98 protein-coding genes, 5 tRNA genes and 2 pseudogenes (2 of these 105 cut by a window edge) are annotated in these 114,468 nt (G+C 62.4%); 46 read left to right on the forward strand and 59 right to left on the reverse strand.

Going from position 1 to position 114,468, the window contains the following annotated elements; all coding sequences use genetic code 11:
* From trhO to PH586_RS18305, 3 genes are all read right to left on the reverse strand, one after another.
* Positions 1-912, reverse strand: the 5' portion of a protein-coding gene (gene trhO / locus PH586_RS18295; RefSeq protein ID WP_271349203.1) for an oxygen-dependent tRNA uridine(34) hydroxylase TrhO. Its footprint begins 27 nt before the window's first position; the window shows 912 of its 939 coding nt (coding positions 1-912); it begins with the start codon at positions 910-912; the stop codon falls past the left edge of the window.
* Between the two features lie 147 nt (positions 913-1,059).
* Complete coding sequence (locus tag PH586_RS18300) at positions 1,060-1,368, reverse strand: BolA family protein (protein ID WP_271349205.1); 309 nt, start codon at positions 1,366-1,368, stop codon at positions 1,060-1,062.
* 13 nt (positions 1,369-1,381) lie between these two features.
* Positions 1,382-1,882: a DUF2059 domain-containing protein gene (locus tag PH586_RS18305; RefSeq protein ID WP_271349206.1), complete on the reverse strand. Its 501-nt coding sequence runs from the start codon at positions 1,880-1,882 to the stop codon at positions 1,382-1,384.
* Between the two features lie 248 nt (positions 1,883-2,130).
* Between PH586_RS18305 and PH586_RS18310 the strand changes: the two genes are divergently transcribed.
* The 3 genes from PH586_RS18310 (at position 2,131) to PH586_RS18320 (ending at position 5,250) form a co-directional block, all read left to right on the forward strand.
* Positions 2,131-3,141 (forward strand): DUF2804 domain-containing protein, encoded by a 1,011-nt coding sequence (locus PH586_RS18310; RefSeq protein WP_271349209.1) that lies wholly within the window; start codon positions 2,131-2,133, stop codon positions 3,139-3,141.
* Between the two features lie 101 nt (positions 3,142-3,242).
* Positions 3,243-4,637, forward strand: coding sequence for a class II fumarate hydratase (locus tag PH586_RS18315; protein ID WP_271349210.1), 1,395 nt, complete (start codon positions 3,243-3,245; stop codon positions 4,635-4,637).
* The gene (locus tag PH586_RS18320) at positions 4,630-5,250 is read left to right on the forward strand and encodes an NAD(P)H-dependent oxidoreductase (protein WP_271349211.1); all 621 of its coding nucleotides are present in this window, start codon (positions 4,630-4,632) and stop codon (positions 5,248-5,250) included. Before PH586_RS18315 ends, PH586_RS18320 begins: the two co-directional genes overlap by 8 nt.
* Positions 5,251-5,292: 42 nt before the next feature.
* Here the strand turns inward: PH586_RS18320 and PH586_RS18325 are convergent, their stop codons facing one another.
* The gene (locus PH586_RS18325; RefSeq protein ID WP_271349369.1) at positions 5,293-6,255 is read right to left on the reverse strand and encodes a DMT family transporter; all 963 of its coding nucleotides are present in this window, start codon (positions 6,253-6,255) and stop codon (positions 5,293-5,295) included.
* A 266-nt stretch (positions 6,256-6,521) separates the two neighbouring features.
* On the opposite strand from PH586_RS18325, the gene PH586_RS18330 reads away from it, so the two are divergent.
* The 4 genes from PH586_RS18330 (at position 6,522) to PH586_RS18345 (ending at position 9,445) form a co-directional block, all read left to right on the forward strand.
* Positions 6,522-6,731, forward strand: coding sequence for a DUF6316 family protein (locus PH586_RS18330; RefSeq protein WP_271349213.1), 210 nt, complete (start codon positions 6,522-6,524; stop codon positions 6,729-6,731).
* Positions 6,732-6,974: 243 nt separating this feature from the next.
* Complete coding sequence (locus PH586_RS18335; RefSeq protein ID WP_271349370.1) at positions 6,975-7,685, forward strand: 4'-phosphopantetheinyl transferase family protein; 711 nt, start codon at positions 6,975-6,977, stop codon at positions 7,683-7,685.
* 72 nt (positions 7,686-7,757) lie between these two features.
* Positions 7,758-9,047 (forward strand): M18 family aminopeptidase, encoded by a 1,290-nt coding sequence (locus PH586_RS18340; protein ID WP_271349215.1) that lies wholly within the window; start codon positions 7,758-7,760, stop codon positions 9,045-9,047.
* Positions 9,047-9,445: a GFA family protein gene (locus tag PH586_RS18345; RefSeq protein ID WP_271349217.1), complete on the forward strand. Its 399-nt coding sequence runs from the start codon at positions 9,047-9,049 to the stop codon at positions 9,443-9,445. The genes PH586_RS18340 and PH586_RS18345 overlap by 1 nt, the downstream gene beginning before the upstream one ends.
* 1 nt (position 9,446) lies before the next feature.
* On the opposite strand, the gene PH586_RS18350 is transcribed toward PH586_RS18345, so the two are convergent.
* Positions 9,447-10,163 (reverse strand): UTRA domain-containing protein, encoded by a 717-nt coding sequence (locus PH586_RS18350; RefSeq protein ID WP_271349219.1) that lies wholly within the window; start codon positions 10,161-10,163, stop codon positions 9,447-9,449.
* 325 nt (positions 10,164-10,488) lie between these two features.
* Between PH586_RS18350 and PH586_RS18355 the strand changes: the two genes are divergently transcribed.
* The 6 genes from PH586_RS18355 to PH586_RS18380 all read left to right on the forward strand — a co-directional run bounded on the left by PH586_RS18355 (position 10,489) and on the right by PH586_RS18380 (position 15,802).
* A complete protein-coding gene (locus tag PH586_RS18355) occupies positions 10,489-11,547 on the forward strand; it encodes an ABC transporter substrate-binding protein (RefSeq protein ID WP_271349220.1) in 1,059 nt (352 codons plus the stop codon).
* A gap of 114 nt (positions 11,548-11,661) precedes the next feature.
* Complete coding sequence (locus PH586_RS18360) at positions 11,662-12,468, forward strand: alkaline phosphatase family protein (RefSeq protein ID WP_271349221.1); 807 nt, start codon at positions 11,662-11,664, stop codon at positions 12,466-12,468.
* The gene (locus PH586_RS18365) at positions 12,465-13,379 is read left to right on the forward strand and encodes an ABC transporter permease (protein WP_271349222.1); all 915 of its coding nucleotides are present in this window, start codon (positions 12,465-12,467) and stop codon (positions 13,377-13,379) included. The genes PH586_RS18360 and PH586_RS18365 overlap by 4 nt, the downstream gene beginning before the upstream one ends.
* Complete coding sequence (locus tag PH586_RS18370) at positions 13,366-14,163, forward strand: ABC transporter permease (RefSeq protein ID WP_271349223.1); 798 nt, start codon at positions 13,366-13,368, stop codon at positions 14,161-14,163. Before PH586_RS18365 ends, PH586_RS18370 begins: the two co-directional genes overlap by 14 nt.
* On the forward strand, positions 14,160-15,149 hold the full coding sequence (locus PH586_RS18375; RefSeq protein ID WP_271349225.1) for an ABC transporter ATP-binding protein: 990 nt from the start codon (positions 14,160-14,162) through the stop codon (positions 15,147-15,149). Before PH586_RS18370 ends, PH586_RS18375 begins: the two co-directional genes overlap by 4 nt.
* Positions 15,149-15,802 (forward strand): HAD family hydrolase, encoded by a 654-nt coding sequence (locus tag PH586_RS18380; protein WP_271349227.1) that lies wholly within the window; start codon positions 15,149-15,151, stop codon positions 15,800-15,802. Before PH586_RS18375 ends, PH586_RS18380 begins: the two co-directional genes overlap by 1 nt.
* 126 nt (positions 15,803-15,928) lie before the next feature.
* Here PH586_RS18380 and PH586_RS18385 read toward each other — a convergent pair whose 3' ends face one another.
* The 14 genes from PH586_RS18385 to leuC all read right to left on the reverse strand — a co-directional run bounded on the left by PH586_RS18385 (position 15,929) and on the right by leuC (position 32,497).
* The gene (locus PH586_RS18385) at positions 15,929-17,140 is read right to left on the reverse strand and encodes an O-succinylhomoserine sulfhydrylase (protein ID WP_271349228.1); all 1,212 of its coding nucleotides are present in this window, start codon (positions 17,138-17,140) and stop codon (positions 15,929-15,931) included.
* Positions 17,141-17,227: 87 nt separating this feature from the next.
* Complete coding sequence (gene purF, locus PH586_RS18390) at positions 17,228-18,733, reverse strand: amidophosphoribosyltransferase (RefSeq protein ID WP_271349229.1); 1,506 nt, start codon at positions 18,731-18,733, stop codon at positions 17,228-17,230.
* Between the two features lie 46 nt (positions 18,734-18,779).
* Complete coding sequence (locus PH586_RS18395; protein ID WP_238042810.1) at positions 18,780-19,334, reverse strand: CvpA family protein; 555 nt, start codon at positions 19,332-19,334, stop codon at positions 18,780-18,782.
* 152 nt (positions 19,335-19,486) lie between these two features.
* On the reverse strand, positions 19,487-20,083 hold the full coding sequence (locus PH586_RS18400; protein WP_271349230.1) for an SPOR domain-containing protein: 597 nt from the start codon (positions 20,081-20,083) through the stop codon (positions 19,487-19,489).
* Entirely contained in the window at positions 20,067-21,374 is a 1,308-nt protein-coding gene (gene folC / locus PH586_RS18405) for a bifunctional tetrahydrofolate synthase/dihydrofolate synthase (RefSeq protein WP_271349231.1), read from the reverse strand. Before folC ends, PH586_RS18400 begins: the two co-directional genes overlap by 17 nt.
* The gene (accD, locus tag PH586_RS18410) at positions 21,371-22,261 is read right to left on the reverse strand and encodes an acetyl-CoA carboxylase, carboxyltransferase subunit beta (RefSeq protein ID WP_271349233.1); all 891 of its coding nucleotides are present in this window, start codon (positions 22,259-22,261) and stop codon (positions 21,371-21,373) included. The genes folC and accD overlap by 4 nt, the downstream gene beginning before the upstream one ends.
* Positions 22,262-22,482: 221 nt before the next feature.
* Complete coding sequence (locus PH586_RS18415) at positions 22,483-23,103, reverse strand: phosphoribosylanthranilate isomerase (protein WP_271349235.1); 621 nt, start codon at positions 23,101-23,103, stop codon at positions 22,483-22,485.
* 45 nt (positions 23,104-23,148) lie between these two features.
* Positions 23,149-24,015 carry a tRNA pseudouridine(38-40) synthase TruA gene (gene truA / locus PH586_RS18420; protein WP_271349237.1) on the reverse strand — a complete coding sequence of 289 codons (867 nt, stop codon included), beginning with the start codon at positions 24,013-24,015 and terminating at the stop codon, positions 23,149-23,151.
* A 3-nt stretch (positions 24,016-24,018) separates the two neighbouring features.
* Entirely contained in the window at positions 24,019-26,817 is a 2,799-nt protein-coding gene (locus PH586_RS18425) for a FimV/HubP family polar landmark protein (protein ID WP_271349239.1), read from the reverse strand.
* 155 nt (positions 26,818-26,972) lie between these two features.
* Positions 26,973-27,983: an aspartate-semialdehyde dehydrogenase gene (locus PH586_RS18430; RefSeq protein WP_271349241.1), complete on the reverse strand. Its 1,011-nt coding sequence runs from the start codon at positions 27,981-27,983 to the stop codon at positions 26,973-26,975.
* Positions 27,984-28,145: 162 nt separating this feature from the next.
* The gene (gene asd / locus PH586_RS18435; RefSeq protein ID WP_271349243.1) at positions 28,146-29,258 is read right to left on the reverse strand and encodes an aspartate-semialdehyde dehydrogenase; all 1,113 of its coding nucleotides are present in this window, start codon (positions 29,256-29,258) and stop codon (positions 28,146-28,148) included.
* Between the two features lie 55 nt (positions 29,259-29,313).
* Positions 29,314-30,396, reverse strand: coding sequence for a 3-isopropylmalate dehydrogenase (gene leuB, locus PH586_RS18440; protein WP_271349245.1), 1,083 nt, complete (start codon positions 30,394-30,396; stop codon positions 29,314-29,316).
* 14 nt (positions 30,397-30,410) lie between these two features.
* Positions 30,411-31,058, reverse strand: coding sequence for a 3-isopropylmalate dehydratase small subunit (gene leuD / locus PH586_RS18445; RefSeq protein WP_271349247.1), 648 nt, complete (start codon positions 31,056-31,058; stop codon positions 30,411-30,413).
* 11 nt (positions 31,059-31,069) lie between these two features.
* Positions 31,070-32,497: a 3-isopropylmalate dehydratase large subunit gene (leuC, locus tag PH586_RS18450; protein ID WP_271349249.1), complete on the reverse strand. Its 1,428-nt coding sequence runs from the start codon at positions 32,495-32,497 to the stop codon at positions 31,070-31,072.
* 212 nt (positions 32,498-32,709) lie between these two features.
* Between leuC and PH586_RS18455 the strand changes: the two genes are divergently transcribed.
* The 3 genes and pseudogenes from PH586_RS18455 to PH586_RS18465 all read left to right on the forward strand — a co-directional run bounded on the left by PH586_RS18455 (position 32,710) and on the right by PH586_RS18465 (position 38,203).
* The gene (locus PH586_RS18455; RefSeq protein ID WP_271349251.1) at positions 32,710-33,615 is read left to right on the forward strand and encodes a LysR family transcriptional regulator; all 906 of its coding nucleotides are present in this window, start codon (positions 32,710-32,712) and stop codon (positions 33,613-33,615) included.
* Between the two features lie 94 nt (positions 33,616-33,709).
* Positions 33,710-37,387, forward strand: a complete 3,678-nt coding sequence (locus tag PH586_RS18460; RefSeq protein ID WP_271349253.1) for a PAS domain S-box protein — start codon at positions 33,710-33,712, stop codon at positions 37,385-37,387.
* Positions 37,388-37,455: 68 nt separating this feature from the next.
* A pseudogene (locus PH586_RS18465) lies at positions 37,456-38,203 on the forward strand (SDR family oxidoreductase).
* A gap of 61 nt (positions 38,204-38,264) precedes the next feature.
* Here the strand turns inward: PH586_RS18465 and PH586_RS18470 are convergent.
* Positions 38,265-39,248, reverse strand: a complete 984-nt coding sequence (locus tag PH586_RS18470) for a tRNA dihydrouridine synthase (RefSeq protein WP_271349255.1) — start codon at positions 39,246-39,248, stop codon at positions 38,265-38,267.
* A 150-nt stretch (positions 39,249-39,398) separates the two neighbouring features.
* On the opposite strand from PH586_RS18470, the gene PH586_RS18475 reads away from it, so the two are divergent.
* Complete coding sequence (locus tag PH586_RS18475) at positions 39,399-39,788, forward strand: hypothetical protein (RefSeq protein ID WP_271349257.1); 390 nt, start codon at positions 39,399-39,401, stop codon at positions 39,786-39,788.
* A gap of 9 nt (positions 39,789-39,797) precedes the next feature.
* On the opposite strand, the gene PH586_RS18480 is transcribed toward PH586_RS18475, so the two are convergent.
* A complete protein-coding gene (locus PH586_RS18480; protein ID WP_271349258.1) occupies positions 39,798-40,247 on the reverse strand; it encodes an acyl-CoA thioesterase in 450 nt (149 codons plus the stop codon).
* 350 nt (positions 40,248-40,597) lie between these two features.
* Between PH586_RS18480 and PH586_RS18485 the strand changes: the two genes are divergently transcribed.
* On the forward strand, positions 40,598-42,457 hold the full coding sequence (locus PH586_RS18485) for a sensor domain-containing diguanylate cyclase (protein ID WP_271349260.1): 1,860 nt from the start codon (positions 40,598-40,600) through the stop codon (positions 42,455-42,457).
* Here PH586_RS18485 and PH586_RS18490 read toward each other — a convergent pair.
* The 8 genes from PH586_RS18490 to PH586_RS18525 all read right to left on the reverse strand — a co-directional run bounded on the left by PH586_RS18490 (position 42,427) and on the right by PH586_RS18525 (position 47,038).
* Positions 42,427-43,266, reverse strand: coding sequence for an alpha/beta fold hydrolase (locus PH586_RS18490; RefSeq protein ID WP_271349262.1), 840 nt, complete (start codon positions 43,264-43,266; stop codon positions 42,427-42,429). The genes PH586_RS18485 and PH586_RS18490 overlap by 31 nt on opposite strands.
* A gap of 11 nt (positions 43,267-43,277) precedes the next feature.
* A complete protein-coding gene (locus PH586_RS18495; protein WP_271349264.1) occupies positions 43,278-43,817 on the reverse strand; it encodes a TetR/AcrR family transcriptional regulator in 540 nt (179 codons plus the stop codon).
* 171 nt (positions 43,818-43,988) lie between these two features.
* Positions 43,989-44,064, reverse strand: a tRNA-Glu gene (locus PH586_RS18500).
* Between the two features lie 50 nt (positions 44,065-44,114).
* Positions 44,115-44,190, reverse strand: a tRNA-Ala gene (locus PH586_RS18505).
* A gap of 50 nt (positions 44,191-44,240) precedes the next feature.
* A tRNA-Glu gene (locus tag PH586_RS18510) sits at positions 44,241-44,316 on the reverse strand.
* 65 nt (positions 44,317-44,381) lie between these two features.
* Positions 44,382-44,457: transfer RNA gene (locus PH586_RS18515), tRNA-Ala, on the reverse strand.
* A 146-nt stretch (positions 44,458-44,603) separates the two neighbouring features.
* Positions 44,604-46,085, reverse strand: coding sequence for a glutamate--tRNA ligase (gltX, locus tag PH586_RS18520; RefSeq protein ID WP_271349266.1), 1,482 nt, complete (start codon positions 46,083-46,085; stop codon positions 44,604-44,606).
* A 32-nt stretch (positions 46,086-46,117) separates the two neighbouring features.
* On the reverse strand, positions 46,118-47,038 hold the full coding sequence (locus tag PH586_RS18525; RefSeq protein WP_271349268.1) for a LysR family transcriptional regulator: 921 nt from the start codon (positions 47,036-47,038) through the stop codon (positions 46,118-46,120).
* 106 nt (positions 47,039-47,144) lie between these two features.
* Here PH586_RS18525 and PH586_RS18530 point away from each other — a divergent pair, with 106 nt between their 5' ends.
* Together PH586_RS18530 and PH586_RS18535 are read left to right on the forward strand one after the other, a co-directional pair.
* Entirely contained in the window at positions 47,145-48,194 is a 1,050-nt protein-coding gene (locus PH586_RS18530; RefSeq protein WP_271349269.1) for an HlyD family secretion protein, read from the forward strand.
* Between the two features lie 49 nt (positions 48,195-48,243).
* Positions 48,244-49,734, forward strand: a complete 1,491-nt coding sequence (locus tag PH586_RS18535) for an MDR family MFS transporter (RefSeq protein ID WP_271349371.1) — start codon at positions 48,244-48,246, stop codon at positions 49,732-49,734.
* A 10-nt stretch (positions 49,735-49,744) separates the two neighbouring features.
* Here the strand turns inward: PH586_RS18535 and PH586_RS18540 are convergent, their stop codons facing one another.
* The 5 genes from PH586_RS18540 to PH586_RS18560 all read right to left on the reverse strand — a co-directional run bounded on the left by PH586_RS18540 (position 49,745) and on the right by PH586_RS18560 (position 54,419).
* Positions 49,745-51,622 carry an MFS transporter gene (locus tag PH586_RS18540; protein ID WP_271349271.1) on the reverse strand — a complete coding sequence of 626 codons (1,878 nt, stop codon included), beginning with the start codon at positions 51,620-51,622 and terminating at the stop codon, positions 49,745-49,747.
* Between the two features lie 144 nt (positions 51,623-51,766).
* Entirely contained in the window at positions 51,767-52,096 is a 330-nt protein-coding gene (locus PH586_RS18545; RefSeq protein ID WP_271349273.1) for an AzlD domain-containing protein, read from the reverse strand.
* Entirely contained in the window at positions 52,096-52,812 is a 717-nt protein-coding gene (locus tag PH586_RS18550; RefSeq protein ID WP_271349275.1) for an AzlC family ABC transporter permease, read from the reverse strand. Before PH586_RS18550 ends, PH586_RS18545 begins: the two co-directional genes overlap by 1 nt.
* A 203-nt stretch (positions 52,813-53,015) precedes the next feature.
* On the reverse strand, positions 53,016-53,846 hold the full coding sequence (locus PH586_RS18555) for an AraC family transcriptional regulator (protein ID WP_271349276.1): 831 nt from the start codon (positions 53,844-53,846) through the stop codon (positions 53,016-53,018).
* Positions 53,847-53,849: 3 nt separating this feature from the next.
* Positions 53,850-54,419, reverse strand: a complete 570-nt coding sequence (locus PH586_RS18560) for a GNAT family N-acetyltransferase (RefSeq protein WP_271349277.1) — start codon at positions 54,417-54,419, stop codon at positions 53,850-53,852.
* Between the two features lie 248 nt (positions 54,420-54,667).
* On the opposite strand from PH586_RS18560, the gene PH586_RS18565 reads away from it, so the two are divergent.
* Positions 54,668-58,144 (forward strand): hybrid sensor histidine kinase/response regulator, encoded by a 3,477-nt coding sequence (locus PH586_RS18565; RefSeq protein ID WP_271349278.1) that lies wholly within the window; start codon positions 54,668-54,670, stop codon positions 58,142-58,144.
* A 343-nt stretch (positions 58,145-58,487) separates the two neighbouring features.
* Positions 58,488-59,744 carry an MgtC/SapB family protein gene (locus PH586_RS18570; RefSeq protein WP_271349280.1) on the forward strand — a complete coding sequence of 419 codons (1,257 nt, stop codon included), beginning with the start codon at positions 58,488-58,490 and terminating at the stop codon, positions 59,742-59,744.
* Between the two features lie 175 nt (positions 59,745-59,919).
* On the opposite strand, the gene rmuC is transcribed toward PH586_RS18570, so the two are convergent.
* Together rmuC and PH586_RS18580 are read right to left on the reverse strand one after the other, a co-directional pair.
* Positions 59,920-61,407 (reverse strand): DNA recombination protein RmuC, encoded by a 1,488-nt coding sequence (gene rmuC / locus PH586_RS18575; protein WP_271349282.1) that lies wholly within the window; start codon positions 61,405-61,407, stop codon positions 59,920-59,922.
* Positions 61,408-61,476: 69 nt separating this feature from the next.
* On the reverse strand, positions 61,477-61,884 hold the full coding sequence (locus PH586_RS18580) for a tetratricopeptide repeat protein (RefSeq protein WP_271349284.1): 408 nt from the start codon (positions 61,882-61,884) through the stop codon (positions 61,477-61,479).
* Between the two features lie 783 nt (positions 61,885-62,667).
* Here PH586_RS18580 and PH586_RS18585 point away from each other — a divergent pair.
* Genes PH586_RS18585 through PH586_RS18595 form a run of 3 tightly spaced genes read left to right on the forward strand, consistent with a single transcriptional unit; the run spans position 62,668 to position 65,846 of the window.
* Positions 62,668-65,283 carry a YdbH domain-containing protein gene (locus tag PH586_RS18585; protein ID WP_271349285.1) on the forward strand — a complete coding sequence of 872 codons (2,616 nt, stop codon included), beginning with the start codon at positions 62,668-62,670 and terminating at the stop codon, positions 65,281-65,283.
* Positions 65,284-65,298: 15 nt separating this feature from the next.
* A complete protein-coding gene (locus PH586_RS18590) occupies positions 65,299-65,490 on the forward strand; it encodes a YnbE family lipoprotein (RefSeq protein WP_271349286.1) in 192 nt (63 codons plus the stop codon).
* Positions 65,491-65,501: 11 nt separating this feature from the next.
* Entirely contained in the window at positions 65,502-65,846 is a 345-nt protein-coding gene (locus PH586_RS18595; RefSeq protein WP_271349287.1) for a YdbL family protein, read from the forward strand.
* 842 nt (positions 65,847-66,688) lie between these two features.
* On the opposite strand, the gene PH586_RS18600 is transcribed toward PH586_RS18595, so the two are convergent.
* From PH586_RS18600 to dapA, 5 genes are all read right to left on the reverse strand, one after another.
* Entirely contained in the window at positions 66,689-67,552 is an 864-nt protein-coding gene (locus PH586_RS18600; RefSeq protein ID WP_271349288.1) for a fumarylacetoacetate hydrolase family protein, read from the reverse strand.
* Between the two features lie 320 nt (positions 67,553-67,872).
* Positions 67,873-67,962: transfer RNA gene (locus tag PH586_RS18605), tRNA-Ser, on the reverse strand.
* A gap of 336 nt (positions 67,963-68,298) precedes the next feature.
* Positions 68,299-69,168 carry a phosphoribosylaminoimidazolesuccinocarboxamide synthase gene (locus PH586_RS18610; protein ID WP_271349289.1) on the reverse strand — a complete coding sequence of 290 codons (870 nt, stop codon included), beginning with the start codon at positions 69,166-69,168 and terminating at the stop codon, positions 68,299-68,301.
* Between the two features lie 86 nt (positions 69,169-69,254).
* A complete protein-coding gene (gene bamC, locus PH586_RS18615) occupies positions 69,255-70,373 on the reverse strand; it encodes an outer membrane protein assembly factor BamC (protein WP_271349290.1) in 1,119 nt (372 codons plus the stop codon).
* A 17-nt stretch (positions 70,374-70,390) separates the two neighbouring features.
* The gene (dapA, locus tag PH586_RS18620) at positions 70,391-71,269 is read right to left on the reverse strand and encodes a 4-hydroxy-tetrahydrodipicolinate synthase (RefSeq protein WP_271349291.1); all 879 of its coding nucleotides are present in this window, start codon (positions 71,267-71,269) and stop codon (positions 70,391-70,393) included.
* Between the two features lie 227 nt (positions 71,270-71,496).
* On the opposite strand from dapA, the gene PH586_RS18625 reads away from it, so the two are divergent.
* Together PH586_RS18625 and PH586_RS18630 are read left to right on the forward strand one after the other, a co-directional pair.
* Positions 71,497-72,054, forward strand: a complete 558-nt coding sequence (locus PH586_RS18625; protein WP_271349292.1) for a glycine cleavage system protein R — start codon at positions 71,497-71,499, stop codon at positions 72,052-72,054.
* 10 nt (positions 72,055-72,064) lie between these two features.
* A complete protein-coding gene (locus tag PH586_RS18630) occupies positions 72,065-72,538 on the forward strand; it encodes a peroxiredoxin (protein ID WP_271349293.1) in 474 nt (157 codons plus the stop codon).
* 95 nt (positions 72,539-72,633) lie between these two features.
* Here PH586_RS18630 and PH586_RS18635 read toward each other — a convergent pair whose 3' ends face one another.
* Together PH586_RS18635 and PH586_RS18640 are read right to left on the reverse strand one after the other, a co-directional pair.
* On the reverse strand, positions 72,634-73,701 hold the full coding sequence (locus tag PH586_RS18635) for an AI-2E family transporter (RefSeq protein WP_271349294.1): 1,068 nt from the start codon (positions 73,699-73,701) through the stop codon (positions 72,634-72,636).
* A 40-nt stretch (positions 73,702-73,741) separates the two neighbouring features.
* Positions 73,742-73,993 (reverse strand): sulfurtransferase TusA family protein, encoded by a 252-nt coding sequence (locus PH586_RS18640; protein WP_271349295.1) that lies wholly within the window; start codon positions 73,991-73,993, stop codon positions 73,742-73,744.
* Between the two features lie 106 nt (positions 73,994-74,099).
* Here PH586_RS18640 and PH586_RS18645 point away from each other — a divergent pair, with 106 nt between their 5' ends.
* Positions 74,100-75,533, forward strand: a complete 1,434-nt coding sequence (locus PH586_RS18645; RefSeq protein ID WP_271349296.1) for a M48 family metalloprotease — start codon at positions 74,100-74,102, stop codon at positions 75,531-75,533.
* Positions 75,534-75,662: 129 nt separating this feature from the next.
* Here PH586_RS18645 and ltaE read toward each other — a convergent pair whose 3' ends face one another.
* From ltaE to PH586_RS18700, 11 genes and pseudogenes are all read right to left on the reverse strand, one after another.
* The gene (ltaE, locus tag PH586_RS18650; protein WP_271349297.1) at positions 75,663-76,667 is read right to left on the reverse strand and encodes a low-specificity L-threonine aldolase; all 1,005 of its coding nucleotides are present in this window, start codon (positions 76,665-76,667) and stop codon (positions 75,663-75,665) included.
* Positions 76,668-76,904: 237 nt separating this feature from the next.
* Positions 76,905-77,921: a succinylglutamate desuccinylase gene (gene astE, locus PH586_RS18655; RefSeq protein WP_271349298.1), complete on the reverse strand. Its 1,017-nt coding sequence runs from the start codon at positions 77,919-77,921 to the stop codon at positions 76,905-76,907.
* A gap of 10 nt (positions 77,922-77,931) precedes the next feature.
* Positions 77,932-78,222, reverse strand: a complete 291-nt coding sequence (locus tag PH586_RS18660; RefSeq protein ID WP_271349299.1) for a topoisomerase II — start codon at positions 78,220-78,222, stop codon at positions 77,932-77,934.
* 80 nt (positions 78,223-78,302) lie between these two features.
* Positions 78,303-79,649 carry an N-succinylarginine dihydrolase gene (astB, locus tag PH586_RS18665; RefSeq protein ID WP_271349300.1) on the reverse strand — a complete coding sequence of 449 codons (1,347 nt, stop codon included), beginning with the start codon at positions 79,647-79,649 and terminating at the stop codon, positions 78,303-78,305.
* The gene (astD, locus tag PH586_RS18670) at positions 79,649-81,112 is read right to left on the reverse strand and encodes a succinylglutamate-semialdehyde dehydrogenase (protein ID WP_271349301.1); all 1,464 of its coding nucleotides are present in this window, start codon (positions 81,110-81,112) and stop codon (positions 79,649-79,651) included. Before astD ends, astB begins: the two co-directional genes overlap by 1 nt.
* Before the next feature lie 97 nt (positions 81,113-81,209).
* Entirely contained in the window at positions 81,210-82,226 is a 1,017-nt protein-coding gene (gene astA / locus PH586_RS18675) for an arginine N-succinyltransferase (protein WP_271349302.1), read from the reverse strand.
* Positions 82,227-82,237: 11 nt separating this feature from the next.
* Entirely contained in the window at positions 82,238-83,254 is a 1,017-nt protein-coding gene (aruF, locus tag PH586_RS18680; RefSeq protein ID WP_271349303.1) for an arginine/ornithine succinyltransferase subunit alpha, read from the reverse strand.
* Positions 83,255-83,435: 181 nt separating this feature from the next.
* A complete protein-coding gene (locus PH586_RS18685) occupies positions 83,436-84,656 on the reverse strand; it encodes an aspartate aminotransferase family protein (RefSeq protein ID WP_271349304.1) in 1,221 nt (406 codons plus the stop codon).
* A 447-nt stretch (positions 84,657-85,103) separates the two neighbouring features.
* Entirely contained in the window at positions 85,104-86,306 is a 1,203-nt protein-coding gene (locus tag PH586_RS18690; protein ID WP_271349305.1) for a patatin-like phospholipase family protein, read from the reverse strand.
* A 65-nt stretch (positions 86,307-86,371) separates the two neighbouring features.
* Positions 86,372-87,301, reverse strand: coding sequence for a lipid A biosynthesis lauroyl acyltransferase (locus PH586_RS18695; RefSeq protein WP_271349306.1), 930 nt, complete (start codon positions 87,299-87,301; stop codon positions 86,372-86,374).
* 446 nt (positions 87,302-87,747) lie between these two features.
* A pseudogene (locus PH586_RS18700) lies at positions 87,748-87,885 on the reverse strand (LpxL/LpxP family acyltransferase); the annotation flags it as partial.
* 128 nt (positions 87,886-88,013) lie between these two features.
* Between PH586_RS18700 and minC the strand changes: the two are divergent.
* The 7 genes from minC (at position 88,014) to PH586_RS18735 (ending at position 92,426) form a co-directional block, all read left to right on the forward strand.
* Positions 88,014-88,754, forward strand: coding sequence for a septum site-determining protein MinC (minC, locus tag PH586_RS18705; RefSeq protein WP_271349307.1), 741 nt, complete (start codon positions 88,014-88,016; stop codon positions 88,752-88,754).
* Positions 88,755-88,854: 100 nt separating this feature from the next.
* Positions 88,855-89,667, forward strand: coding sequence for a septum site-determining protein MinD (minD, locus tag PH586_RS18710; protein WP_238042868.1), 813 nt, complete (start codon positions 88,855-88,857; stop codon positions 89,665-89,667).
* Complete coding sequence (gene minE, locus PH586_RS18715; RefSeq protein WP_271349308.1) at positions 89,667-89,921, forward strand: cell division topological specificity factor MinE; 255 nt, start codon at positions 89,667-89,669, stop codon at positions 89,919-89,921. The genes minD and minE overlap by 1 nt, the downstream gene beginning before the upstream one ends.
* Positions 89,922-90,018: 97 nt before the next feature.
* Positions 90,019-90,654 carry an RluA family pseudouridine synthase gene (locus tag PH586_RS18720; RefSeq protein WP_271349309.1) on the forward strand — a complete coding sequence of 212 codons (636 nt, stop codon included), beginning with the start codon at positions 90,019-90,021 and terminating at the stop codon, positions 90,652-90,654.
* Positions 90,655-90,968: 314 nt separating this feature from the next.
* Positions 90,969-91,421 (forward strand): Hsp20/alpha crystallin family protein, encoded by a 453-nt coding sequence (locus tag PH586_RS18725; RefSeq protein WP_271349310.1) that lies wholly within the window; start codon positions 90,969-90,971, stop codon positions 91,419-91,421.
* A gap of 50 nt (positions 91,422-91,471) precedes the next feature.
* Positions 91,472-91,858: an Hsp20/alpha crystallin family protein gene (locus PH586_RS18730; protein ID WP_271349311.1), complete on the forward strand. Its 387-nt coding sequence runs from the start codon at positions 91,472-91,474 to the stop codon at positions 91,856-91,858.
* 61 nt (positions 91,859-91,919) lie between these two features.
* Positions 91,920-92,426, forward strand: coding sequence for an Hsp20/alpha crystallin family protein (locus tag PH586_RS18735; RefSeq protein ID WP_271349312.1), 507 nt, complete (start codon positions 91,920-91,922; stop codon positions 92,424-92,426).
* A 64-nt stretch (positions 92,427-92,490) separates the two neighbouring features.
* On the opposite strand, the gene PH586_RS18740 is transcribed toward PH586_RS18735, so the two are convergent.
* Complete coding sequence (locus PH586_RS18740; protein ID WP_271349313.1) at positions 92,491-94,095, reverse strand: ATP-binding protein; 1,605 nt, start codon at positions 94,093-94,095, stop codon at positions 92,491-92,493.
* A gap of 381 nt (positions 94,096-94,476) precedes the next feature.
* Positions 94,477-95,208, reverse strand: a complete 732-nt coding sequence (locus tag PH586_RS18745) for a response regulator (protein WP_271349314.1) — start codon at positions 95,206-95,208, stop codon at positions 94,477-94,479.
* 919 nt (positions 95,209-96,127) lie between these two features.
* Here PH586_RS18745 and PH586_RS18750 point away from each other — a divergent pair.
* The 7 genes from PH586_RS18750 to PH586_RS18780 all read left to right on the forward strand — a co-directional run bounded on the left by PH586_RS18750 (position 96,128) and on the right by PH586_RS18780 (position 107,713).
* Positions 96,128-99,031 carry a ribonucleoside-diphosphate reductase subunit alpha gene (locus PH586_RS18750; protein ID WP_271349315.1) on the forward strand — a complete coding sequence of 968 codons (2,904 nt, stop codon included), beginning with the start codon at positions 96,128-96,130 and terminating at the stop codon, positions 99,029-99,031.
* 362 nt (positions 99,032-99,393) lie between these two features.
* Entirely contained in the window at positions 99,394-100,644 is a 1,251-nt protein-coding gene (locus tag PH586_RS18755; RefSeq protein WP_238042877.1) for a ribonucleotide-diphosphate reductase subunit beta, read from the forward strand.
* Positions 100,645-100,762: 118 nt separating this feature from the next.
* Entirely contained in the window at positions 100,763-101,248 is a 486-nt protein-coding gene (locus tag PH586_RS18760) for a hypothetical protein (RefSeq protein ID WP_271349316.1), read from the forward strand.
* A complete protein-coding gene (locus PH586_RS18765) occupies positions 101,238-101,957 on the forward strand; it encodes a hypothetical protein (protein ID WP_271349317.1) in 720 nt (239 codons plus the stop codon). The genes PH586_RS18760 and PH586_RS18765 overlap by 11 nt, the downstream gene beginning before the upstream one ends.
* A 710-nt stretch (positions 101,958-102,667) precedes the next feature.
* Positions 102,668-104,638 carry a reverse transcriptase domain-containing protein gene (locus PH586_RS18770; RefSeq protein WP_271349318.1) on the forward strand — a complete coding sequence of 657 codons (1,971 nt, stop codon included), beginning with the start codon at positions 102,668-102,670 and terminating at the stop codon, positions 104,636-104,638.
* Complete coding sequence (locus PH586_RS18775; protein ID WP_271349319.1) at positions 104,635-105,567, forward strand: carbon-nitrogen hydrolase family protein; 933 nt, start codon at positions 104,635-104,637, stop codon at positions 105,565-105,567. Before PH586_RS18770 ends, PH586_RS18775 begins: the two co-directional genes overlap by 4 nt.
* A 1,093-nt stretch (positions 105,568-106,660) precedes the next feature.
* Positions 106,661-107,713 (forward strand): hypothetical protein, encoded by a 1,053-nt coding sequence (locus PH586_RS18780; RefSeq protein WP_271349320.1) that lies wholly within the window; start codon positions 106,661-106,663, stop codon positions 107,711-107,713.
* A 259-nt stretch (positions 107,714-107,972) separates the two neighbouring features.
* On the opposite strand, the gene PH586_RS18785 is transcribed toward PH586_RS18780, so the two are convergent.
* On the reverse strand, positions 107,973-108,632 hold the full coding sequence (locus tag PH586_RS18785; RefSeq protein ID WP_271349321.1) for a dioxygenase family protein: 660 nt from the start codon (positions 108,630-108,632) through the stop codon (positions 107,973-107,975).
* 500 nt (positions 108,633-109,132) lie between these two features.
* Here PH586_RS18785 and phaR point away from each other — a divergent pair, with 500 nt between their 5' ends.
* On the forward strand, positions 109,133-109,657 hold the full coding sequence (gene phaR, locus PH586_RS18790; RefSeq protein ID WP_271349322.1) for a polyhydroxyalkanoate synthesis repressor PhaR: 525 nt from the start codon (positions 109,133-109,135) through the stop codon (positions 109,655-109,657).
* Positions 109,658-109,742: 85 nt separating this feature from the next.
* On the opposite strand, the gene phaP is transcribed toward phaR, so the two are convergent.
* Positions 109,743-110,309: a TIGR01841 family phasin gene (phaP, locus tag PH586_RS18795; protein ID WP_271349323.1), complete on the reverse strand. Its 567-nt coding sequence runs from the start codon at positions 110,307-110,309 to the stop codon at positions 109,743-109,745.
* Entirely contained in the window at positions 110,275-110,640 is a 366-nt protein-coding gene (locus PH586_RS18800) for a hypothetical protein (RefSeq protein ID WP_271349324.1), read from the reverse strand. Before PH586_RS18800 ends, phaP begins: the two co-directional genes overlap by 35 nt.
* Positions 110,641-110,779: 139 nt before the next feature.
* Here PH586_RS18800 and phbB point away from each other — a divergent pair, with 139 nt between their 5' ends.
* The 3 genes from phbB to phaC all read left to right on the forward strand — a co-directional run.
* Positions 110,780-111,523, forward strand: coding sequence for an acetoacetyl-CoA reductase (gene phbB / locus PH586_RS18805; RefSeq protein WP_271349325.1), 744 nt, complete (start codon positions 110,780-110,782; stop codon positions 111,521-111,523).
* A 76-nt stretch (positions 111,524-111,599) separates the two neighbouring features.
* Entirely contained in the window at positions 111,600-112,781 is a 1,182-nt protein-coding gene (locus tag PH586_RS18810; RefSeq protein ID WP_271349326.1) for an acetyl-CoA C-acetyltransferase, read from the forward strand.
* 99 nt (positions 112,782-112,880) lie between these two features.
* Positions 112,881-114,468: the 5' portion of a class I poly(R)-hydroxyalkanoic acid synthase gene (gene phaC / locus PH586_RS18815; RefSeq protein ID WP_271349327.1), read on the forward strand. It continues 119 nt past the right edge of the window; only the first 1,588 of its 1,707 coding nucleotides appear in the window; the start codon lies at positions 112,881-112,883; the stop codon falls past the right edge of the window.

The following is a 114,468-nucleotide window of genomic DNA, read 5'->3' on the forward strand; positions in this document are numbered from 1 at the left end:
GTACCCCAGAGGATGGGGCTGGTTACGCGCCTTGGCCAGTTCGATCTGCTTTTGTCGCTCACGGGCACCGGCGCGGGTCTTCTCGGGCAGCGAATCCCAGCAATGCGGACAGCTGACCCCCGCGGTGTAGTACTCGGACTGGCGCTCTTGCACGGAAATCGGCGTGCGGCAGGCATGGCACTGGTCATACTCGCCCTCGCTCAGGTCATGACGAACGGTGACCCGATTGTCGAAGACGAAGCAGTCACCGCGCCACTTGGTCTGCTCCTGGGGCACCTGCTCCAGGTACTTGAGGATCCCGCCCTTGAGATGGAACACCTCGGCAAAGCCGGCACCGAGCATATAACTGGACGCTTTCTCGCAGCGAATGCCGCCGGTGCAGAACATCGCCACTTTCTTGTGCTTGGCCGGATCGAAGTGCGCCTTGATGTAGTCGGGAAACTCGCGAAACGACTTGGTTTGGGGGTCGACCGCCCCCTCGAAGGTGCCGATCGCCACTTCATAGTCGTTGCGCGTGTCGATCAGCAGCACTTCGGGATCGCTGATCAGCGCGTTCCAGTCGTGGGCCTCGACATAGGTGCCGACCTGCTGGTTGGGGTCGACGCCGGGTACACCCAGGGTGACGATCTCCTTCTTCAGCTTGACCTTGGTGCGGTAGAACGGCTGTTCGTCGCAGTACGACTCCTTATGGTCGACATCCGCCAGGCGCGGGTCCAGAGCAAACCAGGCGAGCAGGCCATCGATACCGGCACGCGAGGCGGAGACGGTGCCATTGATGCCTTCTTCGGCGAGCAGCAAGGTGCCCTTGACGCCGTTGGCCAGCATGCTGGCCAGGAGGGGCTCACGCAACGCCTGGTAATCCGGCAGGGAGACGAACTTGTACAGCGCGGCCACGACTATCTTGTCACTCATCGAACTTCTTCCTTCAGTAGTCGCCCACGTAAAGGGCGGACTGGGTCTACAAACGAACACGCCGGCGTTAGCCGGCGCGCTGCCTAGTTTACTTTTCCTGGCGCTTGCCGTGTAGGGGCGGATTGACTCAGCGATGAGCAACCAGCGCTACTGGCTATCGTGCTTGCTGCCACCTTTGCAGGTCGGCGAATCCGGGGCGGCGCCTTGTTGCGCCCACTCCTCGGGGGTATAGGTATGCAACGCCAGGGCATGCACCTGGCTCATCAGCTCGCCCAGGCTGGCGTAAACTTTCTGGTGGCGTTTCACCGCATTCAAGCCGGCAAATGCGGGGCTGACGATCACGGCCTTGTAATGGGTTTCCAGCCCTCGGCTGTGCATGTGGCTTTCGTCCAGCAGCTCGAGGTGCTGGGGGTCAAGTGCAGCCAAGGCAGCCTGCAGCTGAGCTAGTTTCGACATATTCAAACTCCATTCACGGCTTTTTCGGCTCCAGCTCGGCGGACATTTCCGCCAGCAGTTTATTCACTTTCGGTACCGCGACTTGCAGTTTACCCTGGGTCAGTTGCGCCGCTTGTGCGGTCAGCATCGGCATTTTCTGCAAGACCTTCTGGCCCACTGGCGACTGGTAGAAGCTAATCAAGTCCTGCAGCTCCTGCTCGTTGAAATTGCTGGTGTAGAGCTTGACCATCTCCGGCTTGAGCTGGTCCCAGCTAACCGCCTGATCCAGCTCGACATTGGCCTTGGCCTGGTAGGATTCCAGCAGAGCCTGCTTGCCCTTGCCCGCGCCGCTTTCGGCAAACCGCTGGGCGAACATCTGCTGTACCTGGGCATAGACCGGAACGGCCAACTTGTCAGCGCGCGCCAATTGCAGGAAGCGCTCGGCCTCCGCGGCATGACTGCTGGCATCGGCAAACACCTGGGCGCTGGCGCAGGTCAACACGGCGACGGCACAGAGGGCAGATAAACGCGACATTGTATGCTCCGGATTTGATGGGTCGAGTCATCTATGACCCAAGACCGGCCATTTTGTGCCCAAGCCCGCCCGCCACTCAAGCCTGCCCGCCTCTTATCTGTCGCCTACTGGCCGACAGATCAAACTGCCAGCACTTGCCCAACCCAGCGGGTGCGGGCAAGCTCGACTTATCTCAGTAAGCCTCTACGCTCTTCGATGACGGCAATCTCACTGCGTCACCTGTAACAGCACACACATGGACGTGCATGATGAATAGCTTCGCCCACCCCCACGCCACTACCGCGCTAGCGCTGTGCGATTCCCGAGGCCGACTCAATCCACAGGCCATCGGCTGGTCTCCCCGCCCCCAGGTTGACTGCGCACTGCCCGGACACCTGGGCCGCCGCAAGCGCTGGAACCACTGGTGTATCACCACACCGTACTGGATGCTCTCGCTGACTCAGGCTGACCTCGACTACATCGGCTACGGCGCTGCCTATTTTCTCGACCTTAACAGCGGCCAGGCGGTCGCGCATAGCCAACTACGCGTGCTTGCACGAGATTGCGGGCTGCCGGATCAGCCTGAGCAAAGCCATGAATTCTGCCACCCGCGCCTGCAACTGCGCGTCATCGAACAACCGGGGCGCCTGCGCCTGACCGTCGCGGCGCCCGACATCGGCGGGCAACCGCTGCAGGTTGACCTGGATATCCAGCGCCCTGCCCACCTCGACTCGGTCAACCTGATCGCCCCGCTCGGCCACCGGCACTTTCATGCCACCTGCCGACAAATGGGCCTGCCTGCCAGCGGCAGCGTGCAGCTCGGCAACCGCCACTACAGCTGCGTAGCCGGACAAAGTTTTGCCGCCATGGACTTTGGCCGCGGCGTCTGGCCATGGCGCAGCCATTGGACGCGCGCTGCCTTTGCCGCGCCGGGCGGCATTGCCGGCAATTTCGGCGCGGGCTGGACCGATCACAGCGGACTATCGGAAAACGCCTTGTGGTTTGGTGGCGAACTGCTGCACCTGGATACGCCGGTACTGATCGAGCAACAAAATCAGGCACCCATGGCCTCCTGGCGCCTGAACAGCCTCGACGAGCGGGTCGAGCTGACCTTCACTCCACAGCAGCTGCATCAAGCCTACCCGCGCTTCGGCCCCTGCTACGCCGACACCCGGCAGTGGTTTGGCCACTTTGACGGCATACTGCGTGGCCCCAACGGTATATGCGTACCGGTGGACAGGGCGCTGGGCTGGCTGGGCGCGACCCATGCGCGCTGGTAAAGCTGGAGTGATCAGCGCATACGCCAGCCCGACAGTCCGTTAGGGAACCTGTTAGCGGTTGCAACGGCCTAAACTTGCTGAATCGCCTTCCGGAGAGTTCCATGAACCGCACCGAAACCGACAGCCTCGGCCCCATCGAAGTGCCTGAAGCAGCCTACTGGGGTGCGCAGACCCAGCGCTCTCTGATCAATTTCGCCATCGGCGATCAACGCATGCCGCTGGCCGTGCTGCATGCCCTGGCCTTGATCAAAAAAGCCGCGGCACGGGTCAATGACCGCATCGGCGACCTGCCGCCGGACATCGCCCGGCTGATCGAACAAGCCGCCGACGAGGTGATCGCCGGACAGCATGATGAGCAATTCCCGCTGGTGGTCTGGCAAACCGGTAGCGGCACCCAGAGCAACATGAACGTCAACGAGGTGATCGCCGGCCGCGCCAACGAACTGGCCGGTGGTACGCGCGGCGGCAAGAGTCCGGTGCACCCCAACGATCACGTCAACCGCGCACAGAGCTCCAACGACTGCTTCCCCACGGCCATGCACATCGCCGCGGCCGGCGCCGTGCTGCATGACTTGCTGCCGGCCCTGGCCGAACTGTCCGCTGGGCTGGCCGAGCAATCCGCCCGCCACAGCCAACTGGTGAAGACCGGACGCACCCACCTGATGGATGCCACGCCGATCACCTTCGGCCAGGAGCTGTCGGCCTTCGTCGCCCAGCTCGACTATGCCGAGCGGGCGATCCGGGCAACCTTGCCAGCCGTTTGCGAACTGGCTCAAGGCGGTACCGCCGTCGGCACCGGGCTCAACTCGCCCTTGGGCTTTGCCGACGCCATTGCCGCCGAACTCGCTGCCTTGAGCGGCTTGCCACTGGTCAGCGCGCCCAACAAGTTCGCCGCCCTGGCCGGTCACGAACCCCTGACCAGTCTTTCCGGCGCGCTGAAAACCCTCGCCGTGGCCCTGATGAAAATCGCCAATGATTTGCGCCTGCTCGGCTCAGGCCCACGCGCCGGGTTTGCCGAGGTCAAGCTGCCGGCCAACGAACCTGGCAGTTCGATCATGCCGGGCAAGGTCAACCCGACCCAATGCGAAGCGCTGTCGATGCTGGCGTGCCAGGTCCTGGGCAACGATGTCACCATCGGTTTTGCCGCGAGCCAAGGGCACCTGCAGTTGAACGTGTTCAAACCGGTAATCATCCACAACCTGCTGCAGTCGGTTCGCTTGCTCGCCGATGGCTGTCGCAACTTCCAGCAGCACTGCATCGCCGGTCTGCAACCGGATGCAGTGCAGATGGCGGCGCACCTGGAGCGCGGCCTGATGCTGGTGACGGCCCTGAACCCGCATATTGGCTATGACAAGGCGGCGGAAATCGCCAAGAAAGCCTATCAGGACGGCAGCACCCTGCGCGAAGCCGCGCTGCAACTGGGTTATCTGACAGAAGCACAATTCGACGCCTGGGTCCGCCCGGACACCATGCTGGAGGCTGGCAAGCATGACTGAAACAGGCAAAAGCGGCGCCACCCCAATCGAAGGCGACGGCAAACGCATCCTGATGATCCTCGGCACGCCGAAAACCAGCAGCCTCTGCCAGGCCCTCGGCGAAGCCTATGCCCAGGGTGCGCGTAACGAAGGGCATGTAGTGCGGCAGTTGAAACTCGGCGAACTGAGTTTCGACCCGGTGCTGCGCGACGGTTATGACCAGAGCCAGCCGCTGGAGCCGGACCTGCTCGAAGCACAACGGCAGATCCACTGGGCCGAGCACCTGGTGTTCGTCTACCCGGTCTGGTGGGGCGGCTTGCCGGCACTGCTCAAGGGCTTCTTCGACCGGGTATTTCTGCCCGGGTTCGCCTTCAAGTACCGCGGCCGCTCGCAGCTGTGGGACAAACTGCTGAGCGGCCGCACCGCCGATTTGCTGGTGACCCTGGACACGCCACCCTGGTACTTCCGCTGGATCTATGGCGCACCGGCGCACCGGCAGATGACGCGCACCATCCTCGGTTTCAGCGGCATCAAAACCCGTCGTCTGAACGAGTTCGCCCCGGTGCGGCCTTCGTCCGAGGAACAACGGCAGAGCTGGCTACGCCACGCCGAAAAACTTGGCAGCCGCGCCTGACATAACAGTCTGGATGAGCGCAGGGGCAGCCTGCGCTTCAGCCTATACCTGCGCCGCCAAACGGGCGCGTCGGGCACGCAAGCTGGTCATCAGCGATGGGCCCAGGGCCGTCAGGGCCGAGCCCAGGACTACCAAAGCTGCGCCGCCGTAGGCAATCCAATTGATCTGCTCGGGCCGGACATGCTCCGGCCACCAGGTCGCTGCCAGCGCTACCGAACCGAACGTCACCAGCGGCGTGATCGCCAGCGTCGCGCTGACCCGTGAGGCCTCCCAGTGCGCCAACGCCTCGGCGAACGCGCCATAAGCCACCAGGGTGTTCAGGCAGCAGGCAAACAGCAGCCATGCCTGCAACGAACTCAATTCGAAGACCTGCCGCGGCTGCGCCCAAGGCGTCAGCAGCAGCGCACAGGCCAGGTAGATCACCATCATCACCTGCAACGAGTTCCACACCGTCAGCAACTGCTTTTGCGCCAAGCCATAAAACGCCCAGACAAACGCTGCCAGCAGCACGATCAGAACCCCGGCGGTGTAATCGGTCAACGACGTCAGCAATTCGCTCAGGCGCTGATTGAAAAACAGCGCAAAACCGCACAGCAGCACGGCCAGGCCAATGCCCTGGGCGAAACTGAAACGCTCACGAAAGACGAACAGACTGCTGATCAGCAGCAAGATCGGCGCGACCTGGATCACCAATTGCGTGGTGCCGGGGCTGAGCAGGTTCAGCCCCGTCAGGTAGAGCACATAGTTGGCACTTAACCCGGCAATCGCCAAGGCGAGCAGCCAACCGCCCTTGCGCCCCAGGGGACGGAAACGTGGCAACCCTTGAGACGCGGCCAGATAAGCCAGCAGAATTGACCCGGACACCAGCAGTCGATACCAGGTGACCGTGACCGGATCCATCACCTGCAGCACTTCTTTGAGTTTGATCGGCAACACGCCCCAGAGCAGAGCGGTGATCAGTGCCAGAAACAGGCCGTAGAGCCAACGGCCGGAAGAGATATGCATGACTGCCTCAAGCGCAAAGCTAACGGCGCAAAGCGCTATTTTATGTCGCCATGGCCAACCGACACAGTCACAGTTGAGCGGGGTTGCATGCGAAAACTGTATCGCTGACGAGAGGCGCAGAGCCACACAGTTGACGTCAAAAAACAAAAAATAAACGAAAATCCACGCAAAAAGAGTCAAAAACCAACCATTGGTCGTCAACTCAAACGAGTCCATCGGTGCGGATTAGACTGCAATTATTCGGCTTATTGCATGAGGCTCTTGCCATGTACGGTCAACGCACCATCGACCCCGGCCCCGGCACGCACTACCGCAGCGAGCGAGTCAGCGCAGTCAACGGCCAGTATTTCTTTGCCACCCGCGAAGGCACGCTAGAAGGCCCCTACTACACGCGCATCGACGCAGAGCGGGAAATCGACTCCTATATTCGCCGCATGATGCAGGCCAGCGGTAGCATCGAGAATCGAGCAGTCTGACCCAGCTGACGCAGCCCAAAAAAAAACGGGAGCCCAAACGGCCTCCCGTACTCATTCTCAGAGAAAAATCGCACCCGGCTCACACCGCGCGCAACAACTACCTCACCTGCGTTCCCGAAGCAACGCAGCCGCTAGTCTGACAAAAATCCCCACCCCCATGGGTTTAGCTTTGTTGTTGCTGTGCAAAGAAATGTAACCCGCATGCGGCTGGCAGGCCGCCACGGCAACCGGCAGAATGCCGGCATGAGCGACCTCTACCTGCCTCCCTGCTGTACCACGCTGAGCGATCACTGGCCTCTGCCCCTGGCGCTGCCCGGCGTACAGCTGATCAGTACGCGCTTCGACCCCGCGCGGCTCAGTGCCGTGGATTTTGAGCGCAGCGGCATCGCGGCCGTGAGCGGCGTGGCCAAACGCCAGACCGAATACCTCGCCGGCCGCCTGTGCGCACGCGAAGCCCTGCGCCGCGTGACCGGCACAGCCTCGGTGCCGGCCGTCGGCACCGACCGCGCCCCGCAGTGGCCCACCGAGGTTAGCGGCTCGATCACCCACGGCAGCAACTGGGCCGGCGCCCTCGCTGGGCACGCCAGCACCTGGCGCGGCCTGGGCCTCGATGTCGAGCGCAGACTGGCGCCGGCGCGCGCCGAACGCCTGGCGGCGCAGATCCTCACCCCTGCCGAATTGCAGCGACTGCTGGACCTGGCGCCCGAACAGCGCGCAACGCGCGTCAGCCTGACCTTCTCGCTCAAGGAAAGCCTGTTCAAGGCGCTCTACCCCTTGGTCTTGCAGCGTTTCTACTTTCAGGACGCCGAGCTGCTGAGTTGCCACGCCGACGGCAGCGCGCGATTGCGCCTACTGATCAAGCTGGGCAGCGACTGGCCGGTCGGCAGCGAACTGGATGGCCAGTTCGTCGAGTTCGACGGTTTTCTGCTCAGCCTGATTGCCATCCCGGCCTGATCCCTTGCAGAGCGCGGCCCAATCCACCGGGCAAATCCGATAAACTCCGGCCATTGCCGCCAGGAGTGCCCCATGCGCGAAGAACTCAACCAAGGCCTGATCGACTTTCTCAAGGCCTCGCCCACCCCCTTTCATGCCACTGCGAGCCTGGCCCAGCGCCTGGATCTCGCCGGCTACCTGCACCTCGACGAACGTGCGCCCTGGCATACCGAAGCCGGCGGCCGTTATTACGTCACCCGCAACGACTCCTCGATCATCGCCTTCAAGCTGGGCCAGCGCTCACCGCTTGAAGGCGGTATTCGCCTGGTTGGCGCCCACACCGACAGCCCCTGCCTGCGGGTCAAGCCGCAGCCGGAACTGCAGCGCCAGGGCTTCTTCCAGCTCGGCGTGGAAGTCTATGGCGGCGCCCTGCTCAGCCCCTGGTTCGACCGCGACCTGTCCCTCGCCGGACGGGTGACCTACCGTCGTGACGCCAAGGTGGAAAGCCAGCTGATCGATTTCCAGTGTCCAATCGCCGTCATTCCCAACCTGGCCATCCACCTCAACCGCGAGGCCAACCAGGGCTGGGCGATCAATGCGCAGAACGAACTGCCACCGATCCTGGCTCAACTGGCTGGCAGCGATGCGGCGGACTTCCGCGCCCTGCTCACCGAGCAACTGGCGCGCCAGCACGATTTCAGTGCCGATGCGGTACTCGACTTCGAGCTGAGTTTCTATGACACCCAGGCCGCTGCGGTGATCGGCCTGAATGGTGACTTCATCGCCGGTGCGCGGCTGGACAACCTGCTGTCCTGCTACGCTGGCCTGCAAGCCCTGCTCGCCGCCCCCGATGAGGAAACCTGCGTGCTGGTGTGTACCGACCATGAAGAGGTCGGTTCGAGTTCGGCCTGCGGGGCCGACGGGCCGATGCTCGAGCAGGTGCTGCGCCGCGTGCTGCCGGAGGGCGACGGTTTCGTGCGGAGCATCCAGCGCTCGCTGCTGGTCTCCGCCGACAACGCCCATGCGGTGCACCCCAACTACCCGGACAAGCACGATGACAACCACGGCCCCAAGCTCAATGCCGGCCCGGTGATCAAGATCAACAGCAACCAGCGCTACGCCACCAGCAGCGAAACCGCCGGTTTCTTCCGCCACCTGTGCCTGGAAAACGAAGTGCCGGTGCAAAGCTTCGTGACCCGTAGCGACATGGGTTGCGGCTCGACCATCGGCCCGATCACCGCCAGCCAACTCGGCGTACGCACCGTCGACATCGGCCTGCCGACCTTCGCCATGCACTCGATCCGCGAACTGGCCGGCAGCCATGACCTGGCGCACCTGGTCAAGGTGTTGACCGCGTTCTACGCCAGCAGCGAGCTGCCCTGATGATCGGCGGCAGCTGCCTGTGCGGGGCGGTGGCCTATGCCATCGAGCGATTGGACAAGCCGATCGGGCATTGCCACTGCCTGACCTGCCAGAAAGCCCATGCAGCGGCCTTCGCCAGCACCGCCGGGGTTCTGCGCGAAGATTTCCGCTGGTTGCGTGGCGAGGAAAAACTGTCCAGCTACCAATCATCGCCCGGCAAACTGCGCCATTTCTGCTCGATCTGCGGTTCGCACTTGATCGCCGAACGCAGCGGCCAGGCCCATCTCATCGTCCGTGTGGCCACCCTCGACCAGGACCCCGGGGTACGTCCGGCCCAGCACATCTGGACCAGCCATGAGCGCCCCTGGCTGAGCGGCGACCAACTGCCGACCTATGCCGAGTGGCCACCGGGGCGCTGAATCACTCCGGCACCTCGACGCTGACATGCAGCGCATCGTGGCGCCAGAACTCCAGGTCGCAATCGATGATACGGCCGTGCTGGTCGCGGTTGACCCGGACGATGCGCAACGCCGGGCTGCCCACCGCCACTTTCAACGCCGCAGCAGCTTCGTTGTGCAGAGCGGTAGGCACAATATCGAAACGCACCCGACCGTAATGAATGGCGTATTCGCTGGCATACAGTTCAGTCAGCGACAGGGTCAGATCGAAGTCGAGCACGCCGGGGAAATAGCTCGGATTGAGGTAGTGCTCGACATACAGCACCAGGCGACCGTCGATGCGCCGTGCCCGGCGAATCTGGATCACGCTGGACAACGCCGGCAATTCCAGCAGCTCGCAGATTTCCACCGGAGCTGGGAGCAGTCGCGCCGAGAGTACCTCGGTGGCGGGCACTCGCCCCTGCCCGGCGACCATCGCATGAAAATGCGAGCGCACCAGCGGGTTGTAGGCCAGCCGCGGTGGCGAGACGAACCAGCCGCGGCGCTCCTCACGATAGATCAGGCCCTGCGCCTCCAGCTGACCGAGCGCCTCACGCAGGGTAATGCGAGTGGTATCGAAGACTTCACTGAGTTTGCGCTCGGCCGGCAACTGGCTGCCGGACGCCAACAGGCCATGCTCGATCTGTTCTTGCAAGGCCCGGCAGATGGTGGTGACGGCACGCGGCGCTGTATCGCGCATCAAGATCTCCCCTTTTGGACTAGTCCAGCCTCCTTACAGGGCATGAACCAGCGGATTAAACCGCACTGACTAGGTTGCAAGGCTAGGCATTGCAGATGACCAGCCGATGACAGAAGACTAGCAAGCACGCCCCATGCCAGCAGAAATTACCGTGCGCACCACAGAATCAGCCACTTATCTATGGTCTACGCTTGTTCTGCGCGGATTCGCCAAGCGCTTGGACATCCACGAGGAACCGGCAATCATAAAACTGTCACTTGCCGAGCCTAAATTGGCGTGGGTCTTGCTGATCTAGACCAACACTCTCACCGCAAAGGAGTTTCCAATGAAACAACTGCTGCTGGCTTCATTGATGGGCACAGCCATCGCCCTGGCGACCTCGGCCATGGCTGCCGACACGGATCTGCAAACGCTGGAACAAGCCGCACGCGCAGAAGGCGCGGTAAACAGCGTGGGCATGCCGGACAGCTGGGCCAACTGGAAGGACACCTGGGTGGACCTGGAGAAACTCTATGGCCTCAAACACATGGACACCGACATGAGTTCGGCCCAGGAAATCGCCAAATTCTCCGCCGAGAAAGACAACGCCAGTGCCGATATCGGCGACGTTGGTGCAGCGTTCGGCCCCATTGCGGTACAGCAGGGTGTTACCCAAGCCTACAAACCGAGCACCTGGGAACAGATTCCGGGCTGGGCCAAGGACGCTGACGGCCACTGGATGCTCGCCTATACCGGCTCCATCGCCTTCATCGTCAACAAGCAACTGGTCAAGGACATCCCGCACTCCTGGGCCGAACTGAAACAGGGCAAGTACAAGGTCGCTATCGGTGACGTCAGCGCCGCCGCCCAGGCAGTCAACGGCGTACTGGCCGCGGCCATCGCCAACGGCGGCGACGAGACGAACATCCAGCCAGGCCTGGACTTCTTCGCCGAAATCGCCGAACAAGGCCGTCTGTCGCTGGCCAACCCGACCATCCAGACCCTGGAGAAAGGGGAAGTGGAAGTCGGCGTGGTCTGGGACTTCAACGGTCTCTCCTATCGCGACCAGATCGACCCGAGCCGCTTCGAAGTACTGATCCCTTCCGACGGTTCGGTGATTTCCGGCTACAGCACCATCATCAACAAGTACGCAAAGAACCCCAACGCCGCCAAGCTGGCGCGCGAGTACATCCTCAGCGACGCCGGCCAGATCAACCTGGCCAAAGGCAACGCCCGGCCGATCCGCGCCGAGCACCTGACCCTGCCGGCCGAGGTTCAGGCCAAGCTGCTGCCTAACGCGCAATACGCCAAGGTGCAGCCGATCAAGGATGCCGCCGCCTGGGAGGCCACCTCCAAGGCCCTGCCGCAACAATGGCAGGAAAACGTCATCATCAATATGGAATAAGCGGCCGCAGGATGGATTGAGCGCAGCGATACCCATGCTGGAGCGCCTCGATGGGTATCGCCAGCTCACCCCATCCTACGCGTCTGCCCAATACCGGCGACAGAGACCCCTCCTATGAAGCACAACGTCATCCTGGTGGTACTGGATGGCCTGAACTACGAGGTGGCCCGGCATGCGCTGGGGCATCTGCAGGCCTATTGCGGCGCCAAGCGTGCAGCCTTGTACAAGCTCGACTGCGAGCTGCCGTCGCTGTCCCGCCCGCTGTACGAATGCATCCTCACCGGCGTTCCACCGATCGACAGCGGCGTGGTGCATAACCAGGTGGTGCGCCTGTCCAACCAGCGCAGCATCTTTCATTACGCGCGTGACGCCGGCCTCTGCACTGCCGCCGCGGCCTATCACTGGGTCAGCGAGCTGTATAACCGCGCGCCCTTCGAGGCCGCCCGCGACCGCCATAGCGATGACCCCGAACTGCCGATCCAGCATGGGCACTTCTACTATGCCGATCACTACCCCGATTCCCATCTGTTCGCCGACGCGGAAAGCCTGCGCCGGCGCCACAGCCCGAATTTCCTCCTGGTACACCCGATGAACATCGACGACGCCGGTCACAAGCACGGTCTCGACAGCGCGCAATATCGCAACAGCGCGCGCGCTGCCGACGTGCTGCTCGCCGACTACCTGCAAGGCTGGCTCGAGGCCGGCTACCAGGTGCTGGTCACCGCCGACCACGGCATGAACAACGATCGCTCGCACAACGGCCTGCTGCGTGAGGAGCGCGAAGTGCCGCTGTTTGTACTGGGCTCGGCCTTCAGCCTGGATCGCGGTGCCCAACCCAAGCAGACCGAGCTGTGCGGCACCATCTGCCAGCTGCTCGGCGCGGCCCACGACAAACCCGTCTGCCGGGAATTATTGAAATGAGCGCGCCACTCGAACAAAGCGCCAAATTACCCGGCGATGCGCCCCCCCTCGCTACGCCACGGGCGCGCCTGGCGCCGCAGCTCAAGGGCAAATGGCTGGCCGCGCTGTGCCTGCTGCCCTTCGCCGTGTTCTTTCTGCTGTTCCAGATCGCGCCGCTGGTCTGGGTGGCGACCAACAGCCTGAACAGCGCCGAAGGCTGGGGCCTGGCCAATTTCGCCAAAATATTCGGCTCCAGGTTCTACCTGCAGGCGATCAAACACAGCCTGCAGATTTCCTTCTGGTCGAGCCTGTTCGGTATGAGCATTGCGATCCTGGGCAGCTATTCGCTGCGTCAGGTGGACTCCAAGCTGCGCGACTTCGTCATGGCCTTCTCCAACATGACCAGCAACTTCGCCGGCGTGCCGCTGGCCTTCGCCTTCATCATCCTGCTCGGTTTCAACGGCGCGCTGACCCTGCTGCTGATCAAAATCGGCCTGATCGAGAGCTTCAACCTCTACTCGAAGAACGGCTTGATCGTGCTCTATACCTACTTCCAGATTCCCCTCGGCGTGCTGCTGCTCTACCCGGCCTTCGACGCCCTGCGTGAGGACTGGCGCGAATCCGCCGCACTGCTTGGCGCCAACACCTGGGACTTCTGGCGACATATCGGCCTGCCGGTGCTGACCCCGGCGCTGCTCGGCACCTTCGTCATCCTCCTGGCCAACGCCCTGGGCGCCTACGCCACCGTGTACTACCTGACCACCGGCAACTTCAACGTGATGCCGATCCGCATCGCCGGCCTCGTTTCTGGCGACATTTCCCTCGACCCGAACCTGGCCAGCGCCCTGGCGATGATTCTGGTCGGCCTGATGGCGGTGATCACCGTGGCCCATCAACTGTTGCTGAAGAGGAGCAAGCATGTCTCGCGCTAACCCTGCTCCAGCGGCGCTCTACCACCGCGTCGTGGTCTGGCTGCTATTCCTGATCCTGCTGCTGCCGCTGGCCGGTACCCTGCTCTATTCGTTGTCCACCAGCTGGTCGGCGACCATCCTGCCGGACGGCCTGACCCTCAAGTGGTACCTGGCGCTGTGGAGCGATGAGCGTTTTCTCAATGCCTTCGGGCGGTCGCTGCTGGTGTGCTTCGGCGCCCTGGCGCTGTCGGTGCTGTTGATCCTGCCGTTGCTGTTCGTGGTGCATTACCACTTCCCCAGGCTCGACGGGCTGATGAATATCCTGATCCTGCTGCCCTTCGCCGTGCCGCCGGTGGTGTCCTCGGTGGGCCTGCTGCAGTTGTACGGCTCGGGGCCGCTGGCAATGACTGGTACGCCGTGGATTCTGATCGGCTGCTACTTCACCATCGCCCTGCCCTTCATGTACCGCGCCATCACCAACAACCTGCAGGCGATCAACCTGCCGGACCTGATGGACGCCGCCCACCTGCTCGGCGCCAGCACCTGGAAGGCGGCATTTCTGGTGGTACTGCCCAACCTGCGCAAGGGCCTGATGGTGTCGCTGTTCCTCTCGTTCAGCTTTCTGTTCGGCGAGTTCGTGTTCGCCAATATGCTGGTCGGCACCCGTTACGAAACCCTGCAGGTCTACCTCAACAACATGAAAAACAGCAGCGGCCACTTCAACAGCGCCCTGGTGATTTCCTACTTCTTCTTCGTACTGGTCTTCACCTGGGCCGCCAATCGCCTGAACAAGGACAAGTCATGAGCTACCTGAGCATCCAGAGCCTGCACAAAAGCTTTGGCGACATCTCGATCTTCAGCGATATCAACTGCGAAATCGGCAAGGGCGAGTTCGTCACCCTGCTCGGCCCCTCGGGTTGTGGCAAGTCCACCCTGTTGCGCTGCATCGCCGGTCTGACCGAAGTGGGCGGTGGGCAGATCCTCCTCGATGGCGAAGACCTGGTACCCCAGGCGCCGCAGAAGCGCGGCATCGGCATGGTATTCCAGAGCTACGCGCTGTTCCCCAACATGACCGTGCAACAGAACGTCGCCTTCGGCCTGCGCATGCAGAAGGTCGCCAAGGAGGAAAGCACCCAGCGCGTTCAGGAAGCCCTGGCCATGGTCGAACTCGGCGACTTCGCCGGGCGCTACCCGCATCAGCTGTCCGGTGGCCAATGCCAGCGCGTGGCCCTGGCCCGCTCCCTGGTCACCCGCCCGCGCCTGCTGTTGCTCGACGAACCTTTGTCAGCCCTGGACGCACGGATTCGCAAACACCTGCGCGAACAGATCCGCAGCATCCAGCAGGAACTCGGCCTGACCACCATTTTCGTCACCCACGACCAGGAAGAAGCCCTGGTGATGTCCGACCGGATCTTTCTGATGAACGCCGGCAGGATCGTCCAGAGCGGCAATGCCGAGACCCTCTACACCGCGCCAATCGATGCCTTCGCCGCCGGTTTTATCGGCAACTACAACCTGCTCGACGCCGATGCCGCCAGCCGCCTGCTTGGTCGGCCGATCGGCAGCCGTGTGGCCATTCGTCCGGAGGCCATCCGGATCGACAGCCAGGGCAGCATCGAAGGGAAAATTCGCAGCCACAGCCTGCTCGGCAACGTCATCCGCTACCGCATTGAAGCCCGTGGCGTCGAGTTGCTGGTCGACGTACTCAATCGCACCGTGACCGACATGCATGGCAGCGGCCAGCGTATCGCCCTGAGCATCGACGCCGATGCGATCCGGGAGGTGGCGTAATGGCCCTGGCAATCTTCGATCTGGACGAAACCCTGATTCACGGCGACTGCGCCAGCCTGTGGAGCGCGGAAATGGCCAAGCTCGGCTGGGTCGACGGCGTGAGCTTTCTGCAAAAAGACCAGCAACTGATGGCGCTCTATGCCGAAGGCAAACTGGCCATGGAAGACTACATGGCCTTCAGCCTCTCGCCGCTGGTCGGACGCAGCGCCGAAGAAGTCGCCTTCGTCGTCGAACCCTATGTCGAGGATGTGATCGAACCGCTGCTCTTCAGCGACGCCACCCGTTGCCTGGCCAACCACCGCGCCGCCGGTGACCGCATCCTGATCATCTCCGCTTCCGCACACTTTCTGGTCAGCGCCATCGCCGCGCACCTCAAGGTCGAGGATGTGCTGGCCATCGACCTCGAAGAGCAACACGGCACCTACAGCGGCCACACCCAAGGCGTACTGACCTACCGCGAGGGCAAGGTCACGCGCCTGCGGGCCTGGCTCGAAGAACAGGGTGAAAGCCTGGACGGCGCCTACTTCTACTCCGACTCGCGCAATGACCTGCCGCTGCTGCAACTGGTGAGCAAACCGCACACGGTCAATCCGGACCCGGTGCTGCGCCGGCATGCCGAACAGGCCGGCTGGCCCATTCTAAGCTGGCGCTGACGACCTGCCGCGGCCGGCGACAAAGCCGTTCCCAGCACAGCAAACTGATAACTCGGATAAACCAATGGCGCCAGAAGGCGCCATTGGGTTGAACAACGAGCTAACAGCGGCTTTTGCAGCGGGCGGTCAAAGCGCCGCCAATCCGCGCGCCAGATCGGCCTTGAGGTCGACGATGTCCTCCAAGCCCACAGCCACACGAATCAGATTGTCGCGGATACCGGCGCTGGCGCGCTCGGCCGGTGTCAATCGACCGTGGGAGGTGGTCGCGGGGTGAGCGATGGTGGTTTTGGTATCGCCCAGATTGGTGGTGATCGAAATCACCCGGGTCGCGTCGATAAAGCGCCAGGCTGCGTCCTTGCCGCCCTTGACTTCGAAACTGACCACCGCGCCGAAGCCACTCTGCTGACGCTTGGCCAACTCATGCTGCGGGTGGCTGGGCAGCCCCGAATAGTAGACATGCTCGATACCCGGCTGCTGCTCCAGCCACTCGGCCAACAGCTGGGAACTGGCGCAATGCGCCTGCATGCGCACCCGCAGGGTTTCCAGGCCCTTGAGGAAGATCCAGGCGTTGAACGGGCTGAGGGTCGGCCCTGCAGTACGCAGAAAACCGACCACTTCTTTCATCAGCTCCGCCTTGCCGGCGACCACGCCGCCCATGCTGCGACCCTGACCGTCGATGTACTTGGTCGCCGAATGCATGACGATATCCGCCCCCAGCTTGAGCGGCTGCTGCAGCGCTGGTGTGCAAAAACAGTTATCCACCGCCAGCAGCGCGCCCTTGGTGTGGGCTATTTCCGCCAGCGCGGCGATGTCCACCAGTTCGGCCAGCGGATTGGATGGCGACTCGACGAACAGCAGCTTGGTGTTGGGCTTGAACGCAGCACTCCAGGCGTGCAGATCGGCCAGCGGCACATAATCGACTTGCACCCCAAAACGCTTGAGGTATTTCTCGAACAGGCTGATGGTCGAACCGAACACACTGCGTGATACCAGGACATGATCGCCGCTGCTGCACAGGCTCATGACCATGGCCAGGATCGCCGACATGCCGGACGAGGTCGCCACGGCTTGCTCGGCACCTTCCAGCGCGGCGATGCGCTCCTCGAAGGCACGCACCGTGGGGTTGGTGTAACGCGAGTAGACGTTGCCCGGTACTTCACCGGCAAAGCGGGCGGCAGCATCGGCAGCGGTGCGGAACACATAGCTGGACGTCGGGTAAATCGCCTCGCTGTGCTCACCCTCAGGCGAGCGATGCTGGCCGGCGCGTACCGCCAGGGTGTCGAAACCTACCCCATCGAGATCGCTATCCAGGCGACCCGCATCCCATTCAATCGTCATGGCCTTTGTTCTCCGCCTTCAGCACCCAACCGTGGCCCGGATTAGAGCCGGGCCAGACTCTTGCAGCCTGTGACTTAACGCTGCCGCTTAGTCGTTATACAAATCGATAATCGCGCTGGCCGCCTGGGACTTGACCTTGGTGCCGTCATTACGCGCCTGCTCGATCCTGTTCAGGTAACACTCATCGACATCGCCGGTGATGTACTGGCCATCGAATACCGCGCAGTCGAAGTGCTCGATCTTGATCTTGCCGCCACCAACCGCCTCGATCAGATCGCTGAGATCCTGATACACCAGCCAATCCGCGCCGATCAGCTCGGCGACCTGCTCGGTGCTGCGGTTATGGGCGATCAGCTCGTGGACGCTCGGCATGTCGATGCCGTACACGTTGGGGTAACGCACTGCTGGCGCGGCCGAGCAGAAGTAGACGTTCTTCGCCCCCGCTTCACGCGCCATCTGGATGATCTGCTTGCAGGTGGTGCCGCGCACGATGGAATCATCCACCAACATCACGTTCTTGCCGCGGAACTCCAGGTCGATGGCGTTGAGCTTCTGCCGTACCGATTTCTTGCGTGCAGCCTGGCCCGGCATGATGAAGGTACGACCGATATAGCGGTTCTTGACGAAGCCTTCGCGGAACTTCACACCCAGGTGATTGGCCAGTTCCAGCGCCGAGGTACGGCTGGTATCGGGAATCGGAATGACCACGTCGATATCGTGATCCGGACGCTCGCGCAGGATCTTCTCGGCCAGTTTCTCGCCCATGCGCAAGCGCGCCTTGTACACCGAGACACCGTCCATGATCGAATCCGGACGCGCCAGGTAGACATGCTCGAAGATGCACGGCGAGAGATGCGGATTGCTCGCACACTGGCGGGTCGACAGCTTGCCGTCCTCGGTGATGTACACCGCCTCGCCCGGCGCCAGATCGCGAATCAGGGTGAAGCCGAGCACGTCCAGCGACACGCTCTCTGAGGCGATCATGTACTCCACGCCTTCATCGGTGTGGCGCTGCCCGAAGACAATCGGACGAATGCCGTTGGGGTCGCGGAAACCGACGATGCCGTAACCGGTAATCATCGCCACCACCGCATAACCACCGATGCAGCGCTGATGCACCTCGCTGACCGCGGCGAAGATGTCTTCCTCGGTCGGCTGCAACTTGCCGCGCTGGGCCAGTTCGTGGGCGAACACGTTGAGCAGCACTTCCGAGTCGGAGTTGGTGTTCACATGCCGCAGGTCGGACTCGTAGATTTCCTTGGCCAACTGTTCGACGTTGGTCAGGTTGCCGTTGTGCGCCAGGGTGATGCCATAGGGCGAGTTGACGTAGAAGGGCTGCGCCTCGGCCGAACTGGAGCTGCCGGCGGTGGGATAGCGCACATGGCCGATGCCCATGTGGCCGACCAGGCGCTGCATATGGCGCTGGTGGAAGACATCGCGCACCAGGCCATTGTCCTTGCGCAGAAACAGCCGCCCATCGTGACTGGTTACAATACCGGCAGCATCCTGGCCGCGGTGCTGGAGGACGGTTAGGCCGTCATACAGCGCCTGATTGACGTTCGATTTACCGACGATACCGACAATGCCACACATGTGACGCAACCCCTACTGAAGTGAAACAGGCTAATTCTGAATGCGTTTAAGGCAGTTTATGCTGCATCAGCGCTTCTTTGAACGGCAGCTCAGCAGGTGCGCTGATACCGCTGGCAAGCCACTCGCTGGACACCCCAAGAATGAGGTTCTTCGACCAGTCCGCGACCATTAAAAAATGCGGCAGCAGCGTCGATTGCTGCCACCACGGATCCTGCTGCACCGGCGCCAGGCTGAGTAGCCCGACCAGCACGACGACCAGCAAGCCGCCACGGGCGGCGCCGAACACCATACCGAGTAAACGATCGGTGCCGGAAAGGCCGGTGACACGAATCAGTTCACTGATCAGGTAATTAACCAGCGCACCCACCAGCAAGGTGACGATGAAGAGTAAGGCACAGGCTGCTATCACCCGCGCCGAAGGGGTTTCGATCCATGCACCAAGGTGCTCGGACAGGGCGCCACCAAACATCCAGGCAACCACGCCGGCAATGATCCAGGTGAGCAAGGACAAGGCTTCCTTGACGAAACCACGGCTCAAACTGATCAAGCTCGATACGGCGATGATGGCGATAATCGCCCAATCGACCCAAGTGAATGCCACGATGCAGGTTACCTATGGAAAAGGCGCTGCATTTTAACAGAGCCCCTCGCATGGGGTAAGCAAAGGATTATCAGGCCGCAGGAAAATTACCGCGCGCTTTACGCCATGCGGGCGACGCTGGTCGCCAGCCCCTAGGCTGGCGCGATATAACGCTAACTGCGCTCTGGCTGAAAGCGCACGACAAAGCCGCTGAGCTTGTGCTGTCGGTTCAACTGCTCACGCAAGCGATTGGCTTCGGTTCGCTCGATCACGGGGCCGACAAACACCCGATTCATCCCATCCACTTGGCGGATATAGGCGTTGTAACCCTGACTGCGCAGGGTTTTCTGCAGAGTTTGCGCACCCGTGCGACTGGACAGACTGGCCAACTGCACCGACCAACTGACCGGCAGGCTGTTGGCATCCAGGCGACTGGCGGGAGCTGAGGGGGCACTGACTGGCGCAGGGGGCGCCAGAACCGGCTCAGGCGCAGGCACAGCTACGGGCGCCTCAGCCACAGGGGCCTGGACCTCGGCAACGGGCTCATCCGACAGCAAATCATCGGGCAGCACCTGAGGTTCCGGCACGATCACGGGCTCGATTTCAATCTGCGGCATGGCTGGTGCCTGCGGCATGGCCGGCGCATCGACCACCACACGCTGCAACTCGTCTTCACGCGACAGCAGCATGGGCAAGAAGATCACTGCCAAGGCCACCAACACCAATGCGCCGACTATGCGCTGCTTCAATCCTTTATCCAGCAAAGCCATCCTGCACATCCCCCTTGGCATGGCGGGCCAGCCAGTCCAAGGCCTCGGCCACGCAGTAAAAAGACCCGAACAGCAGTATTTCATCACCAGCCGCCGCCCGCGTACATTGCGCCTGCAGCGCCGCCTGTATATCGGCATAGGCTGTCACCGGCGCTCCGCTATTGTGTAAATACGCCTGCAACTCGCCAGCCGAGCGCGTGCGACTGGTCGGCAGCGGCGCCACGGCCCAATCCACGATCTCATCGAGCAAGGGTGATACCACCCCCGCCAGGTCTTTGTCAGCCAGCAGGCCGAACACCGCAAACCGCCTGCCCGCCAACGGCCGGCCAGACAAACGCCGCGCCAAATACTCGGCCGCGTGGGGATTATGCCCAACATCCAGCAGCAACGTGAGTGGCTTACCCTGCCAATTCAGTATTCGACGATCCAGACGACCCGTTACTCGTGTGCGCGTCAGGGCACTGACGATTTGTTCAGCATGCCAGGGCAGATCGAGCAAGGCATAAGCTTGCAACGCCAGGGCGGCGTTCTCCATCGGCAGGTCGAGTAATGGCAAGCGCTCCAGACGCAAGACCTCGCCCCGGCCATTCAAGCCAAACCAGGACCAACCTGACCCGTCGATGCTCAGGTCGTAATCGCGGCCGCGCAGAAAAAACGGCGCTCCCAGCAGCGCTACTTGTTCCAGCAACGTCTGCGGTGGATCGAGATCACCGCACAACGCCGGCTTGCCCGCGCGAAAGATACCGGCCTTCTCGAAGGCCACTGCTTCACGGTTATCGCCCAGCCATTCGGCATGATCAATGCCGATACTGGTCACCAAGGCCAGATCGGCGTCGATCAGATTGACCGCATCCAGCCGTCCGCCCAACCCAACCTCAAGCACCACGGCGTCCAGCGCAGCGCGCTGAAACAACCAGAAAGCTGCCAGGGTACCCATCTCGAAATAGGTCAGGGAAATCTCGCCGCGCGCGGCCTCGATCGCGGCAAATGCCTGGCAAAGCTCGGCATCGCCGGCTTCGACACCGGCAATCTGCACTCGCTCGTTGTAGCGCAACAGGTGAGGTGAGCTGTACACCCCGACCTTGAGCCCCTGTTCCTGCAGCAAGGCAGCAAGAAACGCACAGGTGGAACCCTTGCCATTGGTGCCGGTGACCGTAATCACCCGCGGCGCAGGCCTGGACAAGCCCAGGCGTTGTGCCACGAGCCCGGACCGTTCCAGACCCATGTCTATGGCACTTGGATGCAGCTGCTCCAGGTATGCCAGCCAATCGGCCAGGGAGCGTTCGGTCATGCCGTGACCGGCAATGCAGCGACAACAGGCGACGGCAGCCCCATGAACTGAGCCAGCAGCCGGGCCAGACGGGGACGCAACTCTTCGCGATGAATGATCATGTCGATGGCACCGTGCTCGATGAGGAACTCGCTGCGCTGGAATCCTTCCGGGAGCTTTTCTCGCACGGTCTGCTCGATCACTCGCGGGCCGGCAAAGCCGATCAGCGCCTTGGGTTCGGCGACGATGACATCGCCGAGCATGGCCAGGCTGGCGGAAACGCCGCCATAAACCGGGTCGGTCAGCACCGAGACAAACGGGATACCTTCTTCGCGCAGACGCGCCAGCACCGCAGAGGTCTTGGCCATCTGCATCAGGGAAATCAGCGCTTCCTGCATGCGCGCACCACCCGAAGCGGAGAAGCACACGAACGGGCAACGCTGCTCCAGGGCCACATTGGCGGCGCGCACGAAGCGCTCGCCAACGATCGCGCCCATCGAACCACCCATAAAGGAGAACTCGAAGGCACAGGCCACCACCGGCATGGTTTCAAGGGTGCCGCGCATGGCAATCAGTGCGTCTTTTTCGCCCGTCTGCTTCTGCGCGCCCGTCAGGCGATCCTTGTACTTCTTACTGTCGCGGAATTTCAGGCGATCAACCGGCTCCAGTTCTGCGCCAATTTCTTCGCGGCCCTCGGCATCGAGAAATATATCCAGGCGCGCACGCGCATTGATGCGCATGTGGTGGTTGCACTTGGGGCAGACATCCAGCGTCTTCTCCAGTTCGGGCTTGTACAACACCGCATCGCACGACGGGCATTTGTGCCAGAGGCCTTCGGGCACCGAACTCTTCTTGACTTCGGACCGCATGATCGATGGGATCAGTTTGTCTACCAACCAGTTGCTCATGCTCTTGATTCTCCAAAACTGTGGGCTCGAACAGGCGTCTGGCACAGGGCCTTGTCGGCACATCCAAGCAAATTCACGAAGGCACTATCAATAGGGGCCGGCATCTGCAAGCGCAACACCCGCCACCTTGACCTCGACTGTCAAAGGCGGTCACTACAGTACCTGCAACAGGGTTATGGACGGCCAAGCCTGCAGCGTCGTCACATCGCTTGAACATCGGCTCAGGCACTCCTGACTGCACGCACGAATGCATGAATCTTGGCGCGATCCTTTACACCCTTGCTCGCCTCGACGCCGCCGCTGACATCCACCGCATAGGGTTGCACCTGTTCGATGGCGGCGCGCACATTCCCGGGCGTCAGGCCTCCCGCCAGGATAATTGGCACATGCAGACCGCGCGGCACCAGTGACCAGTCGAACGCCTCGCCGGTACCGCCCGGAACGCCCGGAACAAAAGTATCCAGCAAAACACCCGCCGCAGAGGCATACAGCGCGATCTGCGCAGCAATATCGTCGCCCGGTTTGACCCGCAACGCCTTGATGTAGGGACGCCGAAAGCCCTCACAGGCAGCTGGTGGTTCATCCCCATGGAACTGCAGCAGATCCAGCGGCACGGCATCGAGAATTGCGTCCAACTCGCTACGAGGGGTGTCGACAAACAGCCCCACAGTGGTCACGAACGGCGGCAACGCCGCGAGGATAGCCTGCGCCTGCGGCACCGTTACGGCACGCGGACTCTTGGCATAAAACACCAGACCAAGAGCGTCGGCACCGGCCTCAACAGCAGCCAATGCATCTTCTACGCGGGTAATTCCACAGATCTTGCAGCGAACAACTGACAACGGGCGAATACCTCCAGCAAAGAACCGATGGTAGCAAAGGAATGTCTAGGCGTCTTCCGCCACATCCGGCAGCCCCGAGAGGAAGTGCGGCCCGAGATAGCGCGTGGGCAAGTCGAACTCCTGCGGGTAGTCGACTTGCACCAGATAAAGCCCGTATGGATGTGCGGTCACACCGCCAGTACGCCGCACTCCAGTCTCCAGCACCGCACGCGCCCACTCCACCGGCTGCCCGCCAGCGCCAATGGTCATCAATACCCCGGCAATGTTACGCACCATGTGATGGAGGAACGCATTGGCGCGGATATCCAGCACGATGAAACGACCATGTTCGATCAACTTAAGGTGATGCACCGTCTTGATCGGCGACTTGGCCTGGCACTGACGGGCGCGGAAGGCACTGAAATCGTGCGTGCCGACAAAGGCTTTCGCGGCTTCGCGCATCCGCCCAACATCCAGCGGCCGATGATTCCAGGTCACCTCCTCAGCCATGTGCGCCGGGCGAATCTGATCGGTGTAGATCACGTAGCGATAGCGCCTGGCCTTGGCACAGAAGCGCGCATCGAAATGCGCCGGCATCAGCTTGGCCCACGCCACGCTGATATCGGTCGGCAGATTCCTGTTGGCACCCATGACCCAGGCCAGCATGGAACGCTCAACCGGCGTATCGAAGTGCACCACCTGAGCGCTGGCGTGCACCAGCGCATCGGTGCGCCCGGCACAGCTCAGGGTGACCGGCGCGCCACCAGCGACTTTCGACAAGGCTTTTTCCAGAGAGTCCTGGATGGTCGGCACACCGGCACGCTGGCGCTGAAAGCCACGGTAACGTGAGCCCTTGTATTCGACACCGAGGGCGACTCTGTAAATGCCAACGGCAGCCGAATCGGCTGCCGCAGCGGGTAATCCATCAGACATGTATCAAACCAAGTTAGCGATCAACTCACGCGCTTCCTGCTGCTGACCATCGTTACCTTCGGCGATCACTTCATCGAGAATGTCACGCGCCCCCTCGGTATCGCCCATATCGATATAAGCGCGAGCCAGGTCGAGCTTGGTCGCGGTTTCATCGGTGCCCGAGAGGAAGTCGAAATCATCATCGCCATCCAGATCCACCCCTTGCAGCCCAGCGACAGGCGCAGGCTGGGTCAACTCAGCGGGCTGATCCAGACTCTCAGACAACTGATCCAGCTCAGCGGTCACTTCCTCGAGCTGAGCAGCGAAACTATCGCTGCTGGGCAGAACCGGTGCCTCATCGCTCAGCGACAGATCGAAATCGTCGGACAGGTCGAAGTCGCCACCCTCGGATTCGCTCGGCAGATCGAGACTCAGTCCGGCCAGCTCATCGGTTGCGGACTCGGCAGTCAGTTCGTCGTCCAGGTTCAACAGAAATTCATCGTCTTCGGCCTCGGTTACTGCCGGCTTGCTCTCGGCATCCAGATCCAGGCTGAAATCCGCCAGATCCTGCTCCAACTTCACGCCATCGGCAGGCCCGTCGTCGAGGTTCAGGTCGAACTCCAGATCATCATCTTCATCCGCTACCGTCTCGGCCGGGGCAGTCAAATCCAGATCAGCGTCCAATGACAGGCTATCCAAGTCGGCCAGCGAGGCATCGACGCCAGGAGCTTGCTGCTCACGCTCAAGATCGGCTTCAAGATCGGACTCAAGATCATCCAGACTCAGGTCGAAGGCATCATCCAGATCACCTGCTGCTGCGGCCGGCTGGTCAGGTTCATCCAGGCTCAGGTCATCCAGGCTGAAGCTGGAAAAATCATCATCGGCCAAGGCGGAGGCAGCCACACCGGCACCTACACCGGCAATAGCGGCTATTGCCGGATACTTGCCTTTCAATTGATCGACCTCGGCGGAAGAACCACCTATTTCGCGCAATTCGTTTTCCTGGCGGGCGAATCCATCGCGATCACCCAGCTCGGCGTAGACTTCCATCAGCTTGAGTCGCAGGTCACTGCGTTGCGGCTCATCGTTGACGGCATTCTGCAGCAACTCTGCAGCCTGATTGAAGCGACCATAGGCGATATAGATGTCCGCCTCGCCCAGCGCATCGCTGGTCTGCGCAATCACCCGCTCATCGCTCGGCTCAGCACTGTCGGCGCTGTCGACAAAGTCATCGGGGAAGCTGTCGGCCGGCAGCTCCATATCGCTATCGAAATTAGTGCCACCGCTCTCGGCAGCCAGGCTTTCTTGTAACTCGGCTTCCTTCAATGCGTTGCGGCGCGACACCATCATCAGCCCGACCAGCAGTAACAGCAGGGCGCCACCACCGGCAATCCCAAGAAGCATGGGGTTGGCGAGCAGATCATCAATAGTGCTGAGTTGTGGCGGCTGCTCTACAGGCTTGACCGGAGCCACTGGCGCAGCAGCTTTTGCCACCGGGGCTGGCGCCGGCTCGGCGACGGGCGCCGCTGCAGGCTGAGCGACCGGCTGCTGGGGTTCAGCTGCTGCAGTCGCCGGCTCCTCGCTGTAATTAAAGTCGGGAGCCTCGGCTTCATCAGGGCTAGCCGGCGCCGCTTCAGGACCTGCAGGAACTGCCGCCACGGCCGGGGCGTCCATGGCAGGAGCCTGCCCTTGTGTGGCCAGATCAGCCTGCAGCTTGGCCAGCTGATCATCTTTCAGTTGAATCAAACGCTGCAATTTTTCGAGCTGACCCTGCAGGTCACTCATGCGCCCTTTCAGCTCTTCGTTTTCGCGGCGAGTGGAATCCAGGCCTTCCTGGGTGACCGCCAACTTGTCGCTCAGTGCCTTGCTGTCGACGGCACCGGCGTCACTGCCGCTGGCGGCCTTGCCGGTATCGGCAGAGAGCAGCTTCAGGTTGTCCTGGGTCTTGACCTCAGCCGGTGCGGCACCAGCGACACTGCGCCGGGTCGCATCCATCTGGCGGGCGCTGGCAGCGACGCTGCGCCCCTCGCGCCAGGCCGCATTCTGCTCAGCAACCTGGGCCACGGCTTCGGTCTGGGCCCGGCTTTTGATCTGCTGCTCTTCCGGCAGACGCAACACCTGGCCGCTCTTGAGGCGATTGATATTGCCACCGACAAAGGCATCAGGATTGAGATCCTGAATGGCCAGCATGGTTTGCTGCACGCTGCCGCCACCGCGCACGCGCTGGGCGATTTCCCACAGAGAATCGTTGGCGGTGACCTTGTATTCAGTACCTTGCAGGGCACTTGGCGCAGCGACAGGCGCACGCGCTACCGGAGCACTGGTTTGCGCAGCTGCACGCTGAATGGGAGCGGCTAGCGGGCGTGGCGCCGGAGCTGCTGATGGCAGCCGTGGCGCAGCGGCGGCAGCGGTTTGCGGCGAGTAAAGAGGCGGATCAAGCAGCAAGGTGTACTCGCGCAGCAGGCGGCCATTGGGCCACAACACCTCGACCAGGAAATTCAGGTATGGCTCACGTACCGGCTTGCTTGAGGTCACGCGAAGGTAACTCTTGCCATTCGGCTTGAGTACCGGCGTGAACTTGAGATCAGTCAGGAAGTACTGGCGATCGACCCCGGCCCTGGTGAACTCTTCGGGGGACGCCAGATTCGGCAGCAACTCGCTGGAAGCCAGATCGCGCACCTCCAGCAATTCGATCTCAGCCACCAATGGCTGATTCAGCGCCGACTGCAGGGTCACTTCACCCAGCCCCAGCGCGTGCGCCATACCGGAGGACAGTGCCGAAGCAGCTGCGATTGCCAGCACCAGTTTGCGAACCCGAACCATAGCGTTATCCCTTGTTTTATCTTTTTTTCTCGATATCCGAGAGGGTCTTGATAGCTGCTGACTGTATCCACCCGAAGGCGGCTCCCCATTCAGCAACCAACTCAGCCAATGCTGCTAAGCTCGAAAGATTATTCAGATTTCCAGCTAAGTATCTTTTACAGATAGTGTTTTATCAACAACTCAGCCAATTGCACAGCGTTCAAGGCGGCGCCTTTCCTCACATTATCAGACGCAATCCACAAATTGAGCTCTGCGGGGTCATCCTGCCCGCCACGAACGCGGCCGACATACACCACATCCTGACCGACCGCATCACCTACAGCCGTTGGATAATCGCCCGGCTCGATGTACTCCAAGGCGGCACATGCTTGCAAGGCCGCACAAATCGCCGGCAGATCGACAGCAGCATCTGCCTGCAGCGACACGCTGAGACTGTCGCCAAAGAACACCGGCGCCTGAATACACGTTGCCGCAACCTTTAACTGCGGCCGGGCAAACAACTCTTTGAGTTCACTGGCCAAGCGTTTTTCCAAAGCACCATGGCCGTCGCTATCCGGTGCATCCACTTGAGCCAGCAAATTAAATGCAACTTGCCGGTCGAACAACTGGGGCTCGAAGGAACGACCATTAAGCAGCTCAGCGGTTTGCCGCGCCAACTCGGACACCCCTTCACGCCCACGACTGGAAACAGCCAGGCAAGCCGTGACCGCCACACGCTGCACATTGACCAGCTCGCGCAGAGCGGCTAGCACCACTGCCACGGCAATTGCCGAGGGACTCGGACTGGTCAGCTGATAGGGGGCACTGAGGGTTTTCAAGACCTGCGGGTTTACTTCAGGCACAACGCGAGGCGCCTGCTCGACCGGCAAGGCGGCGGCCAGATCGATCAGCGTACACCCGGCCGCATGCACCTGGGGCGCATAGCTGCGGGTAATCGCTTCGCTGGCGGCAAAGAAAACCAGGCCGACACTGGAGAAATCGAAGGACTCCAGAGTACGCACCCGCAGATTCTTGCCTTTGAACGACAGAGAACGCCCGGCCGACTCGCCGCTGGCCAGCAGGTGCAGATTGGCCACGGGAAAATCACGCTCTTCAAGCAGTTGCACGAGGGTTTCGCCAACACTACCGGTGGCACCGATCACGGCAATATCAAAGGTACGGGTCATGGACAGGCTTCTGACGAAATAAGCACCGCACTGTATAGCGCAGCCCGACAAATGCAAAGGAGCCAGCTGTACCGATGATCGCCCGACATCTCGATCATCGACACAGCTGGCTCCTATTCATTACCGCTGGGCATGCTCAGGCAAAACGCACCGCAGTCGCTATCAACGCTCCAGCAGAATCCGCAGCATGCGCCGCAGCGGTTCGGCGGCGCCCCACAGCAGTTGGTCGCCCACGGTAAAGGCACCCAGGTATTGCGACCCCATGTTCAGCTTGCGCAGCCGCCCGACCGGCACACTCAGGGTACCGGTAACGGCAGTCGGGCCCAGCTCACGGATACTGGCCTCACGCTGATTCGGCACCAGCTTGACCCAAGGGTTGTGCTGACTGATCAGACCCTCGATGTCGGACAGTGGCACATCCTTGTTCAGCTTGATGGTCAAGGCCTGGCTGTGGCAGCGCATGGCGCCGATGCGCACGCAGAGACCGTCCACGGGAATCGGGTTCTTGAAGCGACCGAGAATTTTGTTGGTCTCCGCCTGAGCCTTCCACTCTTCGCGGCTCTGGCCGTTGGGCAGTTCCTTGTCGATATAGGGAATCAAGCTGCCGGCCAGGGGCACGCCGAAGTTGTCCACCGGGAAGGACTCGCCGCGCATGGCTTCGGCCACCTTGCGGTCGATATCCAGGATGGCACTGGCCGGATCGGCCAGCTCATCGGCAACCGCGCCGTTGATCGCGCCCATTTGCTTGATCAGTTCACGCATGTTCTGCGCGCCGGCACCGCTCGCCGCCTGGTAGGTCATGGCGCTCATCCACTCGACCAGACCGGCTTCATAGAGGCCACCCAAAGCCATCAGCATCAGGCTGACGGTGCAGTTGCCGCCGATGTAGTTCTTGGTCCCGGCATCCAGCTGCTGATCGATCACCTTGCGGTTGACCGGATCCAGCACGATCACCGCGTCATCGGCCATGCGCAGCGAGGATGCGGCATCGATCCAGTAGCCCTGCCAACCGGCTTCACGCAGCTTGGGGAAGACCTCACTGGTGTAGTCGCCACCCTGACAGGTGAGGATCACGTCCAGGCTCTTGAGCTCCTCGATGCTGTAGGCATCCTTCAGCGAGGCGATGTCCTTGCCGATGGCCGGACCCTGACCACCCACATTGGAGGTGGTGAAGAATATCGGCTCGATCAAGTCGAAATCCTGCTCTTCCAGCATGCGCTGCATCAGCACGGAACCAACCATGCCACGCCAACCGATCAGACCTACACGTTTCATAACCACTACACCTATATGAACAGACCGCCGGAAACTCGCCGGAGAACCTGGAAGATTACAGACTACGCAACGCCTCGACTACTGCATCACCCATGGCCGCAGTGCCGACCTTGGTCGTACCGGCGGAATGGATGTCGCCAGTGCGTAAGCCTTGATCCAGCACCGTGCTGACCGCTTGTTCGATGGCATCGGCGGCCTGGCTCTGGCTGAAGCTGTAGCGCAACATCATGGAGACCGAGAGGATGGTCGCCAGGGGATTGGCGATGCCCTGCCCGGCAATGTCCGGCGCCGAACCATGGCACGGCTCGTACATGCCCTTGTTGTTGGCATCCAGCGAAGCGGACGGCAGCATGCCGATAGAACCGGTGAGCATGGAAGCCTCATCCGACAGAATGTCGCCGAACATGTTGTCGGTGACCATCACGTCGAACTGCTTGGGTGCGCGCACCAGCTGCATCGCCGCGTTATCGACGTACATGTGGCTGAGTTCGACGTCCGGGTAATCCTTGGCCACCTCCTCGACCACGGCGCGCCACAGCTGGCTGGAGGCCAGTACGTTGGCCTTGTCCACCGAGCAGAGTTTGCTGCCGCGCACGCGCGCCATGTCGAAGCCGACCTGGGCAATGCGGCGGATCTCGCTTTCGCTGTACGGCAGGGTGTCGTAGGCCATGCGCTCGCCATTTTCCAGCACCTTGCTTTCGCGCGGCTGGCCGAAGTAGATGCCGCCGGTCAGCTCACGCACGATGAGGATGTTCAGGCCGGCGACCACTTCTGGCTTGAGCGAGGAGGCATCGGCCAGTTGCGGGTAGAGGATGGCCGGACGCAGGTTGGCGAACAGACCCAGCTGCGAGCGGATCTTCAGCAGGCCGCGCTCGGGACGCAGGGCCGGATCGATGGCATCCCACTGGGGCCCACCCACCGCGCCGAGCAGGATCGCATCGGCGGCACGGGCGCGCGCCAGGGTCTCATCGGCCAGGGGCACGCCGTATTGCTCATAGGCGGCGCCGCCCAGCTGGTCAAATGACAGCGCCAAGCCCAGGTCGAACTTCTCGTTCGCCAGCTGCAGCACCTTGACCGCCTCGGCCATGATTTCCGGGCCAATACCGTCGCCGGGCAGAATCAGAATCTGTTTGCTCATGTTTATTCCTTAAATCACTTAATCGAGCCGAACAGCCAGGGGCTGCGCTGCTGGTAGCCGACCTCGAAGGCCTTGATCGCATCGCTGTCCTGCAGGGTCAGGCCGATATCGTCCAGACCGTTGAGCAGGCAATGCTTGCGGAAAGCATCGACCTCGAAGCCGTACTGCACGCCATCGGCGCGGGTCACGGTCTGCGCTGCGAGATCGACGGTCAGCTGATAACCTTCGCTGGCCTCGGCCTGCTGGAACAGCGCATCGACCTCATCCTCCTTGAGAATGATCGGCAACAGGCCGTTCTTGAAGCTGTTGTTGTAGAAGATGTCGGCGAAGCTCGGCGCGATGATTGCGCGAAAGCCGTACTCTTCCAGGGCCCAGGGGGCGTGCTCACGGCTCGAGCCGCAACCGAAGTTCTCCCGCGCCAGAAGCACGCTGGCGCCCTGGTAACGCGCAAAGTTCAGCACGAAATCCGGGTTCAGCGGACGCTTGGAGCTGTCCTGATTGGGCTGACCGACATCCAGGTAACGCCACTCGTCGAACAGATTGGGGCCGAAGCCGCTGCGCTTGATCGACTTGAGGAACTGCTTGGGAATGATCTGATCGGTGTCGACGTTGGCGCGATCCAAAGGAGCGACCAAGCCGGTGTGTTGGGTAAAGGCTCTCATCTTCGCTCTCCTTAAGGCCGGGTCAGTTCGCGCACATCGATAAAGTGGCCGGTCACTGCCGCCGCCGCCGCCATGGCCGGACTGACCAGATGGGTGCGTCCACCTGCGCCCTGACGGCCTTCAAAGTTGCGGTTGGAGGTGGAGGCGCAATGCTCGCCACTGCCCAGCTTGTCCGGGTTCATCGCCAGGCACATGGAGCAGCCCGGCTCGCGCCACTCGAAACCGGCCGCAATGAAGATCTGGTCGAGACCCTCTTGTTCGGCCTGGGCTTTGACCAGACCGGAGCCTGGCACCACCATGGCCTGCTTGATGGTCGCCGCCACCTTGCGCCCCTTGGCCACGGCGGCGGCAGCGCGCAGGTCTTCGATACGCGAGTTGGTGCAGGAACCGATGAACACCCGATCGAGCTGAATATCGGTGATCGCCTGATTGGCACTCAGGCCCATGTACTTGAGGGCGCGGACGATGGAGTCGCGCTTGACCGGATCGGCCTCGACGGCCGGGTCCGGCACGCGCTGATCGACGGCCAGAACCATTTCCGGCGAAGTACCCCAGCTGACTTGCGGCTTGATGTCCTCGGCCCGCAACTCGACGACTGTATCGAAATGCGCATCGGCGTCGGACACCAGGTCTTGCCACTGGGCGACCGCCTTGCTCCAGTCCGCCCCCTTGGGCGCGAACGGGCGACCTTCGACATAGGCGATGGTCTTCTCATCCACCGCCACCAGGCCGACGCGCGCGCCCGCCTCGATCGACATGTTGCAGATGGTCATGCGCCCTTCCAGCGACAGCTCGCGGATCGCGCTACCGGCGAATTCCAGGGCATGGCCGTTGCCACCGGCGGTGCCGATCTTGCCGATCACCGCGAGGACGATGTCCTTGGCGGTGACGCCGAAGGGCAACTGCCCCTCCACGCGGACCTGCATGTTCTTCATCTTCTTGGCCACCAGGCACTGGGTGGCGAGCACATGCTCGACCTCGGAGGTGCCGATGCCGTGGGCCAACGCGCCGAAGGCGCCGTGGGTCGAGGTGTGCGAGTCGCCGCAGACCACGGTCATGCCCGGCAAGGTCGCGCCCTGTTCCGGGCCGACCACGTGGACGATACCCTGACGCAGATCGTTCATCTTGAACTCGAGGATGCCGAACTCATCGCAGTTCTCGTCGAGGGTCTGCACCTGAATGCGCGAGACCTCATCGGCGATGGACTCCAGGCCGCCCTGGCGCTCGGCCTTGGTGGTCGGCACATTGTGATCCGGGGTGGCGATATTGGCATCGATGCGCCACGGCTTGCGACCCGCCAGACGCAGCCCTTCGAAGGCCTGCGGCGAGGTCACTTCGTGGAGGATATGGCGGTCGATGTAGATCAGCGACGAACCATCGTCACGGCGCTTCACCTCATGCATGTCCCAGAGCTTGTCGTAGAGCGTTTTGCCGGCCATCAGCCATTCCCTCATCAGCGTGTTTCTATTCAAGGGCGGATAGCCCTTTATTAATAGGCTGATCCTAAGAGCTTGGATTGAATTACTCAAATTCATATTTTTTATTCAAAGGATTCCTTTTAGGAATAGAGATACGCTACAACCCCTGGACTGCAAGCGCAGGCTCGCAGCCTGGCCTTGCAGCGCAATGCCTACCGCCTGGAGCTAGTGCCATGGATCTCGCCACCCTCAATGCCTTTATCGCCATCGCCGAGCTTGGCAGTTTCTCCGAGGCTGCCGAACGCCTGCACCTGACCCAGCCGGCCGTGAGCAAACGCATCGCCAGCCTGGAGCAGCAATTGAATGTGCGCCTGTTCGACCGCCTGGGTCGTGAGGTCAGCCTGACCGAGGCCGGCCGCGCCCTGCTGCCACGCGCCTATCAGATCCTCAATGTGCTGGACGATACCCGCCGCGCCCTGACCAACCTCAGCGGCGAAGTCAGCGGTCGGCTGACATTGGCCACCAGCCACCACATCGGCCTGCATCGTTTGCCGCCATTGCTGCGCGCCTTCACCCGCGCACACCCACAGGTGGCGCTGGACATCCAGTTTCTCGACTCCGAGGTGGCCTACGAAGAAGTCCTGCATGGCCGCGCCGAATTGGCAGTGATCACCCTGGCCCCGGAAACCCGCGAACCGGTGCATGCGGTAGCCGTATGGGACGATCCGCTGGATTTCGTTGCAGCGCCCGAACACCCACTGGCACGCAGTAAAACAATCAGCCTGGCCGACGTAGCCGTTCACCCGGCAGTGTTTCCGGGCGGCAATACCTTTACCCATCACATCGTGCGGCGCCTGTTCGAAGCCCAGGAACTGACACCGAACATCGCCATGAGCACCAACTATCTGGAAACCATCAAGATGATGGTGTCGATCGGCCTGGCCTGGAGCGTGCTACCCCGCACCATGCTCGACGAGCAGGTCGCCCGCCTACCGCTGCCCGGCATCCAGCTGTCGCGGCAGCTCGGCTATATCTCGCACACCGAGCGCACCCTGTCGAATGCCGCACGGGCCTTCATGCAGCTGCTCGATGCCCAGCGCGACGACCTTGCACAGGCGCCTGCGCAAAGGCTAACGTGAAGCGTAGAACGATAACAAAGGGCCCGTTGCATGCCCCTGAACCACTATCATTTCACGACCCAGCACAGCTCATCCCATAATCAAAAGGCTGCCAATGGCCAATGCCAGTGACGACCGGCCACCGCTGCCGCACATTCCTGCCCTGGATCCGGTCGTATTCGAGAACACCTGGAACGATGCCCCGCGCCTGCTGGCGGCACTCAACGGCGCGCATCTGGGTGCCTGGCACTGGGATGTGGCAAGCGGCCAGGTCAGTTGGTCGCGGGGCGCCCAGGCCTTGTTCGGCCTGGACCCGACCCGGCCCTTGCGCACCCGGATCGACTACATCGAACTGATCCCGGAAGAAGACCGCAACGCAGTCCTGCAGATGTTCCAGGCCGTGCTCGACGGCGCACCCAGCAGCCAGGCCCTGCAGCATCGTATTCGCTGCCCAGACGGCAGCCTGCGCTGGCTGGAGATCAGCGGCAGCCTGCAGACCGACGCCAGTGGCAAGCGACAGATGTTCGGCGTCATCCGCGACATCACCACCCAACAGCAGCGTGCCCAAGCGCTGCTCAACTCAGAACAGCGCTTTTCCACTCTGTTCCACCTCAGCCCGGACGCGATTCTACTGGTGCGTCTCGCCGACAGCCTGATCACCGAGGCCAATCAGCATTTCGCCAGCACCTTCGGCTGGCCGGCCGGCGAGATTATTGGCCGCTCGATCCTCGAACTGGACCTCTGGGTACATGAGCAGCAGCGCGACTATCTGCGCCAGGCTGCGCCGAACAGCCGCGAACCAGTCACCCAGGAAGTGCAGATACGTGCCCGCGACGGCCACATTCTCGACGGCGTGATGTCCAGCCAATACATCGAACTGGACGGGCAAGCCTTTCTACTCTGCACCTTTCTCGATACCAGCGAACGCAAGCGCATTGAAGCGGCGCTGCGCAGTAGCGAGGAGAAATTCGCCCAAGCATTCCGCCACACCCCTGACGCGGTGGTGATCACCGACAAGGAAACCGGACGCTTTATCGAGGTCAACCCGGCTTTTGAACGGCAATTTGGCTGGGAAAGTAGCGAAACCCTGGGACTCACCTCGCTGGAACTGGGCATCTGGGCCGATCCCTCTGACCGCCAGCGGATGCTCGAGGCGGTGCGTCAAGGTAGCCTGGACGAGCTGGAAGTGTGCCTGCATAGCCGCGATGGCCACGTCAGCGACAACCTGCTGTTCGGCGGAGAAATCGAGCTGGACGGACGTACCTGCCTGGTGCTGACAGTACGCGACATCACCCAGCAACGCGCTCAGGAACAGGCGCTTAGCAACAGTCAAGAGCGCCTGACTCTGGCCCTGGAGTCCGCCGATCTGGGCACCTGGGACTGGCACATCCCCAGCAACATGTTGTTTGCCTCGGCTCGCGCCGCAACGCTGCATGGCTTGAGCCAGGCGCCCTTTCATGGTGATTTTCGCGCGTTCTTCGGCCATGTCCCCATGGATGACCGGCTGGCCATGCGCCAGTCCTACCGCGAGCTGGTAGAAGGCACCTGCCAGGACTACCAGGTCACTTACCGAGCAGCCTACGGCAACGGCAACGTGCACTTTCTGGAGAGCACCGCCAAGCTCTACCGTGACGAACAGGGCAAGCCCCTGCGCATGGCCGGCATTCTCATCGACATCAGTGAACGGGTGCAGCGCGAACTACGCCTGTCCGCCTCGGAAGAGAAGTTCGCCACCCTGTTCCAGGCCAGCCCCGACCCTGTCTGCGTGTCGCGCATCCGCGACGGCGTGTTCGTCGAAATCAACGACAGCTTCAGCCAGACCTTCGGCTGGACACCGCAGGAGATTGTCGGCCGCAGCGGCCCGGAGGCCGACTTCTGGATCGACTGCGACGAACGCCGGCGCCTGTACGACAAGCTCACGGCGAACCAGGGCCTGGACAACGAGCAAGCACGTTACCGCACCAAGGCGGGCGACGAACTGACCTGCGTGGTGTCCTGCCGATTTATCCGGGTCGACCGCCAGCTGTGCATCCTCAGCACCTTCCGCGACGTCAGCGAGCGCTTGCAAGCCGAGGCCGCACTCAATGCCAGCCAGGAAAAATTCGCCAAGGCCTTTCACTCCAGCCCCGACGCCATCACCATCACCGAGCGCGATACGGCTCGCTATATCGAGGTCAACGAAGGCTTCTTCCGCCTCACCGGCTACCGCGCCGAGGAGGTCATCGGTCACTCGGCCCTGGAATTGAATATCTGGGCTGACCCCAGGCAGCGCCGAGTAATGCTCGAAATGCTCCAGCGCGACGGCCGTGTGACGCACCAGGAGATGCTCGGCAAGCACCGCGACGGCAGTATCAAGACGGTGGAAGTGTCGGTCGAGCCGATCGACCTGGACGGCCTCGATTGCCTGCTGCTGACCGCCCGCGATATCAGCCTGCTGAAGGAAGCCCAGGCGCAGATCCAGCACCTGGCCTACCACGACTCGCTGACCAACCTGCCCAACCGCGCCCTGCTGATGGACCGCCTGACCCAGCAGATCGCCCTGCTCAAGCGCCACGACTTGCGCGGCGCCCTGCTGTTTCTCGACCTCGACCACTTCAAGCACATCAACGACTCGCTCGGCCACCCGGTCGGCGACAGCGTGCTCAAACTGGTCACCGCGCGCCTGGAAGCCAGCGTCCGCCTGGAGGATACAGTCGCCCGCCTGGGCGGCGACGAGTTCGTCATCCTGCTCTCCGGCCTCGAAGGCAAACGCTCGGCCGTCACCCGCCAGGCCCACATGGTCGCGGAAAAACTGCGCAAGTTGCTGGCCGAACCCATGCTCATCGACGGCCATCGCCTGCAGGTCACACCGAGCATCGGCATCGCCCTGATCCCCGACCATGGCGCCACCCCGGCCGACCTGCTGAAGCGTGCCGACATCGCCCTCTATCGCGCCAAGGACTCCGGGCGCAACACCGTCCAGCTGTTCCGGCGGACCATGCAGGAAGCCGCCAGCGAGCGTTTACGCCTGGAAAATGACCTGCGCCTGGCTCTGGCGCGTGGTGAGTTCGAGCTGTACTTCCAGGCTCAGGCAGACGCCCGCTCCGGCCAGATCATCGGCGCAGAGGTACTCCTGCGCTGGCTCCACCCAACCCTTGGCCCGCAGTCACCAGCACTGTTCATCCACGTGCTGGAGGAAAGCGGATTGATCCTCGAAGTGGGTGGCTGGGTACTCGCCGAAGCCTGCCATGCCTGCGCGCAACTGCTCGAGGAAGGTCTGATCGATGCGCAGAGCTTCAGCCTGTGCGTCAACATCAGCCCGCGCCAGTTCCGCCACAACGACTTTGTCGAGCGCGTGGAAAGCAGCCTGCGCACCAGCACCTTGCCCAAACCCATGCTCAAGCTGGAAATCACCGAAGGCATCGTGATCCAGAACATCGAGGACACCATCGCCAAGATGAATCGCCTGAAGAAGCTCGGCGTCAGCTTCGCCATGGACGATTTCGGCACGGGATATTCCTCGCTGACCTACCTCAAACGCCTGCCGGTGGACCTGCTGAAGATCGACCAATCCTTCGTCCGCGACGCCCCCCATGACGCCAACGATGCCGAAATCATTCGCGCCATCGTCGCCATGGCCCGCAGCCTTGGCCTGGAGATCATTGCCGAAGGCGTCGAGCAACAGGAGCAGCTGGATTTTCTCGAACAGCAGGGCTGCCACCTGTACCAGGGCTACCTGTTCAGCAAGCCGCTGCCATTGCCCGAATTCCGCGCACTGCTGGCACACACTCGGCAGCGTCCGGCCGCGTCCTGAGGGGCCGCGCAGCGGTACACCTGTGCCACGATGCCGACCGCGCCCAGACCGTCCCGGAGACCCGCCCCATGCGTAAAGTCATGCTGATCACCGGCGCCAGCCGCGGCATCGGCGCTGCCACCGCCAGGCTGGCAGCCGCCCAGGGCTATGCCCTATGCCTCAATTACCACCAGCACAGCCAAGCCGCCGAGGCTGTGGCTGAACAGATCGTCGCCGCCGGTGGACAGGCCATCGCCGTGCAGGCCGACGTAGCCGATGAAGCCCAGGTAATGCGGCTGTTCGCCCGCCTCGACCAGCACTTCGGCCGCCTCGACGTGCTGGTCAACAACGCCGGCATACTGGAGCAGCAGATGCGCCTCGAACAGATGGACCTCGGCCGCTGGCAGCGAGTCTTTGCGGTCAACGTATTCGGCAGCTTTCTCTGCGCCCGCGAGGCGGTGAAACGCATGTCGACCCGCCTTGGCGGCAGCGGTGGCGCCATCGTCAACCTGTCGTCGGTGGCCGCCCGCCTCGGCGCGCCCGGCGAATACATCGACTATGCCGCCGCCAAAGGCGCCATCGACAGCCTGACCCTGGGCCTGGCCAAGGAAGTCGCCGCCGACGGCATTCGGGTCAACGCCGTACGCCCGGGGGGTGATCGACACCGAGATCCACGCCAGCGGCGGCGAACCGGCACGGGTCGCCCGGGTCAGCCCGAGCGTACCCATGGGCCGCGGCGGCCTGGCCGAGGAAGTTGCCCAGGCGATTCTCTGGCTGGCCAGCGAACAGGCGTCCTACACCAGCGGCGCCCTGCTGGATGTCAGCGGCGGACGCTGAGCACGCCAGCAGTTTCCGTCCTGCAGGCGCCAACTTGCTGGCTCCTGCAAGCGCCTTGCACTCAAGCGATGGTCCATTGTTCCTGGCGCGAGGCAAGCGGAATCTCGACGCCAAGCAAGGCATCGATCCGCAGGCAATCGTTCTCCCGGCGCAGCGAATTGAACAACGCGAACGCCTCGGGATAGCTGCGGGTAAGCATCGCCAGCCATTGCTTCAGGCGCCCTGGGGCATAGCGTGGGGACATCTTGCGCCGTGCCTGCCGCCAGAAATCGGCGAGCATGGGCTGCAACGCGGCCCAGTCCATTTCAACCACGGCCTGCCCGGCCCGTGCCGCGGCGATCTGCCGGGCCAGGTCCGGCCGCGCCACCAGCCCGCGGCCGAGCATGATGTCCTCGACGCCACTGATCTCACGGCAGCGCCGCCAGTCGTCCAGCGTCCACACTTCGCCATTGGCGAACACCGGCACCTTGACCACCTCCTGCACCCGCGCCACCCACTCCCAATGGGCCGGCGGCTTGTAGCCCTCGACCTTGGTCCGCGCATGCACCACCAGTTGCGAGGCCCCGCCTTCGGCCAGGGCCTCGGCGCACTCCAGGGCGTAGTCCTTGTGGTCGAAACCCAGGCGCATCTTGGCCGTTACCGGAATCCCGGCCGGCACCGTGCGGCGCACCTCGCGGACGATGGCATGGAGCAGTTCCGGCTCCTTCAATAACACCGCGCCGCCACGGGACTTGTTCACGGTTTTCGCCGGGCAACCGAAATTGAGGTCGATCACCGGCGCGCCGAGGCCACAGGCAAAGGCGGCGTTATCCGCCAGGCATTGCGGATCGGAGCCGAGAAACTGCACACGCAATGGCGTACCGGCCGCCGTTTGCGCAGCACTGAACAGTTCCGGCGCCAGCTTCTGATAGGTCGAGGCGGGCTGTACCCGCTCGGTGACACGAATAAACTCGGTCACGCACCAGTCGATGCCGCCGACCCGGGTCAGCACATCGCGAAGGATTTCATCGACCAATCCTTCCATCGGTGCAAGGGCGATCTGCATAGAAATATTCTCGAAAAAACGCCGCGTAGTGTACGCGGGCCATTGCCCTGAATGTAATGTCCGCCAAGGCAGGCGCAACCCAACGAGATGGAACACCGGCGCTATCCGGGAGTCCACTATCGGGACACTAAGACACCCCGGAGGACCAACATGCGCATCCTGATACTGCTCGCCAGCCTGTACTTCAGTATCGGCCTGAGCCAGGCAGAAGCACTGGCGCCAGGCGCAGCCGGACAGCACCCCGCACCCGAAAAAATGGCCACATTGATCATCGGTCGCGACCCCAAGGTGCCGAACACCTGCGCTGTCGAACTGCTGGTGGAGAACAAGCCGGTGGCACAACTGCCGACCGGAAAATCGGTGAGCCTGGATGTGCCGGCTGGCACGCTCTACCTCAGGGCGCGACTGCAATCAGCTGACCATTGCGATGCAGCCGGCCTGGCCAGCGGCCAGTCGGTTCTGCTCGAACCCGGAGAGACCCGGCAGTACCTGGTAATGCTCGACAACAACGCTTTGTTCCTCGCCCCGCATCTGCACTAAGGGCGCGAGTCAGAGCTCCAGCGGAAAGGGCAGCTGTAAAGCACGGCCGTAGCCTTCGACGAACTCGACCGGCATGCGCTTGGGCTTGCCAGTGGACAGTTCGATGCAGACAAAGGTGGTCTTGGCCCGCAACAAGGTGATGCCATCCGCCGGACGGATCAACTGAAAACGCCGATCCATCTTCAGACGCTGATCCGACTCGACGATCCAGGTGGCCATCTGCAGCTCCTGGTCTTCATAAGCGCTGGCCAGGTAATCGATCTCATGGCGCAGCACCGCCATGGCGCGGTCGAGGCGCCGGTATTCGGCCAGGTCCAGGCCCAGGTATTGCGAGTGGCGCCAGGCGCAGCGCTCCAGCCAGCTGACATAGACCGCATTATTGACATGCCCGAGGCCGTCGATGTCGTCGGCAACCACGTTGACGTCGAGCACGAATGGATTGGCCAGGTCCCAACTCATCGCGACTGCTCCAGATTGCCGCTCAGTGCGCGCGCAAGCACGGTCAAAGGCGCCAGCCAGCCCCACATGGGCAGCGCTTGATTGATCTTCGCCATCGGGCTCATGGGCTTGCTCCTGAATCTTCAAATGATGGACTGCCAGGTTGGCCAGCGCCTCATTCTAGGCGCTAAAGTCGCAGCAACTCCATGCCGCACACGCCAGTTCCCCGCCCGAATGAACGAATCCACGGCCTGCGCGCCACCAAACACCTAAAGTATTTTGGTTAATCGGCCGAAGCCACTAGGCTATGGCCCCGCAGGCCATGTGGATATCGACCTGCGCCGCGTTCACTGACCCGAGAGCCGTGCACTTTGATTGCAGCCTTACGCCTGTTGCTGTTGTTGCTCCTGCCCACCCTGAGCCAGGCGGGTGTCCTGACCCTGGCCGCCGCGGAACAGGTCGTGCTCCCGGGACCTTTCATGCAGGTCTGGCAAGATCCGCAGAAGCAGGCAGGTATAGAGGATGTACGCCGCCTGCCCGACTCGGCCTGGCAGCCGGTTGCCCGCCGCGATGCCAGCTTCGGCTATAGCGGTAACGCCTACTGGCTGCGCCTGCAACTGCATAACCCCGAACCGCGCAGCATGGACTGGGTACTGCTGATCGCTAACCCGCTGCTGGACTATCTGGACGCCTATGGCCTGGATGGCGAGCAGGTCTACCGCGCCGGCGATCAGCGCCCATTTGCCGCGCGCTGGATCGAACACCGGCAACTGCTGCTACCGCTAAGCCTGTCCGCTGGGGAAAGCCGCGAGCTGATCCTGCGCATGCAGACCCAAGGCTCGGCCAACCTCAGCGCCAGCCTGATGACCAGCGCAGCCTTCGACCGTCATGAACAACGCATGCTGCTCCTGCAGGGCCTGTTCTTCGGGGCGCTGGCGGCAATGTTCGTCTACAACCTGTCGATCTTCTTCATCACCCGTGACCGTGACTACCTCTGGTACAGCCTGTTCGTCGCCAGCTTCGGCGGCTACCAGTTCATCCAGCTCGGCTTCGCCCTGCAGTGGCTATGGCCGCAATCGCTTGCCTGGCACCAGCTGAGCTTTCCGCTCAGCTCGGCAGTGGCCACCCTGTTCGGCATCCTGTTCACCCATGGCGTGCTCGACCTCCGACATGCTTCGCCACGCTACACACAGGTCGTCCGCGTGCTGCTGGGCTGCACTGGACTGGTCATCGGCCTGTCCTTGTTCGCGCCCTACCAGATAGCCCTGTTCGGCGGTTTCGCCCTGGTCATCGCCTGCGCCGCACTCGCCTGCCTGTTTACCCTGCTGCGCTGGCGCGAGGGCTATAAACCCGCCCGCCTGTTCGCCATCGGCTGGTTCGTGCTGATCAGTGCCAGCCTGTTCAGCATCCTCAGCGGCACTGGCTTGATCGCCAATTCGCTGCTGACCCTGCACGCACAACAGATCGGCGGACTGATCGAGCTGGTGGTGTTCTCCATCGCCCTGGCAGCACGCATCCGCCAGGCGCAGAAAGCCCAACAGCTGGCCCAGAAGCAGCTGCTCGCTCAGGAGCAACAGCTGAGCGTGGAGCAAGCCAGGAGCCTGGGCCTGCAACGCCAGCTCAACGAGGGCCTGGAGATCCGCGTCAAGGAGCGCACAGCGGAACTGGAGCAAGCCCTGAAGGCATTGTCCGGCGCCCACCAGCAACTGTCCGAGCAGAACCGCCGGGACAGCCTGACCGGCCTGTTCAACCGCCAGACCCTCAACGAAGAACTGCATCGCAGCCTGGCCCAGGCCGTGCGCAGCCGGCGTCCCATGGCCATCCTGATGATGGACCTTGACCACTTCAAGCAGGTCAATGACCACTATGGCCATCTGGCCGGCGATGCCTGCCTGCGCCACGCCGCCCAACGCCTGCAGCAACGCTTGCGCGCCGGCGACCTGCTCGCCCGCTTCGGCGGCGAAGAGTTCGTCGCCGTGCTGAACGATACCGATCAGACCGGCGCCCATGACCTGGCGGAACAGTTGCGTGCCGATCTGGCCCGCCACCCCTGCCCCTATCAAGACCAGACCATCGGCCTGACCATCAGCATCGGGGTGTGCGCCGGGCTGCCCGACAGTGCGGATAGCGAACAGCTGCTACAGCAGGCCGACCAGGCGCTCTATCGCGCCAAGGCGGCCGGCCGCAATCGCGTGGAAAGCTACGAGGCCAGCTCGCTTGACGAGGCCTGACGCTGCGCCGCCAATAGCTGCATGACCGCCTGCACCAGCTGCGGGTCAGACAAGACGCGCTGGTGCCCGCCCTGCTCGAGACGCAACAGCCGGCTGTCGAACCAGGCCTCATGGATCGCCTGCGCCTCGCTATAGGGCACAACCGGGTCATCTGCGGCGTGCACGATCAGACCCGGGAAATCCAGCTGGTAGCGCGCCACATCGAGATGCCCGGCTGGCATGCCAGCCTTTTCCTCAACCAGGCGGACGAAATGCGCCCGCGCCTGGGCAGGCAAGCCCATATAGCGGGCGAAAAGCCGCAGCATGGTGAGAATACGGCTCGGCGCCGCAATGCTGACCACGGCCTCGGCACGCAAGCCCATCTGGGTTGCCAGCAAGGCGCTGGCGCCGCCCATCGAGTGACCGATAACTGCCTGCAGTGGCGGCAACTCGCTGGCGGCCTCGAGCAGGGCACGGGCGAACACCACCACATTGGCCTCATGCCCCGGCGAGCGCCCGTGCGCCGGGGCATCCAGGGCGACCACGGCATAACCGGCCTGCACCAGCGCCTTGATCAGCTCGGCGAACTGGGTCGGCCGGCCTTCCCAACCATGCATCAGCAATACCGTCGGCCCGCTACCCCAGCGCAATGCCGAAAGACCGAAACGCAGGGTGATGCGCTCGGCCTGAGCCAGCAGCGGCAACTCCCAATCCCGAGGCGGCAACTCGCGCGGCGTCATGAACTGACGACGCATCTGGTTTGCCACTGCCTGCGGCGCCACCCAACCAATGGTGGCATTGATCCCACGAACCCAGCTCAAATTGCTCATCGCCCTTCTCCTCAAACGATCGCCGTCTTGGCGGCATGCAGAACGCGGTCAGACAAGTCGCCGGGACCCAGCGCCCGCGCCAGCGCCAACCCCCCCACCATCAAGGCGATATCGGCAAGCACGCGGGGAGCGTCCTCGGGGCTTGCCGACAACTGCGCCACCATCAACTCCAGATGCTCGGCCAGGGCCGCCCGAAAGCCCTCGGGTAGCCGCGTCAGCTCGCCCAGCGAACTCGGTAGCGGGCAGGCCTGCTCGGTGGCATCGCGGTGCTTGCGTGACAAGTAGAACGCCGCGATCAGCGCCCGGCGCTCGTCGGCCGGCAGATCACTCTCCACCTGCTTGATCAACTCGCGGCGCTGACCGAGCAGCTGCCTGAACGCTTCCAGCATCAGCGCATCCTTGCTCGCAAAGTGCGCATAGAAACCGCCCACGGTCAGCCCGGCGGCGCCCATCACCTCGCCGACACTCGGTTCGGCGGGGCCGCGCTGCACCAATGCAGCACTGGCTGCAGAAAGAATGCGTTCACGGGTTTGGGCTTTCTTGTCGTTCATACTCGCCTCCAAAATATTACGATTGAAATATTATGCTCGTAATAAATTTAAGCAAGCAGAAAACCGTACCGCTGGTCGGGCTGAATGAGCGAAAGGAATGCCGAAGGCAAAAAAACAAAAGGGCCATTCCGCAAAGAATGACCCTTAAAAGTCCCGCAGAGCGGGCAAAAATGGCGTCCCCTAGGGGACTCGAACCCCTGTTACCGCCGTGAAAGGGCGGTGTCCTAGGCCACTAGACGAAGGGGACGTAACCTTCGAAGAACAAGGCCAGCTTTACGCTGGCCTCGTCGTGGAAATTGGTGGAGATAAACGGGATCGAACCGTTGACCTCTTGCATGCCATGCAAGCGCTCTCCCAGCTGAGCTATACCCCCAGATTTATCGCCTCTCGGCTCACAACCCCAATGGAGTTGCTTTTTAAAAGTGGCGTCCCCTAGGGGACTCGAACCCCTGTTACCGCCGTGAAAGGGCGGTGTCCTAGGCCACTAGACGAAGGGGACGCAAATACCCTTCAAAACTCAGCCAACTCGAGAGCTGACTGTGGCAAGCCTTTCGGCTTTGAGATTGGTGGAGCTAGACGGGATCGAACCGTCGACCTCTTGCATGCCATGCAAGCGCTCTCCCAGCTGAGCTATAGCCCCATCTCAAGGACGGGGCGCATGTTAAGAGCGCGCCCCTCTACTGTCAACAAAATTTTTATCAATAGCTGCTTTCTTTATGCTGACAGAACAACCACTTACCCTATCCCAATCGACAACATGGGGGGCCGAGCGGGATAACAGGCGGCTTAGACGATGGACGCCAGCAGCTTTTCCCACTCTTTGTTTTCCTTCTTCGACACCCCACCGAGCAACTCGATAGCCTGACGCAGGCGGAAACGGGTGAGGTCCGGGCCGATAATTTCCATCGCATCGAGTACCGATACCGAGCTGGCCTGACCGGTTATCGCGGCGAACATCAGCGGCATGGCGTCACGTAGCTTCAACTGCAGATGCTCGACCACCGCCTGGATGCAAGCGGTAATCTTGTCCTTCTCCCACTGACGCAGCGCCTCCAGCTTCCACAGGATCAACTGCATGACCTGACGCACCTGGTCTGGCGACAGCTTCTTGTGCTCGAACAGCTTGGCGTCGGGATTGACGCCACCGGCGAAGAAGAAACTGGCCAGCGGCGCAATCTGACTGAAGGTCTCGACCCGCCCTTGTACGTGCGGGGCGATCTTCATCATGTAGTCCGCGTTGAATGCCCACTGCTGCGCGCCAGCGGCAAACTCCTCGACGCTCAGTTCACGCATCCACTGGCCGTTGAGCCAGGACAGCTTCTCCAGGTCGAAGATCGGCCCGCCCAGGGACACCCGCTGGATATCGAAGTGCTCGATCATCTCGGCGAGGCTGAACTTCTCGCGCTCGTCGGGCATCGACCAGCCCATGCGCCCCAGGTAGTTGAGCATCGCCTGCGGCAGGTAGCCCATGCGCTCGTAGAAGGTGATGGAGGTCGGGTTCTTGCGCTTGGACAGCTTGCTCTTGTCCGGATTGCGCAGCAGCGGCATGTAGCACAGCTGCGGCTGTTCCCAGCCGAAGTACTCGTAAAGCAGGATCAGCTTGGGCGCCGACGGCAACCACTCTTCACCGCGCAATACATGGGTGATCCCCATCAGGTGGTCGTCGACCACGTTGGCCAGGAAGTAGGTTGGCAGGCCATCGGTCTTCATCAGCACCTGCATGTCCATGCGATCCCAAGGGATTTCGACCTCGCCGCGCAACATATCCGGGACCACGCAGACGCCCTCGGTCGGCACCTTCATGCGCACCACGTTGGGCTCGCCAGCCGCCAGGCGCTGCTGCACTTCAGCAGCCGGCAAGTGCATGCAGTGACCGTCGTAACGCGGCGTCTGCTTGGCTTCCATCTGCTCGGCGCGCACCTTGTCCAGGCGCTCGGCGCTGCAGAAACAGTGGAAGGCATGTCCCTTGTCCACCAGCTCGGCGCTGTACTTCTGGTAGATAGGCCCACGCTCGCTCTGCCGATACGGGCCGTGCGGGCCGCCGACATCCGGGCCTTCGCTCCATTCGATACCGAGCCAGCGCAGGGCATCATAAATCTGCTGCTCCGACTCGCGGGTCGAACGCACCTGATCGGTGTCCTCGATACGCAAAATGAACTCGCCACCGTGCTGACGGGCAAAGCACAGGTTGAACAAGGCGATATAGGCAGTGCCTACATGCGGATCGCCGGTGGGCGATGGCGCGATACGGGTGCGGACGGTGGTCATGGAGAGTCTCGAAGAGTTGAAGCGGAAATCGATTAAGGCGCCGATATTAACAGGCCTGCCGCTGCTGGCTCCAGCCGCAGGCCATGTCCGACCGGCAAGCACGCCATCAGGAAATCGAGAAAGGTTTTCACCTTCATCGCCTGGAACCGTCTGGAAGGATAGACCGCATAGAGTTCACCGACGGGCAGCCGAGCAGCCGGCAACAACTGCACCAGGCGGCCAGCCTGAAGCGCCTCCTGACAGATCATGCTCGGCAGCGCGGCAATGCCGGCACCAGCCAGCACCGCCTCGCGGGCAAAGGTGATGTTGTTGCTTAACAGTACACGCTGGCAGGGAATACTCTCAGCCAGCAACGGCCAGTAACGCGACGAGTCGTGTGGCAGCAGGATAGCCCGATGATCGACTAGCTCCAGCACCGTGAGCGGCGTGCCATGGTCGACGAGATAATCTGGACTGGCGCACAGTACCCGCTCTGTTTCGAATAGCTTGCGCGCCACCAGCGTCGAGTCTTGCGGCTGGCCAACCAGGATGACGATATCCACGCCCTCCTCCACCGGGTCCACAGGCCGCGAGGTCAGTTCCACTTCCGCGCTGATCTGCGGGTACTGACGCATGAAGTTGCCCAACACCCGACCGAGAAATAGCTGACCGAACTCAATCGGCGCACTGATCCGCAACAGGCCGGACGGCGCCTGCTGCAACTGCATCACCGCCTGCTCGGCTTCGGCGAAATCCAGCATGATCTGTCGACAACGCTCGAAATAGGCTTGACCGACCTCGGTCAGGCGCAACTTGCGCGTGGTGCGATTGAGCAGGCGCACACCGAGTCGCTCCTCGAGCAGGGCGATGCGCCGGCTGACCGTGGACTTCTGCATGCCCAATCCCTGGGCCGCCAGGGTGAAGCTGTGGCACTCGACCACCCGGGTAAAGATCAGCGCATCATCCAGCCCCATGATTGTTCCCCATAAGCAACAAAGTTTCCGAAGTCTAACGGCTACAGCCAGGAAAGGAACACTGCTAGATTCGCTGATACTTTTGCCCGAGCTTCGAGCGCCTGCCATGCCTGCCCAACTGCAACGTCGACTCCTTATCTTTCTGGTCGTACTCGGCCTGATCACTGCGGCCTTCTCCGCCCGCTGGCTGCTGGTCGGGCGCTACCTCGAAAGCACCGACAACGCCTATGTGCAGGGTGAAATCACCCGTGTCTCCAGCCAGCTTGGCGCACGCATCGAGCAGGTGTTGGTGGATGACAACCAGCATGTGCAGCAGGGCGAGTTGTTACTGACACTAGAAAGCGCCGACTTCGAACTGGCGCAGCAGCGCGCTCAGGCCGTGCTCGCCACCCGCGAGGCCGAACGGCTACAGGCCCAGAGCAAACTGAGCCAGCAGGGCAGCCTGATTGCCGCCAGCCAGGCTGGCGTAACGGCCAGCCAAGCAACCCTCAGCCGCACCCAGATCGACCTGAACCGTGCGCAGACCCTGCGCAAACCCGGCTATGTCTCCGAAGAACGGGTGACCAGCCTGGCCACCGACAGCCGCATAGCGCGTTCACAGGTAAGCAAGGCGCAGGCGGACCTTGAGCTCCAGCGCCAGCAAATCAACACCCTCGACGCCGAGATCAAGCGCCTGGACGCGCAGATCGCCAGCGCCCGCGCCGACCTGGCCCAGGCTGAACTTAACCTCGCGCGCACCGAGATCCACGCCCCCATCAGCGGCTTTATCGGCCAGCGCGCCGCCCGCAACGGCCAGGTCGTGCAGCCCGGCGCCTACCTGCTGTCACTGGTGCCCGACCAGGACATCTGGGTCCAAGCCAATTTCAAGGAGACCCAGATCGGCCGCATGCGCCCTGGACAAAGCGCCGAACTGACCTTCGACAGCTTCCCCGACACCCCCATCGAGGCCCGGGTCGACAGCCTGTTCGCCGCCTCAGGCGCCCAGTTCAGCCTGCTGCCACCGGACAACGCCACCGGCAATTTCACCAAGGTGGTGCAACGCTTCCCGATCAAACTGACCTTCGCCGTGGACAATCCGCTCCAGGGCCTGATTCGCCCGGGCATGTCGGTAGAGGTCAAGGTCGACATCCAGGCCGACCAACAGCATGGCGGCTGATGCGCTGATTCGCCCGACTGGCGAACCCAGCCGGCGCGACTGGATTGCGGTGATGAGCGCCCTGCTCGGCGCCTTCATGGCGGTGCTGGACATCCAGATCACCAACTCCTCGCTCAAGGATATCCAGGGCGCCTTGTCGGCCACCCTGGAGGAAGGCTCGTGGATCTCCACTTCCTACCTGGTTGCCGAAATCATCATGATTCCGATGACCGCCTGGCTGGTCCAGCTCCTCTCTGCGCGACGCCTGGCGGTGTGGGTGTCCACGGGGTTCCTGGCGGCCTCGCTGCTCTGCTCGATGGCCTGGAGCCTGGAGAGCATGATCGTGTTCCGCGCCCTGCAGGGTTTTACCGGCGGCGCGCTGATCCCCCTGGCGTTCACCCTGATCCTGATCAAACTGCCCGAACACCATCGTGCCAAAGGCATGGCACTGTTCGCCCTGACAGCGACTTTCGCCCCGTCCATCGGCCCGACCCTGGGCGGCTGGCTGACGGAAAATTTCGGCTGGAAATACATCTTCTATATCAACGTGCTGCCTGGCCTGCTGATGATCGCCGGGCTGCTCTACGGCCTGGAAAAAAAAGCGCCGCACTGGGAACTGCTGAAAACCAGCGACTATGCCGGCATTCTCACCCTCGGCCTGGGCCTGGGTTGCCTGCAGGTGTTTCTCGAGGAAGGCCATCGCAAGGATTGGCTGGAATCCAACCTGATCGCCGGGCTCGGCAGCATCGCAGCCATCAGCCTGGTGCTGTTCATCATCCTGCAAATATCGCGGCCCAATCCGCTGATCAACCTCGGCGTGCTGCGCGAGCGCAACTTCGGCCTGTCGAGTATCTCCAGCGTCGGCCTGGGCATGGGCCTGTACGGTTCGATCTATGTACTGCCGCTGTATCTGGCGCAGATCCAGGGCTACAACGCCCTGCAGATCGGCGAGGTGATCATGTGGATGGGCATTCCGCAGTTGTTTCTGATTCCCCTGGTGCCACTGCTGATGAAGGTGGTGTCACCGAAGATGCTCTGTGCCCTGGGCTTCGGCCTGTTCGGCGCCGCCAGCTTCGCCTCCGGGGTGCTCAATCCGGACTTCGCCGGCGAACAGTTCAACCATATCCAGATCATCCGCGCCCTCGGCCAGCCGCTGGTCATGGTGACCATCTCGCTGATCGCCACCGCCTACGTGCTGCCACAGGATGCCGGCTCGGCCTCGAGCCTGTTCAACATCCTGCGCAACCTCGGCGGCGCCATCGGCATCGCCCTGCTCGCGACCCTGCTCGACAGCCGCGCCAAGGTCTATTTCGACTACCTGCGCGAGGCCCTGGTGCCGAGCAACCCGCAGGTCGCCGAGCGCCTGGCGCTGCTGAGCGAAACACTCGGCAGCGAGCAGGCGGCCCTGGCCAAACTCAGCGAGATCACCCATCAGCAGGCGGCGATCATGGCCTACAACGATGCCTTCCACTGCATCGGTATCGCCCTCGCCATCAGCATACTGGCCGTGCTGCTGACCCGCCGCCTACCCGCCGGCACCACCGGTGGCGCGGTGCATTGATCCAAGCGGTTCAGCGCACAGCGCCGCGCAAGGCCGCCACCTGCGCCTGCAACAGCTGCCGATCGGCCTGTTCGGCGCCGAGTGGCGCGCCGGCCACCAACTTGATCCGCGACCACAGACGGCGGAACAGGCGCTTGTGCGGATCGCGACTGAAGACGCTGCCCCACAGGCCTTGCAGCGCCATGGGAATCACCGGCACCGGGTTTTCCGCGAGGATGCGCTCGATACCGCTCTTGAACTCGTTGATCTGGCCATCAGCGGTCAACTTGCCCTCCGGGAAGATGCACACCAACTCGCCGTTACGCAGGTATTCGGCAATCTTCTTGAACGCCGCGTCGTAGATCAGCAGATCTTCATTGCGCCCGGCAATCGGCACGGTGCCGGCGGTGCGGAAGATGAAGTTGAGCACTGGCAGGTTGTAGATCTTGTAATACATGACGAAACGCACCGGCCGGCGCACCGCACCGCCGACCAGCAGGGCATCGACGAAGGACACGTGGTTGCACACCAGCACCGCCGGCCCTTCCTCGGGGATGGCGTCCAGCCCCTGATGCTCGACCCGGTACATCGAGTGGCCGAGCAGCCAGATCAGGAAGCGCATGCTGAACTCGGGGACCAGCTTGAAGATGTAGCTGTTGACCGCGACATTCATCAGCGCTATCGCCAGGAACAACTGCGGAATCGACAGCTCGGCGACGCTGAGAAAGAGGATCGAGACAATCGCCGACACCACCATAAACAGCGCATTGAGGATGTTGTTCGCGGCAATCACCCGCGCCCGCTCGTGCTCCGCGGTGCGCGACTGGATCAGCGCATACAGCGGCACTATGTAGAGGCCGCCGAACAGGCCGATGCCGAGTATCGAGGACAGGACCCACCAGGCCTGGCCGTATCCCAGCACCGCCAGCCAGTCGTGGGCCTCGATGCCCTGCGGGAAGTCGCCCGAGTGCCACCAGAGCAGCACGCCGAACAGGGTCAGGCCGATCGAGCCGAAGGGCACCAGGCCGATTTCCACCTTGTGCCCGCTCATGCGCTCGCAGAGCATCGAGCCCAGCGCGATGCCCAGCGAGAACACGGTGAGAATCAGGGTCACCACGCTCTCGTCGCCGTACAGCCACTGCTTGGCAAAGGCCGGGATCTGGGTCAGGTAGACCGCCCCGAGAAACCAGAACCAGGAGCTGCCGACCAGCGAGCGCGAGACCGACGGGCGTTGCTCGGCCAGGCCCAGGCGCATGATGCGCCAGGACTGGCGGAAGATGTTCCAGTCCAGCGTCAGCTCCGGCAGCGCCGCATGGGCGCGGGGGATGCCGCGACTGGCCAGATAGCCCAGCACTGCCACCGTGACCACGGTACCGGCGACCAGGCTGGCGTAGCCGCTGCTGGCCATCATGATGCCGGCGCCGATGGTGCCGGCGAGAATGGCCAGGAAGGTGCCCATCTCGACCAGGGCGTTGCCGCCGACCAACTCATCTTCCTGCAGGTGCTGCGGCAGGATCGAATACTTCACCGGGCCGAACAGCGCCGACTGGGTGCCCATGCAGAACAGCACGGCGAGCATCAGCGGCAGGTTGCCCAGCAGCACCCCGGCGGCACCCGCCAGCATGATCAGGATCTCGGCGAACTTGATCGCCCGGATCAGGCTGTCCTTGGCGAACTTCTCACCGAACTGCCCGCCGAGGGCGGAAAACAGGAAGAACGGCAGGATGAACAGCAGCGCGCAGAGATTGACCAGCAGACTGCTGTCCGCGCTGGAGCTGAGCTTGTAGAGGATGGCGAGGATCAGCGACTGCTTGAAGATGTTGTCGTTGAAGGCGCCGAGCAACTGGGTGAGGAAAAACGGCAGGAAGCGCCTGGTACCGAGCAGGCTGAATTGCGAGTGTTGGGTCATCGTCCATGTACCTGGCATGAGGGCCGTGCAGGGCCGGGAAATCCGCGAGCGCCTCGGCGCCGGTCCAGCATTGGACTGCAACAGGCCCTGGCAAAGCCACAGGGAAAGACGATTTTTGCCAGATTTTCGGCAAAAAATCCGGTCTCAGAGCGGCAACTGACCCAAGGCCCAGCGCAACAGGAAGAACACCAGCAGCCCACCGCCGATGGTCGCCAGCAGGTGCCGGCTGATGGCGGCGATGGCGATAGTCGCCAGCCCGGCCCACAGGTAGGCATTGTCCAGGCGCAGCGCCCAGTGCTGGCCATCCGGCAGCAGCATGCCTGGCAGCACGATGGCGGTGAGCACCGCGGTCGGCACGAAATGCAGGCCCTGGCGCACCAGCGGCGGGAAGCGCAGGTCGGGAAAGGCGAACAGGCTGTAGCGGATCGAAAAGGTGATCGCCAGCATGCCGAGGATCAACAGCCAGTTGTCCATCAGGCCAGCTCCTCCACATCCACGTCCGCTTCGTGCCGCCGCTCCAGCAGCACGCCGACGACTATGCCGCCGAACGCCGCAGCCAGCAACCCGAGTTTGTAAGGCCAGGCATGGCAAGCCAGCGCCAGCGCGCCGGCCACCAATGCTGCCGCGACCTGCGGACGAGCGCGCAACATGGGCACGGCTATGCCGATAAAGGTCGCCAGCATGGCGAAGTCCAGGCCCCAGGCTGCGAGGTTCGGCACGCGCTGGCCGAACAGCACGCCGACCAGGGTGCACAGCTGCCAGTTCAGGTACATGGCCAGGGCCGCCCCGAGAAAATACCAGTGCTTGTGCGGCGAACCGTCCGCGTCGCTGTAGCGATTGAGCACCACCGCGTAGGCCTCGTCGGTCAGCCAGAACGCCAGCGGCATACGCCAGCGCTTGGGCAGATGGCGCACAAAGGGTTGCAGGCTGGCGCTATACAGGGCGTGGCGCAGGTTGACCACCAGGGTGGTGAGCAGCAGCACGGCCAGGCCGGTACCGGCGCCGAGCAGGCTGATGGCGATGAACTGCGCCGAGCCGGCGAACACCAGTAACGACATGCCGAGGGTCTGCCAGGGGCTCAGGCCGGCGGCCACGGCCAGGCTGCCGAAGATGATGCCGAAGGGCATGGCGCCGAGCAGCATCGGCAGCATGTCGCGGGCACCCTGGGCGAATTCGTGTCGACGGGGCATACATCCTCCTTGGGCTGCCTAGGTTAGCCCGCAGTTCTAGGACAGTCTTGAACGATCTTGCGCAGCCAATGCCCGGTTCGCCAGAGTTCCGGGTAAGTACAGCGGCGCACTGCGCGCGCCTCCAGGCGGCCAATACGTGCTCATTGCCGGGATGACCTCGATATAGATACACCCGCCTGAGCAGCCGGCACGCCGTTTGACGATCAGCCGGCACAGGCCTTGCGGTATTCCCCAGGACCGACACCATAGGCCTGTTTGAATTGGCGGGTCAGGTGGCTCTGGTCGGAAAAGCCCAACTGCATGGCCACGCTCAGCGGCGCGCAGCCAGTTTTCAGCAGGCCGCGCGCCCGCTCCAGGCGGCGCTGCAGCAACCAGGCATGCGGCGGCAGGCCGGTGGCGCGGCGGAACACCCGGGCGAAATGAAACGGCGAGAGGTTGACCACCGCCGCCAATTGCTCCAGCGATGGCGGCTGGGCCAGCTGGCTGCTCAGCACTTCCTTGGCCCGGGCCACGGCCCGGGGCTCGTGGCCTGGCGCGCGGCCAGCGGAAACCCGCGCATGGCGCTGGAACAACGCCAGAATCGCCTCACGCCAGGCGGTCTGCTGCTGCAAGGCACTGGCCTGGCTGTCCAGCATCCGATGCAACCCAGCGAACATGCGGTGCAACTGCGGGTCATGCAATACGCTATCGGCAAACGTTGGCAGGCCACCCGCGTCCAGCCCCAGTTCGGCCATCACCCCGACGACCTGGCAGGTATCCGGGTAGAAAGCGCGGTAGTGCCAACCCTGCGCGTGGGCCTTGGAGCCGGTGTGCAGCTCATCCGGGTTGATCAGCACCATGCTGCCGACCGGTGCCAGATGGTCGCTGCCGCGATGCCGAAAAAATTGCGCGCCGTGCTCGATCACCGTGAAAACGAAGCCCTCATGCACATGCGGGGTGAAGCGCTGCTCGAGGTAGTGGGCATGCAGCAGTTCGAGTCCGTGCAACTCGCGCGACGTCCAGAAGCGGGTGTGTTCAACCTCGTTCGATGGCATGGATCAGCCGCTGAAACGCGCCTCCAGTTCTTGCTTGAGCACCGGCCATTGCTGGTCGGTGATGCTGTACAGCACGCTGTCGTCCAGGCGCCCGTCGGCCAGCCGGCGATGATTGCGCAGCACGCCCTCGCGTTGCGCGCCGAGTTTTTCGATGGCACGCTGCGAACGCAGGTTGCTGGCGGCGGTTTTCAACTGCACCCGGACCATGCGCCAATTTTCGAAGGCATGGCGCAGCATCAGGAACTTGACCATGAGGTTCAGGCCGGTGCCGTGCTGACTGTGATCGAGCCAGGTCCAGCCAATTTCGGCGGCGGGCAGCGCCGGCATGAAGTCGCCGAAACGGGTCGTGCCCACCAGCTGGTCGCCGAGGCGAATGACGAACGGCAGCGCCCTGCCTTCACGCTGATCGATCAGACCCTGGCGGTACCAATCGAGGCGCTGGGCGCCACTCATATGGATCAGCTCCTGACGATTGGCTTCGGCCAGGGCGACCAGCGCCGGGATATCGGCATCGAGCATCGGTTCGATACGCAGCGCGCCGCGCTGCAGGGTAATCAATTGCGGCTTGAACATGGGGTCCCTCCTCCGACTAGGCGCAAGCGCGCCACGCTATCAGGGCAGGCGCCCGGCGACAATTACCAGGAGGGAGCAGCCGACGGTTTTTTGTCCCTGCCTGCGACCTTGGTCGCGCCTGACGGCACGGCACTTTACTGCGACACTGCTGAGGATTCATTTGAAGTATGGTCTCGTCACAAAGGGGCTGTAGTCAGCACCTGAATTAAGACCGGGCAAGTCCCATATAGTTTGCTGTCGGAGTACCCATGTCGTTGTCCAGCGGGCTGATCGCTGCAGTCGCCTTGACCTATATGGCCATTCTGTTCGCCATCGCCTTTTATGGCGACCGCCGCCGCGCGCCCTTGCCGCCGCGCATGCGCGCCTGGGTCTACAGCCTGTCGCTGGCGGTGTACTGCACCAGCTGGACCTTCTTCGGCGCAGTCGGCCAGGCTGCCGAGCAGCTCTGGTCATTTCTGCCGATCTACCTCGGGCCGATCATCCTCATGCTGTTCGCCCCCTGGGTGCTGCGCAAGATGGTGATGATCAGCAAAGAGGAGAACATCACCTCGATCGCGGACTTCATTGCGGCGCGCTACGGTAAATCCCAGGCCCTGGCGATAGTCGTGGCATTGATCTGCCTGGTCGGCGTGTTGCCCTATATCGCCCTGCAGCTCAAGGGCATCGTGCTCGGCGTCAACCTGCTGATCGGCGCGGGCGCCGACTCCGTGGGCACCCGCGCGCAGGACACCGCGCTGATCGTCTCGCTGGTGCTGGCGCTGTTTACCATCCTGTTTGGCACCCGCAACCTGGACGTCACCGAGCATCACCGCGGCATGGTGCTGGCGATCGCCTTCGAATCGATTGTCAAACTGCTGGCCTTCCTCGCTGTCGGCGCCTTCGTCACCTACGGCCTCTATAACGGTTTCGGCGACCTGTTCGACCAGGCCCGCAGCACCCCCGCACTCGACGATTTCTGGGCCGAGGCGGTGAACTGGCCAGCCATGATGACGCTGACCGGTATATCGATGATCGCCATCATCTGCCTGCCGCGACAGTTCCACGTCACCGTGGTGGAAAACATCGAACCGCGGGACCTGCGCCTGGCCCGCTGGGTGTTCCCGGCGTACCTGCTGCTCGCCGCGCTGTTCGTCGTACCCATTGCCCTGGCCGGACAGATGCTGCTGCCGGCCGGGGTGAGCCCGGACTCCTTCGTCATCAGCCTGCCGCTGGCCCAGGCGCACCCGGCTCTCGCCGTGCTGGCGTTCATCGGCGGCGCCTCGGCCGCCACCGGCATGGTCATCGTCGCCTCGGTGGCACTGTCGACCATGATCTCCAACGACATGCTGCTGCCCTGGCTGTTGCATCGGCAGAACACCGAGCGACCCTTCGAGGCCTTCCGCCACTGGATGCTCACGGCGCGCCGGGTGAGCATCGTGCTGATCCTGCTGCTGGCCTATGTCTGCTACCGCCTGCTGGGCTCCAACGCCAGCCTGGCGACCATTGGCCAGGTCTCGTTCGCCGCCATCAGCCAGTTGGCGCCGGCGATGTTCGGCGCCCTGGTATGGAAGCAGGCCAACCGCCGCGGCGTATTTGCCGGGATGGGCTTCGGTGCGCTGATCTGGTTCTACACCCTGATCATGCCGCTGGTGGCACGCAGCCTCGGCTGGTCGCTGGACAGCCTGCCCGGCCTGCAAGGCCTGCTCTACGCGCCGATCGGCTTCGAGGTCGACCCCCTGACCCGCGGCGTGGTGCTGTCGCTGGCCGGTAACTTCTTGCTGTTCGCCTGGGTGTCCTACTTCTCCCGCACGCGGGTTTCCGAACACTGGCAAGCCGGCCGTTTCATCGGTCACGACTTCGGTGCCAAACCGAGCAACCGCAGCCTGCTGGCGGTGCAGGTCAACGACTTGCTGATACTGGCCAGCCGCTTCGTCGGCGCGGAGCGTGCGCAACAGAGTTTTACCCGCTGCGCCCTCCGCCAGGGCCAGAGCCTCAACCCCAACCTGCCGGCCAACAGCGAGTGGATCGCCCACACCGAACGCCTGCTCGCCGGGGTACTCGGCGCCTCCTCGACCCGTGCGGTGGTCAAGGCGGCCATCGAGGGGCGCGAGATGCAGGTCGAGGATGTGGTGCGCATCGTCGACGAAGCCAGCGAGGTGCTGCAGTTCAACCGTGCCCTGCTGCAAGGGGCGATCGAGAACATCACCCAGGGCATCAGCGTGGTCGACCAGTCGCTGCGCCTGGTGGCCTGGAATCACCGCTACGTCGAGCTGTTCGACTACCCTGACGGTCTAGTCTACGTCGGCCGACCGATCGCCGAGATCATCCGTTTCAACGCCGATCGCGGCATGCTCGGCGTCGGCGATGTCGAGGAGAACATCGCCAAGCGCCTGCACTGGATGCGCCAGGGCACCGCGCACAGTTACGAGCGCACCTTCCCCAACGGCCGGGTGATCGAGCTGATCGGCAACCCGATGCCCGGCGGCGGTTTCGTCATGAGCTTCACCGACATCACCGAGTTCCGCGAGGCCGAACGCGCGCTCAAGGACGCCAACGAAGGCCTGGAACAGCGGGTCGCCGCGCGCACCTTTGAGCTGTCGCAACTGAATCAGGCGCTGACCGAGGCCAAGGGCGTGGCCGAGGCGGCCAACCAGTCGAAAACCCGCTTTCTCGCCGCCGTCAGCCACGACCTGATGCAGCCCCTGAATGCCGCGCGGCTGTTCTCCGCTGCCCTCTCCCACCAGGAGGACGCACTGCCGCGCGAGGCCAAGGAACTGGTGCGCCACCTGGACAGCTCGCTGCGTTCGGCCGAAGACCTGATCAGCGACCTGCTGGACATCTCGCGCCTGGAGAATGGCCGCATCACCCCGGACCGCAACGCCTTCGTCCTCAACAGTCTGTTCGACACCCTGGGCGCCGAGTTCAAGGTACTGGCCGCCGAATGCGGCGTCGACTTCCGCCTGCGCGGCAGTCGCCTGCGCGTGGACAGCGACAGCAAACTGCTGCGCCGGGTGCTGCAGAACTTTCTCACCAACGCCTTCCGCTACGCCAAGGGTCGCGTGCTGCTGGGCGTGCGCCGCTCAGGCGGGCAACTGCGCCTGGAAGTCTGGGATCGCGGCCCGGGTATCCCGGAAGACAAGCGCAAGGTCATCTTCGAGGAATTCAAGCGCCTGGACAGCCACCAGACCCGCGCCGAAAAAGGCCTCGGCCTCGGCCTGGCAATTGCCGACGGCCTGTGCCGGGTGCTCGAGCACAAGCTGGAGGTGCAGTCCTGGCCGGGCAAGGGCAGCGTGTTCAGCGTCACCGTGCCGCTGGCCCGCACCCCGGCCGCCAAGCCCAAGCAGGCCAGCGCCGAACTCAACGGCCAGCTGCTGACCGGCAGTCAGGTGCTGTGCATCGACAACGAGGACAGCATCCTTACTGGCATGCACAGCCTGCTGTCACGCTGGGGTTGCCAGGTTTGGACCGCGCGCAATCGCCTGGAATGCGAACACCTGCTCAGCGAGGATGTGCGCCCGCAACTGGCCCTGATCGACTACCACCTCGACGAAGGCGAAACCGGTACCGAGTTGATGGCCTGGCTGCGCACCCGCCTGGGCGAGCCGGTGCCCGGCGTGGTGATCAGCGCCGACGGCCGCCCCGAACTGATTGCCGAAGTCCACGCCGCTGGCCTCGACTACCTGGCCAAGCCAGTCAAACCCGCTGCCTTGCGTGCCCTGCTCAGCCGCCACCTGACGTTGCGCTAGGGTCTGTCTCGCAACAATCCATTGCTCAAGCAGCTGCGGCTGACCTGTGCAGGGTGCGCGGGGCCGCCTAGGCGGTACGCAGCACTGGCCAGCGGGTGCGTGGTGCGCGCGGCGCACCCAGCGAGACGGCGTCATCGACAGCCTACTTCTTGCGGTTGCACACCAGGCCGGCAACCGCTCGCGGCTGGAGCCCCCCCACACAAGAGGTAACCCGCGTTCCCCGTGGAAGCGGCTGCAGCCGCGATTGCCAGCGGCCGCGACGCTCGCCCACTGACCTGCCGCAATGCGCCACGTTCGCCCACTGGCTAAACTGCCAACAACCCGCCTCGCCCAAGGACGCGCCATGCCCGAGACCCTGGATACCCTGTTGAACTTCGCCAGCGCCCTGGCCGTCGGCCTGTTGATCGGCGCCGAGCGTGGCTGGCACCAGCGCAAAGTAGAGGAAGGCGGCCGTGTCGCTGGCATCCGCACCTTTGCCCTCAGCGCCCTGCTCGGCGGCTTCGCCCAACTGCTGGGTGTGCACTTCGGCGAGGCGGCCTGGGCGGTCGTCTTCGTCGGCTTCGCCGCCTTGGTCATCACCTCGTACGTGATCGAAACGGAACAGCACAACGACCTGGGTATGACCAGCAAGGTGGCGCAATTGATCACCTTTCTACTCGGCAGCCTGGCGGTAGCCGGGTATACGCCTCTGGCCGCCTCCGGCGCCGTGGCGGTGGCTCTGCTGCTGAGCCTAAAGCGAGTCATGCACTACTCGCTGCAGCAGCTGAGCGAGCGCGAACTGTCCGGTGCGCTCCAGCTGCTGTTCATCTCCCTGGTAATACTGCCTGCCCTGCCCAATCAGGCTTATGGTCCCTGGCAGATATTCAATCCCTATATCACCTGGTGGATGGTGGTACTGATCGCCGGCCTGGGTTTCGCCGCCTATGTGGCCATTCGCCTGGTCGGCACCCGCCATGGCCTGCTGATCACCGCCCTGCTGGGCGGCATCGTCTCCTCCACCGCGATGACCATCACCCTCGCCCGCCTGAACCAGGAGCGCGGCCTGCACGCCATGCTGGCCTGCGGGTTGCTGGCGACCTCGGCCCTGATGTTTCCCCGCGTGCTGCTGGAAGTCGGCCTGGTCAATTCCCAGCTGTTGCCACGACTGATCTGGCCGCTGGGCGTGGCGGCTCTGGTCTATGCCGGGGGGGCGCTGATGTATTTCCGTCTGGCTGGCGACCCGCGCGAGGAAAGCGCCGAACCGCCGCTGAAGAACCCCTTCGAACTGGCTCCCGCGTTGCGCTTCGCGCTGCTGCTGGTGCTGATCCTGTTCCTCGTCGAGGCGGCGCGGCGCGGGCTGGGTGACGTCGGCGTCTATCTGGTGGCGCTGCTCTCCGGGCTGGCCGATGTCGACCCCATTACCCTGTCCCTGGCCCGTAACGCCAAGACCGAGCTGCTCCCCCAAGTCGCGGTGCACGGCATCTTCCTCGCGGCCCTGAGCAACAGCCTGGTGAAGGGCGTGCTGATCGCCGTGATCGGCGGCCGCGAACTGGCCCTGCGTACCCTGCCGGTGATGGCCGCCGGCCTGCTGGCGGGTGCGGCAGTACTGCTGCTGGTTTGAGCCGCGGTCGTAGCAGTGGTCGGGCTAGGCTCCGCCTCAGCCCTGGGTTGTGGAAATATCGAGCGCCGTAGCGAGACCGTCTCCAGGCGTTCGGCCAGCGCAACGCCAGCAGCGGGCGTCAGGCGGCGAAGGGGTTTTCACAGCCGCTCAGGCAAGCTTCACCGTTACGCGTAGCCTACTCAGCCGTCTCATCCAACACCGCCACCCCAGCCGCCTGTTCGAGCAACTCGGGGGGCAGGCTCTTGCTCGCGCGGGCGCCAAGCAGCTTGAGATTCTCCACCCGACTGATGATATTGCCGCGACCGTCGCACAGCTTGTTGCGCGCCGCGGCATAGGCCTTGTCCAGTTGTTGCAGGCGCGCACCGACTTCATCCAGATCCTGGATGAACGCGACGAACTTGTCGTACAGCGCCCCGGCGCGTTCGGCGATCTCGCGCGCGTTCTGACCTTGCCGCTCCTGGCGCCAGAGGCTGTCGATCACCCGCAGGGTCGCCAGCAGGGTGGTCGGACTGACGATCACGATGTTCTGCTCGAAGGCCTCCTGGAACAGGCCGGTGTCGGCCTGCAGTGCCGCGGCGAAGGCGGCCTCGATCGGCACGAACAAGAGCACGAAATCCAGACTGTGCAGCCCTTCCAGGCGCTGGTAATCCTTCAGCGACAACCCCTTCAAATGGCCACGCAACGACAGCACATGCTGCTTCAGGGCCTGCTGCCTGGCTGGCTCGTCTGCGCCGGCGATATATTGCTGATAGGCCGTCAGGCTGACCTTGGCATCCACCACCACCTGCCGGTCGCCGGGCAACTGGATCAGCACATCGGGCTGGAAACGCTGGCCGTCGGCGCTCTTCAGGCTGACCTGGGTCTGGTATTCGCGGCCCTTCTCCAGCCCGGCATGTTCCAGCACCCGCTCCAGCACCAGCTCGCCCCAGTTGCCCTGGGTCTTCTGCCCTTGCAGGGCGCGGGTCAGGTTGGTCGCTTCATCGCCCAGACGCTGATTGAGCTGCTGCAGACGCTCAAGCTCCTTGCCCAGGGAGAAGCGCTCGCGGGCTTCCTGCTGGTAGCTCTCCTCGACGCGTTTTTCGAAGGACTGGATGCGTTCCTTGAGCGGATCGAGCAACTGACCGAGGCGCTGCTGGCTGGTCTCGGCAAAGCGCTGCTCGCGCTCGTCGAAGATCTTCCCGGCCAGCTCGGCGAACTGTGCACGCAGCTCATCGCGCGAGCCCTGCAGGTCGTCCAGGCGCTGCTGGTGGTTACCCTGCTGCTCGCGCAACTCGGCACTCAGGGCCGCCCGCTCGGCGCTCAGGCGACGCAATTCGGCTTCCTGCTGTTCTCGCTGCTGCTGCCAGGCCAGGGCGGCCTCGCGGGCGATCTGCCGTTCGTGTTGCAGCAGTTCGGTCTCGCGCCGCTTGGCCGCCAACTCGGCTTGCTGGTCGGCCTTGATCTCGCTGATCTCGGCGAGCTCAAGGCGGCATTCATCGAGCTGCGCGCCCAGGCCGGCCTGCGCCAACTGCGCGCTGCTCAGGCGCTCCTGCAAGAGGCTGGATTCGAGTTGCGCACTGGCCGCTCGTCGCTGCAGTGACCAGGCCAGCGCCAGCAGCGGCACGCCCATAGCGGCCAAGCCGAGCAGCAGCGCAGGCAGCTGGGAAGGTAAATCGATTGGCATAAGCGGCTCCGCGCAAGATTGCCGGGCAGTATACCCAGCCCGGCCCCGCGCAGAACGTTCAGGCGGGGATCAGAGACCGGCCAGCAGTTGCTTGGCTTCAGCCGAACCCTGGGCGGCGGCCAGCTCCAGCCAGTGCCGTGCCTGCACGGGCTCATTGCGGCGCGGCTGGCTGTACAGCCGGCCCAGCTCCAGTTGGGCGCGGCGATCGCCGGAACGTGCAGCCTGGCGCAGCAATTCGAAGCCGATACGCCGATCACGGGTATTGCCACAGTCGCGGCAGAGCAATTGCCCCAGCCGGCTCTGGGCCAGCACCACACCCTCACGCGCCGGCTGCTTGAGCAACTGGCCGGCGAAGCGTTTGACGCTTGGCGCATGACCGAAGCGCGGGCTGTCCAGCAGCCAGAGCGCAACACGAAGTGGCAAGCGAGGACTGGCAGCGGATGTTGCAGCGGATAAACGGGGCAATGCGCGTGACATAAGAAGCAGCTGTAGCGGGAAAGGCGGGCACTCTACTCCTTTTTTCGCCGAGGTAAAGCCCGGATAAAGGCACGCTAGAGCGGGCTAGAGCGAACGCTTGCGACAATCCACAGAAGCTGTGGATAACTCAGTGGATAACGTGGGCGCAAGACGCCTGATCGCCTATGCCATGGGGCCTGAGGTCAAACTGATGATTTTTTCACCAGCTCAAAAAAACCATATTTTTCATTGACTTAAAAAATCCCCATGCAGAATCAAGGATTTACACCAATCACAAATTCAGCCTTGACAAGGCGCATCGCAAATGTGCACAAGTTTTTCCACCGGTGCGCCAGAACGCCCTGTTTAGGGGCATTTACCGGCCAAGATGCACGCCTCAAGCGGTCTTGCAGTGATCACTGGGCAGCAATGGCTCTGAGTCTTCAGCCCGAGAAAAAAATTGCGCGCCACTGCCCCTCACTGACATCGCCTGACAGCCATTTTTTAGCCTGCTACCGGGTAGTTTCATGCATATTGCCGCTAACAACCGGGTATCGCCGGCAATAGGCACACCCACGCACGATGACCTGCCCGCTTAACCCTGGCGCGGCAATGTTGGCCAGCTCATCGAACTGCGACTGATAGTCGCGGCCCTCCACCAACCGCAATAACCACCAACCGCGGCCTGGTCGATGACGGCTAGGTCAATTTATGCAACGACCCGCCAGCAGCTGATTGGCAGCCCCTGGCTCATGGGTTAACGTCCAGGCAGCACCCTGCCTTTACCACAATGGAAATGTACTCATGATCAGCCGGCGTTCCGGGCTGCGAATCATCAGCGTGCTCATGCTCATGCTCCTGGTGCTGCTTGGCGGTTATAGCTACTTCAGCTGGCTACGCCTGCTTGAGCGCCACGCAATTCACCAGCTCGACTGGCAGGGGGCGAGTCTGTCGCTAACCGGCATCGGCCTGGCTCGCCTCGACCTGGAGCAGCGCGGCAGTGCCGGCAGCACTCGACTCACGGCGCAAGATCTGCACCTGGGCTGGCAGCAATTCAGCCTGACGCCGCCCTTCTGGCAGCATATTCGCCTCGCGCGTCTTGCCGTTGCCTGGCAACCCGCCGCAGCGGATAACCAGCAGGAGCCCAGCCCTAACGCGCCCGATCTGCAGCAACTGGCAGTAGCACTGGCCTGGCTGCCGCTCAGCCTGCGCATCGAGCAGCTGACTGCCGAACTGCCCTGCGCCAGCGGAAGCTGCACGCTGCACGGCGACCTGCAACTGAACCGCACGCAAGCTACCCCGCGGACACTGGAACTGCAGCTCAACCTGCAACACCGCGAGCAACAGCTGACATGGCAGGCACAGCTGCAAGGCGACGCTCAGGCGGCGGACCTGCAACTGAACCTGGCCGTCGACGGACACAGCCAACTGAGCCTGCACAGCAGCCTGCGCAACAGCCCCGCCGGACCGCTATGGAGCGGCCAGTTGAATGCCCCCGACCTCAGCCAGGCCGTGGCCTTGCAAGACTGGCTCAGCCAGTGGACGCTGGCCCCAGACGCTCGACTGCCGAGCGCCCCGAGCGCCGCGCAACTCGCGGCGAGCTGGCAACTCCAACTGACCTCCGGCGCCCTGAGCCTTGAGCGGCTGCGCAGCGCCAGTGGCCAATTCGACGCCAGCGCCAGCCTACCCGAGCCCTGGCCCATCCCGGGTGCGGGCCAGGTGCAAGGCAGCTTCGGCATCAGCGCCCGCGGCGTCACGGGCCAATGGTTCGCCGAGCGCCTGGAGGCCGACCTGCAGCTGGATCGACTGCCCGCCCAGTGGCTGAGCGCGCTGCCACCTGCCCTGCACCCCGACTCGCTGCACCTGCGCATTCGCCCCAGCAGCCCACTCGCCGAGCTACCCGGCAACCTGGCCGAGCGCTCGCTGCCACTGGCGATCAGCCTGACCAGTAGCGGCGCCAGCCAACTCGACCTGCAGGCCAAGCTGGCCCTGGCCAACGCTCCGCCCTGGGCCGCCCAACTGGGCAACGGGCAGTTCAGCCTCAGCAGCCCTGGCTTTGCTGTCGGCGACTGGCAACTGCGCAACCTGCAAGCCAAGCTGAATTTCACCGGTTACCTGGACAGTCAACAGCTGCGCCTCGACCTGAGCAAAGGCTCGCAACTCGAACTGGGCGAGTTGAAGGGTGCAGAACTGCGTCTGCTGCAGCTCAGCGCCATCACCCGGGACTTGCAGCTGCAAGCTCAGCACCAGGCCGGCACCCTGCAGACGTGGCGCCTGCACGGCCCCGCTACGCTGGCAACCCAACGCCTCGAGCATGCGACCCTCAAACCGCAGGGCTGGCACTGGCAAGGCACGCTGGCGGCCAGCCAGCAACAGCTCGATTTGAGCGGCAAGGTGTCGGCAGATGCCGACCTGCAGATGGCCGTGCAACTGCAACACAACAACAGCCAGGGCCTGCAGCTGAAGGCGCAGCTGACTGAAATCTTTCTGCGCGCCGGCAATCCGCTGGCCAAGATCCTGGCTGACTGGCCGGCGCTGCTCGACTTCAACAACGGCCGCCTGAGCGGCAACGCCAGCCTCAGCCTCGCCCCGGGCCGCGACTCGCCCGACATACTGCTCAAGCTCAACGGCAAAGGCCTGGCCGGTATCTATGACCGCAGCGAAATCAACGGCCTGGATACGCGCCTGCAACTGCGTGCCGATCGGCGCCAGCTCTATCTCGACCTGACCGAACTACGCGTGGAGCAAATCGACCCGGGCATGCCCATCGGCCCGGCACTGCTCCGCGGCACCTACACGGCAGCACGCGCCCAACCGGGACAGGGTCTGCTCAAATTGCAACAGGCCCAGGCCGCGGTAATGGGTGGCATGCTCCGGCTCGATCCCGACCAGTGGGACCTGCAGCAGAGCACGCTGGTGTTTCCCCTGCACCTGCAAGGCCTCGACCTCAATCAGCTCTTCACCCTCTACCCGGCCGAGGGCCTGGCGGGCAGCGGCCTCATCGACGGCCAACTGCCGTTGAGCATCGGCCCGGCCGGTATCGAGATCGAGCAGGGACAACTGCACGCCCGGGCCCCGGGCGGGCGCCTGGAATTTCACTCGGCGCGCATCAGGGCACTGGGTCGCAGCAACCCGGCCATGCAACTGGTCACGCAATCTTTGGAAAATTTTCAGTTCACGACACTGAGTAGCCAGGTCAACTATGATCGCAATGGCAAGTTGCTCCTGGCCGTGCGCCTGGAAGGGCGTAACCCGGCAATCGAACAGGGCCGACCGATCCACTTCAACATCAACCTGGAGGAAGATGTCCCAACCCTGTTGGCCAGCTTGCAATTGACCGATAAGGTAAATGAGATCATCAAGCAACGGGTGCAGCAGCGTATGCTGAGACGCAATGCAGCCTCCCCGAAGGAGCCTTAATCAAGGAGAAGCGCCATGCGCTTGCGTAGTTGTTTCGCGGCCCTGCTGATGGGCCTGATGAGCGCAGCCTGTACCCCGACGGTGCAGCTGGCAATGCCCAACGAGCCGATCAATATCAACCTCAACGTGAAGATCGAGCACGAAATCTACATCAAGGTGGATAAGGCGCTGGACGGCATGTTCAGTGAGTCCAGCGGACTGTTCTAAGGAGCCACACCATGACCCTGTCTAAACGAATCGCCAGCCTGCTCCTGCTGCTCAGCCTGAGCCTGCCGGTGCTGGCCCTGAACCTCAACGAAGCCATGTCCGCCCTCGGCGACGCCAAGGCCAGCGGCCAACTCGGCGAGATGCCCAACGGCTACCTCGGCGTGGTCAAACCCGGTCCTGATGTCGATGAAATCGCCCGCCTGATCAACCAGGCCCGCCGCGCCGAATACCAGAAGCTGGCGACCCAGAACGGCATCCAGCTCAGCGACGTGGAAGCCATCGCCGGCAAGAAAGCCATCGACAAGACCCCACCCGGCCAGTACATCCAGTGGCAAGGCCAGTGGCGGCGCAAGTAGCTAGACCACCATTTGCCACGCAGCAAAACAAAAACCCCTGGGGCCAACGCCTCAGGGGTTTTTCAATAGGGCGGGGTATTTTTCCCGACCAGAACCGGATAGCCATAACGCACCATCCATCTATTCAGCAGCGTTTTTCGACTGCTACTGAACCAGTGGCGATGCACATTGTCTTAATCACGTAAGATTACGCCTGAATCATCCCGCCAGACCGACTATGCCCGCTTGCCGGAAGTGACTTGCGGCGTACGCCCCATCGGAAATTCAACCTTGATAGGGCGCGCTTTAGCGCAGGCGTTCAGGTGCGGATGACACACGCAGGCTTTGTACTGCTGAAATCCTGGTGGCGGCTGTTATGGCGGCCACCACTGCCCACTCCGGGCATCGTATGAAAGGGAATTGCTAAATGTTAGTACGAATCATGGCTGTTGTTTTTGCAGGCTTGCTGATCTCAGGCTGTAGCCTGCGCCTACCCGGCATCGGCATCGATGTTGGTGGCCACGGCGGCCACGACGGCGGCGGCTCCTCTCACTGCCCACCAGGCCAAGGAAAAAAGGGTAACTGCTGAGATTCGATTGAATCGACTGCAGTATCCGCGACTCCAGAAAACCGGCATTGGCCGGTTTTTTTTTGCTTTGGCTTCCTGCATACAGGTGTGAAGCGAGATCACAACGCCTGCAAATAAAGACGCGGCGAGCCAGGCCGGAAACAGCCTTGGTCGAACAGCTCGCCGGCACCGGACGCTACGCATAACAGGACCGTAATAGAGAGCTGAAAGGCCCCATGCTTTGCCTAGCGCAACGTCAGCGACGGTCGCTATGGTGGGAGTTTTTCACCGTCTCTCAGGCCTCGGCGACCACGGTGTTCTCGATATGGCCGAGGCCGTCGATCTCGATCCGTACCACGTCACCCACGGCGAGGAAGCGTTTGGGGGTGAAGCCGACGCCAACTCCGGCCGGCGTGCCGGTGGCAAGGATATCGCCAGGCTCCAGGGTCATCACCGTCGACAGGTAGGCGATCTGTTCCCAGATGTTGTAGATCATGTCGCCGGTACTGGTTTCCTGACGCTTTTCGCCGTTCACATAGGCCCGCATCATCAGCGCATGGGGATCTGCCACTTCATCGGCGGTGACCAGCCACGGGCCAATCGGACCATGGCTGTCGAAGGACTTGCCGAGGGTGAACGTCGGGCTGCGCATCTGCCAGTCGCGCACACTGACGTCGTTAGCGACCAGGTAACCGGCAACCACCGACGGCGCCTCCTCCACCGACACATGGCGGCAGCGCCGGCCAATGACCACGCCCAATTCGGCCTCGTAATCGAGCTTGGTCGAGACCCTCGGCAGGTCAATCGGGTCGTAGGGGCCGTTGAGGCAGGAGACCTGCTTGTTGAACCACAGCTGTGACTTGGGAATCGGCACGCCGTTACGCTCGGCCTCGGCGGCATGGGCGCGATAGTTCATGCCGATTGCCAGGTACTTCTGCGGATCGGTCACCGCCGCCAGCAGGTGCACCTGATCCAGCGCCAGGCTGTGATTGTCCGGCTGCAGCGCGGCGACCCGCGCCAATGCCTCGGGGCCGGCCGCCAGCAGGCGCGCCATGCTGCCAGGCAGGTCTGGCAATGCCGCCGCCAGGGCAATCACCCGATCACCGACAACCTTACCCAGCCCGACCGTTTCGCCAACTTGAAAAGTTACTAGCCTCATCACACCACCCTTGAATTCATGCCCGCCATGCAGCGGTTCTCTGTAGCCCCGGCAAACCGGGTCAACGCTCTTCCTGCTCCGGTCGAGCGTCCAGTTCCAGGCTATTCTCGCCGAGAACGGCAGCTCACGGCTGTAGTAGTGGTCACTAATTCCGGACACGAAGAACATGGCAAAAGTGGTTTCGCGGATGATGGGCGCTAGAGCGGTCTAGACCGGCATGAAGCGGCCGGCAGAACTCCGCTTTCGCCCCAACCGGCATACCAGAAACGCAAAAGCCCCTGAAGTCGGTTAAGAGATCAGGGGCTTGGCGTTTACACATATGGCGGGAAGATAGGGATTTGAACCCTAGGTGCTATCGCTAACACAACGGATTTCGAATCCGTCCCGTTCGGCCACTCCGGCATCTTCCCGTGGCGGCGCGCATGATAGCAGTACAAACGCGTTTGGCGAAGCCCAATCGGTAGAATTTTTCGCATGCTTTCAGATGCTTGCGTTGGCGGGCCATGCAGGTAGTTTCTGCCGCGCCTGGCAGACTGCGCTGAAACGGCTTGCCGGATGCAAACGCGCGGGGCGCAAACCGGCTGTTGCTCAGAGCCACGGCGCCAGCTGAGCCGGTTTGAGCGCGCATGCCGCCACGGCAAACACTTCGCGGGCATAGCCCGTTCCTACTGGCGCGCCGCAACGCGCGGCGAGCGCCCAGAAAAAAGAGGCGCCTAAGCGCCTCTCCTGTGCCGCACAGTGGTCGATCAGGCGGTCAGCCGGGTCAGCGCTTCGCGGTATTTGTCGGCGGTCTTCTGCGCGACCTCAGCCGGTACGGCCGGGGCCGGGGGCTCTTTGTTCCAGCCGGTGGATTCCAGCCAGTCGCGCACGAACTGCTTGTCGAAGCTCGGCGGGTTCTTGCCTTCGACGTAGCTGTCGGCCGGCCAGAAGCGGCTCGAATCGGGGGTCAGCACTTCGTCCATCAGGGTCAGGGTGCCGTTTTCGTCCAGACCGAACTCGAACTTGGTGTCGGCGATGATGATGCCACGGGTGGCGGCGTACTCGACGGCGGCGCTGTACAGGGCGATGGAGGTATCACGCACCTGGGCGGCCAGTTCGTCGCCAATGATCGCGGCGCACTGCTCGAAGGAGATGTTCTCGTCGTGGTCGCCAACGGCGGCCTTGGTCGACGGGGTGAAGATCGGTTGCGGCAGCTTGGAGGCTTCCTGCAACCCGGCTGGCAGCTGGATGCCGCAGACGGTGCCGCTGTTCTTATATTCCTTCCAGCCGGAACCGGCGATGTAGCCGCGCACGATGGCTTCCACGGCAACCGGCTTGAGGCGCTTGGCGACTACCGCGCGACCCTCGACCAGCGGCAACTCGGCGGCCGACACCACGTCTTCGACCTTGTCGCCGGTGAAGTGGTTGGGCACCAGGTGCGCCAGCTTGGCGAACCAGAAGTTGGAAATCGCGGTGAGGATCTTGCCCTTGTCCGGGATCGGCTCGGCGAGGATCACGTCGAAGGCGGAGAGGCGGTCGGTGGCGACCATCAGCATGCGCTGGTCGTCGATTTCGTAGAGGTCGCGGACTTTGCCCGAGTAGATCTTCTTCAGGCTCAGGGTTGCAGGAGTGGTCATATCGGGGTTTCCGCCTTTAGCAAACGAAACAGGCGAAACCTGGTGGGTTTCGCCTATCGGTATTACGACGCAGGAACAACCTGGGCTTAGCCAAGGTTCTCTTGAATCAGCTCCAGGATGCGACGTGCCACATCGGCTGGCGCCACGGTGTTCAGGTCTTTTTCCACGGTGACCTGGACGCTGTCGCCGACGGAGGTCAGGCGCACCTGGTAACGCTCGGCACGCGCATCGATTACTTCCTTGTCCGGCTTACCACCGAACAGGCTAGAGAAGAAGCCCGGCTCTTCGCCCTTCTTCTGCGCCCCTTCGGCCAGGTTGATGTAGTACACACCGAGGCTGCGGTTGAGGTCGTCGATACGCACATCGGCCGCTTCCAGGGAACGACCGATACCGGACCAAGCGCGGTCGAAATCGGCACCCAGGTTCAACACCGGGTTGCCGTTACCGTCTTCCGACAGGCTGACGCGGCTCGGGGCATCAAAGTCGCGCGCAGCCAGCAGCGATACGGAACCGCCCTGCTCGGCCCTGCGCTCCATGCTCACCAGCATTTCGTCGAGCAGCGCGGCTTCCAGGCTGGCATTGCCACTGCCGCTGGCGAAGGCCACATCGGCAGTGCTGCCAGCTGGACGCTCGGCACTGAGCACGAAGATTTCGCTGGTATTGCGTTGCACGCCAGGCTCGACACGCACCCGCACGCGGGTTTCGGCATCCGCCGCCAGGCCCGAGACACGACTGCTCAGGCGCTGCGCCATGGCCGAGGAGAGCTGATCGACGCGCTGCCAGGCGGTGACGAATTCGCCGATCTGCGGACGCTCATTGGCAATCTGGAAACCGTTGTCTTCGAAGAATTGGCGGGCGATCGGCCAGACTTCGCCCGGCACGCGCTGGCCGACCAGCCAGCGTGATTCGCCGCTTTTCTGCAAGCTGAACTCGCTGGCATCGGCACGTACGACCAGAGGCTGCGGGCGCGGGACTTCGAATTCACCCTCGGCCGTGCTGCTGGCAACCTGAGCCGGCACCGGCAGCAACGGATCGAGGCGCTTGGCCTCGACGTTTGCCGGCAACTGCATGGGGGCGGTTTGCCGAGCCATGAGGTAGTCGCTGCCGCGATCACGGAAATAGCCATCTTCACCATAGATCCAGCCACAACCGCTGGCACTGGAGATGATCAGAGCAAGTGCGGAGAGTCCGCCCAGTCGCTTCATGCGTAGTATTTCCTCAATTAAACCAAAACGCCGGACTGGCGCAGGGCCTGACGCAGCGGTTCATGACAACGCGGGCTGAGCCAGGTCAGCGGCAAACGGATACCGTCCGGCATCATGCCCATCTCATGCAGGGCGAACTTCACCGGAATCGGGTTGGACTCGATAAACAAGGCCTTGTGCAGCGGCATCAGGCGATCGTTGATGGCTCGCGCAGTTACGGCATCGCCAGCCATGGCAGCGGCACACAGCTCGCTCATGGCGCGCGGCGCAACGTTGGCGGTCACCGAGATGTTGCCCTTGCCGCCCATCAGCATCAGCTCGACGGCGGTGGCGTCATCGCCGGAATACACCAGAAAATCCTTGCTCACCCGATCCAGGACTTCCTGGCCGCGCTGCAGGTCGCCGGTGGCTTCCTTGATGCCGATGATGTTGGCGATCTTCGCCAGACGCTCGACCGTCTCTGGCAGCATGTCGCACACGGTGCGACCCGGCACGTTGTAGAGAATCTGCGGGATGGCTACTGACTCGGCAATATGCCGGAAGTGCAGATACAGTCCTTCCTGCGTGGGCTTGTTGTAATAAGGCGTGACCAGCAGGCAGGCATCGGCGCCCACATCCTTGGCGGCGCGCGTCAGTTCGACCGACTCGCGGGTGGAATTGCCACCCGTGCCGGCGATCACCGGGATGCGCCCGGCAACTTGAGCGACCACACGTCGGATCACTTCGATGTGTTCGGACACTTCCAACGTGGCCGACTCGCCGGTGGTACCGACCGCGACGATGGCGTTGGTGCCCTCTTGCAGGTGGAAATCCACCAGTTTGCTCAGGCTGTCCCAATCGAGACCACCTTGTGCATCCATGGGCGTGACCAGTGCCACCATACTGCCCGCAATCATGCAACCACTCCTGCCGGAAAAAAGAGAGCGGTAATGGTACTGGCGCCACCCACCTTGTACAAGCGAAGGAAAAGGCCGATCGGCCAGCGCGGTGACTGGGCGAGCAGCCCGGTATTCCTTTCACTCATGCATTGACTGGCATTCCCCTGAGCTGCGCTTTTCGCTACCCTTCCCGCTTTGCTCGGTACTCATTGTGGGCCGAGCGTTCATCGCTCTAGGAATGCTGCATGTCCACCCCCCCAGTTCGCGAACAATTCCTCGTCATCAGCGCACTCGGCCCCAACGCCATGGAGCTGACCAATGTGCTGTGCCGCACCAGCAATGAAAACCGCTGCGCCGTGATCAGTACCCGCCTGAGCCGACATGGCGAGTTCAGCGCCCTGGTGCTGCAGGTCTCCGGCAGCTGGGACGCCCTGGCGCGCCTGGAGTCGAGCCTGCCGGCCCTGGCCAAGAAGCACGCCTTCACGGTCAACGTGACGCGCAGCGCGGCGGCGGAAAACCGTCCCCAGGCGCTGCCTTACGTGGCCTATGTCAGCTCGGCCTACCGTCCGGACATCCTCAATGAGCTGTGCCAGTTCTTCATCGACCACAACGTCGAACTGGAGAGCCTGACCTGCGATACCTACCAGGCCCCGCAAACCGGCGGCACCATGCTCAATGCGACGCTGACCGTGACGCTGCCGGCTGGCACCCAGATCAGCTGGCTGCGCGACCAGTTCCTGGATTTCTCCGACGCCTTGAACCTGGACGCCCTGATCGAACCCTGGCGCCCCCAAAACCCATAAGGAAGCTGGCATGGCCGTAGCACTCGATACCCCGGTTGAAGATTTCCAGGCAGCGGCCACCAGCGGTCAGCAGGTTCAGCTGTCGGCACTGCAAGGCCAGCAGGTGGTGATCTATTTCTATCCGAAGGACAGCACCCCCGGCTGCACCACCGAAGGCCAGGGCTTTCGCGATCACTACCCGGACTTCCAGGCCGCCAACACCCTGGTGTTCGGCGTATCGCGGGACAGCCTCAAGTCCCACGAGAACTTCAAGGGCAAGCAGCAGTTCCCCTTCGAGCTGATCACGGACAAGGATGAGGCGCTCTGCCAGCTGTTCGACGTGATCAAGCTGAAGAAGCTCTACGGCAAGGAGTACCTGGGCGTCGACCGCAGCACCTTCCTGATCGATACGCACGGCGTGCTGCGCAAGGAATGGCGTGGAGTGAAAGTAGCGGGCCATGTCGAGGCCGTGCTGGCCGCGGCCCAGGAGCTGAACAACGCCTGAAGCCGTACGCATGAAAAAGGCCGCTTGCCGGGGTTCCCGCAAGCGGCCTTTTTGTTTCGACCATGCCTGGCCCGGCTATGCCAAGCGCCCCGACCTCACTCCTCCTGCAAGGCCAACTCCTTGCGCGGCCAGGCATTGAGCACGGCCTTGAACAGGGTCGCCAGGGGAATGGCGAAGAACACCCCCCAGAAGCCCCACAAGCCGCCAAACAGCAATACCGCGCAAATGATCGCCACCGGGTGCAGGTTGACCGCCTCGGAGAACAGCAGCGGCACCAGCACGTTGCCGTCCAGCGCCTGGATCACCCCATACACCACCATCAGATAGAGGAACTGATCGCCGAAGCCCCACTGGAACAGGCCGATCAGCGCCACCGGCACCGTCACCACCACCGCGCCGATGTATGGCACCACCACCGACAACCCCACCAGCAACGCCAGCAGCGCCGCATAGTTGAGCCCCAGCGCGGCGAAGGCGATGTAGGTGACGACGCCGCAAATGATGATCTCGATGAACTTGCCACGAATGTAGTTGGCGATCTGCTGGTTCATTTCCTGCGCCACCTGGGTAATCAGGGTGCGCTCGCGCGGCAGGTAGCCGCGAAACCAGGCACCGATCATCTCGCGATCCTTGAGGAAGAAAAACACCAGGATCGGTACCAGCACCAGGTAGATCATGATGCCGGCCAGCACTGGCAGGCTGGACAGGGAGAACGACAGCGCCCACTGGCCGAACTTGCCGGCCTCGCCGCTGATCGCCTCGGTCAACTGCAGCACCTGGGCATCGCTGATCAGATCCGGGTAACGTTCCGGCAACAGCAGAAACAGCGCCTGCCACTCACCGAGCATGCGCGGCAGTTCGTTGAACAGGGTGCTCAACTGGCGCCAGATCAGCGGCATCAACACCAGCAGGAACAACACCAGCGAGCTCAAGAACAGCAGGTAGACCAGCGCCACCGCCATGAGACGCGGCAGGTGCAGGCGCTCCAGGGCATTGACCAACCCTTGCATCAGAAATGCCAGTACCAGACCGGTCAATACCGGCGCCAGCATGCCCCCGAGGGTCAGCACGGCGGCGAAACCGAGCACCAACAGTACCGCCAGCACCACCGCCTGTTCGTCGGAAAAATAGCGGTGCATCCACTCGCGTAACACCTTAATCATCAATAGTCCTTAGATCGAAACAGCCCACGCAGAACGCGCATCAGGCTTTACGCAACCAGTAGCGATACACACCCGCCTCTTCCTCTTCACGCAGCAGGCCGTGGCCTGCGAGCCTGGCGAAGGCACGAAAATCCCGTTGCGAGCCGGCATCCGTGGCAATGACCTTGAGCACTGCACCGCTTTCCAGGCGGTTCAACTCCAGCTTGGCCTTGAGCAACGGCAGCGGGCAGTTCAACCCACTGGCATCCAACTCGGCGTCGCAGGCACCGTCCCATTCTTGTCCATCGTTCATTCGAGCCCTCCTAAACAGCGCCAAGGATACCCAAGACCGTGCAACCCTGGCCAGGTGAGCGCTTGCCCGGCTACAGTAACGACTTTGTTCGCCAAGAGCTCTGTGCATGAATGTTCTGCGCCCCATCCTGCTGACACTCGCCTGCCTGACCGCCCAGACGGGCCTGGCCAGCGATCTACCGTCACTCGGCGACGCCAGCTCCGCGATTGTCTCGCCCCAGCAAGAACATCAGCTTGGCCGTGCCTGGCTGAGCCTGTTGCGCGGCCAGATCCGCCAACTGGCGGACCCGCAGCTCAAGGATTTCGTCGAGAGCAGTGTCTATCGCCTGGGAGAAACCAGCGAACTGAAGGATCGGCGCCTGGAATTCGTCCTGCTCGACAGCCCGCAGATCAACGCCTTCGCCGCGCCCGGCGGAATCATCGGGGTCAACGGCGGCCTGTTCCTCTATGCCCAGACCGAAGCCGAATATGCCTCGGTCATGACCCACGAACTCGCCCACCTGTCGCAACGCCACTTTGCCCGCGGCCTGGAAGCCCAGCAGCGCATGCAACTGCCGCTGATGGCGGCAATGCTCGCCGGGATCGTGGCCGCAGCGGCGGGAGCGGGCGATGTCGGGATAGCCGCCATCGCCTCGACTCAGGCGGCTGCCATTCAAGAGCAGCGACGCTTCTCCCGACAGAATGAGCAGGAGGCCGACCGGATTGGCCTGGTCAATCTGGAGAAAGCCGGCTACGACCCCCGCGCCATGCCGAGCATGTTCGAACGCCTGATGCGCCAATATCGCTACGACCGCAAGCCGCCGGAATTCCTCCTGACCCACCCGGTATCCGAGTCGCGCATCGCCGACACCCGCAACCGCGCCGCACAGACCAAGGCCGGCGGGGTGACCGACAGCGCACGCTACCAGTTGATGCGCGCCCGCGTGCAACTGATCTACGAAGATACCCCGGGACTGGCGGCCAAGCGCTTTCGCGCCCTGCTCGATGAAACCCCCAAACTGCAAGCCGCGCGCTATGGCCTGGCCCTGGCACAGATCAAGAGCGGCCAATACCAGAAGGCCCGCGAGAGCCTGCAACCCTTGCTCCAGGCGGAGCCCGATAATATCGCCTACAACCTGGCCCAGATCGAACTGGACAGCGCCTCCAACCACCTGCCGGACGCCCAGAGCCGCATCGAGCGCCTCATGAGCAACTACCCGAACAATTACCCCCTGCAGCAGGCGCGCATCGACGTGCTGATGAAACAGACACGCCCCCAAGATGCCGAGCGCGCCCTCGATGAACTGCTGAAGAACCGTCCAAAAGACCCCGACGTCTGGTATCAGGTCGCCGAAGTGCGCGGCCTCAGCGGCAACACCATCGGCTTGCACCAGGCGCGCGCGGAATACTTCGCACTGGTCGGCGACTACGATCAGGCGATCGAACAACTCGACTTCGCCAAACGCCGGGCGACCAACAACTTCCCGCTCGCCTCACGCATCGACGCGCGGCAACGCGAACTGCTGGAAGACCAGCGCATCATCGAGCAGATGCTGCGCTAGGCCGGCGGCAACAATTGCCTATTTGGATCTGAATCTGGGCGGGCTAAATGCCGCAGGCGACCCCATGGATGGGGAGATAGTAAAAATCCCTGGGGCATTTTCGAGGACAGTCGCTGCTGGCGAACCGGCTCAGACCCGCGCGAAGGCAGAAAAGGCCTCGAGCACCCGCTCGATGTCCTCGCCACTAACATCCAGGTGCGTGACCATGCGCAGACGCGACGCGGCCGTCAGCCTGATCCCGCGCTCGGCGCAGAAGGCCTGGAGGGCGCCGGCCTGCTCGCCGACCTGGGCATAGACCATATTGGTCTGCACCGGCTCGACCGCGTAGCCCAACTGGCGCAACCCGTCTGCCAGGCGTTCGGCATTGGCGTGATCCTCGGCCAGGCGCGCCACCTGATGCTCCAGGGCATAGAGTCCGGCGGCAGCCAGCACGCCGGACTGGCGCATGCCGCCGCCGACCACCTTGCGCCAACGCCGCGCCTTGCCGATCAGTTCGTCGCTGCCACACAGCACCGACCCCACAGGCGCGCCCAGGCCCTTGGACAAACAGACCGAGACCGAATCGAAGTGCTGGGTGATGTCCATGGCCGGTACGCCCAGCCTGACCGCCGCGTTGTACAGCCGCGCGCCGTCCAGGTGCAGGGCCAGGCCACGCCTGTGGGTCAACTCGCGGGCAGCGGCCAGATAAGTCATCGGCAGGACCTTGCCCTGCATGGTGTTTTCCAGCGCCAGCAGGCGGGTGCGGGCGAAGTGGAAGTCATCCTGCTTGATGGCCGCCTCGACCTTGGCCAGGTCCAGCGAGCCGTCGGCTTCGCCCTCGATTGGCTGCGGCTGGATCGAGCCGAGCACCGCGGCGCCGCCGCCTTCGTATTTATAGGTGTGCGCCTGCTGGCCAACGATGTACTCGTCACCACGCTCACAGTGGGCCATCAGGCCGAGCAGGTTGCTCATGGTGCCGGTCGGCACGAACAGCGCGCGGGCAAAGCCCAGTTCGGCCGCCAGGTGCTGCTCCAGGCGGTTGACCGTGGGATCCTCGCCGTAGACGTCATCGCCCAGCTCGGCGGCCAGCATGGCCTCGCGCATGCCCGGGGTTGGCTGGGTAACGGTGTCGCTGCGCAGGTCGATGACGGACATGGACGGTTCCCTTGATCTGACGAAACAGCCGATGCTAAGGCGCCCCGAACATGGGAACAAGGTACAGATGGGCAAATAGGGCGCAGGACAATTACGCAGCCCACCAGGCCATAGCCCTGCGTTGCGCCGATGGTGGGTTACGGCGCAGCGGATCTTGCTGGCTCATCGCTATCGGCAGCAGGCGCCTAACCCACCCTACAGGGGGCGGTACATGGGTAAGTAGCCAGGAATGACCAATCAGGCCAGCTGCACGTCTTCGGCGGGGGCGACGAGGATGGCGGCGCGCAGACCGTTTTTCACCCTGGGGTTGGGGAAGATGATCCGGGCGCCCGGCTCTTCCACGACCCAGCGGGTGTCGGCCAGGTCCTCGGCCAGCAGGTAGCCGACCGGCAGCTGGCTGAAATTTTCGACATTCGCCGGCAGGTGCAGCTTGAAGGTATCGCTGTGCTTGATGATTTCCCGCGCCACGGCGAACAATTGCATGCCGTCCAGCTCGGTGCCTGGCGGCCCCGGTTCTGGCTCGCAGCCTTCGATGATGTGCTGCAGACGCTGTTCGAGCCGCCCCAGATTGACCTCCTGGTTCTGCCCGAAGGCCCGCGCCTTACCCAGCTCCAGGGTGAAGGATTCCGCCCCCAGCTGCGTGTAGGTATAGGCACTGAAGGTGATCGAGCTTTTGTTGTGCAGCAGCACCGCCTCGATCCCCGCGGCATTCAGCCGGGCCAGCTCGCGCAGGCTGCGTGGTCGCCCCTCCTGCCAGGGATAGAGGGCGAACTGCTCGATTTTGGAGGCCCGGATCGCGGTGTGCAGGTCGTAGTGCAGGCGCGTGCGCTCGGGCTTGCTGAAGAACGTGGCGGCCAGGTGTTCGAGATCACAGGCACGCATGGCCTCGACCCCGGCATGCTGTTCGTGCTGGCCGTTGAACAGGCGATTGATGTCCTGCTCGATATAGCGCTCGCCGCGACGGATCGCCGGCGGGTTGCCGAACAGGAAGAGAATGCGCGCGCGCGGCTTCAGCTCGCCACGGGCAATACCGTGCAGCAGGCGGTCGAGCAATTCGATGGGGGCGGTTTCGTTGCCGTGGATGCCGGCCGAGAGCAGCAGATCCAGGCCATTATCGCTGGCCGCTGGCGGTGTCACTTCCAGTGCGCCTTCGGCCAGCCAGCGCATGCGCGCGCCCTCGGGCGTCAGCTGGATCTTCGCTGCCGGTTCGTGGCCGGCCAGGGTCAATTCAAGCAGTTTGCCGAGGGCAAGCATAGGAGTTACCTCAATCGTGATTGCAGTCAGGGCCGTGCACGTGCTCGTGCTCGTCGTCGCCGGGCTCGGCCGCTTCCATCTCCAGCTCCAGGCTGACCAGATTGGTGGCCAGCGGACGCAGCAGCAGGTTGGCGTACTCGCTGTCACCCTCCGCCACGTCCACGCCGATCATCAACTGACCGTTACCCACCTGCTGAAACCAGACTTCCTTGCCCTGCCACATCACCGCAAAGCGGGTGCAGGTCGTTTCCAGCTGGGTGCCATCTTCATCTTCGAGGATCAGTTGCAGGACATCGGACATTATTCAAAGCTCCACGCTATAGGCCACAAGCAGCAAGTTTAGAACGCCAAGCGTGCGCTTGAGGCTGGTCGCTTGCCTGCTCAGTTCAATTGAAAAGGATAAACCGCGCCCAGTTTAAGGATCTGGGTCAATTCATCCAATGCCGTGCGGCATTCAATCAACAATTGCGGATCGGCCAAGTCGTTCTCGCTGAGGCTATCGCGGTAGTGCTTGTCGACCCAGACGTTGAGCGTGTCATACAGATCTGGAGTCATGATCACCCCCGGGTTCACCGCCGCCAGCTCATTGTCCTTGAGCGCCACGCGCAGACGCAGGCAGGCCGGGCCGCCACCGTTCTGCATGCTTTGCTTGAGATCGAACACCTTGATCTCGCGAATCGGCCCGCTGCCGCTGGTGAGCTGCTGCAGGTAATTCCACACATTGCCGTTATTGCGGCACTCCTCCGGCACGATCAGCAACATGCCGCCAGCGGCGCGCGACAATAACTGGCTGTTGAACAGGTAGGACTTCACCGCGTCCTCCACCGTGACCGCAGCGCGCGGCACGCACACCGCCTGCAGGTTGCCGCCGCGACGAGCGAGCTTGTCGCCCAGTTCGGCCAACACCTTGTCGGTGTCGAGGAAGGCGTCCTGGTGATAGAACAGCACTTCGCCGTTACCCACCGCGATCACGTCGTTGTGGAATACCCCCTGATCGATCACCGCCGGGTTCTGCTGAGCATAGACCACCCCGGCTTCGCTCAACCCGTGCAGGCGCACCACGGCCTGCGAGGCTTCCAGGGTCTGCCGCGCCGGGTAGCGTTGCGGCGCCGGGAAACGGCTGTCGAAGGCGCTGCGACCGAACACGAAGAACTCCACCCCGGCCTCGCCATATCCGTTACAGAAGCGCGTGTGATTGGCCGCGCCCTCGTCGCCGAACTGGGTGACCGCCGGCAGCGCCGGGTGATGGGCAAAATGCTGCTGGTTGGCGAACATGGCGCCGAGCACGCGGCTGGTGGTCGGGTGCTCGATGCTGCGGTGGAACTTGCAATTGAGGTTGGCAGCGGTGAAGTGCACCCGGCCATCGGCCGTATCGGCACTGGGGCTGACGGTGCAGGCATTGGCCGTCCACATGCTCGAGGCCGAGCAACTGGCGACCAGCAGCGGCATGGCTTCTTTTGCCGCCCGCGCGATGACCTGGGCATCGCTGCCGGTAAAGCCGAGGCGGCGCAGCACCGCGACATCCGGGCGCTCCTGCGGAGCCAGCACGCCCTGCTTGAAGCCCATTTCCATCAGCGCCTTCATCTTCGCCAGACCCTGCTTGGCGGCCTCTTTCGGGCTGGAGGCGGCCTGACTGTTGCTCTGCGACGCGACGTTGCCGTAGGACAGGCCACCGTAGTTATGGGTCGGGCCGACCAAACCGTCGAAATTCATCTCATAGGCGGACATTACAGGCTTACTCCCGGGGTCAGGGTGGCAGGCAGGCTCAGGCTTTCACATTCCAGCGAGGCCACCGGATAGGCGCAGTAGTCCGCCGCGTAGTAAGCACTGGCGCGGTGGTTGCCGGAGGCACCGACGCCACCGAACGGCGCCGTGCTGGCGGCGCCGGTCAGCTGCTTGTTCCAGTTGACGATGCCGGCGCGGCTGTGCAGCCAGAACTGCTGGTAGCGCGCCGCAGAATCCGACAGCAAACCGGCGGCCAGGCCGAACTGGGTGTTGTTGGCCTCGGCGATCGCCCCCTCGAAATCGGCATAGCGGATGACTTGCAGCAGCGGGCCGAAGAACTCTTCGTCCGGGCGCTCGGCCACCGCGCTGACATCAATAATGCCCGCAGTGAGCAAGGCGGCGCCGGGCAGCGGCTGGGTCATCGCCAGCAGCGCCGTGGCACCCTTGCCGAGCAACTGCTGCTGGGCCTGCAGCAGCTGTTCGGCTGCCGCCAGGGAAATCACCGAGCCCATGAAGGGCGCCGGCTGCTCGTCATAACGACCGACCCTGAGCTGCCCGGCAACCTGGACCAGGCGCGCGAGCAAGGCATCGCCCCAGTCGCCCAGCGGCACCAGCAGACGACGCGCACAGGTGCAGCGCTGGCCGGCGGAGATGAAGGCCGACTGCACGATGGTGTACACCGCCGCCTCGACATTGGCGACCTGATCGACGATCAGCGGGTTGTTGCCGCCCATTTCCAGGGCGAGGATCTTGTCCGGGCGCCCGGCGAACTGGTTGTGCAGCAGATTGCCGGTACGGCTCGAGCCGGTGAAGAACAAGCCGTCGATGCCGGGGTTGCCGGCCAGGGCCACACCGGTGTCGCGCGCGCCCTGCAGCAGGTTGAGCACGCCGTCCGGCAGACCGGCTTCGATCCAGCACTTGAGCGTCAGTTCGGCGACTTTCGGCGTCAACTCGCTGGGTTTGAACAGCACGCAGTTACCCGCCAGCAACGCCGGCACTATGTGGCCGTTGGGCAGGTGACCGGGGAAGTTGTAGGGGCCGAACACCGCCACCACGCCATGCGGCTTGTGCCGCAGCACGGCAGTGGCATCGGCCAGCGGGGCACTCTTCTCGCCGGTGCGTTCGCGGTAGCTCTGCACCGAGATGGCAACCTTGTTGACCATGCTGGTCACTTCGGTGGCCGACTCCCACAGCGGCTTGCCGGTTTCCTCGCCAATTGCCTGGGCCAGCTCGTCGGCATGCGCCTTGAGGGCCACGGCGAAACGCTCCAGCGCGGCGATGCGCCAGTCCAGGGAGCACGCAGCCCAGCCCGGAAATGCCGCGCGGGCCGCCTGCACGGCCGCCTCGACCTGGGCGGCGGAAGCCGCCTGGCCACGCCAGACCACGGCCTGAGTGACCGGATTCAACGACTCCAGGGCTTCGCCCTGACCAAGCTGCCAGCTACCGGCGATGTAATGAGTGCTCATATTGTTGTATCACTCCCAGCAATTTCATCACCCGGCCTTGCGCCGGGTGCACTGTTCGATCGAAAGGCCCGGATCAACTCCAGGCGCTTCGGGGTATTCAGCCGCGAGCCGACAGCGGCACCGCTCTGACCTGATCGCCAACCGCCAACTGCAAACGCTTGGCGGTCAACGGATCGACCACCAGGGTACCGGCGGCCAGGCGTGCCGCGCCGACGGTGATCCGGCAGTCTTCGCGCTTGCGGTTGTGAATCAGGAAGTTGGTGGCGTCATCGCCCGGCGTGCCTATGGCCAGCACCAGTGCCTGACTGTCGCGCACCGCACGGATTTTCGCGGTTTCCGCCTCGATGGCCGGGCCGGCGTCGAAGATGTCGACATAGCCCTGGTAACTGAAGCCTTCGCCCTTGAGCATGGCCAGCGCCGGCTCGGTATCCGGGTGCACACGGCCGATGATGTTGCGCGCATCTTCGGAGAGGAAGCAGGTATACAGCGGGAACTTGGGCATCAACTCGGCGATGAAGGCCTTGTTGCCGACCCCGGTCAGGTAGTCCGCCTGGCTGAATTCCATCTTGAAGAAGTGTCGCCCCAGGCTTTCCCAGAACGGCGAGCGCCCTTGTTCGTCGGACATGCCGCGCATCTCGGCGATCACCTTGTTGCCGAACAACTCGCGGAACTCGGCGATGAACAGCATGCGCGCCTTGGACAACAGACGACCATTGAGCCCCGTACGGTGATCGGCCCGCAGAAACAGCGAACACAGCTCGGAGTTGCCGGTCAGGTCGTTGGCCAGAAACAGGGTGGGAATCTGCCGGTGGATATTCAGTTCCTGCGAGGCGCTCACGGTCAGCCCCACACGGTAGTTGTACCAGGGCTCGCGCAGACCGACCGCGCCGGCCACGGCGGAAATACCCACCACCTGGCCCGCGTCGTTTTCCAGCACGAACAGATAATCGGCATCGGCACGATCGGCCTTGCCGGTGAAGGTCTTCTCCGCCCAACTCACGCGGTGCGCCAGGCGCTCCTCGTTGGCTGGCAGGGTGGTCAAGCCGGCGCCGGTAGTGCGCGCCAGATCAATCAGGGCCGGAAGATCGGCGGTGCGAACGGGACGAACGATCATGCGCTAACTCCTTAAACCGCAACCAGACGCACGCTGGCGCCCTCGCCGACGCCGAGGGCTTCGGCAGCTTCAAGACTGAGGGTGACCGGCTTGCCGGGCACCCAATCCAGATCCGCGACAATCGCGCGGAAGTCCTGCAGCAGGCCATTGCTGACCAGATACGGACGCCCACCCTGGATCGGCTCGCCGACCCTGACCGGCACCACGCGGCTCTGGGCGATGGAGCGAATCCCCGAGGTACGTGCATGCAGGGTCGGCCCGCCATCGAAAATATCGATGTAATGGTCGGTCTCGAAGCCTTCGCGCATCAGGATGTCGAAGGTCACCTGCGCCCGCGGGTGCACCTGACCCATGGCCTCCTGGGCCGCATCCGGCAGCAGCGGCACATAGATCGGGTAGTGCGGCATCAACTCGGCCAGAAAGGTCCGGCTTTTCAGCCCGCACAGGCGCTCGGCCTCGGCGTAATTCATGTCGAAGAAGTTGCGCCCCACCGCATCCCAGAACGGCGAATCGCCGTGCTCGTCGCTGTGGCCGACAATCTCCACCACCACCGCATCGGCGAAGCGCTCCGGATGATTGGCGACGAACATCAAGCGTGCACGCGAGTTCAGCTCGCACCAGATGCTGCCCACCAACGGCCGCTCGACGTAGAAACTGGTCAGCAGGCTGTTACCGGTCAGGTCATGGCACAGCGAGAGCACATGGATCTTGTTGTGGATCTTCAGCTCACGGGAGTTGTGCACGAAGGTTTCGTTGCGAAAGCTGTAGAAGGGCTCGGAGTAGCCGGCCGAGGCGACAATCCCGGAGCAGCCGAGCAGGCGTCCGCTGTCGCTGTCTTCGAGGACGAAGAAATAGCTCTCCTCACCATTGAAGCTCACCTCGGCGGCCAGCGAGGCCTCCGACGCCGCAATCTTGTCGCGCAGGCGACCGGCGTCGTCCGGCAGCGAAGTCACACCAACCGGGCTGTCCGCGGCGAGACGCTGCACTTCACTCAGGTCGGCCATTTGCGCGGGGCGCATCACCAGCATGGTGTCACTCCTTTCTCAATAAAAATCCCAGGCCGCTCAGCGCGAACCGCCTGGAAAAACCGTAACCCGAAGGCCACAGCACACACGGAGACAGTCATCCCTGGAAAGTAGCTCGGCTTATCCGTAAGCCGAGCAAGCGCAGCCGTGGCGACCGCAAGGGGGTCGCCGCCGGACTGTCGACTCAGGCTTGCGTCAGCTGGACCAGCGCACGCTCGAAGCGGGCCAGGCCTTCTTCGATATCGGCATCTTCCACCACCAGGCTCGGGGCGAAACGCACCACGTCGGGGCCGGCTTGCAGCACCATCACGCCTTGCGCCACGGCGGCATCGAGAATCACCTTGGCCTTGCCTTTCCAGGCATCGCTCAGCACCGCGCCGATCAACAGACCGAGGCCGCGGACCTGGCTGAACATGCCGTACTGCTCGCCGAGCCGCTCCAGCGTGGTCGTGAAGCGCTGCTGCTTGGCTTTCACCCCCGCCAGCACTTGCGGGGTGTTGATCACATCGATCACCGCCTCGGCCACCGCACAGGCCAGCGGGTTGCCGCCGTAGGTGGTGCCATGGGTGCCGACCACCAGGTGTTTGGCCAGCGCCTCGGTCGTGAGCATGGCGCCGATCGGGAATCCACCACCCAGGCTCTTGGCGCTGGAGAGGATGTCCGGTGTCACGCCGAAATGCTGGTAGGCGAACAGCGAGCCGCTGCGGCCCATGCCGGTCTGCACTTCGTCGAAGATCAGCAGCGCGTCGTGCTGGTCACACAGCTCACGGGCCGCCTGCAGGTAGGCCAGATCGGCCGGCAATACACCGCCTTCACCCTGGATCGGCTCCAGCACCACGGCGCAGGTCTTGGCGGAAACTGCGGCTTTCAGCGCCTCGATATCGTTGTACGGCACATGGCTGATGCCCTGGATCTTCGGCCCGAAGCCATCGGAATACTTGGGCTGACCACCAACACTGACGGTAAACAGGGTGCGCCCGTGAAAACTGTTGGTCGCCGAGATGATTTCGTACTTGTCTTCGCCGAACTTGTCGAACGCCACCCGCCGGGCCAGCTTGAAGGCGGCCTCGTTGGCTTCGGCACCGGAGTTGCAGAAGAACACCCGCTCGGCGAACGTGGCGTCGACCAGCTTGTGCGCCAGGCGCAGGGCCGGCTCGTTGGTGAACACGTTGGAAATGTGCCACAGGGTGTTGGCCTGCTCGGTCAACGCGCCGACCAGGGCCGGATGGCAATGGCCCAGGGCATTCACGGCGATGCCGCCGGTGAAATCGATCAGCTCGCGACCACTTTGATCCCAGACTCGGGAACCCGCGCCGCGGACCGGAATGAAGCTGGCCGGGGCATAGTTGGGAACCATGACTTGGTCGAAATCGGCGCGTTGCACCGGATCGTGCTGATCGGACATCGGAACTCTCCTGACGAGTAACACCTGCATTGAGTGGCAGGCGATGGGAAGGATTGTAGGGATTGATTCGGGCCTGGCATTGCCGCCATGCGACAACTTCTTATAGCGCCAACCCGAGGAAAACCGCAGCTTTCGCAAATGCGACAGAAAGCGTCGGGAAGGCGCAGTTTAAATGCTGTTCGCCCCACACGCGTACAACTTGCGCAGTTTCCTCACAAGCTGACCGGCGAGTTTTACCCCTGCATCAACCCCGTGCGGGCCAACAGGCCGGTGAAAAAAGCTCGCGTGCGAAGGCCGGGCGGGGAATCAGCCAAGCAGGCAGCCTGGACTGGCAGGCCAGTGGGCGAGCGATACAGGTGCATCAATCGCGGCACGCGCTGCTCGCAGCGGGTTCGCCCCGAGCGCGCAGCGTCGCCTGGCCGTGGGCCGCCGTTTTTCAACATCCTGCTAAGCCGTGATCGGCTGCCCCTGCACCACGGGCGGGCGGGCCAGGCCGAGAAAATCGCTCAAGGCGACCTTCTGCGCGATCGCATCCTGATACCCCAGCTCGATCAGCTCGTTGCAATAGCCGGCCTCGAACAGCAGATAACTGAGCACACCCGCACCGCTGATCTTGGTCGCCCCCGGCCCGCGCAGGAACAGGCGCAGCGCCGCCGGCATCTCGTGGCGATGGCGGGCGGCGATCGCATCCAGCGGCTGGCTCGGCGAAATCACCAGCACCTCCACCGGATTGAGCCCCAGGCCTCGCGGGCGCTGCTCAGGCGCAATCAGCTTGCTCATCAGGTTGAGCCGCTCGAGCAGTTCGATATCGCCTTCCAGGCTGTCGATAAAGGTGCTGTTGAGCATATGCCCGCCGATTTGCGCCAGGCTCGGCGGCTTGGCGGCCTGTACCGCCCCAATGACATCGCTCCCGTGCTCAGCCTGCGGGTTATGGCTGACGCCAACCACCAATACCCGGTTAGCGCCCAGGTGCAGTGCCGGACTGATAGGGGCGGACTGGCGCACGGCGCCGTCGCCGAAATATTCGCGGTTGATCTTCACCGCCGGAAACAGCACGGGGATGGAAGAGCTGGCCAGCAGATGCTCGACGGACAAGCGGGTCGGCACACCGACCCGGCGATGGCGCATCCAGGGGTCGATGGTGGCGCGCCCCTGATAGAAGGTCACCGCATGCTCGGACTCGTAGCCGAACGCCGTCACCGCCACGGCGCGCAACTGGCGCTGGCGCACCGCTGCCGCGATCCCGGAGAAATCCAGTTCGCGCCGGATCAATTCGTCCAGCGGCGAACTGTCGAGCAGCGCCACCGGCAGCTGCCTGCCCAGGCCGAGCAAGCTGTGACCGACGAAACGGCTGGCCTGACGCAATACCCCCAGCCAGTCGCTGCGGTACACCTGATGCGTATGAAAACCCTGCCAGACGGCGCTCAGCCGGCGAACCGCTTCGCCAAAATTCAAGGCCCCACACGCCAGGCCGACCGCATTGATTGCCCCCGCCGAAGTGCCGACGATCACCGGAAAGGGATTCTGCGCGGGATCCGGCAACAAATCCGCAATCGCCGCCAGCACCCCGATCTGATAAGCCGCCCGCGCGCCACCACCGGTGAGAATCAACCCGGTTACCGGCTCGTTGGAGGGCGCGTTGGCTGTCATAGGGAGTTCCGAAAGTCCATGTGATTGGCTGGCCGGGATGAACCACGCGCGGGCCAGTTAGACGCCTAACCGCGGCGCTTCTGGTACATCTTCGCCTCACCGGTCGGGCGCGTCTTGAAGCGTCGGTGGGCCCACAGGTACTGCTCGGGCTGCAGGCGAATCGCCGCCTCGATCCACTGATTGACCCGTAAACAGTCGGCTTCCTCGCTCTCCCCGGGGAAATCGGCCAGCGGCGGGTGCACCACCACCTTATAGCCGGAACCGTCGTCCAGTCGTGTCTGGGTGAAGGGAATCACTCGCGCCCGGCCCAGGCGGGCGAACTTGCTGGTCGCCGTCACCGTCGCGGCCGGTACGCCAAACAGCGGCACGAAAATACTGCGCTGCGCGCCATAGTCCTGATCCGGCGCGTACCAGACCACCCGGCCGGCGCGCAGCAACTTGAGCATGCCACGCACATCGTCACGCTCGATCACGCCCTGCAGCCGCTGCTCGCGACCGCGCCGCTGGATGAAGTCGAACAATGGATTCTTGTGCTCGCGGTACATGCCGTACATGTGCTGGCGCATGCCCAGCAGACCGCCGCCCATTTCCAGGGTGGTGAAGTGCAGGGCCATCAGCAGCACACCCTGCCCTTCGGCCTCGGCCGCGCGCAAATGCTCAAGCCCCTCGACCTGCCCCAACCTGGCCAGCCGCGGCGCCGGCCACCACCAACTGATCGCCATCTCGAAGAAGGTCATGCCGGTCGAGGCGAAGTTTTCCCGCAACAGGCTGGCGAGCTCATCGGCCGACAGTTCGGGGAAACACAGCTCCAGGTTGCGCGCGGCGATCTGCCGGCGCGAACGCGCCAGGTGGAACATCAAGCCGCCCAGCCGACGCCCCAGCCACATCAATGCCCGGTAAGGCAGCAACGAAACCAGCCACAGCGAACCGAGCCCCAGCCACAGCAGCCAAAAACGCGGATGGAGGAAGTAGGCACGAAAACGAGGACGATCCACGGATGATTCCACACGAACGACAAAGGCCGGCATTCTACAGGACTCAGAGGCTGTGAAAATATCGAGCGCCGTAGCGAGAGCGTCTCCTGGTGTTCACGGCAAGATGCGTTAGGCGAAAAGCGGGGAGTTTAGTGAGCTAAATGACCCTGTTTTTGCCTAACGCAGCGCCAGCAGCGGGTGCCAGGAGGCGGTCGCAGTAGGCGAGAGTTTTTGCATAGCCTCTCAGCCCGGCTTGCGGTCCAGCGGCGTCATGCTGCCCGCCCTCGCCGCCAGGCACGTGCCCACAGGGATGGGGGCAATGCCACAAGCCCGCCTACAGTCAAGCGCGACCCGTGCGGTACAGACGCGTCTTGAAGCGCCGCTGGCTCCACAGGTACTGCTCGGGACAGCCCGCTCGGTCCACTGCTTGAGCAACCGGCAGTCGGCCTCATCGCTGGCGGCCGGAAAACCGCTGCAGCAGCGCGCGCCAACGCGAGCAACAGCCGGTACGGCAACTGCACGAGCAACCACAGCAGCACCAGCCCCAGCCACAACAGCCAGAAACGCGGATGCAGGAAACAGGCACGAAAACGAGGACGCGCCATGGCGCATTTCGCACGAACGATAAAGCACGCCATTTTACCGACCCCAGACGCGGCTTGCAGCCCAGCGGGGTTATCGCTATAAGTCCGGGCTACTTTCGTCACGACCGTCAAGGCGTATCAGGCAGACCATGAGCCAAGCCGATCTACTCGAGCAAGACCCCGTATTCCAGCTCAAGGGCAGCATGCTGGCCATCACCGTGCTGGAACTGGCGCACAACGACCTCGAGCGCCTCGACCAGCAACTGGCGGCCAAAGTCGCCCAGGCGCCGGCCTTCTTCAGCAATACCCCGCTGGTGTTGGCCCTGGACAAGCTGCCGGAAGGCGAAGGCAGCCTCGACCTGGCCGCGCTGATGGCCGTATGCCGCAGCCATGGCCTGCGCACCCTGGCCGTGCGTGCCAACCGTGAAGACGACATCGCCGCCGCCGGCGCCCTGGATTTGCCGGTGCTGCCGCCCTCCGGCGCCCGCGAGCGCCCAGTCGATCCGACCGGCGGTAGCGCAGCGCCGAAAAAGCCGGAAAAGCCCGCAGAACCCGAGGTCAGGCCGAGCAAGATCATCACCAGCCCGGTACGCGGCGGCCAGCAGGTCTATGCCCAGGGCGGCGACCTGATCGTCCTGGCGCCGGTGAGCTCCGGCGCGGAACTTCTCGCCGATGGCAACATCCATGTTTACGCGCCCATGCGCGGCCGCGCCCTGGCTGGCATCAAGGGCAACACCAAGGCACGCATCTTCTGTCAGCAAATGGGCGCCGAACTGCTGTCCATTGCCGGTCAATACAAGGTCGCCGAAGACCTGCGCCGTGACCCTTTATGGGGCGAGGCGATACAGGTCAGCTTGTCGGGTGACGTGTTGAACATCACCCGCCTTTAACGGATACTGCCGCCAATTTTCAGGGACATAAAAAAGGCATCTGGAAGCCGCATATGGCTGTCGGATTCCCGTCTTTCTTCACATTTTGGGGTGAATCACCTTGGCCAAGATCCTCGTAGTCACTTCCGGCAAGGGTGGCGTGGGTAAAACCACCACCAGCGCCGCCATCGGTACCGGCCTCGCCCTGCGCGGGCACAAGACTGTCATTGTCGACTTCGACGTCGGCTTGCGTAACCTCGACCTGATCATGGGCTGCGAACGCCGCGTGGTGTACGACTTCGTCAACGTGGTCAACGGCGAAGCCACGCTGAAGCAGGCGCTGATCAAGGACAAGCGCCTGGAAAACCTTTACGTGCTGGCCGCCAGCCAGACCCGCGACAAAGACGCGCTGACCGAAGAAGGCGTGGAAAAAGTCATCGAGGAACTGCGCAAGGACTTCGAATACGTGGTCTGCGACTCCCCGGCCGGTATCGAGAAAGGCGCGCACCTGGCGATGTATTTCGCCGATGAAGCGATTGTCGTGACCAACCCCGAGGTTTCCTCGGTGCGCGACTCCGACCGCATGCTCGGCCTGCTGGCGAGCAAATCGCGCCGCGCCGTGAAAGGCGAAGAGCCGATCAAGGAACACCTGCTGCTGACCCGCTACAACCCCGAGCGCGTGACCCGCGGCGAAATGCTCGGCGTGGAAGACGTCGAGGAAATCCTCGCCATCCGCCTGCTCGGTGTGATCCCGGAATCGCAAGCGGTGCTGAAAGCCTCCAACCAGGGCGTACCGGTCATTCTCGATGACCAAAGCGACGCCGGTCAGGCCTACAGCGATGCCGTCGACCGTCTGCTCGGCAAGGAAGTTACCCATCGCTTTCTCGATGTGCAGAAGAAAGGACTCATGCAACGCCTGTTTGGAGCTCGCTAATGAATATTTTTGACTTCTTTCGAGAACGCAAAAAGGAACCCACTGCGTCCATTGCGAAAGAGCGTCTGCAGATCATCGTCGCCCACGAGCGCGGTCAGCGCAGCCAGCCGGATTACCTGCCGGCCCTGCAGCAGGAACTGGTCGAGGTGATTCGCAAGTACGTCAATATCGACTCGGACCAGGTCCAGGTCGCCCTGGAAAACCAGGGCAGCTGCTCGATCCTGGAACTCAACATCACCCTGCCGGATCGCTGATCGGCGCGCTGCAGGCGCGCTGCTGGCGCCTGCAGAGACACCCACTGCACACAGAATCGGCGACCTTGGTCGCCGATTGCGTTTCCCGGAAGCCCCCATGCCGCTCAGTCAAGTCGAAATTCTCCACCAGGACGCCGCCCTGCTGGTGATCAACAAGCCCACCCTGCTGCTCTCGGTGCCCGGCCGGGCCGAGGACAACAAGGATTGCCTGGTCACCCGCCTGCAGGACAACGGCTTCCCGGAAGCGCGCATCGTCCATCGCCTGGACTGGGAAACCTCAGGCATCATCGTCCTGGCGCGCGACGTCGACAGCCACCGCGAACTGTCGCGCCAGTTCCACGACCGCGAGACCGAAAAAGCCTACATCGCCCTGTGCTGGGGCCAGCCCGAGCAGGACAGCGGCAGCATCGACCTGCCGCTGCGCTACGACCCGCCGACCAAGCCACGTCATGTGGTCGACCATGAGGTCGGCAAACACGCCCTGACCCACTGGCGCGTACTCGAACGCCGTGACGATTACTGCCGGGTCGAACTGACGCCGATCACCGGCCGCTCGCACCAACTGCGCGTACACATGCTGTCGATCGGCCACCCGCTGCTCGGCGACGCCCTCTACGCCCCGCCCCAGGCCCTGGCCGCCTACCCGCGCCTGTGCCTGCACGCCTGCATGCTCGGCCTGACCCACCCGCAAAGCGGCGAACGCCTGCGCTTCGACTGCCCCGCACCGTTTTAGCGCCACCTCCGCGACCCGCCAAGCAGCAAACCCGCAACCCGACGCCAGCCGGCGCACGTCGGCGGCATGCGCCCGCTCCCCGGATGACGCTGGCGCTGATCCGGGCTACCTAGGCCTACGATCGTTGCCAGACGCGGCATCGCCGCACTTATGCCCGCCGCCCAGAAGCTGCGGCTATAAATCATTCGATAATGTTCTTAACCCCCCCTTGAAGCCGAACCCGGCCGCCAACATATAAAACTCGACGGGGCGCAAAGCCTCGGCCTTGAGCCCCGCAAACACGTCTCTGGTGAATACCCCACAGGAGGTTTGCGATGTACGAGTCCCTGCTTAACTTCCCCGGCGGCCTGCTCGCCGAGTTCGAACGGTTGCAGCAGGAGTTGCAGCAAGAGTTTGCCAATCCGGGACGACCGGGCAGCATCCGCGCGCTGGCCAGCGGCGCCTTCCCGGCACTCAACGTCGGCAGCAGCCCTTCGGCAATCGAGATCTACGCCTTCGCCCCGGGTCTCGACGCGAGCAAGCTGGATGTGCAGATCGACCACGGCCTGTTGTCGATCAGCGGCGAGCGCGAGAGCGCCCTGCCACAAGACAACGGCACCCTGTCGACCTATGCCAACGAACGCTTCGCCGGCCCCTTCAAGCGCACCGTCAGCCTGCCCGGCGATGCCGACCCGGAAAAGGTCCAGGCGCACTACCGCAACGGCGTGCTGCACATCACGGTCGCGCGCCAGGAATCGGCACAACCGAAACGCATCGACATCCAGTGACCTTGCCGTCACACCCAAGCCACGAATCTGTCTCGATGGAGGAAACCGCGATGACCGACAAACAAGACAAAGCCGCAGTCCGCCGCAGCGAATCCGCGGACGAGCTGCAGACGCTGCTGCCAGCAGTGGATGTGTTCGAGGACAAGGACGGCATCCTGCTGCTCGTCGACATGCCCGGCGTGCCCAAGGACAAGCTCGAACTGCGGATCGACAACGACACCCTGCTGATCGAAGGCAACATAGCCCCCGACACCCCGGAAAACATGCAAGCGGTGTATGCCGAGGTGCGCCTGTCGCGCTATCGCCGGGCCTTCAGCCTGAGCAGCGACCTGGATACCGCGCGGATCGACGCGCAGCTGCGCGATGGCGTGCTCAACCTGCGCATTCCCAAGCATGCCTATGCGCAACCGCGCAAGATCGAGGTCAAAGTCGCCTGAACCGCTGAAGCGGCCGCCCCCCGCTGCAGCGCGCGGCCGCTCGCAACCCGGAGATCACCCCATGGAAAAGCTCACCGAACTGAAACACAGCCTGGAGGAAACCTGGCACTCGCTCGGCGATGACTGGCGCCACCTGCGCGAGCGTGCCAGCGGTGCCCTGACCCGCTTCACCCCGCTGGCCAAGAACAACAAGGCACCGGCAACCACGTCGACAGCCGCCGAGTTCCCCTCGGCAAACTGGGCCCTGCTGGCCGGCGACCTGTTCGAGGACAACGACAAGTTCGTGGTCCGCCTCGAAGTGCCCGGCCTGGACAAACAGGACCTGGATATCGAAGTGCGCAGCGACATGCTGATCGTGCGCGGCGAGAAGCGCTATGAACAGGAGTCCAGCAGCGGCCAGTATCGTATCCGCCAATGCGCCTTCGGCAGCTTCCACCGCAGCATCCCGCTGACGGCGCCGGTACTGGCCGACAAAGCCACGGCCAGCTACCGCAACGGCGTACTGCGCATCGAACTGCCGAAGACGGAACAGGCCAGCGGCCGGCGCCTCGAGGTGCGCGGCGACTGACCCGCCAGCACAGGCATCGCGCCGGCGGCCGGCCCCGGCCCGGATCAGCCCCGGGGCATGTCGTTCACGCCTGCTGGCGCGGCCATACCAGGCTGAACTTCGCCCCGCCCAGGGCTTCGCTGTGACCGATCTGGGCGCGACCGCCGTGCCAGTAGATGATCCGGCGCACGATCGACAGGCCCAGTCCATGCCCGCCGGAGGCGCGGGTACGGCTGTCGTCCAGGCGCAGGAAGGGGTTGAAGATGCGCTCCCAGGCGTCATCGGGCACCCCGGGACCGTCATCCTCGACATCCACGCGACAGCGCAGCTGGCCGACCTGGTAACTCACCCGCACCCGCGATTCGGCGTGGCGCATGGCGTTGCTCACCAGGTTCTGCAGGGCGCGGTGCAGGTAGCGCAACTCCGCCTCGACCAGCGCCCCGCGGCCATCCCGCGCATCCAGTGCCGGGCCGCGCTCGACCCGCACGCCGGCGCGCAGCGGCGCCAGCTCGTCGATCACCTGGTCGATCAGCTGGCCGAGGTCGACCAGCTGGAAGTTCAGCGCCGGCGCGCCCTGCTCCAGGCGCGCGTAGGTCAGCATCTCGTCGACCAGCTTGTCGAGGTCCTGGATATCGCTGTCCATGCCGTCCATGTATTTGCGCCGCGCCGCTTCGCTCTCGGCATCGCCGATCATCTCCAGACCGAAGCGCAGGCGCGCCACCGGCGTGCGCAGCTCATGGGACACGGCGCGCACCATCTCGCGCTGAATGTTCAGGGAGCGCTGCAAGTGCTCGGCCATGGCATTGAAGGCCGCCGCCAGCCGCCCCACCGAGTCCGTACCGCGGCTAGGCGCCCGCGCATCCAAATTGCCACTGGCGATGCGGGTGGCGGCGCCCTCCAGATCACCCAGGCGCTGCTCCAGTCGCCGCACCAGCAGATAGACGGTCAGGCCGATCAGGCTCAGGCCCAGCACCCCGATCAACACCAGCAGCTGCGGCGGGTAGGGGCTCATCTGATACAGCGGGCCGAGCTCCAGCACCCAGGATGAACCGGCGATGCCGGAGAACACATGAATGCTGTCGCCGCCCTTGCCGAGCGCCATCACGGTGTCGCCCTCCTCCACCCGCCGGCGCTGGTCGATGTCCAGGTTCGCCTGCTCGAGGCTGACCAAGTGCAGGTCGAAACCGAACTGCTTGGCCTGCTTGAGCTCGGCCAGGCGCTGCGGCTGCTCGGCCAGCGGATAGCGGATCAGCTCATCGATCAGCAGAAACACCGTCGCCCGCGCCAGCTGTTCGCTGATCTGCTGCACCTCGCCGGTCAGCAGCAGTGGCTGCTGTTCATCGAGCTGGCTATAGACGGTCGCCGCATGCGGCCCGGTTTGCCGCACCAGCACCTGGCCGCGCATCAGACGCTTGCGCTCACCGCCATCGAGCGGGGCCTCGACTACCGGCTGCAGGGTCAGCGGGATGCCCAGCAGGCGCGACCAGAGCACCACGGAGCGCCGCCGCTCGAGCTCGCTCATCGGCGCCAGGTTGTCGGCCATCAGACGGAAGGTGCCACGCGCCAGGCGCTCGCGGTATTGCTCTGAGCGCACCTCGTTGACCAGGTGCAGGGTGCCGACGCCGAGCAGCGCCACCAGCACCAGCACCGCCAGCATGCCGGCATAGATGCGCAGAAAGATCGAATTCATATTTAGGGTCTGTTGAGGCTTAGTCGCGAGCCGCGTTGCTGCGCAACCCGATGGGCCGGGCCGGTTATCGCCCGGTGCTGCGTTATTCGTCGTTCATTTGGAACAACCACAAAAACGCCTGGAGCGTTTTTGCGCGTAAGCCCCGAAGGGGTGAAGCACATGGATGTGCTGAACAAAATTCGCTCCTCATGCCTTGCCCCGCGCAATACCCGACTCCGGCGCGGCCACGACTTAAACCTCAGCAGACCCTAGCAGGCCGTTGAAAAACGTAGGCGAGGCAGCCGAGGCTAGGCAAAAACAGGCGAGGAAGCGGAGTTTACGGGTTGTAAATGAGCATTCCGAGCCTGTTTTTAACGACGCATCGGCAACGCAGGTAGTTTTTCAACAGCCTGCTAGCGCTTCGGCCGCCTCGGCGACGAACAGATAGCCCTTGCTGCGCACGGTCTTGATCAGGCGTGGGTGCATGGGATCGTCGCCAATCTTCGGCCGAATCCGCGAGATGCGCACGTCGATGGAGCGATCCTGGCCGTCGTACTCGATCCCGCGCAAGGCATTGAAGATCTCCTCGCGCGAGAGAATCCGCCCGGCGTTGGCCGTCAGCAGCCAGAGCAGGTCGAACTCGGCGCTGGTCAGCTCGATGCTCTGTTCGCCCAGCCAGGCCTCGCGCATCGCACTGTCGACCACCAGCGGGCCGAACTCCAGGCGCCGCGGCCCTTCGTCGACAGCCGCCGCGACCCCCTCGCGGCGCCGCAGCAACGCCCGGACCCGCGCCAGCAGCACCCGCGGGCGCACCGGCTTGTACACGTAATCGTCGGCGCCCATTTCCAGGCCGAGCACCTGGTCCATGTCGTCGGTGCGCGCGGTGAGCATCAGGATCGGCCCGTCGTACTGGTCGCGCACCTTGCGGCAGATCGTCAGGCCGTCCTCGCCCGGCAGCATCAAATCGAGAATCACCAGATCCGGCTGCTCCTTGATGATGCGCGCGGCCGCCTTCGCGCCGTCGCCCTCGATGCTCACCGCCAGGCCATTGCCTTCCAGGTAATCACGGGTCAACTCGGCCAGACGCTGGTCGTCTTCGACGATAAGGATGTGCCAGGTGTCTTGCTGCTGCACGGCTGCCTCCGGGGGACAGATCAACGACGACGAGAAAGACGCCGATTGTAGCAATGCCGACCGGCGTTAGTGGCCCGATCGGTCAATCCATTTATCCGTGGACTCAAAGCTGTCCAGGACCTTGCAGGAAGTCGCACCCGCTGCCGAACGTGTTGCCGTGCCAAGACGCGTAACCCGCCGATGGCAATTTCATCCGGGTTGCACCCGCCCCACCTGACTGACGAATTGGCGTTAACCAACCAAGCGCACAAATCACCCGCCCGAAAAGCGCCGCGGCGCCTCTGCACAGAGCAGGCCAAAATGCCACAAAAAAAACTACATATTGTGTTTCTGTGGCGGACTTAAAAACTCGCGTATTGACGTGAAAAAAAAGCGTAACAACGACGAACGGTAGAGGCCGGCCCACCCCAGCAAACACGCGGGTTTGCGCAAGTTACCCCAAGTTAACCCACAGCTTTATCCACAGGCCGGAGGACTTGCCATCCCCCCAAGACCGCACTATCTTGTATCTCCAGCGCAGCAAACACCTATATGTTGGGTTTTGACCTCAAAAATGGCACAAGCACAATTGCCCACAACAGGTCTAGACCCCAAGCCGCATCGGTGCATAAAAGAACCTCGATAGTCGCCTCCGCACACGCGTAGCGGCCATTGCTCCGGCAGCGCGACTTGCCTGCCAGAGCCAAGATAACGCCAGGCGGCTCTTGCACGCCAACCACTACATCTAGTAGTGCCGGCCATGGCCGACACAAGACACGAAGCCAGGAAGGCGCTTTCACTCAGACCCTTCCAGCCAGTATGCAAGCCCCCTGCTCCCAGCCTCTGGCTGCGTGCAGGCGTTGTTGACAGCTAAGAACGGCAGTAGATAGACCGCAAAGCGCCCGACTCGACAAATTACAGATCACGGAGACACGCATACATGCATACCGACACCTCTCGCGAGAACTCGCAGGCCCAAGCGCCACAGGCCACCGATGGCAACCTGGAACTGAGCGCCACCGCGCCGGGCCAGTTGCGTGTGATCAAGCGTAACGGCACCGTGGTGCCTTACACCGATGACAAGATCACCGTCGCCATCACCAAAGCGTTTCTCGCAGTAGAAGGCGGCACCGCCGCCGCCTCGTCGCGTATCCATGAAACCGTCGAGCGCCTGACCGAACAGGTCAGCGCCACCTTCAAGCGCCGCATGCCGTCCGGCGGCACCATCCACATCGAAGAAATCCAGGACCAGGTCGAACTGGCCCTGATGCGCGCCGGCGAGCAGAAAGTCGCCCGCGACTACGTGATCTACCGCGAGTCGCGCAGCCAGGAGCGTAAGCGCGGCGGCAGCGATGTCGCCGAGCCGCACCCGAGCCTGCGCGTGACCCACCTCGACGGCACTGTGGCGCCGCTGGACATGGGCCGCCTCAACACCATCGTCACCGAGGCCTGCGAAGGCCTGGCCGAAGTCGACGGCGCGCTGATCCAGAAAGAAACCCTGAAGAACCTCTACGACGGCGTGGCCCAGAGCGACGTCAGCACCGCCCTGGTGATGACCGCGCGCACCCTGGTCGAGCGTGAGCCGAACTACAGCTACGTCACCGCGCGCCTGCTGATGGACAACATCCGCGCCGAAGGCCTGGGCTTCCTCGGCGTGGCCACCAGCGCCACCCACCACGAGATGGTCGACTTCTACGCCAAGGCGCTGCCGGCCTACATCGACAAGGGCATCGAGCTGGAACTGCTCAATCCCGTGCTGAAGACCTTCGACCTGGAAAAACTCGGCCGGGCGATCAACCACGAGCGCGACCAGCAGTTCACCTACCTCGGCCTGCAGACCCTCTACGACCGCTACTTCATCCACAAGGACGGCACCCGCTTCGAACTGCCGCAGATCTTCTTCATGCGCGTGGCCATGGGCCTGGCGATCGAAGAGCAGCAGAAAGAAGACCGCGCCATCGAGTTCTACAACCTGCTGTCGTCCTTCGACTACATGGCCTCGACCCCGACCCTGTTCAACGCCGGCACCCTGCGCCCGCAGCTGTCCTCGTGCTACCTGACCACAGTGCCGGACGACCTGGGCGGCATCTACGACGCCATCCGTGACAACGCCCTGCTGAGCAAATTCGCCGGTGGCCTGGGCAACGACTGGACCCCGGTACGCGCACTCGGCGCCTACATCAAGGGCACCAACGGCAAGAGCCAGGGCGTGGTGCCCTTCCTCAAGGTGGTCAACGACACCGCCGTCGCCGTGAACCAGGGTGGCAAGCGCAAGGGCGCGGTCTGCGCCTATCTCGAAACCTGGCACATGGACATCGAAGAGTTCATCGAGCTGCGCAAGAACACCGGCGACGACCGTCGCCGCACCCACGACATGAACACCGCCAACTGGATCCCGGACCTGTTCATGAAGCGCGTGTTCGACGACGGCCAGTGGACCCTGTTCAGCCCGAGCGAAGTGCCGGACCTGCACGATCTGACCGGCAAGGCCTTCGAAGAGCGCTACGAGTACTACGAAGCCCTGACCCAGTACGGCAAGATCAAGCTGTTCAAGACCATCCAGGCCAAAGACCTGTGGCGCAAGATGCTCAGCATGCTGTTCGAAACCGGCCACCCATGGCTGACTTTCAAGGACCCGTGCAACCTGCGCAGCCCGCAGCAGCACGTCGGCGTGGTGCACAGCTCGAACCTGTGCACCGAGATCACCCTCAACACCAACGCCGACGAGATCGCCGTGTGCAACCTGGGCTCGGTCAACCTGCCGAACCACATCACCGACGGCCAGCTCGACCGCGCCAAGCTCGAGCGCACCATCAAGACAGCCGTGCGCATGCTCGATAACGTCATCGACATCAACTACTACTCGGTGCCGCAGGCGAAGAACTCCAACTTCAAGCACCGTCCGGTCGGCCTCGGCATCATGGGCTTCCAGGACGCCCTGTACCTGCAGCACATCCCCTACGGCTCGGACGCGGCGGTCGACTTCGCCGACAAATCCATGGAAGCGGTCAGCTACTACGCCATCCAGGCCTCCTGCGACCTGGCCGACGAGCGCGGCAGCTATGAGACCTTCCAGGGTTCGCTGTGGAGCCAGGGCATCCTGCCGCTCGACTCGCAGCAGATCCTCATCGAGCAGCGCGGCCAGAAGTACATCGACGTCGACCTGACCGAGTCCCTCGACTGGGCCCCGGTGCGCGCCCGTGTGCAGAACGGCATCCGCAACTCGAACATCATGGCCATCGCCCCGACCGCCACCATCGCCAACATCACCGGCGTGTCGCAGTCGATCGAACCGACCTACCAGAACCTCTACGTGAAATCGAACCTCTCGGGCGAATTCACCGTGATCAACCCCTACCTGGTGCGCGACCTCAAGGCCCGCGGCCTGTGGGACTCGGTCATGATCAACGACCTCAAGTACTACGACGGTTCCGTGCAGCAGATCGAGCGCATCCCGCAGGAGTTGAAAGACCTCTACGCCACCGCCTTCGAAGTCGACACCAAGTGGATCGTCGACGCCGCCAGCCGCCGCCAGAAGTGGATCGACCAGGCCCAGTCGCTGAACCTGTACATCGCCGGCGCCTCGGGCAAGAAGCTCGACGTGACCTACCGCATGGCCTGGTACCGCGGCCTGAAAACCACCTACTACCTCCGCGCCCTGGCCGCCACCAGCACCGAGAAGTCCACCGTCAGTACCAGCAAGCTCAACGCCGTGTCCAACGGTGGCAACGACGGCCTCAGCGCAGCACCGGCCAAGGCCCCGGAAGTGGAAATGTCGGCCGGCCCGGCACCGGTGCCAAAAGCCTGTTCCATTGATGAGCCAGACTGCGAAGCCTGCCAGTAAGTGTTCGGCAGCGCGTGGATCTGAGCGGCGCCCGCGTTGTTGCCGCACGGCCCGACCCCGGTCATGTACAGCCGTACATTCCCGGGGCCGGCCCGCACGGCGCCTAGCGCTCACTCGCTCAACTACACGCTCGAAGGGCGTGCAAAGCGTGAAGCCAAAATTTGTAGGATGGGTTGAGCGCAGCGATACCCATCAATCTGCATATAGGTAAATTCCGCGAACGAGGCGAACCACAGCCCGCCCGCGAAGCACGATCAGAACACCAGATAACAAGCCGTTTGCGTGCACTCGACAACGGACTAGAATTAACTGTACATCCATACAGGCCGGTTATTTCACCGCCCTGAAGCAGGAGCCAAGCCATGCTGAGCTGGGACGAATTCGACAAGGAAGACGGCGCAGACGCAGCCGTCGCCAGCAACACCACCGCACAAATCGCGGACATGAACATCGACAAGCTCGACCAGGTCGGCGGTGCCGCCGCGGTCGAAGCACGTGCCATCGCCGCCGACGACAGCGCTGCCGTGGCCCGCGCCAAGGCCGCCCTCGACCAACTCGACATCGCCGAAGGCCTGGCCGAGCTGGAAGGCGCCTCCGCCCGCGTCGCGGTCGACGAGAAGCGCATGATCAACTGCCGCGCCGACCTCAACCAGCTCGTGCCCTTCAAGTACGACTGGGCCTGGCAGAAGTATCTGGATGGTTGCGCCAACCACTGGATGCCCCAGGAAGTGAACATGAACGCGGACATCGCGTTGTGGAAAAGCACCGACGGCCTGACCGACGACGAGCGCCGCATCGTCATGCGCAACCTCGGCTTCTTCTCCACCGCCGACAGCCTGGTCGCCAACAACCTGGTGCTGGCCGTCTACCGCCTCATCACCAACCCCGAGTGCCGCCAGTACATCCTGCGTCAGGCCTTCGAAGAGGCGATCCACACCCACGCCTACCAGTACTGCATCGAATCGCTGGGCATGGACGAAGGCGCGATCTTCAACATGTACCACGAGATTCCGTCGGTGGCGAAGAAGGCCGCCTGGGGCCTCAAGTACACCCGCTCGATCTCCGATCCGAAGTTCGAAACCGGCACCGTGGAGACCGACAAGGAACTGCTGCGCAACCTGATCGCCTACTACTGCGTGCTGGAAGGCATCTTCTTCTACTGCGGCTTCACCCAGATCCTCTCCATGGGCCGCCGTAACAAGATGACCGGCGTCGCCGAGCAGTTCCAGTACATCCTGCGCGACGAATCCATGCACCTGAACTTCGGCATCGACGTGATCAACCAGATCAAGATCGAAAACCCGCACCTGTGGGATGCCGCGATGAAGGACGAAGCCACCCAGATGATCCTGGAAGGCACCCAGCTGGAAATCGAATACGCCCGCGACACCATGCCGCGCGGCGTACTGGGCATGAACGCGGCGATGATGGAGGACTACCTCAAGTTCATCGCCAACCGTCGTTTGACCCAGATCGGTTTGAAGGAAGAGTACCCAGGTACCACCAACCCGTTCCCATGGATGAGCGAGATCATGGACTTGAAGAAGGAGAAGAACTTCTTCGAAACGCGGGTTATTGAGTATCAGACCGGTGGGGCGTTGAGCTGGGATTGATTCAGCTTATCGGTCAAAGTCATCCATCAGTGAATTGCTTGAGCTGTAGTTCAGTGCTTTCACTAATGGATGACGCAGAGCGCAAACATTTGCCATAACGACAAAGGAAGTTAAAACAATGAACAGCAAGATCCGTATAAAAGTCGGCACTGCTGAAGTTGAATTTGAGGGCACAGAGCAATATATGCGCGAAGAAATCCCTTCAATTCTTGGAATGCTTGTTGAATACTCAGAATTCCAATCTTCCCTCGATGAAGAGTCATCTGAAATACTTCCAGAGTCAACGGACACAGCAAAGAAAAAACTACAGATAACCACCAACACCATCGCAACAAAATTAAATTCAAATTCCGGCGCTGACTTAATAATAGCGGCATGCGCGCACTTATGCCTAGTAAAAGGCCAGGATTCATTTAAGCGCTCGAATATCTTAGCAGAAATGAAACTAGCCACTAATTTCTATAAACAAACCTACAGCAAGAATCTCAGCGCTGCACTTCAGAGCCTAGTCAAAGCAGGAAAGATACTCGAAACCTCAGTAGACACATACGCACTAGACTCAAAAGAAAAGCAGAGACTAGAGAGCATCTTGAGTGGTTCTTGATCTTAGAAACCTAATAACGCGCAATACCTTTTCACGCAAAGAAAAGGTGCTGCTGTTATTAGCACATGAACACGAGCAAGAAACCTCTGTAGCACGTATCAAAGAACTAGCAATACAAAGCGGGCTGCGCGAAATCTCAAAATGGAATATATCTCAACTACTTTCCGACCTAGGTGAGCTTGCCACGCGACTCCCTAATGGCTGGATAATTACCAACGCAGGATTAGACCACCTTGAATCCATTGGCATATTGAAGTCACGACCAGCTAAAGAAACACAAGCAACACTGAGGGAATACAGTTCGAAAATTTCCTCGACATCAACGAAGGCATTCGTTGAAGAGGGTATTGAGGCACTTGAGCTAGGGCTTTTTAGATCCGCCGTTGTGCTTTCATGGATTGGAGCTATTTCAATACTTTATGAAAAGGTCATCGCTGACCACTTAAAGAATTTTAATGCTGAGGCATTGAATCGCAATCCAAGATGGAAAGAGGCAAAAACCTCTGACGACCTTTCCAAAATGAAAGAGTTTGACTTCCTGCAAATTATTGTAGCGATTTCAATAATCGGAAAAAACACAAAAGATGAACTTGAGCAGTGTTTGAAACTACGAAACACATGTGGCCATCCGAATAGCCATGCAATAGGTGAGCATAGAGTAACTTCCCACATGGAAACTCTTATTCTGAATGTTTTTTCAAGATTTTGATCGTGTGACCAGCACTACGCGCTACACATCCCTGCCTGCGACTACCGTTTCGCCTTCACGACGAGTTACTGACAATTGGGGGCAGACCACGATTTCCGTTAACCGATATTACGGGTTTCGCCCTTACGGCGAGTCACTTTCTCTTTGCTCGCGCGAAAGAGAAAGTAACCAAAGAGAAAGCGCGCCCGGCATCCGGGTTTCGCTGCGCTCAACTTCCCTCGCTCCGGCGCTGTTCCGAGGGTCGTCACGGTGGGCCATCCCTGGCCCATCGTTCCTCGTTTGGCATCCATGCCAAACGCCCCTCTACACAGCACCTCCACTCGGCCTCCTGACGGAATTCGGGATCGCATTGTCTGCACGATTTGTGGAGGACAAAGCGAACAGCAAAAGCAGAGCGTGAACGCAAAAGCATCGCGGCCGTGGGCCGCTCCTACAGATCCGGCTGGTATCCGTAGATTTGGAGCGTAATATTAGGGAACAGACCACGGTTTTTTCGCTTCTGCTTGATCATTCAAACGAAACCGTGGTCTGTCCCATATTATCCTTTATAAACCTAGACCTGCTGCGTGCCAGTACTATGGGCTTTAGAGAAAATCTACCCCATTGCAGGTAGACCCACTGCATCCGCAAGGAATCGCTGCGTCGCCTAACCCAAACAGGATCTTCCTGGAACAAGCTCAACTCAACTGGCTATCCGAGGACACCGAAGCATGATTCTCGACCTCAACGACCGTGTCAAAGTTGCCTACAAGAAGCTGAAACAGATGGTTCACTTCGAGAAAAATTCGCTGAGCTTGCGACGACGCCTAGCCGAGTTTGAGTGCGAAGGCGACTTTAAGGAACGACTCAAAATAGTCGCAAATGTCGCAAAATCCAAAGCACCTCACGAAACTGCCGAGTTCAAAACTTGGTTAGAAGACATTCACTTCGACGTTATTCCTAAGGGTGTGGAAGGGTCGGAAAAGCCGAGGGACTGGCAAGGCTCGTTTGTGTCAAATGTCACAACCGCGCCAGTGCATTGGGCAGCGAAAGTGAACTACATGTTCGATGGTCCTATTGAGTTGCACCTGCTATCGGTGCTGTGGCTGATGACTGAGGGGGCTGAGTATGACGACACACTCTCCGGACATTGCTTTGGCTCCCGTCTTCACCAGTTCGTCGGAAATGACGATGATCACTCGGCCTACCTTTTCAAGAAGTATCACGAGCTGTATGCAAAGTGGCGGGACTCCGGCATTGAAAAAGCCCGAGACCTCCTCTCTGAGGACCGGCAGAGCGTCTATTTGGTCGGTCTCGACGTGCAGGAATATTATTACCGCATCCAGCTCGACTGGGAGAGCCTCCGCGCGCAAATCAAGCGCCCCGTGCCGAAAGGACCGCTTTACGCTTTCTTCATGAGTCGCCAGGTTCTGGGTGCCAAACTTTTCAAATGCATCGAAGAGGTATGTAAGAGCTACCGGGATAAGCTCAATCCAATGCTCGCAATAACACACCCTGATTTGCCGGAGGAGGCAACGTGTCTGCCGATTGGATTCAGTGCATCTCCGGTGATTGCGAACTGGTATCTGAAGGAGTTTGACGACGCTATCCTTGCGAAGGTCAGGCCGGCTTACTACGGGCGCTATGTTGACGACATTCTCATGGTTGTAGCGATGCCCCAAGCACCAGATGAAAACGACCCTATCATGAGCTTCATGGATCGGGTTCTTGTAGATGCCGGAATCCTGAAGTGGGATGAGGAGAATGCACGATTCGAACTTCGTTCCAGACCAGGTCTTTTCTTGCAGAGGCAGAAATGTATTTTGCAGTTCTTCGACGCAGAACACTCGACCGCAGGGCTCGATAAGTTCCAAAAGCAGATCGAGGAAAATGCCAGTGACTTTGCGCTCTTGCCGGTGGATGGGGATGAGAGCCCCGTAGCACAGGTTGCCTACAACCTTATGTATGACGGTTCAGTAAACAAATTCCGCAACGTGAAGGCAGTCGCGGAAAACCGTTGGGAGCTTGCGGGCCATCTTGCGAAACAAATCCAGCTCCACCTGATGACGGAAGGTGCTGTCGATAAGGACTTGAAGGACGAGCTATTCCGATTTTTCAAGGGCCGTAACGCGATTGAGTACTGGGACATGTGGGAGCGTGTCATCAGTTTCCTGGTGGTTGCTGGCGACGCTAAGGGCGCTGAGTTTTTTAGCAAGGCGATGCGTGGCGAGATCATGAAAGTAATGTACGGAACCTCCAGTGAGCGCTCGATGAGAGATCGTTCGAAGATTTCCAAGAGCCTTCAGCAAGCTTTGAAATTTCATCTCAACCTTTGTATGGAGCTGAGCGTTGCCGTGATCGGCACAACTGGAAATGGCGCCACCGCCGCAACTCGACTATGGCGGGAGTCGAATCTCATTCGACATCACCTAGTGGCGATACCTCTGCTGAACTACACCAGCTACGACGGAAATCTGGCATCACCTTGGGGCGCGTCGAACCTGTTGATCGACCCTCAGAAGGCGGTCGCTACTCCGCGGTTTGTGCATTTTGACGAGTGTCTTGAGTTCGTCGCGTCTGGCTGCATTAAACTCAGCAAGAAGGATTCGGTAACCAGAGCGAACGACGTCTACAAACTCTTCCATGGTTCTGAGATTGGGGATGTGACGAGTGAACTCGTTGGCAAGGTGGGTTCGAAATGAAGCCATTCCGAAAAATATCGATTGGCGCTCGCACACCTGATTTACATGGAGGTTTGCGGGTGGCTGTCGGGCACCTAGCTGTGGATGAAAAGAACATCGAAGGCAGCTTTATGGGGACGCCGAATGTTTCGCGCCAACGGATGAAGGAGCTTTCAGAACTGCTAAACGATGTGGTGAAGCACGGCAGCCGTTACCCTGAGCAACGTGTGGACTTGCTGGTTCTCCCAGAAGTGTCGGTGCCGCATAGGTGGGCGACGTTTATCACCCGGTGGGCGAAGGAGCATCAAGTGGGGGTCATCTGTGGACTTGAACATCGTATTGACGATCGAAGCCAAGCTTGGAACGAGCTGCTAGCGGCACTGCCTTTTCGTGGAGATAACGGATCGAAGGAATGTGCGCCGATTCGACGCCTGAAGAAACACTACTCGCCTGGAGAAGAATTTCAGCTAACCAACAATTGCCTCTTAGCTCCGAAAAAGCCGAAAAAGAGCCGCTACCAGCTCTTTCAATGGCGAGGTGCAAGTTTTGCCGTCTACAACTGCTATGAGTTGGCAAGTGTGGAAGACCGCTGCCTTTTCAAGGGCATGGTCGATTTCATCGTCTGCTCCGAATTCAACAAGGACGTTAACTACTTTTCCAATATCGTAGAGTCCGCCGCTCGCGATCTTCACTGCTACGTGATCCAGGTCAACAGCGCTCAGTTCGGTGACTCTCGTGTCGTCAGTCCATCAAGAACTGAAACACTGAATCCCCTTCGAATTAAGGGGGGAGATAACCAGACATTTCTCACGATGCGGCTTCCGCTGCAACAGTTGCGTAGTCACCAGCTCAAGAGATATGGACTTCAAAAGGACTCGAAGGAATACAAGCCGACACCGCCGGATTTCGATATTGCAGAGATAGAGAAGAGAATTCGCCTTGGGCGATGACCCGGCGCCGACTCCCCGCCGAGGGCGCGTCGGTGGGCCGCTGAAGATGCGACTGAACAATTGGGGACACCCATTAGCCGGCCCTACGTCAAGACACAATCGGGGACAGACCACGATTTCCGTTAACCGCTATTACGGGTTTCGCCCTTACGGCGAGTGACTTTCTCTTTACTCGCTTCGCTCGCCCTTCGGGCCAGCCTGCGGCTGTTACTACGCTTCGCTCCGTATGCTCGCGCGAAAGAGAAAGTAACCAAAGAGAAAGCGCGCCCGGCATCCGGGTTTCGCTGCGCTCAACTTCCCGCGCTCCGGCGCTGTTCCGAGGGTCGTCACGGTGGGCCATCCCTGGCCCATCGTTCCTCGTTTGGCATCCATGCCAAACGCCCCTCTCCACAGCACCTCCACTCGGCCTCCTGACGGGATTCGGAATCGCGTTCACTGGACGATTTGTGGAGGACAGAGCGAACAGCAAAAGCAAAGCATCGCGGCCGTGGGGCGCTCCTACAGGGCCGACTGGTATCCGTAGCTTTGTAGATGGGTTGAGCGCAGCGATACCCATCAAAAAGCTGTGGCTCTGCTTTTGGTCATCAAACCGCAATGGCATAGGCGACACCAAACGCCCCATCAGGAGGCCGAGTGGAATCGTTGCGGAAGGGGTTGAGCGGCATGGATGCCGCGAGAGCCGCGATGGGCCAAGGATGGCCCTTCGCGGCGGGCCCCTGGAGCAATGATGGAACGAGGGAAGTCGCGCGTAGCGAGACCCGGATGCCAGGGGCAAGACTTTTTGGTTACTTTTGGGGCGACTGCCAAAAGTGACACGCCGTAAGGGCGGAACCGTTAGATCAATCGATACACAAGCGGCGAATACACGCTGGCGACCGGCGTTTTGCAAGGTAGTTGTCGCATCAGCCGTGTTTTTAAGCTGCTATCTTCACTGCCGACTGCTCCTTTCCGGGTTGATCGCGCCCACGCTCCCGAATGGAAATGCCGCCCGGGATGCGTTCACGCAGAGCGCAGGAACGATCAGAACAAGTGCAGCACTGCGGGTTCAGCCTCTGTACACTTTCCGCCTTTGAACGATGCCAAGGACGATTAAATGCAACAGAAATGGATTGATCGCCCGGCATCGGACACGGATTGGTTTGATCTGGCACTTGAGCTATCTAACGGCTTTTTCCGCCGGCACTTTTCCTTGGTGGCCAAGGCCGCCCCGCCGCTCTTCGGCTTCGCCATATTCGTCTTCTATTTCTACCGCAACCATTTCTACCCCAGCTTCGATCTGTTCCAGTTCTCCTCTTTGCTGCTTGCTGCCGCGGCCATTGGCTTCGCCATCATTGGCGTTCTGGTAGTACCGCTGTTCCTACCGGGCCCTTGGATCTTCAGCCAATTTCTCGAGCACAAGACGATCAAGGACGAGCTGCGGTACTCGCGCCCCTATATCGATAACCAACGCGTCTGGTGGGTCCTGAAACTGGGCTGTCTGGTGTACTGGCTTCCCTTCTTGGCCTGCGCAGCCGGGCTGGTAACGGTTGCACTCCTTGCGCCGAAACTCTTCGTATTATCGATCTTTTTGGTGCCAGTCCTGGTCAGCCTGATCGCCGGCCTAATCGTCCAAGCCGCTTTTGGGTTACCGCCGTTCAGCTTCCTTCGCTATCTATGGGCCGCGGATGTAGCAGTCATGGCAGTAGGTGGGTTTATCACTGTCATGCTGGTGCAAACTGCACCGGTCATCGAAGGGTTCGATATTGGTGCCTGGAAGTGGCTGGTTTATATCGCAGTCATGCTGGCCGTCTCACTCATAGCGGCGATGTGCTCGTTTCTCTTTATCGCAGGCTGGAATGTCGCACTGCACTTTTCCGTAATCTTCGCACTGCTGATTGCCGGCTACAGCGGCGTGCTCACCACCCTGCCAGAGAAAACGGTGGGTGTCCTGGGGCTCGGGAATTACCAAGCCGAAGCACTCTTGCTGGAGCAGAGCTACTGCGACGAGGCGACGCTGAAATGGTTAGCCTTGGATGAAGGCTGCGCACTGACAAAGATCCACGTCGTCTGGTCGCTTGGTGAAAATCTGATACTTCGCACCGCCGATGAACGCACGATGCAAATTCCATCGAGATTCATTCGGGCCATTGCGAGATCAGACAACTAGAGCAAGAGCCAAAGGGGTCGGGGTGAATTATCTAGCAGCTGATCATTCCGAATTGATCAAAAATAAATCACTCCGCCCCCTTTAGCTCCGACCTCACGGACGAACATATTAGGGGACAGACCACGGTTTCTTAAGCACGATAATCGTGGTCTGTCCCCAATACCCCCAACAATGCGCAAGGCCGTCGGGCAAGCGCCAGGATGTGCACGCGCGGGAAGCTCGGTCCGGGGGTTGCTCGACTGGCGGGCGGCAGGTGTCGCTAGAACCCCCGCGCCAACACGATATCGAACACCCCGCTGCGCCCTTCGCCGTCCGCCTGCAGCGCAATCACGCTGTCCGGGTGGCCGCTGGCCCAGGGATCCTTGGCGATGTAAGGGTCGCCCTCGAAGTACAGCTGCAGGGTCACCGGCACGTGCAGCGACTCCATCACCCGGAAGTGGATATGCGCCGGCCGGGTGATCCCGGCGTACTGCTCAAGCCCCGGGAGGTTCGGCGGTACCGGGTAGCGGCCGGGCATCACCGTCTCGATGCGGTAGCGGCCCTGGGCGTCGGTGTAGAGCATTCCGCGCAGGTGGAAATTGCCCTTGTCGGTGAAGTTGCCCGGCGTCTGGGTGTCGTACAGGCCGGTGCTGTTGGCCTGCCAGATCTCGACCAGGGCGTTGGCGATCGGCGTGCTGCAGTCCGCGCTCAGCACCGTGCCGCTGACCACCAGTCGCTCGCCGGGCTCCTCCGGGCCGGCCAGTTTCGCCAGGAAAGGCGCGCCGAAACGGTAGTAGGGCCCGAGGATGTCGCCCTCGGTAGGCCGACAGATCTGCCGCGCCAGGACCGGCGAGGCCAGCAGGCCGCCGCCGAGGATGACGCCACCATAGAGAAAGTGACGCCGCGAAAGGCCGGCGCCTGCCATTTGCCGCTTGTCCATCTCCGCCTCCTGGCCGGGGCATGCCCCGGACGTAACCATGACTGCACGTCGGGCGCAGCGGCGCATGTGAAGGGCCTGGCGTGTATTAATTCAGTCTAGCGAGTAACCCGCATAGCCACTCTGGAAAACGCTGCGCGGTTTTCCACGGGGTGGGCAACGCGCAGCTTGTCCACCTTGATGAGCAGACCGCCAACGGCAGCAAACACCGCAGCACGCTTTTGGCTTTTCAATGCGCGATCGCACAGACGCACCAACCTCCCCGTTCAGCAGACCGAAACCCAGCGAAGCGGGGTAACAGCCGCAGGCTGGCCCGAAGGTTGAGCGCAGCGAGTAGCGCAGCGAGTAGCGCAGCGAGTAGCGCAATCGTTGCGCAGCAGGTTGCGGCATGGATGCAGGAGGTGGAGTGAAGAAGGATGCCCTGGCAGGCTGGTCGGATGCCGTCCCGCCTCGGGGGCTTTGGGTTACCATGAGCGCATAATCTTCTGCGCAAGAGTCCCAGCATGTCTGATCGGAACCCGATCCGCCTGATCAAGAAGTATCCCAATCGTCGTCTCTACGATACCCAGACCAGTACCCACGTTACCCTGAGCGACATCCGCAGACTGGTCGTTGAGGAAGAGTCGTTCCAGGTGGTGGATGCCAAGACCGGCGAAGACCTGACGCGCAGCATTCTGCTGCAGATCATTCAGGAAGCCGAGAGCGATGGCGAGCCGATCTTCTCCAGCGACATGCTCAAGGGCATCATCCGCTTCTACGGACCTTTCCAGGGCATGCTTGGCAGCTATCTGGAAAATAGCATCAAGGCGGTGGCTGACATCCAGGCGCAGACTGGCCAGCAATCGTCCCAGGCCTGGAGCGACTTCATGAGCGGCCAAGTGCCGATGATGCAGAAGGTGATGGGGCAGTATGTCGAGCAATCTAAGCAGCTCTACCTGAACACGCAGAACCTGTTCGGCATGTTCCCGGGTTTTCCCGGTGCGGCTGGCCAGGCTGACAAAGACAAGAAGGATGACGACAAGACCTGATCAGGCTTGTCTTGCAGCACTTTCCAGCAAAACCAGGCAATAACCCCGGCATCGCCGGGGCCTTGCAGATCATTCCAAGCCAGGCTTACTTGCGTGCTCCGCCAGTCGCCTTGCTCGCCTCCGGGGTAGCCTGACCGGCCGCTGCCGCTGCCGCGAGCCCACTCTCGGCCATTTCCGCCGCCTGCTTGGCGGTTTTCTGCGCGCTCTCATAGACGCTGTTGGCGCCCTCGACGGCCGACTTCATCATGGCGATGGCTGGCTCGGAGCCAGCTGGCGCATTCTTGGCAATTTCAGCTACCAGGTCCTGCATCTGCTGGGTGCTCTGGGCAGCCTGACGCTCACCGAGCTTGGCGATATCGGCCTGAGTGCTGGAGAGCAGGTCGTAGACCTTGCGATTGAACTCCTGCAGGCGCTCAGCCTGTTGTGCGGGGTTGACCATGCTGCTGAACGCGGCAGCGAAGCTTTGCGGGTCGCGAGCGGAGAACAGGGTGCGGACGTTGTTGAAGCTTTCCTCGCTGACGACGCGCATGGCGGCAAGCTGCAGCTGGCTGAGCTGCTCAACACTTTTCAGTACCTTGCCATTTACCTGCTCGAGCAGGTCGAGGTTGGCTTTCTGGTCAGCCTGCAGCTTTTCCGAATCGAAGAAGGACATGGGTGAGTCTCCTGAGGATAGTGATGTTCAAAGGCCGTGCTGTCGCGCGCTTCTGCACTCGACTCGCTGACTCATTCTTGGCGATCCAGCAACCGCGTGCAACTGTTTTTTTGCACTGCACAAAAATAACCACAAATAAGAAGAAACCGAACAGACCGCCCACCCGCACCGTCACACGGTCGCTACAGCGCTTCCAGTACCAAGGCCCCATGACGATCTGATGACGAGCAGCCATAATCCTGGCGCATGTTTTTGCATAACTGAAATAGCCAAACGCGAAGCGTGACGAATTGACGAACGGTTCATAATCTGACCCATAAGTCGTATTCATGTCTTCACAATTCGCGCGCATGATCCATTCGCCGGGACACCATCAGATGAGCCTCGACCGCCGCAAGGCGGGCCAGGTGCTCCGTCCGATCCTGCACCTGTTGCCCCGGCTTTCAATCGAAAAGTGGAGCTCATTCAGCATGACGGACAAACGAATTGCACTGGTAACCGGCGGCATGGGTGGTATCGGCACGGCGATCAGCCGGCGCCTCTACCGTGACGGTTTCATCGTGGTGGTGGGCTGCAGCGCGCAGTCCACACGCAAGGAAGCCTGGCTGGAGCAGCAACGGCAAGAAGGCTTCGAGTTCCACTGCGTGACTGGCGATATCACCGTCTGGGACGACACCGTGCGGGCCTTCGCCGAGGTTCGCGAGCAGGTCGGTGCGGTCGACGTGCTGGTCAACAATGCCGGCATCACCCGCGACACCACGTTCAAGCGAATGACCCCCGACGACTGGAACGCGGTGATTGCCACCAATCTCAATGGCCTGTTCAACACCTCCAAGCAGGTCGTCGACTCGATGGTCGAGCGCGGCTGGGGCCGCATCATCAACATCTCCTCGGTCAACGGCCAGCGTGGCCAGTTCGGCCAGACCAACTACTCGGCCGCCAAGGCCGGCATTCACGGCTTCACCATGGCGCTGGCCCGCGAAGTGGCGAGCAAGGGCGTCACCGTCAACACCATTTCTCCCGGCTATATCCTCACCGACATGACCGCGGTCATCCGCGAAGACGTGATGGAGAAGATCGTCGCCGGGATTCCGGCCGGGCGCCTCGGCCAGCCCGACGAGATCGCCTCCATGGTCGCCTGGCTGGCTGGCACAGAAGCCGGCTACGCCACTGGCGCGGACTTCTCGATCAACGGCGGCCTGAACATGGCCTGACCAGGGTCCGGCTGATTTTCGGCGGCTGCCCCACCGGGCAATCGCCTCCTCCTTCGCTTGCCGCAGAGATCTGAACATGAACGATGTTGTCATTGTCGCCGCCACCCGTACCGCCATCGGCAGCTTCCAGGGCGGTCTGAGCGCCATTTCCGCTCCCGACCTGGGTGCCGCCGTGATTCGCCAATTGCTTGCCCAGGCCGGCGTGCAGCCGAACGCCATCGACGAAGTGATCCTCGGCCAGGTGCTGACCGCCGGCTCCGGGCAGAACCCCGCGCGCCAGGCCGCGATCAAGGCTGGCCTTCCCCCTGAAGTCCCGGCCATGACCCTGAACAAGGTCTGCGGCTCCGGCCTCAAGGCCGTGCAGCTGGCTGCCCAGGCGATACGCTGCGGCGATGCCGAGCTGGTGATCGCTGGCGGCCAGGAGAACATGAGCCTGGCGCCCTATGTGCTGCCCAAGGCGCGTACCGGCCTGCGCATGGGCCACGCCGAACTGCTCGACAGCATGGTCAAGGATGGCCTATGGGATGCTTTCAACGATTACCACATGGGCGTTACCGCCGAGAACCTGGCCGCGCAATACGGCATCGGCCGTGAGCAGCAGGATGCCTTCGCGGCCACCTCGCAGCAGAAGGCCGCCGCCGCCATCGAAGGTGGGCGCTTCAAGGATGAGATCACCCCGATCCTGATCCCGCAGCGCAAGGGCGATCCGCTGGTCTTCGATACCGACGAACAGCCGCGTGGCGATACCACCCTCGACAGCCTCGGCAAGCTGCGTCCGGCTTTCAGCCAGGGCGGTAGCGTGACCGCCGGCAACGCCTCGACCCTCAACGACGGCGCCGCCGTGGTGCTGCTCGCCAGTGCGAAAAAGGCCGCCGAGCTGGGCCTGCCGGTGCTGGCGACGATCAAGGCCTATGCCAGTGCCGGGGTCGATCCGGCGGTGATGGGCATAGGTCCGGTAGCGGCCACCCGCCGCTGCCTGGCAAAGGCCGGCTGGGGCATCGATGAGCTCGACCTCATCGAGGCCAACGAGGCCTTCGCCGTGCAGGCGCTGAGCGTCAATCAGGAACTGGGCTGGGATAGCGCCAAGATCAACGTCAACGGCGGCGCCATTGCCCTCGGTCATCCGATTGGCGCTTCCGGCTGCCGCATCCTGGTCACCCTGCTGCACGAGCTGCAGCGCCGCAACCTGAGCAAGGGCCTGGCCACCCTGTGCATCGGTGGCGGCCAGGGCGTGGCTCTGGCAGTTGAGCGCCAATAGGGCTGAGTGATTGACCCCGGCCTGGCCTGAGGGTCACGCCGGCATCGCTCAGACATCCGCCCCACCTCCAGCAGACTTCTCAGATAGCGGACACTAGTTATGGAAAACGCTACAGCCTTCACCTCATTTTTCTCGCCCAACCTGCCGTTCGGCGTGCGCCTGACGTTGGAACAACTGCACTTATGGGTACGCCTAAATCCTTGGTTCCAGGGCAATGACACCGATGCCTGGTTCGAGGTAGATAGCGCTGTCCTCGAGAGCCTGCAGGCCGAATACAACGGCGAATGGATGCAGCTGAGCATGCAGACGCTGACCCAGCAGCCGTTTACCTTCAGCGACAAGCGCTTTGCCGGCACTGCCTGGAGTCAGCCGCTGTTCGGCTCGTTGGCAGCCCTCTATCTGCTCAACTCGCGCTTTCTCATGCGCCTGCTCGGGGCGCTCCCGATCGAATCCGGCAAGATGCGTCAGCGCCTGGACTACCTGGTGGAACAACTGGTCGCCGCCGCCGCGCCAAGCAACTACCTCAACAGCAATCCCGAAGCCCTCGATCGAGCCGTACAGACCCAGGGCGCCAGCCTGTTCAGCGGTCTGTTGAACCTGGCCAGCGACATGCGCGAAGGCAAGTTGCGCCAGTGCGACAGTGGCGCCTTCGAGGTCGGCGTCAACCTGGCCACGACCCCGGGTCAGGTGGTCTACCAGAACCCGCTGTTCCAGCTGATCCAGTACTCGCCGCAGACCAAGAAACAGCACCAGCGTCCGCTGCTGATCGTGCCGCCGATGATCAACAAGTTCTACATCCTCGACCTGCAGCCGGAGAGTTCGTTCGTGCGCCATGCCCTCGAACAGGGCCACCAGGTGTTCCTGGTGTCCTGGCGCGATGCCGACGCGAGCATTGCCGACGCCAGCTGGGACGATTATGTCGAGCAGGGCATCCTCGAGGCGATCAAGGTCACCCAGCGCATAAGCGCCCTGGAACAACTCAACATCCTCGGCTATTGTGTCGGCGGCACCCTGCTCTCCTGCGGTCTCGCCGTCCTGGCCGCGCGCGGCGAGAAACCGGCTGCCAGCCTGACCCTGCTGGTCTCGCTGCTCGACTACGAGGACGCCGGAGTGCTGAGCATCTTCATCGACGAAGCAACCGTCAGCTACCGCGAACGCACCATCGGCGGCGAGGGTGGGCCCTTCGGCCTGTTCCGCGGCGAGGACATGGGCAACACCTTCTCGCAGCTGCGCCCCAACGAGCTGTGGTGGAACTACAGCGTCGAGAAATACCTCAAGGGCCAGAAACCGCGGCCGCTCGACCTGCTGTACTGGAACAACGACAGTACCAACCTGCCCGGCCCCATGTACTGCTGGTACCTGCGCCACACCTACCTGCAGAACGACCTGAAGAGCGGCAAGCTGCAATGCTGCGGCGAGGTGCTCGATTTGGGCAAACTCGACATGCCGACCTACCTGGTCGGTACCCGCGAGGACCATATCGTGCCCTGGGCCGGCGCCTATGCCAGCACCCGCCTATTCAAGGGGCCGCTGCGCTTCGTGCTCGGCGGCTCCGGGCACATCGCCGGGATCATCAATCCACCACAGAAGAACAAACGCGGCTACTGGACCAACCCCGAGCTGCAGGCCGACCCGGACACCTGGCTGGCCGGCGCCGAGGAACACCCCGGCAGCTGGTGGAGCAACT

It is taken from the genome of Pseudomonas aestuarii (assembly GCF_027988105.1).
GTDB lineage: Bacteria > Pseudomonadota > Gammaproteobacteria > Pseudomonadales > Pseudomonadaceae > Aquipseudomonas > Aquipseudomonas aestuarii.

What these genes read in the sequence shown, in the direction of transcription:
- PH586_RS18300 (WP_271349205.1), bottom strand. Translation starts at nt 1,368, where the DNA reads ATGTCGAAACTAGCTCAGCTGCAGGCTGCCTTGGCTGCACTTGACCCC.
- PH586_RS18305 (WP_271349206.1), bottom strand. Translation starts at nt 1,882, where the DNA reads ATGTCGCGTTTATCTGCCCTCTGTGCCGTCGCCGTGTTGACCTGCGCC.
- PH586_RS18310 (WP_271349209.1), top strand. Translation starts at nt 2,131, where the DNA reads ATGAATAGCTTCGCCCACCCCCACGCCACTACCGCGCTAGCGCTGTGC.
- PH586_RS18315 (WP_271349210.1), top strand. Translation starts at nt 3,243, where the DNA reads ATGAACCGCACCGAAACCGACAGCCTCGGCCCCATCGAAGTGCCTGAA.
- PH586_RS18320 (WP_271349211.1), top strand. Translation starts at nt 4,630, where the DNA reads ATGACTGAAACAGGCAAAAGCGGCGCCACCCCAATCGAAGGCGACGGC.
- PH586_RS18325 (WP_271349369.1), bottom strand. Translation starts at nt 6,255, where the DNA reads ATGCATATCTCTTCCGGCCGTTGGCTCTACGGCCTGTTTCTGGCACTG.
- PH586_RS18330 (WP_271349213.1), top strand. Translation starts at nt 6,522, where the DNA reads ATGTACGGTCAACGCACCATCGACCCCGGCCCCGGCACGCACTACCGC.
- PH586_RS18335 (WP_271349370.1), top strand. Translation starts at nt 6,975, where the DNA reads ATGAGCGACCTCTACCTGCCTCCCTGCTGTACCACGCTGAGCGATCAC.
- PH586_RS18340 (WP_271349215.1), top strand. Translation starts at nt 7,758, where the DNA reads ATGCGCGAAGAACTCAACCAAGGCCTGATCGACTTTCTCAAGGCCTCG.
- PH586_RS18345 (WP_271349217.1), top strand. Translation starts at nt 9,047, where the DNA reads ATGATCGGCGGCAGCTGCCTGTGCGGGGCGGTGGCCTATGCCATCGAG.
- PH586_RS18350 (WP_271349219.1), bottom strand. Translation starts at nt 10,163, where the DNA reads ATGCGCGATACAGCGCCGCGTGCCGTCACCACCATCTGCCGGGCCTTG.
- PH586_RS18355 (WP_271349220.1), top strand. Translation starts at nt 10,489, where the DNA reads ATGAAACAACTGCTGCTGGCTTCATTGATGGGCACAGCCATCGCCCTG.
- PH586_RS18360 (WP_271349221.1), top strand. Translation starts at nt 11,662, where the DNA reads ATGAAGCACAACGTCATCCTGGTGGTACTGGATGGCCTGAACTACGAG.
- PH586_RS18365 (WP_271349222.1), top strand. Translation starts at nt 12,465, where the DNA reads ATGAGCGCGCCACTCGAACAAAGCGCCAAATTACCCGGCGATGCGCCC.
- PH586_RS18370 (WP_271349223.1), top strand. Translation starts at nt 13,366, where the DNA reads ATGTCTCGCGCTAACCCTGCTCCAGCGGCGCTCTACCACCGCGTCGTG.
- PH586_RS18375 (WP_271349225.1), top strand. Translation starts at nt 14,160, where the DNA reads ATGAGCTACCTGAGCATCCAGAGCCTGCACAAAAGCTTTGGCGACATC.
- PH586_RS18380 (WP_271349227.1), top strand. Translation starts at nt 15,149, where the DNA reads ATGGCCCTGGCAATCTTCGATCTGGACGAAACCCTGATTCACGGCGAC.
- PH586_RS18385 (WP_271349228.1), bottom strand. Translation starts at nt 17,140, where the DNA reads ATGACGATTGAATGGGATGCGGGTCGCCTGGATAGCGATCTCGATGGG.
- purF (WP_271349229.1), bottom strand. Translation starts at nt 18,733, where the DNA reads ATGTGTGGCATTGTCGGTATCGTCGGTAAATCGAACGTCAATCAGGCG.
- PH586_RS18400 (WP_271349230.1), bottom strand. Translation starts at nt 20,083, where the DNA reads ATGGCTTTGCTGGATAAAGGATTGAAGCAGCGCATAGTCGGCGCATTG.
- folC (WP_271349231.1), bottom strand. Translation starts at nt 21,374, where the DNA reads ATGACCGAACGCTCCCTGGCCGATTGGCTGGCATACCTGGAGCAGCTG.
- accD (WP_271349233.1), bottom strand. Translation starts at nt 22,261, where the DNA reads ATGAGCAACTGGTTGGTAGACAAACTGATCCCATCGATCATGCGGTCC.
- truA (WP_271349237.1), bottom strand. Translation starts at nt 24,015, where the DNA reads ATGTCTGATGGATTACCCGCTGCGGCAGCCGATTCGGCTGCCGTTGGC.
- PH586_RS18425 (WP_271349239.1), bottom strand. Translation starts at nt 26,817, where the DNA reads ATGGTTCGGGTTCGCAAACTGGTGCTGGCAATCGCAGCTGCTTCGGCA.
- PH586_RS18430 (WP_271349241.1), bottom strand. Translation starts at nt 27,983, where the DNA reads ATGACCCGTACCTTTGATATTGCCGTGATCGGTGCCACCGGTAGTGTT.
- asd (WP_271349243.1), bottom strand. Translation starts at nt 29,258, where the DNA reads ATGAAACGTGTAGGTCTGATCGGTTGGCGTGGCATGGTTGGTTCCGTG.
- leuB (WP_271349245.1), bottom strand. Translation starts at nt 30,396, where the DNA reads ATGAGCAAACAGATTCTGATTCTGCCCGGCGACGGTATTGGCCCGGAA.
- leuD (WP_271349247.1), bottom strand. Translation starts at nt 31,058, where the DNA reads ATGAGAGCCTTTACCCAACACACCGGCTTGGTCGCTCCTTTGGATCGC.
- leuC (WP_271349249.1), bottom strand. Translation starts at nt 32,497, where the DNA reads ATGGCCGGCAAAACGCTCTACGACAAGCTCTGGGACATGCATGAGGTG.
- PH586_RS18455 (WP_271349251.1), top strand. Translation starts at nt 32,710, where the DNA reads ATGGATCTCGCCACCCTCAATGCCTTTATCGCCATCGCCGAGCTTGGC.
- PH586_RS18460 (WP_271349253.1), top strand. Translation starts at nt 33,710, where the DNA reads ATGGCCAATGCCAGTGACGACCGGCCACCGCTGCCGCACATTCCTGCC.
- PH586_RS18470 (WP_271349255.1), bottom strand. Translation starts at nt 39,248, where the DNA reads ATGCAGATCGCCCTTGCACCGATGGAAGGATTGGTCGATGAAATCCTT.
- PH586_RS18475 (WP_271349257.1), top strand. Translation starts at nt 39,399, where the DNA reads ATGCGCATCCTGATACTGCTCGCCAGCCTGTACTTCAGTATCGGCCTG.
- PH586_RS18480 (WP_271349258.1), bottom strand. Translation starts at nt 40,247, where the DNA reads ATGAGTTGGGACCTGGCCAATCCATTCGTGCTCGACGTCAACGTGGTT.
- PH586_RS18490 (WP_271349262.1), bottom strand. Translation starts at nt 43,266, where the DNA reads ATGAGCAATTTGAGCTGGGTTCGTGGGATCAATGCCACCATTGGTTGG.
- PH586_RS18495 (WP_271349264.1), bottom strand. Translation starts at nt 43,817, where the DNA reads ATGAACGACAAGAAAGCCCAAACCCGTGAACGCATTCTTTCTGCAGCC.
- gltX (WP_271349266.1), bottom strand. Translation starts at nt 46,085, where the DNA reads ATGACCACCGTCCGCACCCGTATCGCGCCATCGCCCACCGGCGATCCG.
- PH586_RS18525 (WP_271349268.1), bottom strand. Translation starts at nt 47,038, where the DNA reads ATGGGGCTGGATGATGCGCTGATCTTTACCCGGGTGGTCGAGTGCCAC.
- PH586_RS18530 (WP_271349269.1), top strand. Translation starts at nt 47,145, where the DNA reads ATGCCTGCCCAACTGCAACGTCGACTCCTTATCTTTCTGGTCGTACTC.
- PH586_RS18540 (WP_271349271.1), bottom strand. Translation starts at nt 51,622, where the DNA reads ATGACCCAACACTCGCAATTCAGCCTGCTCGGTACCAGGCGCTTCCTG.
- PH586_RS18545 (WP_271349273.1), bottom strand. Translation starts at nt 52,096, where the DNA reads ATGGACAACTGGCTGTTGATCCTCGGCATGCTGGCGATCACCTTTTCG.
- PH586_RS18550 (WP_271349275.1), bottom strand. Translation starts at nt 52,812, where the DNA reads ATGCCCCGTCGACACGAATTCGCCCAGGGTGCCCGCGACATGCTGCCG.
- PH586_RS18555 (WP_271349276.1), bottom strand. Translation starts at nt 53,846, where the DNA reads ATGCCATCGAACGAGGTTGAACACACCCGCTTCTGGACGTCGCGCGAG.
- PH586_RS18560 (WP_271349277.1), bottom strand. Translation starts at nt 54,419, where the DNA reads ATGTTCAAGCCGCAATTGATTACCCTGCAGCGCGGCGCGCTGCGTATC.
- PH586_RS18565 (WP_271349278.1), top strand. Translation starts at nt 54,668, where the DNA reads ATGTCGTTGTCCAGCGGGCTGATCGCTGCAGTCGCCTTGACCTATATG.
- PH586_RS18570 (WP_271349280.1), top strand. Translation starts at nt 58,488, where the DNA reads ATGCCCGAGACCCTGGATACCCTGTTGAACTTCGCCAGCGCCCTGGCC.
- rmuC (WP_271349282.1), bottom strand. Translation starts at nt 61,407, where the DNA reads ATGCCAATCGATTTACCTTCCCAGCTGCCTGCGCTGCTGCTCGGCTTG.
- PH586_RS18580 (WP_271349284.1), bottom strand. Translation starts at nt 61,884, where the DNA reads ATGTCACGCGCATTGCCCCGTTTATCCGCTGCAACATCCGCTGCCAGT.
- PH586_RS18585 (WP_271349285.1), top strand. Translation starts at nt 62,668, where the DNA reads ATGATCAGCCGGCGTTCCGGGCTGCGAATCATCAGCGTGCTCATGCTC.
- PH586_RS18590 (WP_271349286.1), top strand. Translation starts at nt 65,299, where the DNA reads ATGCGCTTGCGTAGTTGTTTCGCGGCCCTGCTGATGGGCCTGATGAGC.
- PH586_RS18595 (WP_271349287.1), top strand. Translation starts at nt 65,502, where the DNA reads ATGACCCTGTCTAAACGAATCGCCAGCCTGCTCCTGCTGCTCAGCCTG.
- PH586_RS18600 (WP_271349288.1), bottom strand. Translation starts at nt 67,552, where the DNA reads ATGAGGCTAGTAACTTTTCAAGTTGGCGAAACGGTCGGGCTGGGTAAG.
- PH586_RS18610 (WP_271349289.1), bottom strand. Translation starts at nt 69,168, where the DNA reads ATGACCACTCCTGCAACCCTGAGCCTGAAGAAGATCTACTCGGGCAAA.
- bamC (WP_271349290.1), bottom strand. Translation starts at nt 70,373, where the DNA reads ATGAAGCGACTGGGCGGACTCTCCGCACTTGCTCTGATCATCTCCAGT.
- dapA (WP_271349291.1), bottom strand. Translation starts at nt 71,269, where the DNA reads ATGATTGCGGGCAGTATGGTGGCACTGGTCACGCCCATGGATGCACAA.
- PH586_RS18625 (WP_271349292.1), top strand. Translation starts at nt 71,497, where the DNA reads ATGTCCACCCCCCCAGTTCGCGAACAATTCCTCGTCATCAGCGCACTC.
- PH586_RS18630 (WP_271349293.1), top strand. Translation starts at nt 72,065, where the DNA reads ATGGCCGTAGCACTCGATACCCCGGTTGAAGATTTCCAGGCAGCGGCC.
- PH586_RS18635 (WP_271349294.1), bottom strand. Translation starts at nt 73,701, where the DNA reads ATGATTAAGGTGTTACGCGAGTGGATGCACCGCTATTTTTCCGACGAA.
- PH586_RS18640 (WP_271349295.1), bottom strand. Translation starts at nt 73,993, where the DNA reads ATGAACGATGGACAAGAATGGGACGGTGCCTGCGACGCCGAGTTGGAT.
- PH586_RS18645 (WP_271349296.1), top strand. Translation starts at nt 74,100, where the DNA reads ATGAATGTTCTGCGCCCCATCCTGCTGACACTCGCCTGCCTGACCGCC.
- ltaE (WP_271349297.1), bottom strand. Translation starts at nt 76,667, where the DNA reads ATGTCCGTCATCGACCTGCGCAGCGACACCGTTACCCAGCCAACCCCG.
- astE (WP_271349298.1), bottom strand. Translation starts at nt 77,921, where the DNA reads ATGCTTGCCCTCGGCAAACTGCTTGAATTGACCCTGGCCGGCCACGAA.
- PH586_RS18660 (WP_271349299.1), bottom strand. Translation starts at nt 78,222, where the DNA reads ATGTCCGATGTCCTGCAACTGATCCTCGAAGATGAAGATGGCACCCAG.
- astB (WP_271349300.1), bottom strand. Translation starts at nt 79,649, where the DNA reads ATGTCCGCCTATGAGATGAATTTCGACGGTTTGGTCGGCCCGACCCAT.
- astD (WP_271349301.1), bottom strand. Translation starts at nt 81,112, where the DNA reads ATGAGCACTCATTACATCGCCGGTAGCTGGCAGCTTGGTCAGGGCGAA.
- astA (WP_271349302.1), bottom strand. Translation starts at nt 82,226, where the DNA reads ATGATCGTTCGTCCCGTTCGCACCGCCGATCTTCCGGCCCTGATTGAT.
- aruF (WP_271349303.1), bottom strand. Translation starts at nt 83,254, where the DNA reads ATGCTGGTGATGCGCCCCGCGCAAATGGCCGACCTGAGTGAAGTGCAG.
- PH586_RS18685 (WP_271349304.1), bottom strand. Translation starts at nt 84,656, where the DNA reads ATGTCCGATCAGCACGATCCGGTGCAACGCGCCGATTTCGACCAAGTC.
- PH586_RS18690 (WP_271349305.1), bottom strand. Translation starts at nt 86,306, where the DNA reads ATGACAGCCAACGCGCCCTCCAACGAGCCGGTAACCGGGTTGATTCTC.
- minC (WP_271349307.1), top strand. Translation starts at nt 88,014, where the DNA reads ATGAGCCAAGCCGATCTACTCGAGCAAGACCCCGTATTCCAGCTCAAG.
- minE (WP_271349308.1), top strand. Translation starts at nt 89,667, where the DNA reads ATGAATATTTTTGACTTCTTTCGAGAACGCAAAAAGGAACCCACTGCG.
- PH586_RS18720 (WP_271349309.1), top strand. Translation starts at nt 90,019, where the DNA reads ATGCCGCTCAGTCAAGTCGAAATTCTCCACCAGGACGCCGCCCTGCTG.
- PH586_RS18725 (WP_271349310.1), top strand. Translation starts at nt 90,969, where the DNA reads ATGTACGAGTCCCTGCTTAACTTCCCCGGCGGCCTGCTCGCCGAGTTC.
- PH586_RS18730 (WP_271349311.1), top strand. Translation starts at nt 91,472, where the DNA reads ATGACCGACAAACAAGACAAAGCCGCAGTCCGCCGCAGCGAATCCGCG.
- PH586_RS18735 (WP_271349312.1), top strand. Translation starts at nt 91,920, where the DNA reads ATGGAAAAGCTCACCGAACTGAAACACAGCCTGGAGGAAACCTGGCAC.
- PH586_RS18740 (WP_271349313.1), bottom strand. Translation starts at nt 94,095, where the DNA reads ATGAATTCGATCTTTCTGCGCATCTATGCCGGCATGCTGGCGGTGCTG.
- PH586_RS18750 (WP_271349315.1), top strand. Translation starts at nt 96,128, where the DNA reads ATGCATACCGACACCTCTCGCGAGAACTCGCAGGCCCAAGCGCCACAG.
- PH586_RS18755 (WP_238042877.1), top strand. Translation starts at nt 99,394, where the DNA reads ATGCTGAGCTGGGACGAATTCGACAAGGAAGACGGCGCAGACGCAGCC.
- PH586_RS18760 (WP_271349316.1), top strand. Translation starts at nt 100,763, where the DNA reads ATGAACAGCAAGATCCGTATAAAAGTCGGCACTGCTGAAGTTGAATTT.
- PH586_RS18770 (WP_271349318.1), top strand. Translation starts at nt 102,668, where the DNA reads ATGATTCTCGACCTCAACGACCGTGTCAAAGTTGCCTACAAGAAGCTG.
- PH586_RS18775 (WP_271349319.1), top strand. Translation starts at nt 104,635, where the DNA reads ATGAAGCCATTCCGAAAAATATCGATTGGCGCTCGCACACCTGATTTA.
- PH586_RS18780 (WP_271349320.1), top strand. Translation starts at nt 106,661, where the DNA reads ATGCAACAGAAATGGATTGATCGCCCGGCATCGGACACGGATTGGTTT.
- PH586_RS18785 (WP_271349321.1), bottom strand. Translation starts at nt 108,632, where the DNA reads ATGGACAAGCGGCAAATGGCAGGCGCCGGCCTTTCGCGGCGTCACTTT.
- phaR (WP_271349322.1), top strand. Translation starts at nt 109,133, where the DNA reads ATGTCTGATCGGAACCCGATCCGCCTGATCAAGAAGTATCCCAATCGT.
- phaP (WP_271349323.1), bottom strand. Translation starts at nt 110,309, where the DNA reads ATGTCCTTCTTCGATTCGGAAAAGCTGCAGGCTGACCAGAAAGCCAAC.
- PH586_RS18800 (WP_271349324.1), bottom strand. Translation starts at nt 110,640, where the DNA reads ATGAATACGACTTATGGGTCAGATTATGAACCGTTCGTCAATTCGTCA.
- phbB (WP_271349325.1), top strand. Translation starts at nt 110,780, where the DNA reads ATGACGGACAAACGAATTGCACTGGTAACCGGCGGCATGGGTGGTATC.
- PH586_RS18810 (WP_271349326.1), top strand. Translation starts at nt 111,600, where the DNA reads ATGAACGATGTTGTCATTGTCGCCGCCACCCGTACCGCCATCGGCAGC.